Origin of the sequence: Amphritea opalescens (assembly GCF_003957515.1) — a bacterium.
Lineage (GTDB): Bacteria > Pseudomonadota > Gammaproteobacteria > Pseudomonadales > Balneatricaceae > Amphritea > Amphritea opalescens.
In genome coordinates this window covers 230687-346029 of record NZ_RQXW01000002.1, presented here as the reverse complement: position 1 = coordinate 346029, position 115343 = coordinate 230687, and the positions used below count along the sequence as shown (strand labels likewise).

Below are 115343 nucleotides of genomic sequence, written 5' to 3'. Positions count from 1 at the left end.
AAGGTAGGCCTCTGTTTTCCCACCACCGGTGGGGAACCATAGTAAATCTACCAAATCTCGCGAATCTGAATAATCACCAGTATCTGTATAAACCAACGATTCGATCACTAGCAACTGAAAAGCTAACTGGAAGGGATACCACCTTAAACTTTCATACTTACTTGAAAAATAATCAGGTGTGGCATAAACCTGCTCATTTCTTGCTGTGACCTTTCCGCTGTAGTCATCACCGCTATGAACCATTTGCATTAGCATGGCACGACTTGCAAGATGAAAAGACTTCAGTGCGTTGCTATCCGACTCGAGAGCTATTATGCCTTTTAGCATTCGAGCCTCAGCCTCATCTAGTCGACTGATGACCCTTTCTTTGGTTTCTCCGAACTGCTCAGGCACCACCTCATCGCGCTGACCATCGATCCACTGATGGTAAGCACTTACGAATTTTTTAAGGCCACTAATCAACTCATTCTTGGGGGTTTTTTCATCAGCCAACCACTGGAGACGAAGGACCTCATCCGGGACTCCCCCATACTGATTGAAGTCGATAGTAGTACTAAAACCATACACTTCGGTTTCCGGCATTGAAGCACTACTTAACCATGTTGGCGTAGTACTAGCCTTGTCCCATATACAAGCGCAACCATGCCCGCCCCCCCAATTAACACGCTTGCGATAGAGAAGCGCCAGTTCCTGCTGCTCTTCATCAAAACGAAAGCGATCAGCCGTGGGATACTCAGTAAAATTTCCAGCCGTGGTACTACATTCTATCTTTGTCTGGAAGAGGCATTTTGATGTATCCAGTACTTTGCCGCACGTCATGTCATTAGACAGGGCAACGGTAAGAATCCAACCATCCTGCCACGGACGTTTGACTATATTCAAACGCGCCTTACCGCCTAGTATTTTTTGTACTTTGGTATCGTCATTAGCGACATTAAACGTAACTATTTCACTATGCGCGCTGCGCGGCCATACCTCGCCTTTCTTCTCATAAGTACCAGCAGATAAAGCAATACTAATTTCAGAGGTGCCAGAAACAGCAAACGATAAAGCCATTGCCGAAGGCTTAAATTCCGACGACAGTGAAACGCTATTATCGACCTCATCTGGCGTATCATCATCGACATCATCCTCAACAGCACCCAACGGAAACAATATTCCCATCAGATAACGTTTATGAGGCTTTTCGCTGAGCACTTCATCATCCCCCGCAAAGGGCCCAATCAATTGATTGCTGATGTAGTCCGTTATTGATTTTCTTTCATCGACGCTAGACATTTGCCTATACCTTCCTTGACTTGTTGGGCGCTCCACCGCGGTACCTGCATGAACCTAAGCTATCATAATTTGTTTCGCCACTACAATGCGACTAAGCGCCGGATTTATAGAATCAATAGTTCCTCATCGATACGCCTTAATTCTTCTCGATCAATTTACTCACGGACCACTGCCGCTCGGGATTTTTTGGGAGCATCTAACCAGCGGTAACCGTTTAACGCTCAGCTTCAATTTCAGCAATACACATCGAGCCCCCTATAGGCCTCTTACTGCAATCCGATCGTCAACAGACCTTTGTACTTTTGGCTGTGTCATTATCTCAGTACAGGACGAACCTACTCATCGAGCTAAAGGTTAGCCAATTAATACCTTTTCTAATTGATACCAAAAAGCGAAAAGATAATAAGGTAAATTCTAGTGAATAAAAATTAGCGAAGCCAGGCTACCGCCCATCAGCCGAGAAGCTCACCACATTGCTATTGCCGTCAACAACGACAAAATTTTTGCCACCAACAGGCATACTTGCACCCAACCGCTCTAACCATACTTGCCATGGCAAGTATGGGGGTGTTCGGCGGGTACCGACGACGGAATCCCCCGGAGCGACGAAGGAGCGGAGAGGGGTGAGAACCCCCTGCCCTGAATGGAAATAGCGCTGAAGAGGGTCAAGCTGGAACACAAAAAATCACGCTGTTTGTGATTTTTGAGTAGAGCTTGACGCTCGGAATCGCTATTGGAAGAAAGGGCGCAGCTCATAGAGCTGCTGGTTGGGTGCAACAAACGATTGAAGACAACAAGCTGACCAATACTAACCATCGCCTAACAATCGATATGACAACAGCTATTCAGGCTAGCACGATGGGTAAGCTTAGCAGAGAGCGGGTAGAGCTACCTATTTGATGTTATTGATTACAACGAGATGCTACACGCGCTTATCATGCATCAAGCAGCCTAAGAGCAGCACGCACTATGGCTATTAAAATCTCCTGCATCTCGCGCCTTCAATACCGCTGAAGCAACCCGATCAATAATGATCATTCAATTAAAATTAAAACTAGGGCTAAAAACCTATCAGGCCTAACTTTTTTGTAAGTACTTTTTGATACCTTCGCTCGGGTCTATCTTTAGTACGTCGCAATACTGAACATACTCATAGACATCTAGCTTTCGTTCAAGCGTCTCTACCTTCTGTATAAAGCTATGCGGCTCGCCTAACAGCTGTGCCATGGCTCTCATGCTCAGTCCTTGGTCCTGACGAGCACTTTTCAGCCAAGTGACTAATTCGAAATAACGCTTACTTGAAATTGTTTTGTTCATTGTATCGATTATGGGTACAATCCTCTTTGTACCCAATTCAGGTACAGCCTGAGCCTGAAATATTTCGGAGATAAGATGAAGACAACCAAAGAAGCGCTTGAAGATATGAAACACATCATAGATATACTGGAAGACAAAGGAGAACCCTTTGATTCTGGTTGCCCTGAAGACGAGTCCTTCACTATGATTGAAAGGGCGCGACGTAAGAGCCCGGAAAAGCCTATACGTATCGTTAGTAACTGGATCTGGTGGCAGATTGAATATCCGTTAGCGGACTTGAGTCGTTTAGCTGAACAGCACCTACAACCGGTAAAAATCAGAGCAGATCAAGTACTGCTAGATGAAACCAATACATATGAAGGTGAACAGACCCTTATCTCAACCCATTTAGTCGACATTCGTTATGACTGCGTATTTGAGAGCGAAGACATTACTTACATTTTATGTGGCCCTGGGACGCGCAAAAGCGTCACCCCAGAACAACTAGCATTCTTTATTGGTCTCCCCTAGGCAACGAATGCCCCCTGATTAAACCAAAAAATCCATCTAATTAATTTTAAAAAACATAAGACATTGAAAATTAAGCACTACGTTGTAAACCTAGATACAAAAGCAAAACAGGCCTAATTGAAGTAGTGCTCATTTCGGTCTTCTCTAGTCATTTCCTGCGTTTTCAAAATTTCTTCTTCACATTTTTCCTGATCAACCAGTAGTAGGTCTGGATGCTTTGTCATTATTGAACTAGCAGTAACTTTTAATTTAATACAAGTAATTTCATTAGCTTTGAATGTAAAGTCTTCAGTGGAAAAGAACCAGTTAGTCGTTAGTGGATAGATACCGGGAGGAAGGATTTCTTTATAATAACTATTATTATAAAGTCTCGATTTATTTATTATTTCATTACTAACTGCACCAGTTTTTTCATCTACTACCTCATCAACCTGCATAACATTAAAAGTCTTTCCACCAAGCATGAACTTATCTGGCCTCACACCTTTTGGTTCAAGCCTGTCGCATCTTAGGCTTGTCAGGAATGACGACACTTATAAGAGATTAACATCTGTTTGTTTTGGTTCTCAATGTCGCCAAAACTGAGTTGGTGTTCTATGGATAGTCCTGTCAGAGCGTTATACCGAGGTGACAGGACTTGTTCGCAACTACCCTAAATAAAGGCCGGGCGATGAATCATAGACATTCAACAGAATACAGAATCACTCCTCATCCCATTCATCTGAATCATCATCGTATTCACGATCTCTTCGAGACATATTGTCGAGCTCCCAAGCAATTTCTCTTATTGAGCTTGAAACCATAATCCCATTATAATTTTCGAGATCAATGTAAATGTAAGGGACCTTTAAGCAGACTTCAGATTCAGGAAGCTCATGATATATTATTCCGGTACCATCCCAGCTAGAAATATACTCTATGGATTTACCCATAACGCTTATTTCATTCTTTCTCGTATCAAAAGTAAAGTTAATTATACCATCTGACACCGTTTCGATGAACACTCCATACAGATGCTCTCGGTGAATTAAACCCCAATCTTTTATATAAAATTTATACTGAAACTTCATTTTCATTATTACATTCCTTTGCAACATAGTTTAATATTATTCTTACCTGATGATTAAAATAAATTCAACCAACAAGCCAGATAACTCTCCAATTAATTTTGGAGATATTATAATATTATAAAGAAACATTTAAAAAAATAAAGCCCCTTATATTTAAAAACATTTTTTAACCAAACAATCTTTACATTAAAACCACTAAAATGACTACCTGCTCTTTTCTTTTATCTTAAAAACAAAGAAAAAAACATAAAAACTAACGTTTACATACCTACCCCTAGAATTATCAAGAAGATTATCAACCTATAAGTTATCCTGATTTATTTAATAGTTTTCAACTTTTACTATTCAAAAACACTTCATTATTTCTACAACATTGAAATTAATGCTCACCATTTCCCTTTATGGGAATGAGTGTAAAATAATCATGCTTGACGACAAAATTACGGAGTGATTTTTGAGTAGAGTTTGGAGCAGCCATTGGAATGATGGGGGCAGCTCAAAGAGCTGCTGGTTGAGTTCAACAAGCGATTGAAAGCAACGAGATCATTGAAAACAACAAGCGTTATATGTGATCGACTAGCAAAAATTTTCGCTGCGAATAGCGCTCGCCCAGTAACAAGATTTGGCATTGATAATACGAAAATTCACTCATTGATCACGCTAATAACCACACCGTCATGATCAAGTGGTCTCAAATAAGAAAGCGTTAACCTAAGCTTCTTACAACACTTTTCCCAACTATGTGTTCATGACACTCTATCCCTATTGAACGGCATTATGCAGCCACATTTACCTAATGATTAGTGCTAGCAACTATCAGTCATCATCCTCCACAACTATACGACTCTGCAACCAATGATCGACACCCAGATAATCAATAAAGAAGCACTCAGTCAGCCGGTCAACATGTCTAATTTTACAAGTTTTATTTTTATACTGGAGCCCATACTGTTGAAAAAAGTCAGACTGCTCAACCGCAAAATCAAGCAAATCAGTAAACGTTATATAACCAACCCCATATCCTTTCATTGCTTTTAAAGCTTGCTTGATTTCAAAAATAACCTGACCTATAGACTTTGCTTGCTTAAGCAGCGACAAGGTAGTGATGGAAGGGTAATCCTCCATTAAAGCAATCCCTTTACTGCCAGCTAAAAAGCGCGTTTCATTCCAGATTGTTGCCAGAACGAGCTCTTTATACAAACCGCGTGAAAATGGCCCTTCCCCTTTGCTTAAATGCCGGTACCCTATCAATTCATTCTTTGCTTTTTTAAGGCCCCCCTGATTGGCATCAAGAGTACCCAGCAAGTTAATTTCACCTTTATACTCACCTCGCTCGCTGGGTAAGTCAGGCAAGCTAACGGCGCCAATAATATCCAAACGAGCGGCAACTATAAGCATGACACGCATCAAGTATGGTGTCGGTGTGCTACTAGCATCAAAAAAATGAAACGATGGGACGCGTAACGCCTCTCTTTTATCAAAGACATCTCTAATGGTCACTTCTGCTATCAACAAACCTACTGGATCGACATCCATAGAAACACCTCTTAATTGCTCCGATATCGGAGCAATTAAATCAGCATTTCTTGCGACAATCAAGCTCCGATAACGGAGCAATTACATTGAATATTATTGGCCCTAACGTTCGAAAGTTAAGAGAACTTCAACACCTGACCCAAGACGAGCTAGCAGCGAAATGCAATATTTGCGGCTGGGATATCAGCAGAGGGACGCTAGCAAAAATAGAGTCTAAAGTTCGCAAGGTTAGTGACTATGAAGCTCTGGCATTAGCACGAGCATTGAACGTCAACATTGACCAGCTATTTCATGACCTGTCACGTATTGCTGATCAGCAACGATGACCGCCTCAGTAAAACTGCGAGCCCCCTACTTTATTCGATGCACTAGCAATACTCTTCAAAGAACAGATGCTATAACGAATTAATTTCCATCAAAAAATACAAGGCATTGAAAATTAAGCACTATACTATTTTGTAGCGACAAGGATTGTCGTCAAAAAACTACTGACAAGGAGTGTCAATATGAATAAAAAAACAGAAATCGAATATCGAAACCTTGCTGCTTATTTTTATAAACAACACGAAATAACGCAACCTACCGCCAAGTCCATTTGTGATGCACTAAAACAATGTGCAGCTGACTACCGACCAGACTATTGGCGTCGACTACGCACGGCTCTGGCACTCGTTGCAAAAGAAAACGGTTTTTACAAAGCAGCCGATAAGATTCGAGCAACCATTAACCCCATCACTGCCGACCGCAACAAACGCAGCCAAATAAAGCCTAAGCAAAAAAGACAGAAAACCGTTAATGCCGCCGATGAAAAGCAACTTCTGGATTACTTAGTTAAGCAAAAAGAGAAGACGGTTTTTGCCGGAGTGTCACTTGTTAGTCACTTGGGTTGTCGACCCGCTGAACTCAGAAATCTTAAGTTCATGGGAAGCTGCTACATAGTTATCTCTTCCGCTAAAAAAACCGAGGATGGTACAAGAGGGCTTGATCGTATCCTTGAAATAGAAGACAGCTCTATTTTTAACAGTCTCAAAGAATGTCATGAGATGCTAATAACCGCGCCCTATGTGGATCCTGTCCGCTATGTGCAAAGACGGCTAGAGACGTTAACACAGCGACTATGGCCAAAACGGAAAGTGCATCCTTCACTATATTCATGGCGCCATCAAATGGGCGCCGATTTGAAAGCCAGTGATATGCCTCCCGAAGCAATTGCAGCAATCATGGGTCATCAATCAGTCAGTAGCGTTGAAGTGTATGGGAACTCTCGTAGCGCTCAGCATGCACGTCACTATCTGAAACCAGACCGTAAAACGGTTCAACAAGTAGAAAAACGTAACCAACATCGCCTGACGAAACATAAAAATGAGCCAATCACGCTCAATAATATAAGCCGATGGGTCAAGCAAAACTATCATGCTGCAAGGGGATAGCCACGTCTGACATAGAGCCGCATAGATAGAGATTCGCTGTTTCGAAGTTAAGTCGTGATAGACAGGCCCTCAGGGGTGCCTCTTCGATAAATAAAGTGATTCCTTCGTGCAGAACAATCTTGCGTATAGATGACGAAAAAGTTCTGCTCCTGAGCACTGTTATTTTTCGGGGGGATTACCGATGAGCCCCCCCTCTTTTTGTGCATCTTAAATTACTGAAAACTAAGATCAGGCAAAAAATTCCATTTGCCATGGAATATTGTTGACATGCGATAAGCGTCTTTATAGTATTCCACCATCAGTGGAACATAGCGAGGCTATCATGGCTACTTCAAATACAGATCTAAGAGAACAACTGGCAACGGAAATCAAAAGTGGTCTGAGAGTAATGACCTCAGCGCTCAATACATTTCTAGACACTTCGAATCGGCGCTTATTTCCAAGCGAAGAGGATATACAGGTCGATGATGAAACAAGCATTGCTTCAATCTTTGACTCGCTTTTTGATTACGCTGTTGAAGGTTACTCACGAAAAGACCACCTTCGTGAAGATGATATGCATGACGTTGCAGCCTTCATTCTAATGGCCGGACCGGCAATGAATTTCTACGACATTTCTTATCCAACTCAATGTGAGAAGGTTTACCTAACCGCCGTCGCGAGATGGAAACTAGATGCCTTTTCCAAAATTGAACAGCTCGACATGCTTGGGCATGGTGCAGACCAAATTCCGGGCTTTAATCAAGAAAATCTGACGCTTAAAGAAGTCTCATTACTGGCTAATATGAACGAAAAAAGCGTGCGAAACGCAACCCACGCCACCAAGGTAAATCGTCTACAAACCATCAAAATCGGCAACGGTACATACGTTAAGCCAGAAGACGCCCTTCTCTGGCTAGGCAAAAGAAGAGGATTTGTTCCCACAACAGTCCATAAACCATTCGAGGATTAAGCCATGCTAACCAAACATGCAGAAAAACGCTTACAGCAAAGAGCAATCCCTGAAGAAATGCTGCTCTTCATTTCACTCTACGGTGAAGAAGTCGCTCAAAAAGGCGGCAGTCACGAACACCGACTGACAAAGCGAGCTGTAAAGGCTCTTCGCAAGGACCTTAAAAAAGTACTTCAGCACTTAGATTCACTATCCAACACATATGTTATCGAAGGCACAGAAGGTAAAATCATTACTGCCGGCCACAAACACTAAGGAACTACTATGCTCCCTACGCACGGACGAATAAGTTGCCGCAAATGCTATGAATCCAATGGTTCAGACCGTTGTTCACCCCACCCCAAATGGCAAATGGTGAATGACCCCGGCCATTGGGGTAGCTCAACACCCGAATACCTTGTTCTCGGTTTTTCAAAAGGAGCGACACAGGCCGAAACATTCCGTACAGGTAGCCATGAAGAAGTCGCCTTTGCCAAGATGCGTCCTCGATTAGAGAAAGAACTTAAGCTTCTAGGGGCGCTTCAGCCTCATGAATCGGTGAACGATAAGATTGAACACCCCGACAGTAATATTGCATTTGGTTCGCTGATCCGTTGCTCTCTGACGCGAGAGGATGCAAAGGCAAGCGCGAAACAAGGCAAGCAGGTGTTCGCCTCTTCCGGAAGTTTGATTGTGAAAAGCTTCAGCGAAGTACCACATGTCATCCAGAATTGTGTCGATGAGTATCTAAGCCAACTGCCATCATCCCTGAAAGTTGTTTTCTTTCTGGGTACTTCAGATGCCTATGTCCGGGAAGTGAAGCAGGTCATTCAACAGCGCTACCCTGACAGCTATCGAGACCTAAACCCAATGGCATTTCAAACCGACGGAAAAAAATGGATCTTCATCGCCCATCCCTCTCCCGCTAACGGTACATTCGGAAATTGGCTAAATACAGACGACACCAGCGGTGTAAAACGGGACCTTGCTTGTGAGGCGCTTGGAATGAAGCCTATCGTCACGCGGATAGAGCCAACAAGCACTTCAACTCCGATCAAATCGAGCAAACCTGCATCGCCTAACCAATCAGAAAAAAAGCACACCATGAAAAAACCATCTCAAGCGACCGGCTTCACCCCGGAAAAAGCTAACACCCTACTTTCAGAACATTTATCACTAATTGGTGAGACAAAGAAAATTACGGGATATATGACATCGACCGGTAAGAACATTGCTCTCCAAAAAGAGAGAGTCGATACCGTTCAAGTCTGGATTGAATATGAAGACGGCAAAGACCCACGCAATCTGGGATTTAGCGTCAGTAATCGCAGCAACCCCAACATGCCCTACGCGAAGGACCAATCACGCAGCTCAAACCTTCGCACAACGACAGCACCGAGGCTTCAACAGGGTCACTCAGTGTGGAATGTCATCGTACCCAGTGCAGCAGACTTACAACAGTTATTGGATTGGTATCAATAGCCTTAAGACTATCTGCCCCCTGAGAACATATTGATTTGAGGGTAATTCTCCCTTTTCAGCAGGTGCTAAAAGTAGAAGTTGATTGACCATCAACGGTAGTTTAGCACCATTGGTTTTATGGGGTAACGCTTAGTAATCCCGCCCCCTCGCGAAGCGGTTTGCTTTACATCAACACCGTGTACACATGTACGATGTATATATACATCGACAGACGTGTTAAAGAACACCACATAAATGTTAAAAGACGGCGTTAGGTTCAGCAGCTTCGCTTTTTTCTTATAGCTTATAGTTCGGATTCGCTTGTAAGAAACCTAACTTCTCTAGCCCCTCGTAAGCCTGTACCACTTGCCCCCTACATACCGACTTATTCACGTGCACCTCAACCACCAACTCAAAAAATTCATCGCAGGATAAAAAAAATTCAATTGTAGTATTCCATAATTGATGACAAATTTATTATGAATCTACAGAACAGATAAATACTAAAATCTCAATGCCATATAATTATACGACAACATAAATAATGAGTATTTCGAGTTAAAAAAAAGAAAAGAAATTACCGGCAGAAATAGATTTTATTCAGCATCCACAGCGAGTAACTATCAATGAAAAAAGAAAGTGCCATTAAGCAGATCAAAGAAACATTAGGCCCTCAAGGATGGTCAAATGATCCTGATATAATGGCCCCTCTTTTAACAGATTCGGAAGGTGGTCCTCAAGGCAATGCACTAATACTTGCTTGTCCCGCAAATACGGAAGAAGTTTCGACCGTCTTACAACTGTGTCATCAAGCAAATATTCCGGTTGTACCACAGGGTGGCAATACTGGATGTTGCGGCGGGGCGATCCCGAACCAAACCGGCACTGAAGTATTACTTAGTCTACGTCGGATGAACCGTATCCGAGACTTAGATAGCACCGACTATACATTGACTGCCGAGGCTGGCTGTATTTTACATGATCTGAAGCATGCAGCTGAAGAGGCTAATCGCTTTTTCCCCCTTAGCTTAGGCGCAGAAGGAAGTTGTCAGATTGGAGGGAACCTAGCAACAAATGCCGGTGGTATTAATGTACTCAACTATGGCAACACCCGCGACTTAGTTTTGGGGCTAGAGGTAGTATTACCAGATGGTACTCTGTGGAATGGTTTACGCCGATTAAGAAAAGATAATAGTGGCTATGATCTCAAGCATCTGTTTATTGGATCAGAGGGAACACTAGGTATCATAACCGCCGTAACGTTAAAGCTTTTTCCTCTCCCTCATACTAGTGTCACCTCCTGTTGCGCACTATCTAACCTCGAAAGTGGTCTATCCCTACTTGCTATCGCGCGCGAATACAGTGGTGACCAAGTAAACAGCTTTGAACTGTTACCCCGTATTGCAATGGAAATGATCGCCAAACACCGTAACGATCTCCGTTTACCATTCCCGTCGGATGAAGCGCAATGGTATGTTCTGATGGAGCTAAATAGTAGCCGTAAAAATGATGATTTGGCAGCACTAACCGAAACCATTTTAGAAGAAGCTTTCACCAAGAACATGATCACCAACGCCATCATTGCGCAATCGGAACAACAACGAAATCAATTATGGAGCATCCGTGAAGCCGCTGTAGAGGTTCAGAAAAGCGAGGGCTATTCCGTCAGCCATGATGTAGCAGTTCCTGTTAGCAAAGTTGCCGAATTGATCAAACTTACCTGCGAAAGAGCCTCCGAGTTACTCCCTGGAATACGCCCTTACCCTTTTGGCCACGTAGGCGATGGCAATATACATTTCAACTTTTTTAAACCGGATGATATGACTGATATAGATTTTAAGGGTCTAACATCAAAGATACATACACTTGTTTATGAAACTGTTAATGAGCTTAATGGTTCGATCAGCGCCGAACATGGCATCGGACGAGCTAAGACCGATGAACTTGAAATATATCGTTCAGCCATAGAAATCTCCCTTATGAAGGCTGTAAAAGAAACAATTGACCCTAGCTATTTAATGAATCCTGGAAAAGTTATTAATCAAAAAACATAAAGCCCAACATAATATTCTAGACAACAATCATAAATCATTAACAAACCAAACCCAATTACCTCCAATATTCACCAACATCAAAACAATATTTTTTGACTAAAAATACAGTCAACGCAAAAAAAATAATGTTATATTAATTTATGCTTTTATATTCATATGAAGATTTATGAACCTATTACGACAATAATTCTTTCACTAACAAGATAAAAATTAAAGGAATGTAAGAATGATTATTAAAAAAACGCTAAAAACCATTGCTATTGCATGTTTATCATTAACCACTCTAGCACAAGCCAGTGAACTTACACTGGGAAGTAAAGCCTACACAGAACAGCTTTTAGTTGCAGAAATGACATCACAACTACTTGAGCATTCCGGTTATACTATTGATAAAAAAAGTGGCATGGGAGGCAGCCTTCTAAGAAAAGCAATGGAAAATGGGCAGATTGATATATGTTGGGAATACACTGGTACATCCTTAGTGACTTACAATAAAGTTAAAGAGCGTTTAAGCCCTGAAGATACTTATCAGCGAGTAAAAATGCTAGATGCTAAAAAAGGAATCGTTTGGCTCAATCCGTCTAAAGCTAATAATACCTATGCCTTAGCTATACGTGATAATACATATGAAAATATTAATAGCATTTCTGATCTAGCCGGTGCTTATAATTCTGGTGAAGCACTGAAATTAGGTAGCGGCCCAGAGTTTCCTAAACGATTAGATGGGTTACGAGGTTTAACCAAAACTTATGGTTTCAAAGTAAAAAGAGATGATATTGTTACAATGCAAACAGGCCTAGTCTATGACGCTTTGCGAGAAGGAGAGGTGGATATAGCCGTCGTTTTTGCCACCGATGGCCGTAATTCTGCGTTTAACTTCAAAGTTCTCAAGGATGACCTACAGTACTTTCCTAATTACGCCCTTACCCCAACACTACGTAAAGAAGTGATGGATGCTAATCCAGGCTTAGCTGACTTGCTCAATGACCTCTCTTCAAGACTTAATGATAAAACAGTGCAACGCCTTAATGGTGAAATTGCTGTACATCATAAAAGCGTTGAGGCGATAGCTGAAGCGTTCCTAAAAGAACAGAACCTAATTTAATATTTCATCCCGCCCCTCCATCATTCAAATATACATTTCAATGATGGAGGGGATTATTTATAGACGATGCAGACCATTGTCAAAAAAACTTACATCAGAAGATGATCTTTCCTATAAAAATCATTACCTACAAATGATATTAAATAACGACAAGTCATTTATCACTCTTAAAAAACATTATTCTACAAGTATAAAATCTAAAAATAAGGACACTCAAGGTGTTCTATTTTAATAAGTTATGACATTCATCTAGTAACCAATCACGTAAACTCACGACGGTATCAAAATTAGCATGGTGCTCTGGATAGACCAGATAATAGCCTTTACCTGTTTTTATTCGAACAGAATACGGCTCAACTAAACGCCCATTACTAAGGTAATCAACAACATAAGGCATACGCCCAATGGCAATACCTAATCCTGCTGATGCGGCCTCAAGAACTAAACCCCGACTATCAAGATCAAGCCAGTGTGCACTAGGTAACTCCTTGTTACCCGCAGCAGCTAGCCAATGCTTCCACTCATCAGGATCTAAACTACAATGAATCAACGTGTGCTCTGATAGCTGGTCTAAATTCTCAATGGGGGGCAATCTTTCAGCAAGATCTGGACTGCAAACTAAAAAAAGCTCATCCTCCATCAGAAAATCGCTACGCAGGCCGAGCCAATTGCCATCTCCATACCGAATAGCGGCGTCGATATCTCCGGTGCTAAATTCCACGGAGTCTGTCGCACTAAGTAGTTTTATATCGAGGTCTGGATGGCGTAATTTTAACTTTGGCATTAAACCCAGCAGCCAACAAGATGCTAGTGAATGTAATAGGTGTAAGACAAGCGAAGAGCGCTTGCCTCGGTCGGTCACAATATTTGTCGCATTCTCTAACCGGTCAAATATATCTTGTATACTTTCTAAATAGGTAGCTCCAATCCTCGTTAGCGTTGGTTTACCTTTTTCGCGATGGAATAACTGTACGCCAAGATACTCTTCAAGAGAACGAACTTGATGACTAACAGCAGAAGCAGATAAACATAAGTCCTCCGCTGCCATTTTAAAATTATTATAGCGCGCAGCTGCTTCGAAAGAACGAAGCGCAGCAAAAGGAGGTAAACGACGCATTAATTCAAACTCCAAGTTAAACAATACCCACTCAATCTGAGTAGCTTAAACTTTTGAAAAAAAATATAGCAATTGTTTATAATAAGCAAGGAAGTACTGCCTAAATAATCTTCAATTACCCCCTAATTTGTGCGCTTACTGACTTTCCACTTTATTAACCCTTGTGCTAGTTTAGCATTGCGGCCTTTCAATAAGCGCTATAACAATTTAAACGCGTTCAATAATTAACGCAATACCCTGCCCCACACCAATGCACATAGTACATAGGGCATATCGGCCACCGTTACGATGTAATTGATACATTGCCGTTGTCACAAGGCGAGCCCCGCTTGCTCCCAATGGGTGACCTAGAGAAATGGCACCACCATTAGGATTAACCTCTTCAGCATCATCTGCTAAGCCTAGATCACGCATTACCGCCAAACCCTGTGAAGCAAATGCTTCATTCAGCTCAATCACATCCATCTGATTCAAAGATAGACCTGTTTTTTTCAGCAGTTTTTTAGTTGCCAGCGCAGGCCCAAAGCCCATTATTCGCGGCTCAACTCCGGCAGTCGCCATACCAACAATACGGGCTTTAGGCGACAACCCATATTGCTCAGCCGCTTCTTTAGTGGCTATGAGTAATGCACAAGCACCATCGTTAACGCCTGATGCATTCCCTGCCGTAACTGAACCTCCATCTCGAAAAGGCGCCCGTAACTGACTCAGCGCCTCCAGTGTCGTCGACGCACGAGGATGCTCATCGGTATCAATAATAACCGGCTTCCCCTTACGCTGTGAGATAACAACAGGCACTATCTCTTCATTAAATAAGCCTTGCTCCATCGCTCTTGCCGTTTTTTGCTGACTACGAAAGGCGAATAGGTCCTGGTCTTCACGAGAGATGTTGAATTCTTCCGCTACATTTTCAGCGGTTTCAGGCATGCTTTCGACGCCATATTGCGCTTTCATCTGCTTATTAATAAAGCGCCAACCAATCGTAGTATCATACAAACCATTAGGATTGCGGCTAAAGGCGGATTCAGCTTTACCCATCACAAAGGGTGCGCGAGACATCGACTCACAACCACCAGCCACCATCAGATCCGTTTCTCCCGACTTTATCGCACGGGCGGCAGTACCGATGGCATCCATACCAGAACCACAAAGACGGTTAATCGTTGTACCCGATACATCGATAGGCATCCCAGCGAGCAGTGCAGACATACGAGCTACATTACGGTTATCCTCTCCCGCCTGATTAGCGTTACCATAGATAACGTCGTCTACTTGATCCCAGGGCACCTGAGGATTACGCTCCATTAATGCTTTGATCGGAACGGCCCCTAGATCATCGGCACGTACCGAAGAGAGGCTACCGCCATAACGTCCAAATGGTGTACGAACAGCATCACAAATATATGCGTCTTTCATTAACAAACTCCTTTCTGTTCAGAATAGCCTTTAGCCATTAATACCTTTTCTGCAACCTTTCGTCGCAGTAAAGGAGAGGCCCGATAACGGTCTTCGCCGTAAACGGCCATTAGATTGTCTATCACTGCCAACGTATAGTTCAGACCTAAGGCATTCGCCCATTCAATAGGGCCAAATGGATAATTAACACCGCCTTTCATAGCAATATCGACTGCGGCTTCATTGCACACATTCTGATTGACGGCATCGAAACCTTCATTTGCTAAGGCACAGACCGTACGCATGACCACCATCCCAGGGATATCATCAATAATACTCACCGCTTTGCCTATTAACTGAAATAAACCACTAGCAGCCTTTACAGCCTCTTTAGAGGCTCCGTCCGATGGCGCTAAAGCGATTCGAGAAGCCTTCTGATAATCCAGTGCTAGATCAAAGCTTATTAAATTTGGTTGATAACTTTCCGCTGCACGTTGAGTGGTGAATTGGCCATTAGTTAACATTAAAATAGCCTCGCCAACCTTAATCATTCCTTCATCATCATCTTCACACTCACGCTTCACGATGATGCCCTTTTCCTCGATCAGCGAAATAAGCGGTTCTGCAATACCTAATCGCCCTTTCACTGTAATGGCCGCAGGACAAGAACTTAGGTCCACCGTTGAAGGTATCTTTGTGATGTTTCCCTTTTCAGACGATTGACTGTAGTCATAGAAACCCTTACCACTCTTACGGCCTAGGTGTCCCGCATCGACCAGTTCTTTTTGAATCAATGATGGCAAGAAGCGCTGATCATGATAAAAAGCCTCGAAAACAGAACAACTGACCGCATAGTTCACATCTTGGCCGATCAGATCCATTAACTCGAACGGCCCCATCCGAAAACCTCCGCACTCTCGCAACAAAGTATCGATCGTCACAAAGTCCGTCGCACCCTCTTGATTTATACGTAGACCTTCCCCGTAAAATGAACGAGCAACACGGTTGACGATGAACCCCGGAGTGGATTTAGCGTGGACGGGCAACTTAGCCCAGCTAATTGAAAGATTATAGATATCTGTTGCAACCTGAGGGTCTGTTTCTAAACCACTAATGACCTCCACGAGCTTCATGATAGGTGCAGGGTTAAAAAAGTGCATACCAACAAGGTTTTGTGGGCGCTGTAAGCTTGAAGCAATAGCGGTGATTGATATAGACGATGTATTTGTGGCAATAATCGTCGACGCAGAACAAATTTCTTCCAATTGACGACATACCTGTTGCTTGATATCAAGACGCTCAACAATCGCTTCAATAACCAAGTTAGCAGGGGCTAGATCCTCAATGCTAGATACCGCCTGAATACGTGAAACTAATGCGTCAGCATCTTGCTTCGTCATACGCTCACGTTCAACCAATCGACTCAAGCCTTTGGCCGTATTCACAATGCCCTGCTCTGCAGCCCCTTCAACGGCATCAAAGAGTAAAACTTGATGCCCTGCGCTAGCGGCCACTTGGGCAATGCCTGCGCCCATAGCTCCCGCACCAATAACGGCAATAACAGACTCTTTAGAAAAACGACTCATCACTTTAACTCCGAACTTAACTGTTATTATTGGCCTTTGAATATTGGCCGGCGCTTTTCCATAAAAGCAGAAATACCTTCATTGCGATCCTCGGTTGCAGCCAACAAAGTAAATGCCTTACGTTCAAGCTTAAGGCCAGTATCCAATGTCGTCTCATAGCTATTCAGTAAGCATTCTTTGGCCAGACGCACGGCTACCGGTGGTTTTTCTGCAATCACCTTAGCTAAGGCTAATGCTCGGGAATAACTCATTTCAGGAAGTGTTACTTCACTAACAAGGCCAAATGTCCGTGCTTGTTCGGCATTGATGAACTCCCCAGACAAGACCATTTGCATCGCCATAGATTTACCGACGGTCCTCAATAACCGCTGTGTTCCACCAGCACCGGGGATAATGCCAAGATTGATTTCCGGTTGACCAAACTGAGCATTATCTCCAGCAATAACAATATCGGCATGCATGACTAATTCGCAGCCCCCGCCTAGGGCAAAACCATTAACTGCAGCAATGAGAGGTTTAGGAAATTGGGCAATACGGCGCCAGTAACCCGGTCGAGGGTCACTCATTACCCCAATAAAATCGAGGGCTGCCATCTCCTTTATATCTGCGCCCGCCGCAAACACTTGTTCACCTCCGGTGATAACCACAGCGTTGACAGAGTCGTCTCTCGCTATCTGTTCCAGAACACCTGAAATCTCCTGTAACAGTCTATTTCGTAATGCATTTCGAGCGTCAGGACGATTTAGGCGAATGGTAACCACTCCAGCATCAATCTCTGAAACAAGAATATCTTTATATGGCAACATCTCTTATCTCCACCTACATATTTGGATAGTTAGGGCCGCCGCCACCTTCAGGGGCAACCCAAGTAATATTTTGGGCGGGATCCTTGATATCGCAGGTTTTGCAATGAACGCAATTTTGAGAATTAATCTGAAACAATTTCTCGCCGCTCCCATCCTCAATAATTTCATAAACCCCAGCAGGGCAATACCGTTGAGCAGGTTCGTCAAATTTCGCTAAGTTATCCCCTAACGGGATCAGACTATCTCTAAGCCTTAAATGACACGGCTGATTTTCCTCGTGATTAGTGCTAGACAAAAATACAGATGAAGGCTTATCAAAACTCAACTGACCATCGGGCTTTGGATAAGCAATCGCCGCAGACTGGCTCGCTAGTTTCAGTCGACTGTGGTCTGGATTATTGTCACGAACAGTGAACGGAAGACTACAAATATTTTGATCGATTAGGTTCAATGCACCGCCTAAAACCGTGCCATATTTATGCAGTAATGGCCCAAAGTTACGACTTTTATATAACTCGTCATAAACCCAAGAAGCTTGAAAATTTTCACCATAGGACTCTAAGTCATAACCACCTTCGGCCCCCTCTGCTTCTGCATCCATCAACGCTGCAAACAAGGTTTCAGCAGCGACCATGCCTGACTTCATCGCTGTGTGAGTCCCCTTAATTTTAGAAAAATTCAAGGTACCTGCATCGCAACCTAACAATAAAGCACCGGGCATACTCATCTTCGGCAAAGCATTAAAGCCACCTTTAGTGATAGCCCTTGCACCATATGCAACCCGCTTACCTCCGCTTAAATATTGAGCTATTAGCGGGTGATGTTTCATCCGCTGAAACTCATCGAACGGACTCAGATGCGGGTTATCGTAATTCAAGTCCGTAATAAGACCGACAACAACCTGCGCATCCTCTGCGTGATAGAGAAAAAAACCACCGCTAGCACCGGCCTCCTTTAAGGGCCAACCCGCACCATGTAACACCAGTCCAGGCTGATGTTTAGACGCATCAATATCCCAGAGTTCTTTAATTCCTATGCCGTAATGCTGCGCATCTTTACCTTCATCCAGTTGATACTTAGCAATTAGCTCTTTACCTAAGTGCCCCCGGCACCCCTCACTGAATATGGTATATTTTGCCAGCAGATCCATTCCAGGCATGTATGTCTCTTTCGGATTACCCTGCGCATCGCACCCCATATCCCCAGTACCAATACCCGATACTTGTCCTTCAGCTCCGTAAATAATATTCGCCGCAGCAAATCCTGGAAAAATCTCGACCCCTAACTGTTCGGCCTGCTCCGCCAACCAACGACATAAATTGCCAACACTGCCGACATAGTTACCATGGTTATGCATTGTCTTCGGCACTAAACAGTTCGGAATTTTACTGCCTGATTGCCCATTATTAAGTAGAAAAACTTGGTCGCACGTAACCTCTGTACTCAGTGGAGCACCTAACGCTTTCCAGTTTGGAAATAATTCATTCAGAGCTCGGGGCTCAATGATGGCACCCGATAGAATGTGTGCACCGACCTCGGAGCCCTTTTCAACGACGCAGACGGTTAATTCTTCGCCTTTATCCTGCGCCTGTTGCATCAGTCTGCAAGCAGCAGATAAGCCCGCAGGTCCAGCCCCAACAATAACAACATCAAATGTCATCGACTCACGCATATTCACTCCCTCTAGAAACCCTACATAGGCTTCAGAACCTGATCACCGTACTAATTAGGTCATATCAGAGTTAAAGCTTATCCGCCAAATCAGGTAACGCGACAAACAGATCGGTAACCAATCCGTAATCTGCGACCTGAAAAATCGGCGCCTCCTCATCCTTATTGATGGCAACAATGACCTTGGAATCTTTCATACCAGCTAAATGCTGAATAGCACCGGATATCCCTACAGCGATATAAAGATCTGGCGCAACAATCTTACCCGTCTGCCCCACTTGCATATCATTCGGAACAAAACCGGCATCCACCGCCGCACGCGAAGCGCCTACAGCCGCACCCAATTTATCGGCAACCTCATCAAGCATAGAGAAGTTCTCTCCATTACCCATACCACGACCACCCGACACAATGACGTTAGCCGCCGTTAACTCAGGTCGTTCACTCTGCACAACTTGCTCTGCGATGAGATTTGAAATACCCGCGTCATATACGCTATCGACAACCTCAATAACAACACTGAGATCCTGCTCAGCCGCCCCATCGAATGAACTCCCCCGTACCGTCATTACCTTGATACGGTCTAGGGACTTCACCGTCGCAATAGCATTACCAGCATAGATAGGACGCGCAAAAGTATCGTCACTATCGACTCTAATAACATCTGAAATCTGGGCTACATCCAACAGCGCTGCAACACGTGGCATGATGTTTTTACCCATCGTTGTCGCCGGCGCAACTAGATGACTATAATCCTTAGCGAGATCAACAATTAATTGACTCATATTCTCAGCTAATTGATGTTCATACACGGCACTATCTGCTAACAACACTTTGCCAACACCGGTAATTTTTGAAGCGCTGTCTGCAACAACCTGACAGCCATAACCCGCGACTAATAGGTGGACCTCTCCTCCGATGCGAGACGCTGCATTTACCAAATTAAGATTAACCGCCTTCAGAGACTGATTATCATGCTCTGCAATAATCAACGTAGCCATCAGATCACCTTCGCTTCATGCTTTAATTTTTCGATTAGTTCCGCTACAGAAGCAACCTTAACGCCAGCCTGCCGCTCAGCAGGTGCTTCAACTTTTAGTAACTGTGTATGCTGCTTAATATCCACACCTAGCTCTGCCGGCGTTGTCATCACCAAAGGTTTACGTTTTGCTTTCATAATATTCGGCAGTGAAGCGTAGCGGGGTTCATTCAAGCGCAGGTCAGTCGTGATAACCGCAGGCATTGCCAACTCAACCGTCTGCAAACCACTATCGACTTCACGAGAAACCTGAACTTTATCACCATGAATTTGAATCTCTGAAGCAAAGGTGCCTTGTGGCATATTCGTCAGAGCAGCCAACATCTGTCCCGTCTGATTATTATCAGCATCGATTGACTGCTTACCTAAAATAACGAGACTGACTTGTTCTTCTGCGACAACCTTCGCCAGTATTTTCGCGACATTCAACGGTTCAATTGAAGCCTCGGTTTCAACATGAATGCCTCGATCAGCACCTAAAGCTAAAGCTGTCCGAATTTGCTCTTGGCAAGCTTTATCACCAATAGAGACGACCAACACTTCAGAAGCATCTCCCTTTTCCTTCATTCGCACAGCTTCTTCAACAGCTATTTCACAGAATGGATTTAGAGCCATTTTTACATTATTTAAGTCGACATTACTGTTATCCGACATCACTCTAATTTTGGTATTTGCGTCGATAGTACGCTTAACTGTTACCAGTATTTTCATAGGGTTATCATCTACACTTGTTATTTTTTAATTCAAATCACTACACGGATGAATCGTGAACTCATGCTGCTTTAATTCATAAAAAGCGGCAAACGAAACAATTTCAGCCTGAAGTGAATTAATTTAGAAGGCCTTTTACTCAGCAAAGGTAAAAAAGGTTTACGGAGAAGGTTCTCAGTGAGGAAGAAATTTATTCACGAGCTGACAAAATTAATTCGTTTGCTACGTTCTCAAATACTGAGCAACAATTGATCTAACATTTCAGGCCGTTATTTATACAGTTTTAATATGGCCTGTATTGCAATGAACATAGCTAGCGATTTTGTGACTATCATCCACTAATTGGTTGATACTCCTTACCGCTAATGGACAACAATAAATTGATGAACGAGTAATCTAGCAATGGTAAAACGTACTGGCGGCAATGTTTTAATTAATGCACTAAAAATCAACAGTGTAGAAAAAATCTTTGGTGTCCCAGGTGAAAGTTACCTAGCAGCACTAGATGCCCTTTATGATCAAAAACCGAGTATGGAATACATCACGTGTCGCCAAGAGGGTGGATCCGCCTTTATGGCCAGCGCTTATGCTCGTCTCACTGGGAAAGCAGGGGTTTGTTTTGTTACCCGCGGCCCTGGGGCAACTAATGCCTCTATTGGTGTTCATACCGCGTTTCAAGATTCAGCACCCATGATCCTACTGATTGGCCAAGCGCCTAGACGCAATCTCGAACGTGAAGCATTTCAAGAAATAGATTACCGTCGTATGTTTGGTCAAATGGCAAAATGGGTCGCTCAGATTGATGATCCAGCTCGTATTCCAGAATTCATAAACCGTGCATTTCAGGTCGCCCAATCCGGACGCCCAGGACCTGTTGTACTCGCATTACCAGAAGATATGTTGCGGGAAGAAACAGATGTGGCAGATCTGACACCCGCCATCCCTATCAAAACTTGCCCTGGCAGCGCTGAATTATTACAGATACAAGCGATGCTGGCTGAAGCAACCAAGCCATTAGTCATTATTGAAGCCGCCTGCTGGGAAGACGAACCCCGTCTAGCATTCGAAGCATTCTGTTTACGCAATAACATACCTGTCGCCGCTGCTTTTCGACGACAGAGTTTATTCGACAATCATCATGAATGTTATGTCGGTGATTTAGCTTGGGGGAACATCGACAGCCTGACAAAAGCGATTGATGAATGCGATCTACTAATCGGCTTTGGCGCTCGCCTTGATGAAGGGACTACCTGTAAATATACGACGTTAACACCTCCATTTCTAAAGCAAAAATTCATTCATATATATCCACAAGCTGAAGAACTTGGTCGAGTATTTAAAGCTGACCTAATGGTGAATGCCGGTATTAGTGAAATGGCACTCGCACTTAGCGAAATAGATATGAAGAGTCATAAGCGTTTTGCTAACTGGCGGGAAACCTTACGCCAAGGTTACATTCAGTCGCTCACCGCTGCGCCGCAACCTGGCGATTTAGATATGGGTAAAGTGATGGCTCACCTACGTGAAGTCCTCCCTCGAGATACAATCGTTACAACCGGCGCAGGCAACTGCTCTGACTGGCCCAATAAGATTTATCAATATAGTGGCAAAGGCACCAATTTATCATCCGTTAGTGGCGCAATGGGATATGGGGTTCCTGCAGCAGTGATGGCCAGTATTGTCTACAGAGACCGCACCGTTGTTTGTATCTCCGGTGATGGCGACTTTCTGATGAACGGTCAAGAGTTGGCAACCGCGGTTCAGTATGGCGGAACACCTATTATCCTCGTCGTTAACAATGGGATGTATGGCACGATACGAATGCATCAACAGATCCGTCATACCGGCAGGGTGAGTGGTACAGACCTCGTGAATCCTGACTTTTCCGCATATGCAAAATCGTTTGGAGCTTACGGCGAAACGGTAAAACGGACTGAAGACTTTGCCGGAGCCTTTGAGCGTGCTCGTAATTCTGGCCTCGCGGCAATATTAGAGTTACAGATTGATCCCGAATCAATTTGCTACAACACCCCAACTCTTAGCGACCTTGCTCCCATATGAAGAATAAGTCTTATATGGGCTAGAACAGAATACCGCAATGTAATAGATAACTTGAGTGGTTCCAATCATCGGTAATCCATTCGTATTTTCCTTGTCAATCTATTCAATGCTGTAAACAAGGATGCGGCGGTCTAAATACCGACAATTGAGTTACAACGCTTAGCGTTCGTTACCTAAGCATTAAGTTAAGGAAACATTATTGTGCAAGACTTACTAAACAAAGATCATGCTTTCTGGAAAGCTAAATCAAACAATGTCCGTATTGAAACGGGGTTGTATATCGATGGTGAGTTTCATGAAGGTAGCGAAGGTCATCGACTTGAGACCGTTAACCCCGTTAATGGGAAAATCATTGCAGAGCTTGCCATTGCGACGAAGACCGATGTAAACGTGGCTGTTGCATCCGCTAAACAAGCATTTCAATCAGGCGTCTGGTCACGGATCGCCCCACGTAAACGAATGGATATACTTTTCCGTTTTGCTGACTTAGTCGAAGAAAATGCAGCTGATCTCGTTGTACTTGAAAGCCTCGATATGGGTAAACCTGTCACGCGCATCATGACGGCAGACTTACCAGAAGTACTCAGTACCATTCGTTATTTCGCAGAATGCATCGATAAAATAGATGGTGCGGTTACCAATACTGACCCAAGCGCTTTCCATTACATTTTACGCGAACCACTCGGTGTTGTTGCTGCAATTACTCCTTGGAACTTTCCGATGATGCTCGCGATGTGGAAGGTTATTCCCGCATTAGCAGCAGGCAATACAGTAGTACTCAAGCCTGCCGAGCAATCACCACTTAGCTGTTTGCGTTTAGCTGAACTATTTACTGAAGCCGGAGGCCCGCCTGGCGTATTCAACGTCATCAATGGTCCAGGGGAAGTAAGTGGTAAGGCTCTGGCGCTTCATATGGACGTATCCAAGATATGCTTTACCGGATCGACTGAAGTCGGCCGACTCATGATGATTTACGGTGGTCAGTCAAACCTAAAAAAAGTATCCCTAGAATGTGGCGGCAAAAGCCCTCAAATCATTTTAGCCGATGTACCTGACTTAGATGCCGCTGTCGATGCAGCGATAGCGGGCATCTATGCCAACTCAGGACAAATTTGCAGCGCAGGTTCACGCCTGCTAATTGAACGCCCAATTCATGCTGAATTCGTTAAACGCTTTACTCTCAAGGCGAAAACCGCATTTGTTCCCGGCGACCCACTCGATCCCGCAACGACGATGGGCCCCCTTGTTAGCCATAGCCATTGTCAAAATGTTATGGGGTATATAGAAAAAGGGAAGAAAGAAGGCGCGACTCTGCTATTCGGAGGAGATCAGCCTGAAGAATTTAGTGATGGCGCTTACCTCAAACCAACGTTGTTTGACGAGGTAACGCAAGAGATGACTATCGCACGAGAAGAAATTTTCGGCCCCGTTGCTGTCATCATCCCCGTCAAAGATGCAGATGAAGCAATCAGCGTTGCCAACGATAGCATATATGGCCTGGGTTCATCGGTCTGGACTCGAGACCTAAGTAAAGCACACAAGATGGTTCGCGAAATTGAAGCCGGTGTCGTTTGGGTCAACTGCTATGGCGACGGCGACGCAACACAACCATTCGGTGGCTATAAGCAGTCAGGTCAGGGCCGTGATCGTGGATTAGATTGTTTGCTCTCCTATACCCAAACTAAATCCGCTTGGATCAAATTATAGATTTTATTGCTCAGCAGAACAGCAAGGTCGTATAAACCTTGCTGCCAATCCTACAACAAATATTAATAGAGGCATCCCATGGGACGTAATGTTACTGAGTTTATCCAAAATTTACGCTACGAAGAGATTCCAGATGATGTACTGGCCGTTATGCGCCGAAGTTTATTGGATACCGTTGGTGTCGCGGCCATCGGCAGTACCACACGAATCGGTGGTATCGTAAAAGAGTTTGTACGCATGCAGATGCCTGCAGGTGAAGGAACGCCAGCCTCACGTTTACTCTTTTCCGGATTAACTGTCAGCCCGATGGGCGCAGCGATGGCTGGTGCATTCACCATTGACTCAGTCGATGCTCATGACGGATATTCAAAAGTAAAAGGCCATGCTGGATCAGGAGTCTTTCCTGCAGTAATCGCCGTTGTTGATGACCTACGTCGTCAAGGTCAAGAAATTTCCGGACGCGATTTATTAGTGGCTCTCACAATCGCCTATGAAGTCGGTTATCGATCAGGGCTTTGCATGCACGGGACAGTGCCTGACTACCACACATCAGGGGCTTGGACTGCTGTTGGCGCCGCAGCCGCCGTAGCGCATTTACTCAAACTCAATACTGAGGAAATCCAACACGCTTTGGGTATTGCCGAATATCACGGTCCTCGCAGTCAAATGATGCGCTGTATTGATCATCCTACGATGTTACGTGACGGTGTTGGCTGGGGCTCACCAACCGGTGTATCTGCCGCTTATATGGCACAACAAGGCTTCACTGGTGCACCAGCGATAACCGCAGAAGGTGATGACGCTGAGCCATATTGGAATGACTTAGGAGAGCGCTGGGAAGTCAATAATACCCATTATAAAGCCTACCCTGTATGCCGCTGGGCTCATCCTGCTATTGATGCAGTACACGACCTTATGCGTGAGCATAACATTAGCAGCAGTGAGATAGAGCGAGCCAGAATCAAAACGTTCCACTATGCCACACGCTTAGCGGGTCATGCACCAAAGACCATGGACGAGCTAACCTATGCTTTAGCATATCCATTTGCCATCATGGCCGTTCACGGTGAAATTGGGCCACTACAGCTCCAAGAAAGCATTTTGAGTGATCCAGAAGTTCAACGAATCAGCCTTGCGACTGAACTCGTCGATGACGAACACTACACACGTATCAGTACTGATAAACGCTGGGCTGATGTAACACTGTATCTAAACGATGGAAGAGAAGTACAATCCGATGCACGTACTCCTAGAGGCGATCCGGATAATCCGTTGTCAGACAAGGAAATCAGTGAAAAATTTCACTTACTTGCCGATGATGTGATCGGTATCACCCGCGCAGAAGAAATTGAGCAATGTATCGCCAAAGTATCTTCTGATGACTTTGATATAGACCATTTGCTTACGTTAATCACAGCTTCAGCCGACTAACAGAATGTATAAAGCAGTTATAGGTAATCCTATGACTGCTTTTAAAAAACACACATTCATCAATGCCGCACTACCTAGAAAATTCCATCCACAACCTGATACCCCCGATCAATTAAAAAAGCCTAGCCTTACATGTTTTAAGTGTTAATCTTCCAAAAATATTATCGTTATCAAAACCTCAGCACACCCTAGGTTAATCATTAAAACTAACGTCATCAATACTGAGTTAACGATTACTTATTATGAAAAACCTCCTTAAAACAGTTTCATCTTTGCTCTTGAGTCATGGATGCTTACTGATTGGTAACGGATTATTTATGACGTTACTAAGTCTACGCGCAAACCTCGAAGGCTTTTCGACCGAATTAATAGGCCTTATTATGAGTGGGTATTTTGTAGGCTTATTTATAGGGGCACGTTACTCAAGCAAACTGGTTAGTAGAGTAGGCTATATTCGTGCATTTAGTGCGTTTGCATCACTTATATCAATTACCCCACTGTTACACCTTTTTTGGGTTTCTCCCGTTTTCTGGTTCACCTTAAGAGTGTTTGCCGGTTTTGCAATGGCAGGTATGTTGATGGTCACTGAAAGCTGGCTTAATGCCAGTGCCAATAATAAAAACCGTGGCAGTTTACTCGCTATCTACATGGTCATTAATTTCCTAGGCGCAGGTATGGCTCAATTATTACTATTTGCGCATGATCCCAGTGATTACCAACTGTTCACACTAACCTCAATCTTTTTTTCACTGTGCTTACTACCGGTCACACTAACTAAAACACCGGCCCCTCAACCAGACCCTTCTGGCCCTTTAAAAATATTGCCCACACTAAGAAATACGCCCGTCGGTTTCTACGGTGCCATCTGTGCCGGCTTAATGAATGCATCGTTCAATACCATGGGGCCACTATTTGCTCTGGAACTAGGTTTGAGTGCGAGGCAGATTTCAATGTTTATGGCACTTGGTATTTGTAGTGGATTAGTACTTCAATCCCCTATCGGGAAACTATCAGATCGAATAGAACGCCGAAAAGTGATCGTGATGGTTTCGACCTTAGTATCCCTTTGTTGCCTAATCATCACACTACAAGTCATTATGGGCTATCAATTAAGCTGGTTATTAGTAAGTATATTTTTATATGGCAGCCTAGCATTCACAACATACTCTCTGGCAGCAGCGCACTGTAACGATTGGGCTGACCCTGAAAGACGAATGCAAACAACAGGAGCCTTGTTAGTAGGGTTTAGCATTGGAGCTATTAGCGGGCCTCTAATTAGCGGTAGCTTGATGGGGCTTGTCGGTCCTGCTGGCTTATTTAGCTTTATAGGTATTGTTGCATTACTCCTTGCTCTCTACACTCTTAGTAAAATATCTGCCAAACATACTCGCAGTAGACTCAAAAGCCCTTACATTCCCCGCCCGGGATCCTATTATACTTCCGGTGAATTATATCGAGCCGTGCAGAAGTCATCAAAAATTTCACAGACCGAAGCCGAAGAAGATAAGCCTAAAGAAAAAAACCATTAGTCCTCATTTTTCATAAACATGCCTGTTAACCTTGAACATCACTCGCCATGCGCCCGAATTTCTCGAAGGATTACCATATGACGCTATTTTCGATGTTCAAGACGCAATCCATCTTCCCCCATCGATTTGAACCGTAGGAGCTCACTTTATAAACTCCGTAGGCAGTATTTGAACGGCCTAGGCCAAATTAACCCCTTTTGATTTAGACTACCCGCTCACAAAAAGTGGATTTTCCGAGTGTGAGCCTCACTATTGGCGCAATCTTAATTCGCTTTAACCGGAGCTTGCTCACACCCAACGAGGGAGCTTTAAATTTAATATTTCCCGCTGTTTTTTTTCAGACAATACAAACACTAACGTAGAGAGTACCAGTACCACTGATTGATCCAGACCAAGGCTTACAAGAAGAGAAGAGGTGAGCAAAGTACTTTCAGCAAACAAACCCAGATGCTGATTCTTGATATCCATATCCCCATACCGCCTCACTCAGAGTCATCTACATCATAGCCCTGGGCACGTTGCTGTTGCTGTTGCTGTTGCTACGACTACGTTGCGGGAAAAAGCACTAAACTAATGCTGTAGGATGTCTCCTTTCCGCAGGCTAGAAGAGTTAACCATTAATTGCGTCATAAGAGAGGTTTAATCGTATCGCCATTAGGGCGCGTTGGTACGGCCTAATGTAACCATGACTTGTCCGACTGAGCTGAGTTGCTCCGCCAAAAGAACACCACCGATACCATATTGAGCCATCAAACCTGCTGAGCATCGGCACTCAAAGCCATTCATATAATTAATCTATACAAATAAAAATTCCAGCTTAGCGCTGGAATTTAGTCAATTTCATCATTAATTAATTCTTCAGATTAATTTCACTTCCTTCAAAAAGCTCGAGGAAACCTCTCGAATACTTTTATTATTCACCGCAACTTCCCCGTTAAGACGTTGCATTGTTTTATCATCGAGTTTTCCTGAAAGCTCGTTGAGCAACCCAGAGAGTTCAGGATTAGCATCTAAAACCTCTTTTCGAATAGTAGGCGTTAAAGCATAACTAGGGAAAAACTGTAGATCATCCTCTAGCACCTCAAAGCCAAATGCAGAAATTCGCCCATCAGTTGCAAAAATCATCGCGATATCAACTTCACCATTATGCAACGCATCGTAAACAAGCCCCGTTTGCATAGGTACTACGTTCTTACGCTTCATTCTGAAACCATAGGTCTTTTGTAACCCGATAAGACCGTCTGCTCGCTTTGTAAACTCAGCACTCACCCCCATCTTCAGTTCCGTACCTGACTTATAGGTGGCAGCCAATTCTGAAATACTATTCAGATCTGTATGATCGCCCTTTCGACGAGCCAGCGCGTATGTATTATTTGCTTTTGATGGGGTCAGCCAAACAATACCCTTTTTAGCATCCAGCGTTTTAACTCGTTCATAGGTATCTTCTGGGCTTAAACGTTCTTTAACTTTATTATACGTAATCAATGACGTCCCTGTATATTCCCAATACACATCAATCTGACCATTGACCATCGCTTTTCTCAACAGGCTCCCTCCCATCCCGGTTGTTTGCTTTATTGAGTACCCTGCCTTCTCTAAAAGTTGCGTAGTCATTTCAGCGATCAGCAATTGTTCGGTATAACCCTTTCCTCCCACAACGAGTTCATTAGCTTGAGAAATCGAACTCAAAAACATGCAGAAAATTGCTATCAACTTTAGTGATTTCTTGATCAACATTTTAAATTCCTTTGATGTTTATTCTTCATAGTTATGCAATTAGCGTAAAGGATTCACACCTCTTGGAATTAGCCAATATTGAAGCTGGCTAAAAATAAAATCGACAATTATTGCTAATAAAGCAACGGGGATAGCACCAGCAAGCATCATGACCATTTCATCCATATCAATGCCCGTGAATATCAGCTCTCCTAGACCACCAGCACCAATCAAAAAAGCCAACGGAACAGTACCTATATTGATGGCGATAGCTGTACGAATACCCGCAAAAATAACGAACAGTGCATTGGGCAGTTCAACTGACAGTAGTATTTTCCACGTAGGCATCCCCATTCCATTTGCACTTTCAATGAGAAATTCTGGTACTTCTTTCAAGCCCGCATAGGTATTCCGAACGATTGGAAGCAGTGTCGCCAACCACAACGCAAACAATGCAGGCAGAGTACCAATACCAAGAAAACTCATACTTAACGCTAAAATTGCTAGAGTAGGCACAGTCGTCATAATATTAAGCGGCTGCATAAGCGTTTCTGACCATTTACTCATATAAGATCTGCTTAACCAAACACCTAGAGGAATCGCTATAATGATAGCGAATCCACCCGATAACAGCGTCATTGTTATATGCTGCATAGTCAGATAAACGATATCTTCTTGATAAAAGAGGAATTCTTCAATAATCCCACTTCTCTCACTCAAAACGCCTAACAAGAAAACACAAACGAGTGCGGCAACTCCGACAATAAATGATTTGGATTGAGTCATACCCCCTCCTGATATAGCTCGGCCAGTGCTCCATCGTTATCGTTATAGGTTGCCGCTAAATGATGGGTTACGCCTCTCTGAGTAATTTCGCCACAGAAAACTCCTTGATCATCAACACAAGGCATCCAAGTAGTATCATGACTGAACATTTTTGAAGCTACTGTTCGTAAATCATCATTAATATTGACGATCGTTCTCAAGCCATAATGATGGTCACCACACAACCCTTGTTTCGTTTGTGCTATAGAGCGATATACCGAACCAATTGGATGATTCTTTTTGTTTACCAAAGTAATCGCCGAATGATCCCTTTCAACCATCAATTTTAAGGCCACTTTAAGGTCATCATCCATTCTAACTCGCGGTGGAGACTTCACCATAACATCGCGAACTTTTACCAACCTAAGCCTTTTAAGCGTTCTATCGGTCCCGACAAAATCCTCTACAAACTTATTTTTAGGGTGCGCTAAAATATTATCAGGCGTGTCGAATTGAATGAGTTTGCCGCTATTAAATATAGCAATCTTATCCGCCATTTTTACCGCTTCATCGATATCATGACTAACAAAAAGAATCGTTTTTTTGAGCGTTTGTTGCATCCTCAAAAATTCATCTTGAATAATCTCTCTATTAATAGGATCAATAGCACCGAAAGGCTCATCCATTAACATCAAGGGTGGATCTGCGGCTAATGCTCTAATGACCCCTACTCGCTGTTGTTGCCCACCAGAAAGTTCTTTAGGGTAGCGTTTCATATACGCTTTTGGCTCCAGCGCCACCATATCGAGCAATTCTTCTGCACGAGCTAGATAACGCTTTTTATTCCAGCCAAGAAGCTTAGGAACGATGCTAATATTTTCCTCAATGGTCATGTTTGGGAATAAACCGATTTGTTGAATCACGTAACCAATATTACGTCGTAGTGTAATCGTATCTAAACCGGTTGTATCTTCGCCATTAATCAGAACACGACCCGATGTCACTGGAATAATTCGATTAATCATTTTAAGCGTGGTGGTTTTACCGCAACCGGAAGGGCCAAGTAAAACACAAATCTCACCTTCGGGAACTTCCATAGAAATATTATCTGCGGCAGTTGTAGCCTGACCTTGAGATTCGAAAACTTTAGTAAGATTTTCCAATTTAATCATGAAACGGCTCCTATAGCTTGATTCCAGCAGGGGTTAATTTATTCTGAATAAACAGTAAGCAATAATCAGCTATAACAGCCAGTATGCTAACCGCTAGCGCCCCAGTCATTAGTTGAAGTTGATCTGATTGAGTAATGCCACTCGAGATAAAGTCACCCAGTCCACCGGCACCAATAAAGGTGGCAATGGTCATAACGCCTATATTCATGACGACAGCAGTACGTACACCCGCCATAATAACTGGCATGGCTAGTGGTATTTCGAGTAACCGCAAACGTTCCAATGGACGCATACCCATACCTCTCGCGGCTTCACGCAATGCCGGATCAATATTATTAATGGCAATATATGTATTTCGAATAATAGGTAATAGCGAATATAAAAGAACCGCTATCATAGCAGGAACGGGGCCTATTCCATGACCAAAAGGAGATAATAATGGAATCATGATCCCAAATAAAGCGACCGAAGGAATAGTAATAATAATTGATGCAGTATATAGAACAATCGAAGCACTTTTCTGGTTCTGTGTAATAGCAATACCAATCGGTACTCCTGCAAGCAGAGCCAACCCAACTGCGATTCCAACCAGAGAAATATGTTCAATAGTTTTATCAAGGATAAGATCTAAATTATCCCATATAAAATTAAGCAGATCCATGGCGTTCACCTTATTATATTTATTTTCAACTTAGACAATTAAGAATTTACATAAAATGCTTTTCCTAAGCTGTCTTTAAGCTATTAATTCGCGATAAAGAAACACTCGCTTCATGCATAATCCGATCAAGTAATTCTTTACAGGTTGGTATATCTTCAACCAAACCAACGGCCTGTCCACATGACCAAATGGCATCATCCAAATTGCCTTCCGAGTATACTGAAGGGTTCCTAGTCCCGGTAATTAAGGGCATCAAATCATCTAATCCTGCCCCAGACTGCTCCATTTCTAGTACTCTTAAAGCCATACCATTTTTGGCAACTCGAGTTGGCGATTTAATCGTTTTCTGAACAATGACAGTGTCATCTTCTGTCGCGTTCTGCATCCAATCCTTAACGGCAGAATGTGCTGGGCACTCCTGAGTGGCAACAAAACGAGTTCCCATAATGACCCCCTCTGCGCCCATACTTAAAGCGGCCAGTAAACCTTGCCCATCAACGATACCACCGCCCGCAATTACGGGGATAGTAACATTCTCCACGGCCCGACGAATCATCACCATCGTCCCCACTTCAGACATCCCTGGGTGACCTCCGGTTTCGTTTCCAACGACACTTACGGCATCACAACCTATCCGCTCACAGGTCTTAGCATACTGAGCACCTGGTACTTTGTGGATAACTTTTATACCCGCGCCTTTAAGTTGATCCATATACTGCTCGGGACTTTGACCAGACGTTTCAATAATCTGAACACCTTCATCAATAGAGATGGCAATATAATCATTTGCATTAAATTTGCGCGCGGTTGGAAATAAATTAATATTCACGCCAAATGGTTTATTTGTCAGCGACTTGAGTAAACGTAACTCTTTACGAAAACTCTCTTCATCTGGAAATGTCGCCGCAGTGATAATACCTAAACCACCGGCATTAGATACAGCAGCCGCTAATTCCGCACGACCTAATCGGAACATGCCACCACAAATAATAGGGTGTTCGATACCCAGTAACTCAGTTAAACGCGTCTTAAACATGGGATAGTCTCCAAAATATTGAGTCATAGGGACGCATTGATGCGCCCCTATCGAATTAAGAGTGAGGAACAACCTCGTCCCAAATACGCTCTCGTAGCTCCCATGGAGCACCCAACAATAACTGATAAGCACGAGCTCGACGAAAGAATAGTTGAACATCAACTTCTAACGTATACCCCATGCCAGCCCAAATCTGCTGTGCTGTAAAGGTTGCTTTTTTACCTGCTTCACATACCTGTATACACGCCATAGGAATCTGTAACCGTTCAGCTGTCACAGAGGCTTCCCGTACTAAGAAATGCGCCGCAGCCAACTCTAATGCAGATTCGGCTAACCGCTGCTGTACAGCCTGAAATGAACCTATTGGCTTACCGAAAGCAATACGTTCCTTAGCGTACTCAACCGCAAGGTCTGTCGCTTGCGAAGCTAAGCCAACGATATAAGCAGCTGTTACGAGCCGGAAATAATCATATGCCTTTGCTAACGACTCCCATTCAAGGGGGATGAGTTCTACATTTTTTAACTCATTAACAACAATGCGACTATAAGAATTATTGGCTAGATCTGGCATCGCTTTTGTTTGCCAGCCATTTTCAGGACGATGAACTAACGCTAAGCAAGGTTGCTCTTTATCCAAAACAGGCACTACCAGCAAACTCGCATCTTCAAGCAGATTCACCATGAGGCTCACATCTGAAGAGAGCTGAGGCAAACGATCAATACTCGTCGGCAGCCCACTCAACGGCATAGCGATAGCCGCTCTTTGCTCGCCAGAATTAAACGCATCTAGACTAACATTATCTGCTGCATGCTTAGCAAGGAGAGGTAATACCAAAACAGCCGCCTCAGAGAAAGGCATTGGATAAGCAGCACGACCTAACTCTTCCGCAATAACACAAGCCGCGACAAGTCCATCAGCCTCATCTTCTTCATGTTGAAGTAGTTCAAACCAGCCCAAATTTGCCATTTTTGACCAGCTAGCTTTAGCAGCAATCCAATCACCAGCTTCCGCAGCACGAACGACAGACAAAGGGCTCTCGCTATTCGCAAAATTTCGCGCTGCATCACGGATCATTTCTGATTCAAGTTCAGTCATTGTGGCGTTATTTACTGCCCCTTGAACGTTGCTAGACATATTCATTGGCTCTCTCCTCTTTGCTCTTGATGCCCAGCCGACTTATTCAAAGGTGCGGATGCTGCTGGGTTAATTAATCCAAGTTCTTCTAAAATCTCATCTGTATGTTCGCCTAAACGTGGAGGCGGTCTGCGCACCGATGCCCCCTTACCTACCCTAACGCCCGTACCAACACTCTGTACTTTGCCGTAGCCTGGATAGTCATACTCATAAAGAAACCCGCCCTCTGCTACCTCAGGGTCATTCATGACCTGTCCTAGCATTTTTAATGGCGCATTAGGGACACCCTCGCCCTCAAAGCGACGTACCCACTCTTCGGTGCTATGCTCCTTAAAACGCTCCTCTGCTGTGACCGTTAGCTCTCGACGCACCTTATCAATAGCTGCATCGGCAGGTATATCATCTGGATTGGTATGCCAAGGATCTTCCATCTGTAATAACTTCAAAAAAACTTGTCGCTGAGGAACATTCAAACAGCCAACCGTAATAAAGCCATCTGACGTTTGGTATGTCCGGTAATATAATTCTCGAGCACCCATGGCGTTAGATGCAGTCGATGTGGAGGCCATTTGCTCTATGACATTCCCTGGTTGCTCTGGTATGTCTAACGCACCCTCCAGCGTCAACATTTTTTGCCGCTGCAAACCCAGCGCAGCCTCCAATAATGACGCCTCTACTTTCTGGCCCTTACCTGTTTGATAACGCTGAAATAAGGCACACATAATGCCGTAGAGCATATAATGTCCTGCGGTAAAATCGACCAAAGCAACACCCGCATAGCGCTTGGGAACACCGCCATCAGGGGATGGGTTAGAGCTAAGCAGACCACTGAATGCTTGGACAACAAGGTCATAACCTGGCTGGTGCCAACGTGATCCAATAGGGCCATACGCTGTATTACTGGTGAAAATAAGGCGCGGAAAAAGTTCTTTCAACGTTTCATAGTCAAGACCATAGCGCTCAGCAACACCGGGTCTAAAGTTAGACACCATAACATCGGCAGTTTCAAGCAACTTGATAGCCTTCTCGCGCTCAACTGGATCCTTCAAGTTGATAACAACCGAACGCTTATTCCTATTCAGCGCCATAAAGCTCTTGCTCATCCCCGGAGTAAATGGATCCTGGTGACGCCATTGTTCACCAGTAGGAGATTCCACCTTGATGACATCAGCTCCCATATCACCAAGCAACATGCAACAAAACGGCCCTGCGACATACCCTGAAAAATCAACAACTCGGACGCCACTCAATGGCAAAGTCTTATCTTGCTCACTCATTTTGGCAACTCCAAACCACGGACGGCAATAATGCTTTTCTGAATTTCACTACTACCACCCGCTAACGTCAGTGCAGGACTTGCACGGTATAACGCCGTTAATAGTCCATCGTTGACGGCCAATTCAGAACCATATTCAAACAATGCACTTGGGCCGATAATGTCGACAGCAGCATCAGCTATCGCTTGTGAAAGCAATCCGATATACAACTTGCCATATGAAAACTCATTACTAGCACCGGAACCTGCATCCAAATGACGTGCAATAAGGTAGCCAAAAGTTCGCGAAACTTGGGCCCGACCATACAATTCAGCAATCTTTTCCCTAACGGCGGGCTGATCTGCTAAACGACCTCCATCAGGAGCCGTTCCATCTTGATGGACATACGCAGACAGGTCGTCTAATGCTCGCTTCGCTGCACCAATACGATCCATTGCAGACCGTTCCAAGTCCAAGCTACGCATAGATTGATGAAAGCCGCGGTTTAACTCACCCACAAGGCTATCTGCTGGAATGCGAGCATTATCAAAGAAGACTTCGTTGATCACACCGCCACCTAAGGTCGCGAATGTATTTACCGTCACCCCAGGTGTTTTCATATCCAGAATAAAGGTACTAATGCCTCTATGTTTAGGCGCATCAGGATCTGTACGCGCAGCTAAATACATATGAGTAGCTACTTCAGCACTGGAAGTCCAAATTTTGTGGCCATTAATAACGAAATCATCACCATCACGCCGAGCACTAGTGCGTAAAGAACCAAAATCTGAACCCGCATTAGGTTCGGAATACCCCTGACAAAGAATAGCTTCACCGCTGGTAATCATTGGTAAGTACTTTTCTTTCTGCGCATCCGTACCAAACAACATTAATGTGTTGCCAAAAACTTTTACGGATAGCAAATAACCACTGAGAGGAGCCCGAGCATAACCAAGAGCCTCGTCTATAATAAAGGTCTCGAGGTGACTACAGTTTTTACCGCCGTATTGTTCTGGCCAATGACGACCAATCCAACCCGCCTGACCTAATTGACGATAAAATTCGACGGAATCTCCATCACTCATGGTTCCCTGTCGCTCTAACCCTTCAGTCGTTTCTGGAATAGTTTTAGCGCAGAAATCCAGAACCTCCTGACGTAATGATTGTGATTCGTCATGTGTAGGAATTAGCCGCATATTGACCTCCTCGGCTGCGTAATAAGCAGCTTAAGCTTCAGTTATATTTATTGATAAATAATGCTAGCTATGCTGAATTTCTTTCCCTCATGGCACAAGAGAATTAGTTTCAGCCCTGTGTGAATTGATTTTGATGCTCATAATCAGAGCGTATTTACGCAGTAATTCAACAATAAAAAAACCATAGAAATATATAATTTTCTTCTTTTAAATCAAAAAGATAAGATTCCTACAAAAAACCATTAACACTTAAGATACAACAAACAAATCCTACATGTGGATCAATTTCAACCCTCTCGGGATGCCGATAATAAGTGCGATACTTTCATCAAAAGGAAGGGCTAGCGAAGGTGTAATCAAGTCCGCTACATGAGATAAATTTTGTGATCAAAGATTCAGGATCTAGAAATTAAGCAGCAGTCCAGATTCGCTGACAACGAGTTTAGTCATTGGTATCGAACCTTATTATCCTAAGCAAGGATAATGACCGCTCCCCTATTTTTCACTGGTCATGCTATGAGTCTGCTGTCTGCACAGCGGTACAACTGGAGTGATAATCCCTCTCTTTTTAGCAGGTGCTAAAAGCAGAAGTTAAGTGACCATCAACAAGGGGGCGTTATCACCATTAGCTTTATGGGGTAGCGCTTAATCATCTCGATCCTCGCGAAGCGGTTTGTTTTACATCAACACCATGTACACATGTACACATGTACGATGTATATATACATCTATAGACGTGTTAAATCACATTACATAAATGTTAAAAGTATGAAATGTGCCGACCTATAAATCTCATACTCATTTACTAGAGGGGTTCTGATTAGCTTGCATGAAGCCAAGTTGCTCAAACCCCTCGCGTAAGCTTATAGGCGTTTTATAGCCAACAATATTACAAGCGATATGTTTAGGCGGCTTTGCTCAACACCTTCGCTTTTGATATCGAGTTACAGCAATACTCAGCAATGCCACTTTATGTGATATTGGTTACCAATGGGTTATTGATATATATAGACACATACTCCCCAAAGAACCTCTTACTTCGAAGCCTCTATACGCAACTACATCCCGCTTAAAACAAACTCTCTATGAAATATATCTATGACTAAGCTCCCCAATACTCAACCGCTACAAATCTGACACCAAACCCAGACTAAAAAGTGGCACTTTGTGTTGATTTGTGCCACTTTGGTGTGCCATTATTGAATTATGACTTCTGGTCAACTCAATGAAAACAAGTAGTTAGCTACACGGGTTCGGCACCCGCCACCCCCACCAAATTGATAAACGAAGACGTCCTAGGGCGTCTTTTTTTATGCCTGAAACCCTTGAATTCCCTCACTTTCGTGCCAATCCTAATTCGTACGAATTCCAAACACATCCTCAAAAATCCCCACCCTTTGGGGCTTGACTGGAGGCCTTTCGACCCTCTCAAACCGCAGGCCTTAACGATATTGAGCAACCTACACCCAATAATTGAGAATACATTTCCCTTCAGCCCGTGGGCGTAGCCGTTGTATGTCGGAGAACGCAGTTAGAGTGGTGCTTAGATCAATGGGTTATGACAACGGGACAATGAGAACCCACTGTTTTAGAGCAATGGCGAGGGCATTACTCGATGAGGCCTAGGGCTTCGGATGGAATGGATAGCTCAGCAACTAGCCCACACCGTTAAAGACGCCAAAAACAGCCGAATACGGATTCTGCTATACGGTAGGTAGCTATATAAGTGATAGGCGCAATGCCAGTCGTTGTGAGTACAAGGACAGGAAGCATCTTGCACACCCTAAATGTTATGATATAACATGCTTTTTATATCAATAAGATACCGCTTCAAAGTAACAATTTTCAAACCATCGATATCTGAAAGACTGAACCAACAAGCTCATGAACTGAATAACATCACAGCAATAAGTCTTAGACGCAGGCATCTCAATTGCGTAGCAGACAACGATAAGTCGCTATAGCGTAATATATTAAAGGAAATACGAATGGCCGATGCACAGAAAAAACTTCCCGTCACAGTATTATCCGGCTTTCTAGGTGCCGGAAAAACAACCGTACTCAGCCATATTTTAAACAACCGAGACGGACGAAAAGTCGCCGTCATTGTTAATGACATGAGCGAAATTAATATCGATGCCGCTACCTTAAAAAATGAAGTGTCACTGAATCGAAGCGAAGAAAAACTCGTCGAAATGAGCAATGGTTGTATCTGCTGTACGCTGCGCGAAGATCTACTTTTAGAAGTTAACAAGTTGGCCAACGAAGGCCGCTTCGATTATCTGGTAATAGAATCCACCGGTATTTCTGAACCTTTACCCGTCGCAGAAACATTTACCTTCACCGATGATGACGGCATCTGCCTCTCTGATATCGCCACTTTAGATACCATGGTGACTGTGGTTGATGGGCTTAACTTTCTTATCGACTATGACGCCGCACAATCACTCCAGTCAGTAGGCGAATCACTCGGAGACGAGGACGAACGCAGCGTTGCGGACTTACTCATAGAGCAAGTGGAATTTGCCGATATCATTCTTATCAGTAAGTGTGACTTAATCGACGATGATGCTTTAGGCCGCTTAATGAGTATCTTAAAAACATTGAACACCACGGCAGAACTCATCCCCATTGAAGCAGGCAATGTACCGATTGATAAAATACTCAATACAGGCCTGTTTAGTTTTGAGAATGCTCAACAAGCCCCTGGCTGGCTGAAAGAGCTGCGTGGTGAGCACGTTCCTGAAACGGAAGAATACGGTATTGCAAGTTTCACCTATACCGCACGCAGACCTTTTCATCCGCAACGCTTTTATGATTTTATCCACAGCCCAACATTACAGGGCAAACTGATTCGTTCCAAAGGATACTTTTGGCTAGCGAGTCGACCACAGTTCGCAGGGCAGTGGAGTCAAGCAGGCGGTATGGCCCGCTATGGTTTTGCTGGCATGTTTTGGAAAGCTATTCCCGAAAGTAAATGGCCTGAAGAGGATAAAGAATCGATTCTCTCAGATTGGGAAGAACCCTTTGGCGATATGCGCCAAGAGCTCGTTTTTATCGGACAAAACCTTGATCAAGACACGACTATTAAAGCGTTAGATGATTGCTTATTGACCGACGAACAACTACTTGCTGGCCGAGAGCTTTGGGAACAACTCCCAGACCCATTTCCTCTCTGGGAAATGCCTCAATAGACCACAACATTTTAATCTTCCGCCCAGCTAAGACTGTTGAGTGTTAGCCAACACCAACTATTGATGAGTTTCGGTAAAATCCCCCTCTTTTTTACAAGTGTTAAAAAGAGGGGAGTTTACCCTTAAACTTTTAGAGCAGAAGCACTTTCCAGTTATATGGGGCATTCCCACGCCTAAACACCCATAAATCATCATCAGGCTACATCCTTTCGCCTAATGAAAACCATGAGTAGTGGAATAGTCATACTCATAACCAGCATTCGGAACAACTGATGGGTGGCCACAAACAATGCATCGACATCCTGATTCATCGCAATGGCGATCATCACTTCCATTCCACCAGGCGCATAGGCCAACATTGCCTGTGTCCAAGGAATGGCTGCAACATAATGAAGAGCAGCCGCGAACCCTGCAGAGACCATTAGGGTAATAAGCAAGCCAACTGAAGCCGCCTTAATTTCAGCGATTGATTCATGAATATCGATATTATTAAAGCGTGAGCCGATTGCACAACCAAGAAATACCATTAAGGAAAGCAGAATCATATCAGGGAAACGCCAGTCCCACCCCATACCCTGTTTCAACAACAAGGTTGCCAAAACCCCACCCACCAGCATTGGCGCGGGGAGTTTGACATGCTTCAGAAACCAGCCAATCAAGGCAGCAAGAGCGATGGTGATGAGCATTCTTTCGGGATGCTCAATATGAAACCCTTGCAGGGAAACACGGCGTTCTGCGACGGGTAAAAACAGCGGTATACAGAACACCAAAAACAATAAACGTATACTATGTATCAGTGAAATACGGCGTACATTGGCATTCATTTCAGCGGCCATGCTAAGCATAATGGCCAGATTCCCAGGGACTGAACAGAATAGCGCCTCATCACGACGCCAGCCATGCTGAGCAACATAGAATCGATATAATATCCATAGCAGCGAAGCCAGCATCAAACACATCAGTACAATCGAACCGGCCCAGTGTAGTAGCTGATCGACCAAACCGCTTTCGATATTGAGTGCTACAGAGATCCCTAGAAACAAAGTAATCACAGAAGATGTTGAGGCGGGCATCACCACCTGAATTTTACTAGCCCCAGTAAAAACGACCGCCAGTAGCGCGCCAATAAGCCAAGCCGACGGCAGTCCGAGCCAATAGGCGACACACCCACCCAGAGCACCAATAATTATCGTTCGAACAACGAGAAACATGTTGATAATGTCCAAAAAAAGGGGGGCCGAAGCACCCCCAATATCGCATATTTAATTAACAATCTTGCGCTACTCAGCAAGTAGGCTTAATCCTCAACCTCATTAGCTTTTGCCAGCAGTTTACGCATTTTGATTGAACGCATCAGACTCGGGGCAACAATCGCAACGACCGTGGCAATAGCCATTACATAGGTTATCGGCCCATCAAGTAATACTGACCAATCTCCTCCTGAAATAGACAGCGCACGACGCAGATTTACCTCCAGCACCTCTCCGAGAACCAAGCCTAGAATGACAGGGGCAAGAGAAAAGTGAAGTTTACGCAAAAGAAAACCAACGACGCCCAGCAGCACCATAAAGAACAGGTCAAAACTATCGCCATGAATGGAGTAGATACCGACAAAAGTCAGCATCGCTATCACGGGCACCAGATATGCCTGCCGAATTGACAGTAAGCGGACAAACAGCCCTATCATAGGAAGGTTCATCACCAGTAGCGCGATATTACCGACAAACATCGAAGCGATCAGCCCCCAAGCGATATCAGGGCGTTGTTCGAATAACAATGGTCCTGGTGTGATGTTAAACATCATCAGCGCGCCCAGCAAAATGGCCGTCGTACCACTTCCCGGAATCCCCAGTGTCAGCATAGGCACCATCGCACCCACAGCTGAAGCATTATTAGAAGCCTCCGGTGCTGCAAGACCTCGAATATCGCCTTCACCAAAGTGTTCGTTTTTACCTTCGGCAAAACGTTTTTCGGTACCATAAGCAACCGCACTGGCAATCGAAGCTCCCGTGCCCGGCAGTACGCCAATCAAGAAGCCCATAACCGTAGAACGGAACACCACCCACTTAACAGCCAGCAGATCAGCGACCGTCACAAAACTTTTGCCTAGCGGACGAACACCTAAGTCATTACGAGCCCAAGATTCAAGCAGAACAAAAATCTCACTGATCGCAAACATCCCGATAACCACGACTAAAAAGTCGACACCATCAAAGAAGTTCGGTATCCCCATGGTGAAACGTAACACGCCACTACCGGAGTCAATGCCAATCGTTGCCAACACCAAACCGATGAGCACACCAATAATTGTTTTAGCCGGCCGAGAGCCGACCATAGTGGCAAGACAGGTAAAAGCAAAAACCATCAACCAGACATATTCCGATGGCCCGAATTGAACCGCAAACTGACTCAGAATCGGCGCGCAAATCACCATCATCAGTAGAGCTCCCATACTACCTGCAAAGGAGCTAATCGCTGACAGCGCCAATGCGCGACCGCCTTCTCCTTTACGTGATAACGGATAACCATCAAGGGTTGTCATGATGGCCCCAGCGTCACCGGGAACATTGAGCAGAATACTTGAAATACGGCCACCATACTCAGCGCCATAATAGACGCCCGCCAACAGAATCAATGCGGATTCCGGTGGTAGTCCAAGGGCATAGGCCAGCGGCAGCAGAATCGCTACACCATTAATTGGACCGATTCCCGGCAAGGAACCAATCAACGTACCAATAAAACATCCCAACAAAACCAGCAATAGGTTTAGCGGGAGGAAGGCAACACTAAACCCGGTTGCCAGATGACTGAAAACATCCATAGATCTACTCCCTAAAAAACGCTGGCCAACCAAGTGCCAGAAGGAACATTAAGCTGTAACAGCAAGGTCAGCAGAAAATAGCTGATGACGCTCATAATCAGCGCAAACACCGCAGCACGCTTCGGCGTTTCACCAAACAACCAGCTAAAGACACTTCCCACAAGAAAGGTGGCCAGAATAAACCCAGCTTTTTCAAATAGCGCAGCATAGGCAATCATTAAAACCAGCCCAGCCAGCAGTTTCTTCATAATATCGGCGGTCGGATACCAGCTGTTTTTATCAGGCTTAATGATTAACCAGACGGAGAAAATCGTTAGTAAAATCCCCAGAATAACAGGGAAGGCTTTTGGCCCCAGAGGCTCATACTGGAAGGGTACATCAAACTGAAGGGCTGCCCAGACGATAAGTCCTGACAGCACCAGCAATATACCCGCAAGAATACGGTCATACATTGCAAATCTCACTTAATAAGGCCTGATTCTTTTGCCAGATCACGCATGTAACCGACACGGTCTTTAACATAGCGGTCGAACTTCTCGCCAGACATTTTAAAAGGTATCAATCCTTTTTCATGCACCGTTTGAAGGAACGCTTCGTTTTCATACGCCTTATCAAACTGCCCGGCCCAATAATTGTAAGCGTCATCAGAGACATCAGGCCCCAGATAAAAACCACGCAAGATGGTCCACTCAGCATCAAAGCCCTGCTCTTTTGCAGTCGGAATGTCGGCAAACTCACCTTCTAGGCGTTCAGGTGCCATAACCGCCAGCATTTTCAACTTACCGGCATCCATCTGTCCAACCATCTCACCGACATCACCGGGGTAAATCTGAATATGATTACCCATCAACGCAGCAGTCGCCTCACCGCCACCTTCATAAGGAACATAACGCATCATTTTTGGATCAACGCCGGATGATTTCATGAGAATAGCGGCTTTCATCCAATCCTGACTGCCGACCCCACCACCGGCGCCGAGAACATACTTGGTCGGGTCAGCTTTAACTGCAGCCACCAACTCAGCCAGAGTATTCCAAGGAGCATCTGCTCTCACAATAACAGCACCGTAATCTACACCGGCAGCACCGACCCAGCGGGCAGCGTTTTCATCAAGCTTTTTACCAAACTTACCCTGGGCTATGTTCAACAAAGAACCGGAGCTAAACGCCACCAGCGCATCGCCATCATCACGCCGGTTAGAGTTGATATAGTTGTACGCTACTGCACCAACGCCGCCGGGCATAAAAGTAACAGCCATCGGAGTATTCAGTAGATCCGCACTTTTAAAACCGTTTGATACGATACGACAGGTTAAATCGAAACCACCGCCTGGCTTTGCAGGGGCAACACATTCGGGTTTAGATGGTTCAAATGCAGCAGCGTGCATTGCAGTTGCCAAACCAGCAGCCAGTGCTAGTATACGAAGCTTGAACTTCATGGGGCTCTCCAAATCAGATTTTTTGTTATATATTTTTTAACAGCACTCCTAAGAGCTAGTGAAATATAGTCCTGTTAACTGACAACGGTCTGACACGAGCAAAAAAAAGCACGAGAAGCGGTTACTTGTTGTTAACCTCCTTACAGAGATTATTAGTGTTATGCGCATACTCCTTATAGAAGATAATGAAGCGCTCGCCGATGCTACTCAGGAATACTTTCGACAGATAGGGCACCCCCTTGACTGGACAGTGTCAGTCGAGCTGGCAGAACGCACCCTGTCATGGGATGATTTTGATATGCTGATTCTGGATATCAATCTGCCCGGCCGCAGTGGTTATCAGCTATTACAATCGTTGCGCCAGAAAGGCCGGACGATTCCCGTTCTCATTCTGACTGCCCGTGCTGAAATTGATGATCGAGTCAGCGCCCTTGACCTAGGCGCCGATGACTACCTCGTTAAGCCGGTAGATTTCAGAGAACTGGCCGCCCGCTGCCGAGCTTTATTACGAAGAGAACGCGGCGCCGCCAGTAATACAATGGTCTGCGGCAATCTGATTTTTAATCTGGCAACCCATCAGATAACGGTCAACAATCAAGCTGTCGAGCTTCGACTGCGGGAACGACAACTACTCGAACTGTTTTTGAAAAATCTAGATCGCGTATTAACCAAGGAAGATATTGCTAATAAGCTATATACCTTTGATGAAGCCAATACCCCCAATGCAATCGAGCAAACATTGACTCGACTGAGAAAAAAACTCGCGGAGTCATCTTTGCATATAAAAACGATTCGTGGCCTTGGATACCTAGGTCATATCGATGACTAAAGCCGGTTACTCTCTGCAGCAACACCTAATTACCCGCACCGTGCTGTTAATGATCATTGTATTTACCGTTCTGAGTGCAGGGGTATGGAATTACGCCAGACGTGCTGCTGATCTTTCCTATAACAGGCTCCTTAACAGTGCCAGCTTATCGATTATTGAAAGAATCTCTGTTCAAGAATCTCAGATCGACCTTGATTTGCCCTATGCTGCTTTATCGATGCTGGAATTAGCGCCTGATGACAAAGTTTACTACGAAGTCATTGATCATACCGGCCAACACCTGACCGGCTATCGTAAAACCCCTTCTCCGGCAAATTATCAGCCTCACAGTGATCCCCAGTTTTTTACCGCAAAATACAAAGGCGAAGCTGTTAGCTGGGTCGTCCAGAGCAAGCAGTTAATTGCACCTGCCGCCAATGGTTGGGTGGTGATTAAACTGGGACAAACCAGAAATGCCCGCAACGAGCTATTTGGTGAGATTTTTTACAGCTCGCTGGCCACACTGTCTGGCATTCTGTTGTTAACAACATTACTGGTATGGCTGGGCGTCAGGCGTGCTTTACAACCATTGAGTATCATATCTGAAAACCTGAAAAACCGTTCGCCGAATGATCTTCGTCCGTTAAAAACCCCTGCAATTAGGGAGGTGGTCCCGTTAGTCAACGCGATCAATAATTATCAGCAACAACTACTGCACAACCTGGACACAATGAAAGTATTTATTGCCGATGCCTCCCACCAAATACGTAGCAGTTTAGGCGGTATACAGGGGCAGTTAGATGTGACTTTGCATGCTTCGGATACTGAAGAGATCAGAAGCCGGTTGATCAACATTCGTCAGCAGCACAAAAAGCTGACACGTCTGACTAATCAATTACTGACGCATGCATTAGTAACCCACAGAAGCGACAGTATTGCGCCACGCTCAATCTCACTAAACGCACTTGTCGAAGAGTTATTAACGGAGACTGTCAGAGATCAGGCTCATACTCAGATCGACTTTTCATACTCTGCCAAAATAGACAACATCCGTATTCCGGGCGATAAAGTTAGCTTAAAGGAAGCGTTCAAAAATCTGCTAGAAAATGCGGTGCGCTATGGCCCTGACACTAACCAGATTGATATCACACTCCATCCCTGTGATGAGCACCTAGTCGAAATTATGATTGATGACAGCGGTCCCGGCATTCCAAGCCATCAACGCCGTCAAGCGATGCAACGCTTTTCTCGTCTAAGCTCCGACGTATCCGGATCAGGTCTAGGACTGGCCATTGTCGAAACCGTTATTCAAGCGCATCAGGGCACCCTTAAACTTGATCGTAGTCCATCCGGTGGTCTGCGTGTTCTAATTCGCTTACCCGGTACCTCTCTATGAATTTCCTGTTGCAACGTTTTGCCCTACTTATTGCTTTGACTACCTTTGCAATGATGGTTCATTCAACGGAAACAACTGATCAGTCACCTTCACTGGTTATCTTCAGCGCCACTGATACCGCCGCAATGCAACCGATCATTGATGCGTTCAAACAAATTTCGCCGGCGATACATATCCGCTACCAAGAGTTTCAAACCAACGAACTGTTCCATGCCATTCAGCAATTACCAGAAGATCAGTTACCAGATCTGGTGATCAGCTCAGCGATGGACCTGCAGATCAAACTGGTTAATGATGGCTATGCTCAGCCATTTATTGACCCAATAACAGAAACCCTTCCCCGCTGGGCCAACTGGCGCAATGAAGCCTTTGGTTTCACTTATGAACCAGTGGCGATGGTCTATAACAAACCCGCTTTTCAAGACATGGCTCTCCCAAACACCCATGAAAAGCTAGCACTGGCGATTCGCAGCAATAACGATTTTTTCATGAACCGTATCGCTACCTACGACATTCGGTTATCGGGTGTGGGTTACTTATTTGCCACACAGGATGAGATTAACTCCAGTATCAGCAGCCGATTGAAAGAAAACTTAGGTCGCATAGTCACTAAATTAGACTGTTGCAGCAGCAACATTATCGAAGATACCGCATCGGGCAAGCTCGTACTTGGCTATAACGTGATCGGATCGTATGCCATGAAATACGCCCAAACAAACCCGACAATCGGTATTATTTTTCCAGAAGACTACACCCTCGTGATGAGTCGAGTCGCCTTCATAACCCGACAGGCGCGTCATGTAGAAAACGCTCGGTCCTTTCTTCGTTACCTGCTATCCATGGAAGGGCAGCAAATCATCGCAGATAAGAGCGGCCTGATTGCTCTCCACCCCAGCGCAAAGGGGGCATTTACATACAGCCATCTGCAACGGGACTATCCCTTGCGCTTTAAACCCATCCCTTTGGGGCCTGCGCTAATGGTTTATCTGGATCACCTGAAACAGCGTCGATTTATCAATGAGTGGAACAATGCGATCTTATATGATGTATTTGTTCCCTAAAAAGCCACTGTATATAGTGATGTAATGATTCCGGCACAGAAGGTCTTTTCTGATCAGTCCGGACTTCTTAGCCTGACCCTGCATTTCATTGACGGGAACAAGCAATAGCTCGCCTAAACCAAGGAATTCCATTGAAGCACCACAACAGACGCTGTTACTTTTCGAGGAAGGATGACCTCAAACACTATAAAATCGACGAAAAGATTGACTCAAGCGCTAGCCAAAACACACAACTATGATCAAAATGCTATGTATAAGGATTATGCCTCGCTGGATTGAGCGATCCACGCTAACTGCTGGAGCTAACTGCCGTGTTATTTGGACTATTTAAACTATTTGGTAGAAACAAAAAAAAAGCTGTCGATAAAAGGCCGAAGCCTAGAAGGCAGACCAGCGAATTGTCGAGCAAACCCTCCAAGCCTCTCGGAAAGCTTTTAAGCGAATCACAGGTTGAAGTTGTACCCGAACCGCCAAAAGAGCGGCCTGCCTCGCTTGCCGAATTCGATCTATTGGTCTCGTCACAGATCGATGAGCAACAGCTGGCGCAAGCACAGCAGTTATGCGAAAAATTGCCCGCCCCGCACCCAGTACAAGCGAAGTTAGCCGGCGGTCTCGACACACCTAAAGAATTGATTGAAACACTCGCGGCCGACCCAGGCCTCACCGCGGATGTATTACGCACAGTCAATTCTGCCGCCTTTGCCTTAACCTCACCTATTTCCAGCGCACAACACGCTGTTAATTATCTAGGTGTCAGTTTTGTTAAGAGTTTAATCTCCCAAGCGGCTAACACTCATCAAACCAAAGACTGCTCTGCGGCACAAAAAACGGCATTGCAACGTGTATGGTTATCCACTGCGGTGGCAAGTGCGTTTGCAACCTTATTGGGTCAACACTTGGGTCATTCTCGCCCTTCAGTGCTAGCCACCAAAGCTCTATTTTTTAATCTCGGCGACTTAGCGTTTATCCTAGGGAATGAGGACGCACACTCATGGTATGCAGAAGATATGACGTTGCTAGACAGGGTTAAAGCGCAGCAACAAAACTGTCGTTTAAACTCGTCTATCGTTGGTTCAACGTTAGCTAGAAATTGGGGTTTACCAGAGGAGATTGAACGTGCCATTGCCAACTCTACTCTTCCACTAGCTAACGCACCCACGCAGTTGGATTTAAAAGAAGATGAATTGAAAGATACCATACTGCTTTATTTAGCTGCTCGTATCGGTGACCGTGTCGCCTATCGAGGCCTTCGAGACTTGGCCAACTTCAATATCGACGCTGAAGGAGAGCCGAGTACCTTTTTCATTAAGAGCCACTTAGAGGCTTCTGGGCAACAAATGGTTATTAATTTGCTTGCAGATACGGGGTTCCGTAAGAAATTCAATCACCTGTTATCCACATTAGCGGCTTGAACAGGGGCTGAGTTATTTCTACCTACTTCTTCTGTCTTTTGCGATAAAGATATGGCCCTCAATAGGCGTGAGGGTCTTATTTTCAAGCCTAACCATTAAAGACAAACGGATCTAGGCATTTCAAAATCAAGCGACATACCGCTCAACCATCGATCAGCGAAAAATCCACGCTGACTTCAAAGCCATCGCTTCGTCCCGTCGCGGGGGAGTTAAATCTCATCGTAGCTCCCACACCCGTGACGATGGCATCGGCAATCGCTAAGCCAAGCCCTAGGCCTTGAGCCTTGGTGTTTGATCTAACAAACCGGTGCTGTAGTTGCGCCAACGTTTCAGCAGGGATCACCTCCGCCGCGTTAACGATAGTTAATACTCCATTGATGGAAAAACTAATCTCAACCGGCTGGTTTGGGTTTCCATGTTTGATGGCATTGTCGATTAAGTTGCGCACCAAAATAGCAAATGCATCGGGATCTATAGCAGAGTTAAAGACGCCATCATGAGGCAGTGTTAACCGAAGCCTATCGGCTGAATACGACCGCTGGCTATCGTCAACTATCAGTTTTAATAGCCGTACCAGATCATGCTGTTCCGTCGCTAATAGCCCGCCCCCTTCCGCCTTGGCCAGCTGCATCAGTTTTTCTGACAAGCCCGATAAGCCTTTTATGGTTGCTTCCACTTTCTGCACTTTATCTTTGAGGGGGCCTGCCGTGACGTCCTGCTGCAGATATTGAATCTGGGCCAGTGCCGTTGCAATGGGCGTGCGTAACTCATGGGCACTATTAGCAGTAAACGAACGCTCTGATTCTAATGCTCGGCTTAATCGCGCCAACAGATCATTAACCGAGATAGCGATTGTGTGAAGTTCGGTTGGTAGATTTTTAGTTTCTATCGGCGAGAGATCGCCGCTTCCACGGGATTCAATGGCTTTTCTATAAACCCGCACGTGACGCAAACTGTAACGCACAAAAGCCCAAGTCCCGATAAAACAGAGCGGGATCAGAAAGATCAGTGGCCATACTAAGCTGGCGGCCATTTGAACTATGGCTTCTCGCCGTTGAACCAGAGGTTCGGCAACCTCGATGTGTAAGGTATTTTGCACCGCCCACGCCCCATAGAATCGGTAATTTTCTGATGAGCTAAAGCCTTTTAATAGCGTTTTATTAAATATCAGCGGATCAGCATTATGGGACTGTAGTAAAACCCTGCCTGACGCATCACGTACTAGATAGATAAGAGGTTCATCGTGGGCTTCGAATGACATGATTTGTTGTAATTGCCCCGGCTCCTCTCTGTTGAGAATCTCAACAACAGCAAGGGGCATGATGCGTTGGGCTGTTTCGGCCAGTGCACTATCGAAGAGGGTATTAAGTTTATTTTGTGATACGTAGACAGTACTTAATAATGCCAACAACCACAGCAAAACCACTCCCAAGGTTAAGCCAATGCCTAGGGTTTTCTGAAGACTTTTTGGTGATTTCACCTGCGCGGAACTCATAAGGACCTCATACGATAACCCAGCCCGCGCACTGTTTCTAACTGTCCTTTATCCAGCTTTTTCCGCAGCCGACTGACATAAACTTCAATGGTATTACTTTCGATCTCGGCACCAAAAGCATAAAGGTGATCTTCCAACTGTGATTTTGAGAGAACGTTGCCAGGATGTTGAATGAAGGCCTCAAACAGCGCCCACTCACGGGCGGTTAAATTGATGGCCACACCCTCACGAGAAATAAAGTGCTTGTTAAGGTCGACATCTAATGTGCCCACCTTAATGATAGGGTTCGGGTTGCCACTGTAACGTCTAGACACCGCCGCGATGCGCGCGGAGAGCTCTGATAGATCAAAGGGTTTTACCAGATAATCATCCGCACCAGCATTTAGCCCTGCGATACGATCAGACAGTTGATCTCTGGCGGTTAAAATAATCACGGGCGTTGTTTCGCCAGATCTACGTATCTTTTTCAATAGATCGATGCCGTTGCCGTCCGGCAGCATGAGGTCAAGTAGAATCAAATCATATTGGGTGTTCTGTAGGCTAGCGCCCGCATGGGAAAGGTTGTTAACCCAATCGACCGCGTGACCTTCATCGCTGATCTGATCCCGTATCACTTCGCCTAAACCCTCGGCATCCTCTACCAGTAATAATCGCATCTATAATCCTTAGATCTTCGCAGTCAGGCTGATCATAACCAAAATACCTGACAGTAAGCTGAAAGCCCCGTGGATAATAATATCAACACATAGGCTCCCGTACAGTGTACGCCTTCCTGATTTATCACGCCTATTGATTAACCAGGTTTGTGCCTTCAGCTGATTGTCAGGAATAGGCGATAACATACGCGCTAAATGCAACACTGGATCGCTAAGATGAAACTCAAAAAAATCAGCATTACCTTGGCACTGATCACCGCCGTCATTCTTATTATCTGGGGCTGGAGCTACCAGATAAGCACGACGATAAAGGCTTCACTCGCTTGGGAGATTTATGACAACAGCCTCTATCTGAGCGGCTTGTTATCCATCGCATTAATGTCCGTGACTATGATGCTAGCTACTCGCCCGGTTTGGTTAGAAAAACCCTTTAATGGTCTCGATCAAATTTATCGTCTACACAAGTGGGCCGGTATTCTAGCGGTTATGTTTGCCCTATCTCACTGGTTAATTGAGATGGGTGATGATCTCGTTAAAGCGCTCTTTGGGCGAGCGGGACGTCTACCTGAGCAGGACTTTTCAGGTTTTACACACATGATGAGGGACGCGGCAGAAGGGGTTGGCGAATGGGGCGTTTATCTGTTGTTTGCCATGCTAATACTGACGCTCTGGAAACGCTTTCCTTACAACCTCTGGCACTACGTACACCGCGCTATGCCGCTGATTTACCTGTCACTCGCTTTCCACGCGGTCTGGCTAGCCCCTTTGGTTTGGTGGCAACAACCTGTTGGCTGGCTGATGGGGATATTGCTCGTAGGTGGGAGCTTCGCTAGCCTGTTATCGATCAAAGGGTTGATAGGAAAATCGCGACGGGTGCAGGGCAGCATCACCTCGATCTCAACATCAGCCATGGGTATCACTGAAGTGAAATGTCAGTTGGAGCGCACATGGACAGGCCATCGCGCCGGCCAGTTTGCGTTTGTGACCTTTGAACCTAGCGAGGGCGCTCACCCTTTTACCATTGCCAGTGCAGATCATGGGAATGGTCAGATCAGCTTTCAAATTAAAGGGCTAGGCGATTATACGCGGCAGTTGGGTTATCGATTAACAATCGGCCACCCCGTCACCGTTGAAGGGCCTTATGGGCAGTTTAACTTTAAACAGCGTCGGCACAATGCAGCACAAGTTTGGATCGCCGGTGGGGTTGGCGTCACACCATTTTTGGCATGGCTTGAAGCATTGCAAAACCAGCCTGAAAACTCGCTTGAAGCTGAGATGCATTATTCCACCCATGACAGGGCGACAGATCCTTTTATTGAGCGCTTGCAGGAAGCCTGTAACCACTTAAACGGCATTAAGCTGCAGATACATGACAGTAGTCAGGGTCGTAAACTCACAGCGGAGCAGCTCCTCACGCTGCATCCGAAGGAAAAGGCGATGGAGGTCTGGTTTTGTGGTCCCTCAAGCTGGGGTAATGCCTTAGAAAAAGAATTACGTGAAAAATCACAAGGCGTCTTATGGTTCCAACAGGAAGCGTTTGAACTGCGCTAAGCCCGCCCAAAAAAACAAATCTTACCAGCTTTCAGCTGAATGTCAGCAAAGCGGTTTAGGCTAAACATAAAGTCATTAGGAGGCACAACATGAAAAATAAACTGATTACGGCTTTTTTAAGCACCTGTTTGATCAGCGGTATGGCGCTGGCGGATGACGATTGCCATGACCCCGCCGTCGATTGGCAACCTAAAGAACGTCTCCGTCAGATGATGGTAGACCATGGCTGGGAGGTAAAACGGATCAAAGTGGACGATGGCTGTTATGAACTCAAAGGATGGGATCGTAAAGGCCACCGTGTGGAGGCTAAGTTTTCTCCTGCTTCACTAAAAATCATGGAGCTTGAAGTTAAATTCACAGGTTCTGATGATGGATCTGACTATCTGAACCTAGGCAATCAAGCCCGAGAAACGCCCACTGGCAACTTAAACAGCGGCAGTAACATGCCAAAAAGCAAACCAAGAGCCACAATCGAATAAGGAAGTTAACACCATGAAACGTTTAGCAACAACCCTGTGTTTGATTGCGGCAACTTTACTATCCTCGCCATCTTATGCACGTGACGTCACCTTGACCACTCAGCTAAAAAACTATGGCGGTGATGGTGCTTATCTAGCCATTTATTTAACCAATGCCGACGGTCAGTATCAAAAGACCCTATGGGTGGCAGGCAAAAAATCAAAATATTACAAACACTTGAGCGGCTGGGCGCGAGGAAGTGGTCAACGTAAAAGTGAATACGATGGCCTATCCGGTGCCAGTGTTACAGAGGGCAAGACATTAACAGTCACCCTTGATCTGCCCGACACCTATATTGATGCAGGATTTCAGCTCCGCGTTGATACCGCAGTCGAAGATATGCGAGACAACCGCAATGATGTTGTCGTGCCATTAACTAGCGAAGGTGTCGGCAAATCCAACGCTGGTCGTGGCTATGTCAAAGCGTTTACCTACTCGTTTTAAATGATTGCTTAGGAACCCCCTCATGTTACGTCAGCTACACTCACTGTCTGGTTTGGTGGCAACCCTGTTCGTTGTGTTGCTCACTATTTCAGGCGCTGTTCTATCGCTCAATCCCTTGATAGAACGCTCACAGGCTAACATTGCAGGTACCGCTTCGATCAGCGTAGCGGAATTAGCAGGCAAGCTGGCAACCCGCTATCCCGGTGCTGAACAAATACAGCGGCGTCCGTCAGGAAGCATCATCGTCTACTTTACTGACGGCGACCAGACAGGAGCGGACCTAATTAATCCGGTCACGGGTGAAACCATTGGAGCCTATTCCAACTCACCCATCATGGTGTGGATAAAAAACCTGCACCGCTCTTACCTGTTGGGGACACCTGGACGAGTGGTTGCTGGGGTAGCTGCTTTTTTTATGCTGCTGTTAACTTTTTCCGGGGCGGTCATGTTGGTCAATCGCCTCGGTGGCTGGCGTCATATTTGTCGACCGATCCAAGGGCCTTTTAAGCAACGCCTACACACAGAAGCGGGCCGAGCCGCTGTACTGGGGTTGATATTATCGGCGTCTACTGGCTTGTATATGTCAACCATGACTTTTGAGTTGATACCCGACTACTCATCAACTGAGCCCGATTTTCCAACCCATGTGAGTGGTGGAGCGCCTGCATCTATTGATACGCTGTCCACCTTAAAATCGATCCCTCTCACCGAGTTCAGGGAGCTGGTTTATCCCTATCCAGACGACCCCATGGGGGTTTACTCAATCACCACCGATCAAGGGAGTGGTTTTGTTGATCAATCCACCGGAGAATTGCTTTCTTATCAAGCTTACGGCAACCCACAAAAACTTTATGAATTTATCTACATGCTACACACCGGCGAAGGACTATGGTGGCTTGGACTACTGCTTGGTCTAAGTGCACTCGCCGTACCACTGATGGCATGGACAGGGATCCAGATCTGGTGGAAACGTAAACAGTCTGCCACAACCATTAACTATAATAGCGCTGCTCGCCTTGCTGATACGGTTATTCTGGTTGGTAGTGAAAGTAACAGTACTTGGGGCTTTGCCAAAACCCTGCATGACGCTCTTCACAGCTTAGGATTTCAAGTCCACACCGCATCCATGAATCAGATCGGTAAACCTTATCCACAGGCAAAGCGGATGTTTATACTGACCGCGACCTATGGGGATGGCGACGCGCCGGCCTCAGCCAATCATTTTCTGGCACGATTATCGAAAATAACGAAGACACCTGATGTTCCTGTTGCCGTATTAGGCTTTGGCGATCGACAGTTCCCAGCGTTTTGCCAGTTTGCTAAAGAGGTTGAGGCCGCACTTATCACTAAAGGCTGGCCGCAACTACTGCCACTCGAAACCATCCATCGACAATCGCCACAAGAGTTCGCCCGCTGGGGCTCTGTGGTGGGTAGCGTCCTAGATAAGGAATTAACACTGCTCCATACTCCGGTGCATCCTCCTTGCACAACATTAACCCTTGTCGAACGGGTCGATTATGGTGCTGAGGTGCAGGCGCCGACCGCCGTGTTACGCTTCGAAGCAGCGCCTAGTCATCGAGGCTGGCTGAGCCGTTGTTTGAAACGCGCTCGCCTGCCGCATTTTGATGCGGGTGACCTTGTGGGTATCTTACCGCCAGATAGCAGTGTGCCGCGATTCTATTCGTTAGCATCCGCATCGAAGAGTGGCATGCTTGAGATCTGCGTTCGCCATCATCCTGACGGGCTATGCTCAGGTTTTCTTCATGGATTATCCGTCGGCGATACCATTGAGGCTTTCATCAAGCTGAATCCTAGCTTTCGCCCCGCGTCAGGCAAAGGCCCGGTCATACTAATCGGTGCGGGCACGGGTATTGGGCCGTTAGTGGGTTTTATCCGCAACAATAAAGCGCATCGCCCAATGCATCTCTATTGGGGCGGCCGCTCTCCGCAGTCTGATTTTCTCTATGAGACAGAGCTTAAGCGCTACCTTGAAGACAAACGGTTAACTAAATTGAATCCAGTTTTCTCCCGCATCAGCCAAGGCGCATATGTGCAGAATAAGATCATTGAAGATGATAAAATCCTAGGTCAATTGATCGAGGAGGGCGCACAGTTCTTGATTTGTGGTGGGCGCAATATGGCGAGTAGTGTTGCGGTTGCATTGGACAAGGTAATTGCCCCTCTGGGCATCGATGTGGCAACACTGAAAGCTCAGGGACGCTACCGTGAAGATGTTTACTAACGTTCTTCGGCTGGGATCCACTTTAACGCCCAGCCGATCAACGGCTAATATTGAACATATCGGCACGAACATCATCAGGAAAATAGCCCTAACGACATACAGCGACCAACACATTACCTTAACCAATATCGCTACGGCTTTGACGGTTTAAGGCAGCGCCTAAACGATGAAAGTAACGCTGAAACGCTAGATTGATACGTTCACGTTGCTCGCCTTTTGGATACAAGCCGCGCTCGGCTTCAACTGTCGCTTTAGTACCTGAGACTAAAAAATTATTTGTGATCGCAGCATCTTGAACGAAGGCTTCAAAGGCTCTCGCACATAGCTCCTCAGCCTGACTGAAATAGACTTGGTTCATCGCCCTATCGACCTTCACCGATGCGTCAAAAAGGGGACTCGGAGATTCACCATCCTCGGCGAGCATGATCTGCCTAAAACAGGCGTACAGATCATCATTCAAGGGGTGAACCACCGGCGTCGCGTCTGATAACCATGCGGTTGAAGCGAACATCCCAGCCGGAGCATCGTCAAAGGCGGTACCGCCGAGGTAATGATCGAGGGCATGAAACCATTCATGGGCAATACTGCCAGGGCCGGCATTTTTAGCCAACGAAAAGCACCGCATCGACGGTTGATAGTGGGCTGCAACACCGGGGCGTCCACCGATACCGTATTGTAACGACAAAGTTCCGCGCAATGAGATCAGCGGTTCTGGGCATTTCAAGATGGTCATCAGATCAACCAAGGCATCATAAAACAAACCCGCCGCTCGATTTTGTTCCGCCTGCGTCACCCACCGACCAATGCCGATAAACCTGAAATCAAATCGTCTTCTCACGTCGACAAAGCTAACGGCATCCCCCTGTCGCACATCGGGCCCATGGCGATAAAACTCACGAGACAAAGTCATAACTGCTCAAACACCTCAAAGGCTGTCGCTCAACGCCGCATACAACGCTTGCTTAGCGGTTTAATCATATAGAGCTCGATTGTACTTCACTAAGGAGAGGCTGAGCAGCTCTCTGCTGTAAATATTGGTTTAAAGAAGGTTCGAGTAAGTTCGATAGACAGGAACGGTTCAAGTATTACCCCTCCCCAAAATCTTAAATACACACTTGATATATACGAATTATCATATATAGTTAAAATCATATATATGGAAATACGTATTAATATGCAGCGTATGAATAGAGGTTGTCGCTCCTTTGGAATAATCCTTGTTCGTACTCTCTTTGACTACAGTGCTACTAGATGACCACCGCTATGCAGCCTACACTATTTTATAGATGCCTCGCTGATGAAACACGCCTTCGCTGTCTGTTACTCAGTATGTCAGAGCAGGAGTTCTGTGTTTGTGAGCTGATGCAGGCCTTAGGCGAGTGCCAACCTAAACTATCGCGCCACCTAGCAACGTTAAAAGGAAGTTATTATGGGTATATTTGAACGCTATTTAAGTGTTTGGGTAGGTATCGCCATTATCGCTGGTGTCACCTTTGCCAATCTATTCCCTGCGCTCTTTCAACTCATTGCAGACTTAGAGTTCGCCCATGTTAACTTCATCGTCGCCCTGCTTATTTGGCTGATGATCTACCCAATGATGGTGCAGATCGACTTTTCGTCCCTTAAAGATATCGGCAAAAAGCCCAAGGGATTGATTCTTACCTTAGTGATCAACTGGATGGTCAAGCCCTTCACGATGGCGCTGTTAGGCTGGTTGTTTTTTAAAGGTATTTTTGCAGACTGGGTCGATCCTCAAACCGCCAGTGAATATATCGCCGGTATGATTTTATTAGGCGTAGCGCCCTGTACCGCTATGGTGTTCGTCTGGAGTCAGCTAACCAAAGGGGATGCCAACTATACCCTCGTGCAAGTCTCGGTAAACGATATCATTATGATCTTTGCCTTTGCGCCGTTAGCCGCGTTTTTATTAGGGGTGACCGATATTGCAGTTCCTTGGGATACCTTACTTCTCTCCGTCATACTCTATGTCGTCATCCCATTAGCGGCAGGGGCGATCACGCGAAAAAGAGTTGACCGTCAACAGGATCATGCCGCGCTAAACCATTTATTGAGTGTCTTAAAACCTTGGTCGGTGATCGGTCTGTTAGCGACCGTGGTATTACTGTTTGGTTTTCAGGCAGAAACGATTTTAGCGCAACCCGAAGCCATCCTGCTGATTGCGATTCCTCTTTTGATACAAACCTACGGAATTTTTGCTATAACCTATTTCATCGCGTTCAAAATGAGACTACCCCACAATATTGCAGCTCCTGCATGCATGATTGGTACGTCGAACTTTTTTGAGCTGGCGGTCGCGGTGGCTATTTCTCTGTTTGGGCTTCACTCTGGCGCAGCCTTAGCAACGGTCGTCGGTGTTCTCGTTGAAGTACCTGTTATGTTGAGTCTTGTTTGGTTTGCTAACCGAACTCGGCACTGGTTTGGAGAAGCATAATGTTTGAAGTATTTACCCAATTAGCCGACTGGCTAACCTACACCGTGCTTAATCTATCACCTGACTCAAAACTGGGTGATGCGGCGCACTTTTTTATCGAAGATGTGAGTAAGATCTTTGTACTACTGTTAGTCATGATCTATTTCATCGCCCTATTAAGAGCCTCACTCAATGTCGAAAAGGTTAGAGATTACCTCGCCGGAAAACATCGCGGTATCGGTTACCTGCTGGGTTCTGGGTTTGGTGCCATTACTCCCTTTTGCTCCTGTTCCAGCATCCCGGTCTTCTTAGGCTTCACCTCTGCGGGGATCCCTGTGGGTATCACCATGTCCTTTCTTTTAACCTCGCCTTTGATCAATGAAGTCGCCATTTTATTGCTCATGAGCCTGCTCGGTTGGAAGTTCACCGTGTTATATGTCGTGATTGGCATGTCTGTGGGGATTATTGGTGGCTTCTTTCTCGATAGCATCAGAGCCGAACGTTGGTTGCAATCCTTCGCCGCCAAAGCGCTCGCCGCGGGACAAAATAAAGCAACGCCTGATCAGCCGAAACAAGAACACCAGGTCTTACCGTTTTCACAACGTCATCAGTTTGCGAAAGATGAAACCTTGGAGATTTTTGGCCGCGTGTGGAAGTGGGTCATTGTCGGTGTTGGCTTAGGTGCCGCCTTACACGGTTTTGTGCCCGACGGTTGGATCGAAACCTACCTAGGTGATGGTCAGTGGTGGTCCGTACCGGCCGCCGTTTTCTTAGGCATTCCTCTGTACTCTAATGCCACGGGGGTCATTCCTGTAATGGAAAGCTTAATCATAAACGGCTTGCCTATTGGTACAACACTGGCGTTTTGCATGAGTACCGTTGCGGCCAGTTTTCCTGAATTTATTTTACTTAAACAAGTGATGCAATGGCGTTTGCTAGCCATCGTTTTTATGATGCTCTTAGTGTCATTCTCGGTGGTTGGTTGGTTGTTCAATGCCTTTTCGTCTTTCCTATGAGGTGATCTATGAAACAGATAAAAGTCTTAGGTAGCGGTTGCTCTAAATGTAAAAAAACCGCCGAACTGATCGAACAATTAGCACATGAAATGGGTATTCCCGCGAATGTCACAAAAGAGACAGATCCGCAGGTTATGATGGCATTTGGGGTAATGAGTACCCCAGCCGTGGCGATTGATGATCAGCTAGTTCACTCCGGTTCGGTACCCAACGCGGCACAAGTAAAAGAATGGCTGACTAAAGGGTAATCGCGACCCACTCAAGGTGCCAACCATCTCTCAGAGAGCCCACCTTCCAAGGCATGAGTACAGACAAGCCATATCGATTTTATTCATACACATTATTCGGTTTGAGGTTTTTATGACAATTAAAGTGGGTATCAACGGTTTCGGTCGTATGGGCCGTTTATCACTGAGGGCAGCCTTCGACTGGCCGGAAATAGAGTTCATCCAAATTAATGATCCCGCCGGTGATCCAACGACCTTAGCTCATTTAATGACCTTCGATTCGGTGCATGGTCGCTGGCATCATGAAGCCTCTGCTGAGGGTTCCGACATCCTCATTCAAGGTCAACGCATCGCCTGCACACACAATAAAGCGATCACCGATACCGACTGGTCCGGATGTGATGTCGTCATTGAAGCCAGCGGCAAAATGAAATCCAAGGCCCTATTGCACGCTTATCTAGACCAAGGCGTGAAGCGGGTCGTTGTGACGGCCCCAGTCAAAGAAGAGGAGGTGCTCAATATTGTCATGGGCGTCAACCAACACTTATATGATCCATCGAAGCACCCGATTGTCACCGCCGCCTCTTGCACAACCAACTGCCTAGCACCGGTGGTCAAAGTAATTCATGAAAAGCTGGGGATCGTACATGGCTCCATGACTACCATTCATGACATCACCAATACCCAAACCATTCTCGACGCCCCCCATAAGGACCTGCGTCGCGCCCGTGCTTGCGGTATGAGCTTGATTCCAACCACAACGGGCTCCGCTACCGCAATCACACAGATTTTCCCCGAGCTGAAAGGCAAGCTCAACGGTCATGCTATTCGCATTCCGCTGGCTAACGCCTCTATCACCGATTGCGTCTTCGAGGTCAGCCGAGCCACCAGCGAAGCGGAAGTTAATCAGTTCTTAAAAGATGCGGCAGAACATGAGTTAAAAGATATTCTCGGTTATGAGGAACGCCCTCTAGTCTCGATTGATTACAAAACCGATCCCCGCTCTAGCACCATTGACGCCCTCTCGACCATGGTGGTGAACGGAACACAGGTAAAACTTTACGCTTGGTACGATAACGAATGGGGATACGCTAACCGTACCGCCGAACTCGTCCGCCTAGTGGGCCTGCTCGACAAGGAATAATAGACGATGCAATGGCTAGCACAGCTCTCTCCTCAGATCCGTCAATACATGGTTGTTACGGGTAATTACTGGGCATTTACCTTAACGGATGGTGCCCTGCGGATGTTGGTTGTGCTCTATTTCCATGGGCTAGGCTACAGCCCACTGGAAATAGCCATGTTATTTGTTTTTTACGAAGTTTTTGGCGTGATCACCAACTTAATCGGTGGATGGCTTGGGGCGCGTATCGGTCTCAATAAAACCATGAATATCGGTCTATTCATGCAGATTGTTGCGCTGAGTATGTTGCTGGTGCCAAGTACTCTACTCACGATTCCTTGGGTCATGGCCGCGCAGGCTCTCTCGGGTATCGCCAAAGACCTGAATAAGATGAGCGCTAAAAGCTCGATCAAACTACTGGTGCCCGATGATGCCGCCGGTCAGTTATATCAATGGATAGCGATCTTAACCGGTTCTAAAAACGCGTTAAAAGGTGTCGGCTTTTTCTTAGGCGGCGCGCTGCTTAGCCTATTCGGGTTTACCGATGCGATACTCGCCATGACGATCGCATTAACCGTGGTCTGGATACTCAGCTTAATCAGTTTAAAAAAAGGCTTCGGCCAAGCGAAAAACAAACCCAAGTTCACGGATATTTTCTCTAAAAGCAGAGCGGTTAACTACCTATCCGCAGCGCGCATGTTCTTATTTGGCGCACGGGATGTCTGGTTTGTGGTCGCTTTACCGGTATTTCTAGCCAACAGTTTTGGCTGGGATCACTGGTCTGTCGGCGGTTTCTTAGCCACCTGGGTTATCGGCTATGGCATCGTCCAAAGCTTGGCTCCCCATGTGACAGGCAAACGTAGCGGAACCCTGCCTGATGGTCGTCACGCGATCATCTGGGCTATCGCGCTGGGGATAACCTCGGCCCTGATCGCGCTCTCACTCAGCTATCACTGGCATGTGCACTTAGTCCTCATTGGAGGATTATTAATCTTTGGTGCACTGTTCGCGGTTAACTCATCACTGCACAGCTACTTAATTGTGAGTTATGCCGGTGAAGATGGCGTATCTCTGGATGTTGGTTTTTACTACATGGCGAACGCCATGGGCAGGCTCATCGGCACCCTATTGTCAGGTTGGCTCTATCAAGACTTTGGACTTGCTGCCTGCTTGTGGGTTGCGACCCTATTCATCCTCATAACCGCGCTCATCTCACTCGGCTTACCCAAACATCAAACTCCCGTCGCGGCTACAACCTAGCACCCTACTCACTAATGAACACAGGCCAGCAGTAACACTCAAACGTCACGAGGACACTGCTTGAACACCTTATGCTGGCATTGCCGACAAATATCGAGATTTAAACGTTGCACTAGGGTGCTCAAGGCGTCATCCACCGTGGCATAGAAATTCTCTTCACCCAGTTTGGCCAAAAAGTTTAAGGCGGCCAACTCATCTTTTACAGTGTTTTTCAACGCGCAAAAACTCAGGGTAAAGCCTTTAGCTTGTAGGTGGCGCGCCTCTTTCATCAGCATCTCAGCCCCCGCGTAATCGATGAAATTGATACCTGTGCAATTAATCAAAATATGGTTACGGCCATGATTCTCTTCACTAAAGCGTATCAAGTTTTTCTGAATATGATCCACAGCCCCAAAGAAGAGAGAGCCGTCGATACGGATGATTTTAAGTTGCGGACACTCAGGCAACTGGAAGCGCTGGACGCTGCGTAGATCCGTCCCCTGATCGATCGACTTTGGAGCAACCTCCATCATCGTTGGCGTCGAGGTTCGCTTTAGATAAAAAATCAGTGACATCAACACCCCCAGATAGATCGAAAATTCGAGGGCGACGATCAATGTCGACATAAAGGTCACTAACAGGATTGAGGCTTCCTGTTTGCTACTGTGAAGAATCTCTCGAATATGGCGAACATCGATAAGGTTCCAAGCGATCAACATGATCGCGCCAGCCATCGCGGGCAAGGGTAAAAAAGCGGTAACCTGTGGTGCAAACAACAGAATCAACACCAGTATCAGCGCGGCAAACATCACCGCTAACGGCGTTTTAGCACCGGCATCATAGTTCACCCCACTTCGGGTAAATGAACCCGAACTCATATAGCACGAGAAGAAACTCCCTACTGTATTGGCAAGCCCCTGACCGATAAATTCTTGATTACCATCGATCCGTTGCCCCGAATGAATCGCAATCGCCCGCGCAATCGCCACAGCTTCTACCAGCCCAAGAATCGCGATCGCTAATGCACCGGGTAGCATCGCACTCAGGGTACCGACAGAGAGGTCCGGTAGAATGAAAGCGGGCAGCTGCCCAGAGAGTTCACCCACCATCGGTACGCCGTGGTTAACACCACTTAATAACCAACAGAGTAGGCTCCCCATGATCATACCAAAGAGCATCGCCGGTATTTTCCGGCTCACTTTCTTAATCAGTAGTGTGCTAGCAATGGTCACCAGCGCAACACTGAGCGAATAACCATTAAAACCCTCTAGATGACCGAACATAAACGCCCAATCCGTATAAAAAGGCTGCCCGGCGGGGATCGATAGGCCGAGAATATGCTTAAACTGGCTTGAAGCGATTAGGATAGCAGCACCCGCAGTAAAACCGATGACCACCGTATGGGAGATAAAGTTAACCAACATCCCCATACGCGCCAAACCAAAGCCGAATTGGAACAACCCCGCTAATAGCGTGAGCGTTAGCACCGCCGGAATATAAGCGTCGGTTCCCTGAGGCACAATATTGCTAACCACACTCAGCACCACAATCGAAATAGCCGCCGCAGGGCCTGAGACCATGTGCCGAGATGAGCCAAATAAACCGGTAACAATCGGCACAATAATCGCTGTATATAAACCAAACTCAGGAGGCAACCCAGCAATCATGGCGTATGCGACCCCTTGGGGTAAGACGACAATAGCGCCGGTGAGACCCGCCAGTAAGTCGTCCACCAAAGAGTGGCGATTAACCTCCCGCCCCCAAACTAAAAATGGCATCCAGCAACACAATGTTTTCATTAGCTTTTGTTTAGAATAATTGGACACTACAACTCTCTTACTCAGTATCGGGTGTAATTTGTTTAGCCTGCGGAATCGCTCATCGAGGCGGTAGGACTTAAAGCAGACATCCTACGAGAGTCTTGCTATCATGAGAAACGATATTAAATGGCTATTACGGCCAAAAAAACAGGACGTTGACGTGGACTTAGTGCTTCTGCAAACCTTTATTGAAGTCGCCCAAACCCGCAACTTCGGCCGAGCATCTGAAAGTCTATGCGTTTCATCTTCAACCGTCAGTGCCCGCATCAAACAGTTAGAAGCATTATTAGGCCTCGCCCTATTTACCCGCAAGCACCATGAAGTCACGCTAACCCCTGCTGGAGAAGGATTTGAACGACATGCTCGCTTCATTCTCAACGCTTGGGAAAGAGCCTATGAAGACACCGCCCTAAGTGACCGACACCAAAAACGCTTAGTAGTAGCCGGCGTATCGAGCCTTTGGGATATCTTTCTACAAGATTGGTTGAGTGATATTTACAACGCCATCCCGAATATTAGTCTGAGAGCAGAGGAAAGCACGCCTCTGCGCGTGGTCGAAAAGCTAGAACAAGGGCTAATCGATGTCGGCTTTATGTATGAGCAACCGAGCCTCAAAGGTTATGTGATTCAAGAAGTGGCAACCATTCCCATGATACTCGTATCAGATAAGGCCAATACGCCTGTGGATAAAGCGATCGCAGAAGGCTATATCCGAGTTGAATGGGGCGCGACCTTCGGCGGGCTTCACGAATCGGCATTCCCTCAACGACCCCTAGCTCGTGTTCGAGCTAACAGTGGCCGCGTGGCTCTGAACTTAATCCTTAGCTGTGGCGGAGCCGCTTACCTCCCACAAGTAACCGCTAACCCTCTACTCGAACACGGACAGCTATACTTAGTAAATGATGCCCCCGTTATCGAAATGACCGCCTATGCTGCCTACAATCTGCACGGCGAACATCGCGCCTTAATCCAATCATTGTTAAAACGCTTAGCCGTTTAAGTCATACTCTTTAAACAATGAGTTTTAAACACCTTGGTTGCATCGGTTGTATCTGTCGAAGAATGAAGAAACTACATGCCAACAACCTTCTGTTGAAAGCAGTTATCCACATAAACGCTACCAACGCCGATAAACAATTGCACTGCGAAGAAAGCCACAATTCGCACCATAAAAGCGCATAATAAAATACCGAAAAATCTCACGCACCATAATAAACCCACACCGTTAAAAAGGATTAGGGTTGTTCTCGGCTCTTACCACTTTTTAGTTTCATGGCATAACAATTGCTGTAAAGACTACTATCTCTTTTTATACGCTGTTCTGAGGATACACTGCCTGCCATGACTAAACTTAAAAGTAGTTCAATGACCCTCAGCCAAAAGGAAAAAAAGTGGCTTAATTGGTTCGGCAAAACCAGTAAGTTCTCGATGTATAAATCATGCTTCCTTAATCGTCATCAATACCCATCGGTAGAACAAACATTTGAAGGCATCGCCGCAACACGGGTGAAAATTCTCAATCAGTGGGTGGAACACCAATGGGATCAGTTAGCCTTTATCGCTGAGAACCTTGCTCCCACGTTTACCCATATCGATCTGGGATGGCTCAATGAACAACTAGTCTCCGCCCCCGACTTTTCCGAGTTATTTGTCATTGATATGCAGGGTTCGGTGGTCACCTCAACCTATGCCGATCATATCGGTGATACCGATCTGCCAACCGTCGCGTGGACAGCCGGAGTCAAACAGCCCTTCCTACACGGCCCCTATATTGACCCCCTTACCTTGAAGGTCGGCCCTTCCAGTTCTAAATTTCATGATGAAGTCACACTCATGTTCTATCAGCCGATTGAGAAAGAGGGTGTCTGTCTGGGTGCTATCTGTGGTCGCATACCGAACGATGTACTCGGTGACCTCATCCAACGAGAAGCGGGACATATCTATCCTGAATCCGGAGATAACTATATTTTCATGGTCTATTCTCATGTGGATAGAAGCATTCAACAAGGTACCGCCCTATCCCGTTCCCGTTTTGAAGATAATACCTTTTCCCACGGTGAGAATTTAAAAAGCGGGATACATACTCGATGGGGTACCGTGAAAGTCAAACGGCATACAGAGTTAGAGCTACGCTTCACCGACCCCGCCACAGGGCAGCTCCACCCGGGTGTACGCGAAACCATCAGCAAAGGTGAAAATCTCTTTATTACCTATCCCGGCTACTCCGATTACCGCCATATTCCCGTTATCGGCAAAGGGGTCACGTTTCAGTTGAAAGGATCTCCCGATCGCTGGGGAATGATGTGCGAGGGAGACTTAGAGGAGGTCTATCGACGTCGTTCAATCAACCTCAGTTTAATGAAAGGTTATGCTCTTACCGCCGCGGCCATTCTTGGCGTTAACAGTGCGCTGCACTATCTCACAGCGATGCCACAATACGCCATTGATGCCATCTCACTATTATTGCTGCTCATAACCACCTTAATGTTCCCTAAGTTAAGCACCAACCGATTAGCCTCAAGACTCGATGATATGACAGAGGTGATCCGCACTATCGCAGAGGGCGAAGGCAACCTGCGTCAACGTATCTCACCCCGCCAACTTGTCGCCGATGAAACCGGCGATATGGCGCGTTGGATCAATAGTTTTATTGATAGTTTAGATGGCATTGTGGGTCAGGTTATTACCTCTAGTAGCCATGTAAAACTCACCAATGAAGCGATGCTTGATACCAATAAAGAAGCCTGCCAAGTGTCCTCTGAGGTGAGTGATGCAATTCAAGAAATACTGGCGCTATTAGAACAACAACTGATTGAAATAGGGCAAGCATCAACCACCGCGGAATCATTAAAAGAGGCGATGGATACCGTCGTCTCGGATGCACGGGAACAGTTTGAATCGGTCCGCTCCGGCACGGAAGATATTCGCAATATCGTTGAAACATCAGCCAAAAAAGTCCACTCGCTTAACAGCCTAACCGTGGAGGTTGGCAAAATCATCGGTGTTATCAGCGACATCACTAATCAAACCAATTTACTGGCACTCAATGCCGCCATTGAGGCCGCACGAGCCGGAGAACACGGCCGAGGCTTCTCCGTGGTTGCCGAGGAAGTCCGTGGCTTGGCACACCGAACCGCAGCCTCGGCTAACGAGATTCAGCAGATGATTGAGGGTATCCAACAGGAAACCCAAAGCGCCGTCGATTTTATGGAATCCGGGGTGCAGGATGTTGATCGTAGTTTGAAGAAAACCGAACAGGCTTCCAGCGAAAATGCCAACCTACACAAGCTGGTTGAACATATGTTCTTAGCCATCAAACAGTTGGATGAAAACAGTCAGCGCCATGGCGATACAGCCCGCCGAGTAGGCGTGTCGGCAGAGCAGATGAACGGCTCTATCAGCACACTGCAAGAGCGTTCTATCTCGGTTAAGAACACCGCCCATAAACTCAATCAATTAGTCAGTGTGTTTCAGGTAAGCGCACATTAATGCTTTTCATTAGCAATGATCAGCAGTGATGCCCTTAGGTTTCCAGCCGCGATAAACACGGCTGGAAACAACAAACAGCATCGCAGATCGATAGCGACCCATTCAGATTAAAATCTCTCGATCACTCTTTCGGGGCTGCCGTCAGTGCGGTTAACACATCGGTCAAAATGGCGATGCCGTCATCAACCTCTTTTTCCGTCAGTGTCAAAGCAGGCATAAATCTGAGGGAGTCTTCTCGAGGTGCATTAAGCAATAATCCAGCGTCCCGAGCCAGTGCCACAATCTGTGGGGCAGAGATCTCGCCGGTATTCATGGCCAACAATAAACCTTTACCTCGGTTCGCCCCTAAGGCAAAACGGTCAGCCAACACTTCGAGCTGTTGACAGAAATATTCGCTCACCCGATCAACCTGAGCCAAAAACCCTTCCGCTAGCACTTCATGTAATACGGCACCCGAAACGGCACACATCAACGGGTTACCATTAAAGGTTCCTCCCTGATCGCCATACTCAAAACAGCTAACCGCTTTATCGATCATCATCGCAGCAATAGGCACGCCACCGCCCAAACCTTTACCCAGGGTCATGATATGTGGCTCAGCCTGATACTGTTGATACGCAAATAAACTACCGGTACGACCAATCCCCGTTTGAACTTCATCCACAATCAACAAGAGATTATGCTGTTTACAGAGTGCATCCAACCCGGCAACAAACTCGGCATCTGCCGGAATAACGCCCGCTTCCCCCTGAATCAACTCCAGCATAATCGCCACCGTTTGATCATCAATCGCGGCCTCGGTGGCGCTTAAATCATTGTAAGCCACCTTAGTAAAACCACTGACTTTCGGCTCAAACAGAGGAGCGAATGCATCTTTTCCGGTAGCCGACATAGTGGCTAGGGTACGACCATGAAAACTATGGTCAAAAGTAATGATCTTAAAAGCACCATTTTTGTGCTTCTGCCCCCATTTACGGGCGAGTTTAATGGCCCCTTCATTGGCTTCTGCACCACTATTGGTAAAGAAAACCTCATCCAAGACTGAATGTTCACACAGTAGTTCAGCTAAGGTGAGCATCGGCTGGTTATAAAACGCGGGGCTCGGGTTGATCAGTTGCCCAGACTGCTTGATCAACGCTTGCTGTATCACCTCAGGGCTATGGCCTAGGGTGTTAACCGCCCATCCCTGAATCCAATCGAGATAGCGCTTATCATGCTGATCAAATAGATAGTGCCCCTCGCCGCGCATAAAGCAAAGCTCCGGCCGTGGGGTGATGGGAATCAGGTAGTGTTGCTTCGCCAATAAATCGTTTGCAGATGAATTATCCATCCTAACATTCCTTATTAATCATTTATTTAAGACAAAAAAAACCGCAGGGGTTACCTGCGGCTTATTTAGAATTTTGTGTACATAAAGCGATTACTCTCGCCAACCGTCACCCTCTAAACAGACACAGGTAATCGATACACGGCGTCGCAATGTAGTCGGATGGTTGGCTGTCAAAATAAAGGGATTCGTTTGCTGTTTCATAGTGATCTGAGTATCAGCCTAATTTGATCATCGGTCAATACACCTCACGACATTTTTTAAGCGACCCACCTATTTTAGAGAACACTACAAGGCCACCTCTTATTCACCTGCACTCTATAACTGTTTAGCCAATACGGTACGCATCAGCGCTGCAAACTCAGCTTGGGGATAATAACCCAAAGCTTCGGCCGCCACGGCCAAGGAGCAATCATCATGGTGTGCCTGATGCACAATCGCCGACGCCACATCGTAACCTAGCTGTGGCGCTAACAGCGTAATCACCGATAAGTTATCCGCCATATGCTGCTCAATCTGTTGGCTATTCAAGGCTAATCCAGCAACACAGTTATTGGCAAAGGAGGCCATCGCATCGGTAAGCAGCTGCAGACTTTCCATCAGGTTATGAATAATCACTGGCCGATAGGTATTCAGCTGCAGTTGTCCCTGAGAGGCGGCCATAGACACCGTTAGATCGTTTCCAAAGACCTGTAAACAGACCATACTCAGCGCTTCGCATTGGGTCGGATTGACTTTGCCCGGCATAATCGAACTGCCCGGCTCATTGGCCGGTAACTGCCACTCATTCAAGCCACAGCGGGGACCGCTACCCAACAGGCGAAAATCATTGGCAAGTTTAAGCAACGCCCCCGCTAATTGTTTCAGTGCGCCACTAAAACGAAGTGAGGCATCCTCCCCCGATACCGCTGCATATAGGTTTTCATGGGCACTCAACGGCAAGCCATACCGCTGCGCTAGCACCTCAGCCACTTTCATACCAAAACCTTCGGGGGCATTACTGCCTGACCCTACGGCAGTCCCCCCAATCGCTAATTTATAAATAGCCGTTAAGCTATCTTTCACCGCATCCCGCGCCTCCGACAATTGGACAATATAAGCGGATAACTTCGCGCCAACCGTTAACGGCAGTGCATCCATCATATGGGTACGACCAACGGTATGAACAGCTGCAAACTCGGTTTGTTTTTCACTTAAACAAGAGACTAAATGATCAATGGCAGGTAACAGTTGCGTATGACTCTGCTGTGCCACGACTAAATGCATCGCGCTGGGAAACACATCATTCGATGATTGCGACATATTGACGTGATCATTCGGGTGAATGGTCTCCGATTCTTGGCCTACAGAGCTTGCGTCAGCCTCAGCAAAACCGTTTGCCAGCGTGCAGATCACCTCATTGACATTCATATTGGTCTGCGTACCCGAACCCGTTTGCCACACCCGTAGGGGAAACTGATCTTGGTGTTCGCCTTTTAGCAGCGCATCGCAGGCGTGAACAATCGCGTCATACCGTTTTTTAGACAGCAGCCCTTCACGATGGTTAACCTCGGCACAGGACCGCTTGATATTCACCAATGCCATGATAAATTCGGGGGCAAAAATCTGTTTGCCTATATTAAAATTCAGCAGTGAACGTTGGGTTTGTACACCCCACAGTGCATCTTTCTCGACAGTGACCGGGGCAAAATAATCGGCTGTACGCCCCGTTAGATTTTCGGTATTACTTGCGGTTTTCATTGTCTCGCCTCCTTGATTTGCAGAGACTAACAGGGGCAACCGTTAATGCTTGGCGCTAGATCCATGCTGTTATCATCTGCCTCTTTAAATATAGGCTAAATAATCCATCTGTTCTATTTAACCCCATGGATTACCAACCCTTAATGCACATCACTGATGACCGCCTCAGGCTACACAACGGATCAATCTAACCACAGTGAAATAGCTCTCATTCGACGGAGAACAGATCGTGGCATTAACGTTGCGCGGCTTCGTTAAACAAGAGTTGCTTAGAGGCTAAAAACTGCTCACCTAACTGCCGAATAGCGGTCGCATTATCCTGTTGTAACACCTGTGCCAACAGCGCTTCCGTCTCTGCCTGAGTGACCGTCCTAATAATCCATTTAATCAATGGAATTTTCGCTGCACTCATACTCAACTGCTGGATACCCATGCCTAATAACAAGAGCACCGCCACGGGGTCCGAAGCCATCTCGCCACAGACACTCACCGGCAGGTTCATTTGTTTAGATGTTGTAGCGATACGCATCAGTTCATGCAGCACCGACGGATGCAAGGGATCATACCATTTACCTACCAGTGGGCTGTTCCGATCCAACGCCAGCAGATACTGACTCAAATCGTTAGTACCGATCGATATAAAATCGAGCTTCTTGCGCCAGAAAGGCAGTAGAGCGATGCAACTGGGCACCTCGACCATGATGCCGATTTTCGGCAAGCACACCGGCACGCCCTCATCCACCAGTTGCTGATGCACCTCATGCAGTACTGCAAGACACTGATCCAACTGCTCCGTTGAAGCGATCATCGGCAGCATCAGGTGCACCTGTTCATTGCCGGCTGCCGCCGTCAAAATTGCCCGTAGTTGGGTAATCAGTAGTGGCAAGTTATCGAGGGTATAACGAATCCCCCGCCAGCCCAATGCGGGGTTATCCTCTTTCACCACCGGCATATAAGATAGTGGTTTATCCGCACCAATATCGAGGGTACGAAAATACACCGGCTTATCTTTATAGTGACTAATCAGATTACGATAGATAATCTCTTGATCGTCTTCCGAGGGTAAACTGGAGCGAATCATAAACGGCACTTCGGTCCGAAACAGGCCGATCCCCTCTGCACCATATTTCAAGCCTGGTAAAACATCCGCCTGCAATCCAGAGTTCGCTAACAACGTAATGCGAACACCATCTTTGGTGACCGCCGGTAACTGACTGTCAGCCTGCAAACGGGTTTCGAGTACCTGCCTTTCGGATAGCGTGCGGCGATATTCTTTCAGTGTGCCCAAACCAGGTGCACAGATTACCTGACCCGCATCACCGTCAACCACGAGTTGATCGCCATTCAGCATTGGCACTTCGCCGATACCCATCACCGCAGGGATACCGAGCGCATTCGCAAACACCGCAATGTGGGATAACGAACCACCAGCAAAACACACAATACCCGCGAGTTGTTCTGTGGTCAGATTAACGATATCCGACACACTGATATGATCGCCCACCAAGATTAATGGCTCATTGCCAGACGGCATCTCCGGTTCTGACGCTTTCTGCCAAATCCGATACAGCTTCGTACCTAATTGCTGAATATCCTCGTGACGTTCACGCAGATAGGGGTCTTCCATCGCTTTAAACTTATCGGAAAAGAACCCGACCGACTGTTTTATCGCCCATGGCAACTGAAAACCTGCCGCAATTTCATCGGTGATCCGCTGCTCGAACGTGACATCTTGCAATAACATCTGATACGCATCGAGCACCGAAGCAAGGCCTTCGCCTAACGTTTCCCTCACCGTGTTCCGTTCATCCCTCAACTGATTAACAGCTTCGGCTTTAACGCTCTTCCAGCGGCTATATTCCGCTTCCATATCGGTGGATTTAAGCTTTTGAATTTCCGCTAACTGGGGCAGTTTCCGCATAAACACACGGCCAATCGCCACACCTTGAGCGCCGGTAATACCCTGATAGAGTTTCGTTTTTGAGCGACCGGGAAAGACTTCTTTCGGATAGGTAGCCAACAACATCGCCAGATGCGTTGCTAAGGTAGAAAGTAACGCGACATAATCAGAGGGTAACACCTCAGCACGGCGGCTTTGCACCACCAACACACCATAAACCTGCGCTCGGTAAACCAAAGGCACACCACAGTAGCTGTGGTAGCGTTCCTCGTTAGACTTTGCGACGAAGTAATATTCGGGATGCTGATCAGGTTCGATAATATTGATCGCGCTCTGCATCTGCATCACATGACCCACTAAACCTTTTTTAGCCGGTATCACAACTCTGTTCTTTCGAACTAAGCCATGACTCGCCACCAGCCGCATACTCTCATCTCGCTGTTTGAGATAGAGGCTACACACCTCAACCAGCAGTGTTTCGCTAATCGCATCAACAATATGCTGAATCTGCGCTTCAATCGTATTCGCTTTCGCTGCCGATTGAATAATTTGAGTGAGTTTAGCGAACGCGCTCTCACTGGAATCCTGATTCATAACCCCCGCCTTGATGTTATAACCGAATCCAATGCTGAGCCCGAGTTAAATCACACGGGATATCATCAGACCCAATATCATGAGCACAACCAACGCTGCGCCGTAAGCTTAACTATCCCAAATAACGGCGCTAAACAGCCTTAATCCATTGTCACACTTTGACAGAGCGCTTCCAAACTCAGCAGCATATAACCCATTCGATATTCGCCCCTGTCGGTATATTGATAGGGCGCACTTATATAATGCGGTTTTACCACCGAGACAACAATCCCTTGATGACGTAAATATGCTGATAGCCCGTTTGGCAGAGGATCTCGACGATTAGCATCCCAAGCAATTAGGCACTGTCCTTGCGTTGTAGGTGGATGGCTATCGACGGTAAAGAGTTTAGCTTTTGGGCTTAGCATACGCGCATCATCGAAATAGAGGCCAATATTCGCGGCGGTGAGATTATTATCACCAATAATCGTTCCACCACTAAATCCTTGCTGCTTCAGTTGTTCCGCTAACTCCCCTGAAGGGTACTGCATCCGGTTAGGATTCCGTTGCATATAAGGTGCCAGCCAAAACTGACTAAAACGCAATACCATCACTACCACCGCAAAAAAGATGATGACCGACCGCAGTAACATTTCCCGCCGCCTGGAGATTCCTACGGCATCCGCTCGGCTGATCAAATAGAGCGGAAAGATAAACAGCAGCGGCTGAAACCAACGCCCCTGAAACTGCGTAGCCCCTAGTACAACCAAGATGACACACAACAACACTCCAGCCATTAAAAAACGAGCGGCCAGTTGCCGATGTATATTCGTTTTATCTACAGACAATGACCGATAGGCCGATGGAAATAGTAAGGTCAACACCAACCAGACCAAAATCAAGAACTCTGCACCACTCTTCGCGAGGCTAGCAAGGCCACTGAGCACCCCATCCACGTAATTTGCTTGCTGACCTTCCCCCACCTCATTGGCGATAAAACCATTGATCTCATCAAGGTGCTCAACAGCCCACAACAGATGAGGTATTACCAATAACAATGCGATCGCAGCGGTCACCACAATCCGCCGATTCAATAGCAATCGCCGATATTCAGGCAAAGACCCTGCAGCCAGTAGTAAGCTCAACGCAAACAGACCAAAACTATATTTCGCTAACATCCCACAGGCCAGCAAGACACCGAGGATGATATAGCCCGCGAGGGTACGTTTCTGATAGATGGCTATTGCAGTATAAAACGTCGCTGCCGCAATCGCAGTCGCCAACACGGAGTGCGTCAGATCGCGCACCGACTCCCACGCAATACTCGGTATCAGAAAAAGGGAAAATGTCGCCAATAAGGCAATGCGCTGCGTGCTGATAAGGTTTCGCGCAATCAGCCAAGTAAAGAGATAGATGAAAAACAGAAGTATTGATTTCAACAGTACTAGGGCAAAGACACCATCTCCTAACACCTGAAAAAACAACCATTGAAGCCAGCTATAGAGAGGGGGCTGCGTATTATAGCCCCATGCCAATTGTTGCCCGAGAACCAGTTGTTCCGCTTCATCCATCTCGAGCGTCCCACCCATCGCTAGGCGGATCAACAGGTGTATTAGTACGTAACCAATGAGTAAGAATAAAAAGAGACGAGTAGATGGTTTAACAGCGAGGGACACGGGCAGTCCTTAATCTAAAGCCTATCGGAGCCCGTATGTTATCATTGCGACAGACAAAATCGAGCGCTGATCACCCGATAAGCAACAACCTCGCTACGTTTACGCCCATTTAACAGAACATCATGCTGTCGCTTCGCCAAATAATCAGCTAGCAGGGTCAACCCGTCGGCTATTACCGCTGTTGATTCGATACCAACCGGCAATACTGTATCGATCCTCTTGTGCCGGCAGCACCTCATGGGGAAACTCCTCACTGAGAAACACCACTAAGGTACCGAATTCTGGCACCACCCTGAGCAACGGGGTATCTCCCTCCGAAGGATAGATTAACAGCTCGCCACCATCCGCTGCTTGCCAGTTAGGGTTGAGGTAGGCCACCATTGACAGCACTCGATTTTGCTGCCCACGAAAGGCATCTCGGTGCACTTTATAAAAATCACCCGCCTGATAATGGGCGTAATGGCTTTCAAATGAGAACAATCCTAAAAACAGCCGACGATTAATGACTTGCTGAAGTTGGTCGGCCCATTCAAGCCACGCACGCCCTGCATCGGTCTGATTGTCGATCCAACAGATCTCATCACGACGGATGGTATCGGCTTTGATATAAGCCTCCTGACGACCGATACCCGCCTGACGAAACCGTTCAGCAGGTAAATCCCTAACCTCCTGCGCTAAGGCGCCACAAATCGCGTCAGGCAGCGCGTGATCAAGTACGGCATACCCTTGTTGGTAGAGCGCTTCGGCAATCTGTTCAAATACCCCGTCTGACATCACAAATTCCTTAGTTATTGGCCATTTTAACCATCAAGCTATTTGACCGAAAAACCAGATCTCCGGCAACCAATATCCACCTAACGACAGATCTCGATCAGTTAATCGCAGACAATAAAAAAGGCCGCCATAGCGACCCTATATCAAAATACCTATCCATCAGCTACGACGATCAGCAGGACTGCCTCGACGCTCATTACGAGAAAACGACGGTGTTACATCCGTACTACGTACATAACCTACAACGCAACGCTCAGGATCGACAACATCACTCAACACTTCTTGCCACTTATCAGAGTTCAGCACCACGTGGGAGGAGTCACTGAATTCAAGCCAACCATTTTCCACCATCGCTTTAACTTTACGGCGTACGGTTTCATAGGGGATACCGGTAGCAATGCTGATCGAATGATTATTACAAGAAAAGCCTGCCACTTTCTGACTATCTTCTGCTTCTTCGCGCTGGCGTAACGCCCAGAGAGAGATCACGTTAAAAATAATGGCCGATTTGATATCACCATCAAACACCCGATAACAACGGATCAGAAAGTCCGTTGAAAAAGAAACAAAACCCAATTTCTGAGCCAGCTCATCGGCATCATAACTGGCACGCAGACTCGTCGGCATAGCCCCTCCCGAAAATGTACTTTTTATTTGTTCCGAACCGCTCGGGCTCAACGTCGCTTTACCCATTTTTGCCTCCTTATTTACATCTGCATGTAAAAATTTTTGTACTCGTGATTTACCTATAATAGAGGCAAAAGCAAACATATATCTCATTTTGAGTATTAAAGAGAACATATACTATTCTGTCCCCAAACGACAACAAAAACCCCTTAATTAATAGGATTAATCTCTTTCGGAAACATTTTTGTCATACTTTTCAGCGATACTGCCCGATAAATAGAAAAGGAACCTAACAATGACAATGAATTCAACTGAACACCAAATAGGCCAACTACTGCGGGACGGCCATAGCCCCGATCAACTTAAATCGATGATTGACCTACCTGCCGAGCAGGTCATGTCTCACTATGACAACTACATTAAACAGCGTAAAAATCAGCAATTGAAAGCGTCTACGCAGCATAATCAAGCCTCCTATGCCATGAGCCTGCGTCCGTAATATCCGCGTTTCACCACCCTTCCCTCATGTATTCTGTTTTATTGATTCAGCTTTGATTAAGACCATTTGAGGTATTTACATTAATATAGTCATACGCATACACTGCGATGACTAAAATTCCGGGCCTGTTAAATGGCAGCAATTAACGGATACTAATTAAGGTGATGGTGAAATGAAAAAGACAATGATTCTGGCAGTAACTGCCATGTTAATGACCCCAGTTGCAGCAATGGCTGAACGTGACGGCGCGACGCTCTATAACACTAAATGCATTGCCTGCCACATGACTGGGGCTGCAGGTGCACCGCTGTTCGGCAGCGCAGAACAATGGGCTCCACGTGCCGCTAAAGGAATAGACGCTCTGCTGGTTAGCGCCACCAATGGCCTCAATGCAATGCCACCTAAAGGCACTTGCGGGGATTGTACTGATAGCGAGCTCAAAGGCGCGATCCAATACATGCTCGACAACGCTAAATAATCGATGCCAATATCGATTCAACAAAAAACCGATGCCATCACTGACATCGGTTTTTTGTTATCTACGCCTTCAAGCACTCGTTTCAGATAAGCTATAACGCCGCCTTACTTCACCGTCGTATCAAAACACATCCTGCGGTGCTAACGGCCCGAACTCTTGATCACTCGCTTCCTGCGTTTTTAATTTCTCCAACTCTTCGGGGTCTGAACTTTTCTGAATAATGATCTCTACCCGACGGTTCAAACTGCGGTTTTCAGCCGTATTATTGGGTGCCAATGGCTTGGTATCGGCTAAGCCGATAATCGAAAAACGCGATTGATCAATACGTGGATCGGCAAACAACTCATGGCCAACGGCGAGCGCCCGTGCCGTCGACAAGCCCCAGTTCGACTCATACATACCTCCCGAGACAGGGATATTATCGGTATGCCCTTCAATCGCCACCTTACCGCCCACATTCAGCAGAACATCTCGAATCTTTGCGATCACTGGAATATAGGAAAACTTCAACTCTGCGGAGCCCGAGGAGAAAGAACCCTTCTCTTTGACGCGAATAACAATTTTCTTACCCTCGGTATCGATCTCAATGCTGCCCTGACCGATTTCCTGACGTAGCGCAGCGGCAAACTCAACGGCTTCTTTTTGCGCCTGTGCCTCCGCCTGTGCTTCCATCTGCTCTAACAACTGTTCTAGCTGATCAGCGGTCTCGCCTTCGAGTTTATCTTGAACCTCCGATTCCCCCTCTTTGGTTCTAACATCGAGGGATTGTAGATCGTTGTTGAGGGTCATCTGTCGCACCTCATTGAGCGGTGTCGGTTCTGGTCGCCCTGGGCTAAACTCTTGGGCAATAATACTAGTACCCTTAGGAATATCCTCGACTTTAACCTGATTCTGCACCCCGAATGCTTCACGCATAGAGCCGGCTAACTGCTTGAATTTAAGCACGTCCATCTCAGAAAATGACAACAGCAAGACGAAAAAGCACATCAACAATGACATTAGATCGGCAAAGGTCGCCATCCAACCCGGTAAACCGGCGGGACAGGGGGGACATTCGAGTTCTTCATCACTCATCTGCGTATCCCCCTTTAAGCCTGCTCAGCAGCGACTGCCCGCTTAGATTCCGGCAAGTAGTTACGCAGCATCTGTTCAATAACCCGAGGGTTCTGACCCGCCTGAATCGCTAGCAAACCATCAATAATCAACGCCTGATTCAGCGCCTCTTCATCTTTGCGGATCGATAGTTTATCGGCGATCGGCAAGGCAACCATCGTGGCATACATCGCTCCGTAGAGTGTCGTCAGCAGCGCTACCGCCATCGCGGGACCGATGGATTTAGGGTCGGACATGTTAGACAGCATCTGCACTAGACCAACAAGCGTCCCGATCATGCCCATCGCGGGAGCGACATCGCCCATTGCGCTAAACACACTGATACCGGTCTGATGGCGGTCGTTGGTGAGTTTCATCTCTTTGTTCAATAAGGTTTTAACAATGTCTGGATCATGTCCATCCACCAACAGCTGGATGCCCCGCTGCATAAAGTCACTGCTCACCTCTTTATCTTCGAGGGAGAGCAATCCGCCTTTACGCGCCGCATCGGCCAACTCAACCGTTTCAGTGATAATGTCTTCTGGACTAACAGACTTAAACATAAAGGCCTTGGCGGCGATTTTGCCCACACCGAGAAACTGCCCCAGTGTAAATTTCATCAACACCACCAGCAGCATACCGCCGATCACGATCAGCAACGACGGGACGTTGAAAAACACGCCCGGATCACCGCCCAGCACCATCGCGGCGATAACAATACCTAACGAACCAATTAACCCAATTAGCGTTGCTAAATCCACACAAATCCCCTTCGTGTACAGACACATCAGAACCTAGAAGGTCTGATCAGCTTTACGTTATCGCCCACATAGCGGTAAAACTTTAATCGGATAATAGCAAAATTTTAACGGGGTTCCCCTATATCACTCTGTTTAGAGTACAATTTTATTCGCTTAATTGACCCTAACCGGCCTGTCCGGTAACTTGTCGCCTTTAAAACGGCTCAATCCCCGACGGTATGCTCTATGTGCGCAAAGAAAAAAACACCCGATTTTGAAACATCTCTGGCACAGCTAGAATCCATGGTTAACCAATTAGAACAGGGCGAACTGTCGTTGGAACAATCCTTAGAAACATTTGAGCAGGGTGTACGCCTCACCCGTGACTGCCAATCCATTCTCGCGGATGCGGAACAAAAAGTGCAGATGCTGATTCAGCAGAACGGGGAGTTAAAAGAAGCTCCCTTTAGTTTACCCGAGGAATAAATCGATGGATGCTAAGCCTTTGTTGCAGCAATACCAGCATCGGGTAGAGCAACACCTGAAAACGGTTTTGAATCAGTCCGGCGATGCTGAAAAAGTACGGCTGGCGATGCAATACTCGCTATTCAATGGCGGCAAGCGGGTGCGTCCTGTGCTGGTCTATATGGCCAACCAACTGCTAGATGGCAACTTAGCCGATGCCGATGCTGCCGCCTGTGCGATCGAATGCATCCATAGTTACTCCCTTGTACATGACGATCTTCCTGCGATGGATGACGATGCGTTACGTCGGGGAAAGCCCACCTGTCATATCGCCTTCGACGAGGCCACAGCAATTCTCGCCGGGGATGGCTTACAGTCGCTCGCCTTTCAGTTGTTAGCCGCCGACAGTGCGCTCTCATCGGACATTCGCCTAAAAATGGTACAGATATTGGCACGCGATAGCGGCTATCAAGGCATGGTCGGCGGCCAATCTATCGATCTATGCAACGAAGGCCAGCAGATTAGCATTGAGCAGCTCGAACTGATGCATCGCCATAAAACCGGCGCACTCATCAACGCCAGTATTGAGATGGGCGCACTATCCAGCACCCATGCTAGCGACACTGACCTGCAGGCACTGCTGACCTACGCCCGTGCCATCGGCCTTGCCTTTCAGGTGAAAGACGACATCCTCGATATTGAAAGCAACACCGAAACCCTTGGTAAACCCCAGGGGTCCGATCTGCTTCACGAAAAATCGACCTATCCGGCACTGTTAGGCATGAGCGGCGCTAAACAGAAACTCGCCAACCTGAATGCACAGGCCCACGCCAGTATCGACTGTTTTAACGATGCCGCTGCGCCACTTCACTGGCTAGCTGACTATATTGTTGAGCGCCAGTATTGATCACTATGTTTTACGCCATCCCTGAGGATCGCCCAGTAACCCCGCTATTGGATAGCATTAACTCGCCGGCGGACCTGCGTCCCCTCAGCGTTGAGCAACTGCCTCAACTGGCTCAACAACTACGCGCCTTTTTACTGTTTTCCGTCGGCCAGACCGGCGGTCACTTTGGCGCTGGACTGGGTGTCATCGAACTCACCATCGCCTTGCATTATCTGCTCAACACACCGGACGATCATCTGATCTGGGATGTCGGTCATCAGAGCTATCCCCATAAAATACTCACCGGCCGACGGGAAGCACTGCTAAGTATTCGCCAGAAAGGCGGACTCGCTCCTTTTCCTCGCATCAATGAAAGCCCCTACGATAGTTTTGGTACCGGACACTCCAGCACCTCGATCAGTGCGGCCTTAGGGATGGCGCTAGCCGATCGTCTACAGGGTTTATGTCACAAAACCGTAGCGGTTATCGGCGATGGTGCCATGACGGCGGGAATGGCCTTTGAAGCACTGAATCATGCCGCCCATACCCATGCGAATCTGCTGGTCATTCTGAATGATAACGATATGTCGATCTCGCGAAATGAAGGCGGACTGGCAACCTATCTCGCTAAAAACCTAAAAGATAAGATGGGTGCAACCTCGGCCTCCTTGTTTGAAGCGCTAAATTTTCACTATAACGGCCCTGTCGATGGCCATGATTTCAACCAGCTACTACCCGCGCTAAAAGCAGCCTTAAACAATTCAGGGCCGCAGTTTCTTCATATAACGACCCGTAAAGGCAAAGGTTTTGCTGCCGCAGAGAAAGACCCGGTCGGCTATCACGCCATCACTAAGATAGAACCGATCACCCAAACACCAGCCACACCGAAAACTAAGCAAGCGAATTACGCGAATATCTTCGGTCGCTGGATCTGCGACTTGGCCGAGCAGGACCAGCGCACTATCGCAATTACGCCGGCAATGAGCGAAGGCTCTGATCTGATTGAGTTTTCCCAGCGGTTCAGCGATCGTTTTTTTGATGTCGCCATTGCTGAGCAGCATGCCGTGACTCTCGCCGCTGGCATGGCGTATCGCAAGATGAAACCGATCGTGGCGATCTACTCCACCTTTTTACAACGGGGCTATGATCAGCTCATTCATGATGTTGCCATTCAGAACCTCGATGTCCTCTTTGCAATCGATCGCGCCGGACTCGTCGGTGAAGACGGTGCCACCCACGCAGGTTGTTTTGATATTGGCTACCTACGCTGCATCCCCAGCATGGTGATCATGACTCCTGCGGATGAGCAAGAACTGTGTAACCTGCTACAAACCGGCTACGAACACTTAGGACCGGCAGCGGTGCGTTATCCACGCGGTGCAGGACCCGGCATAAAAACAGGCACCCCTATCAGCCTACCACTAGGCAAGGGCCGTCAGTTACGTCAAGGCGAACAAGGTGTTATCTTAAACTTCGGCCCCCTGCTAGAGGCCGCCTCAGACGCAGCAGAGCAGTTAAACCTCTCGCTGGTCGATATGCGCTTTGTTAAACCTCTAGATAAAGCACTGATCGACCATCTAGTGCTCAGCCACCCGTTATTGATTACTCTAGAGGATCATGTCATTGAAGGCGGGGCTGGCGCGGCCGTGGGCCAATACCTACATGCTCAGCAATATAACAATCAGTTACTCACGCTGGGCTTGCCCGATCGTTGGATCGAACACGCCACTCGGGCGGAGCAACTCGCGGAGTGCGGCCTAGACAGCCAAGGGATTATTGCAGCGGTGAAGCAACGCTTAGCGACCTTAGCGCCGTAAACATGCTTATTAGTATGCTTTAAGGATAAAAAAACCGGCCATCGAGGCCGGTTTTTTTTAGGATTTTGATTCGCTGTCTGGAGCTTCATCCTGAAAATGATACTCGCTCATGAGATGACCCAGCTTACCCATTTTAGTCGCCAGATAATGTTCATTATGGCGATTTTTACCCACTTGAAGCGGCACACGAGCGGCCACTTTCAAGCCATACTGCTCTAACGCCTTCACTTTACGGGGATTATTCGTCATCAGTTTAACGCTATCGACACCGAGGTGAGCCAGCATCTTTTCACACATGGTGTAATCGCGCATATCCGCGGCAAAGCCAAGCTTTTCGTTCGCTTCAACGGTATCAGCCCCGCCATCTTGCAGATGATAGGCTTTAATTTTATTCAACAGCCCGATGCCGCGCCCTTCCTGACGTAGATAGAGCAATACACCACAGCCCTCTTCGGTAATCCGCTTCATCGCTTCCTGCAACTGGAAACCGCAGTCACAACGTAATGAAAACAACGCATCCCCTGTTAGGCATTCAGAATGGATACGGGCGAGAACGGGCTCTCCGGAGCTCAGGTCACCATAGGTCAGTGCCACATGCTCTTTTCCTGAAGTTAGGTCTTCAAACCCAACCATTGTAAAGACTCCCCAAGGGGTCGGCAGCTTAGACGATGCGACATACTTGACTGACACTAAGGTATTCCTTCGAAAAAATAAGGCGGCTATTTTAGCAGTGATAAGGCATTTGACATACCCCTGTAATGGGGGCAATAACAGTTTATTAAAGGTGCCTGCCGAATAATTTCACTCGGCTAGCTGAAGATTCACCTGTCGCGGCAACATCACCTGCACCTCAAGGCCGCCCAACTGAGCGGATGAACCTAGCACAAAACGGCCTTGGTACTGACGTACGATCTCACTGATAATGCTCATGCCTAAGCCATGCCCACTGGTAGATTCATCGAGACGTTCACCTCGATTCATCAGTTGTTCACGCTTATCAGCAGCAACGCCGGGACCATCATCTTCTACGATCAACTCGAGACAGTGATCATCCATATGCGCCTTAATGCGAATCTGACTGCTCGCCCATTTACTGGCGTTATCCAAGAGATTGCCCATCAACTCGACTAGATCATCCCGCTCGCCAGGAAAATAACTTTTCGCGCTAATATCCAACTCAAACACCAACGCTTTCTCTCGATAGATCGCCTTGAGCGTACGGATCAGCTTTTCTAACTCGTCACCGATATAGATTCGTTGCCCCGGTAAAGCGGCCCCCGCAATACGTGCACGGGTTAGTTCACGATCGATCATCTGGCGTAAACGTTGCGACTGTTCGTTAATCCCTTTGCCTTCATCCACCCCGCTTTCAAGCAAAGTATCAACATAGCGATCAATCACGGTCAGGGGAGTCTTGGCTGCATGGGCGAGGTTACCAACGGCGTTGCGGGAACGCTGTAAACGTAACTCCATATTCTGCACCAGATAATTAATCTCGGTCACCAGCGGTTCGATCTCACGCACATTGGTCGATGAAAGCTGACGAATATCTCCCGATTTGAGCCGAGTAATATCTTCTTTAACCTCGGTCAACGACGCCAATCCACGGCGGATAATAAAGATCTGTAGCGCCAGCAGAATCACTAAGCCAATAATGCCTAACCCTGCCAGCAGCCAGCCTAGCTGACTCAAAGATTCCTCAACACGGCTAATATCTTCCGCTAGAACAACCTTAATCTCTCGCCCCTGCTTCATAAAGGTCTTGGCGTACACCAGCGTAGGCTTATCATCCTGTTGAATCAGACGAATATTTTCTTTACCAACCGCCAACCCTTCTTCGGTCGGTATCTTCCCGTCCCAAAGCGATCGGGAATAAAACCACTGTCCATCCACCGATACCTGAAAATAGTGTCCGGACATCGGCTGCTGGTAGACCGAGGAGGTATTATCTTCATTAATACGCCAACCATCACCGATATCCATCTCCACCGCGCGCAGAAGCGTATAGGCATCACTATTCAGCCGCGTGGCCACAAAATCATAGGCCATCTGCCGCAGAAACCAGCTCTGCCCCACCCAAAACAGGGTAAAAAGCACCAGTGTAACGGCGATGAAATTAACATTGAGCCGAGACTGAATCGATCTCAACGGGGCGCTCCAAACACGTAGCCCTGACCCCGCTTAGTGGAGATCATCTCTCGGCCAATCTTCTTCCGCAGCATTTTGATATAGGCTTCCACGACATTACTATCGTTTTCCGCGCAATCATCATACATATGCTCAACCAGCTGCAGTTTTGACAAGACTCTTCCGGGGTTATGCATCATATATCGTAATAAACGGAATTCTGTACCGGTGAGCGCGACCTCGACTCCTTCTCGGATAACCGACTGGGTATTCTCATCCAATGTCAGGCCTGACGCTTCTAATTGGGCGCTAATCTGCTGATTGGCCCGACGCAATAGCGAGGTCATCCGCGCGAGTAACTCTTCCGTATGAAAAGGCTTAGGCAGATAATCGTCCGCCCCAGCATCAAAACCATCGACCCGCTCCTGCCAGGCACTGCGAGCAGTCAACACCAGCACGGGGATATTATTTTTCGCCGCGCGCCAGTTGCGTAATACATCTAACCCAGAACGGTCGGGCAAACCAAGATCGAGCACCACTAGGTCATAGATATCTTCCTTGCCCATGATTTCGCCATCAATCCCATTCACGGCCAGGTCAACGGCGTACCCATGTTTGGCCAGAGAAGTTTTTAGCTCAGGGCCCAGCGCAGCATCATCTTCAACTAATAAAATACGCATCGTTTTACCTTTTCCATTCGTTCGTCACCGTTTCCGGATCGACCACGGCCCCAGTTTTCGCATCAATATAGAGCATACTCACCATGCCATCCTGAGCGGCGACTTCCATCTCATAGAGGTAAGACTGATCTTTCTGCAACAATACCGTATCGATAATTTTGCTTTCCGATAACCGATGAACCAGCTTCATCAAATCACTCATCGAGATGATTTCGCCAGCGGCCATCAATGTCCGGCACGCCTCCACATCGAGCATTTTAATGCCGATACCTTCACTGTGCAGCGGTGTCGACGCTAACAGCAATAACAATACAACCTTTCTGATCATCGCGTTCATAATAACTCCACTACTGCTGTCGGCAGAACCTAAGCTCAATCGGCATGCAAACTAGGCATCGTTAGGTTTTATCCAAACATCACTTTATCTGCAACCGTTTTTCATCACTGATTATTCATCAATATCACTAGCAGATTCAGCAGCGCTCGTCTAAAGACACTCAAAGCGGAGTCACTTAACTAAACCCATCGTATTGATGGCATGGTGGAGATACTAACAGGGGCGTCTGAATTCAAGCTGAAAGGAAAACACAGCCCCGGCCGTCAATATGGCTAGAAAAATAGCGTGAGAAGCTGCAACAGCCCTAGGGCGACCAATCCGGCCAGCACATCATCTAACATAATTCCCAAACCACCGGCCACTTTTTTATCGGCCCAACTGATCGGCCAAGGTTTGAGAATATCGAATATGCGGAATAAGACAAAACCGACGAGCATCCACTGCCAGCCAGCCGGTGCGGCAAACATCGTAATCCAGTAGCCGACAAACTCATCCCAAACGATGCCACCATGATCATGTACGCCCATATCCTCTGAGGTTTTACCACACAGATAGATACCCACAACAAAGGTAACCAGTAATACAACCGCATACCAAAATAGCGACAGCGGTTGAATCAATAGGAACAGGGGGATTGCTGCTATCGTACCCGCGGTTCCTGGAGCCCAAGGAGATGCGCCACTGCCTAAGCCAAAGGCCAAAAAGTGGATCGGGTTTCGCCATACGGAAGGCGGTGCCTGATTCATCGGTTACACCCTATGTTTATTTGTAAAATGGTTATACCCCTGAGGTTCTACAGGCCACACTCGGCCGCCCTCAGAGAACAAAATACCAGGCTTGGCGGATATCTGCCCGATACAGGTAACACCTACAGAGTGGTTCCGCAGTGCCCAGCCTAGTTTAGGTTCCAGCTTTGCCGGTACGGTAAAGCAAAGTTCAAAATCTTCACCGCCGGTCAACGCCCATTCGCGAGACTGTGCTTCGCCCACCCACTGATGCAACTCAGCCGATATTGGCAGTTCACCGGGGCTAATCATGGCTCCCACGTTACTCGCTACCAGAATATGATTCAAATCGGCCAGCAGGCCATCGGAGATATCGATCGCAGCAGTGGCATAATCGGCAATTAATAGGGCTGTATCGATGCGGGGTTCAGGTGTATAAAAACGGTGCTGCAGATAGGGAACCTGCGGGCCATGGATATTTTTCAAAAGGGTTTCTAGTCCCCCTTTGGAATCGCCTAGGGTGCCCGTCACGAAGATTCTGTCACCCGAGCAAGCACCACTGCGTAACAGCGCTTTATCCGGATAGGTCCAGCCATGCACCTGAATACTCAGGGTTAGCGGCCCTCGGGTGGTATCACCACCGACCAACTGCACACCATACTGACGCGACAGCTCTGCAAGCCGAACACTAAATGCCTGCAGCCAGGCGGGATCGTTATCCGGTAAGGTCAAGGCGAGGGTAAAAAAGGCAGGGGTAGCGCCCATCGCCGCCAAATCACTAAACGCAGCGCCGAACAGACGTGAAGCGACTCTATCGCCACTGGTGTCCGCCGGAAAATGCACGCCCTCAACCATGGTATCAATGGACACCACGAGATCCCGATTATCGGGCGGAGAGATCACCGCACAATCATCGCCCACTGTCCGTCGAACCGACCCTGACTGATCAGACCCTACATCAGAGAAATAGCGTCGGATCAGTTCGAACTCATCGGTCGCCATCGGCAGATTAACGTCCGCGTTTCTTAGCGTTGATCTCAGTCATACGTACCCGGGCAGCTAGCTTATCTAGAATCCCGTTAACGTATTTATGGCTTTCGGTAGCACCGAAAATCTTAGCCAGATCAACACTTTCGTTAATCACAACTTTGTACGGCACAACAATACGATGAATCAGCTCAAAACTGCCGATTCGCAGTACCGCCCGTTCGATGGGGTCAAGATCATCCAACGCCCGATCCAAGAACGGCTCATAGGCGCGATCCAGTTCAGCGCTGTTGGCCGGAACGCCATGCAACAACTCACTGAATAGATCCAGATCGGTACCGGACATATCGTTATCCATACGGAACTGCAGCTCAATATCCGTCACTGAATTGCCGGACATCTCCCATTGATACAAGGCTTGCAGCGCAAAACTTCGTGCCGCACGGCGCATCTCTGTATGCGATAATTTTTTCTGCTTTTTAGGCGTACCAGTGTCGCTCATCTTAAACCTCAAGCTGACGTAGCAAACTAACCATTTCTAATGCAGACAGTGCAGCTTCTGCACCTTTATTACCTGCTTTAGTGCCAGAACGTTCAATCGCTTGCTCGATAGAGTTAACGGTTAAGATACCGTTTGCGACCGGAATGCTATATTCCAAACCAACCTGCGCCACGCCTTTAGAGCTCTCACCAGAGACATACTCAAAGTGCGGTGTGCCGCCACGAATAACGGCACCTAGCGCGATAATGGCATCATCTTTTTTCTGTGCAGCGACTTTCTGTACTGCCAGTGGGATTTCAAACGCACCCGGTACCCGCACAACTCGGATATTCTCGGCCGCAATACCGTGACGCTTCAAGGTATCAATGGCACCTTCCAACAAGCTCTCAACGACAAAGCTGTTAAAACGACCAACAACAATAGTGTATTGACCGTTTCCGGTCAGAAAATCACCTTCAATATACTGAACTGACATATTCTTTACTCTTCGCAAGCAATGTAATCGACAATCTCCAGATTAAAACCTGAGATCGCATTAAATTTCATAGGTGAACTAAGCACCCGCATTTTTCCTACGCCCAGATCCCGAAGAATCTGAGAACCGGTTCCAACCGTCAAGTAAGAGCCCGACGCACTAATATTGTGCTGACGAATCTTCTTGCCGGTGTTCAGCATCTGATTCAAGGCATCGCCTAGGTCAACTCTGACACCCGTATCCAACAACAGCACCACACCTTTACCTTCTTTGGCCACCTTTTTCAGTGCCCGGCGCATGGTCCATTTCAACTCTTCTTCTGGCGCAGCCCCAACCACATCCCGCAGTACTTCAGTCCGCAGATGCACCCGCACTGGCGTTGGCTCTTCTGGAGTAATCGTCCCCAGTGTGAGTGCCATATGAGTACAATCCTGAATTTCATCCCGGAAAGTCACATAATTAAAATCACCAAACTCGGTGGCTAAGACACCTTCACCGTCACGCATTACCGTATGTTCATTGATCGTACGGTAGTGGATCAGATCGGCAATGGTGCCGATTTTCAGATTATGCTTCTCAGCAAATTTTTCCAGATCGGGACGACGCGCCATCGAGCCATCATCATTCATCACTTCCACAATCGCTGCTGCTGGCGTCAAACCCGCCAACCGCGCTAGATCGCAACCCGCTTCGGTGTGACCCGCACGACTCAAAACACCGCCGGGATCAGCCATCAATGGGAAAATGTGCCCCGGTTGAACAATATCTTCCGCCTTAGCACTTTCGCGTACCGCAGTACGTACCGTATGCGCACGATCCGCCGCCGAGATACCGGTGGTAACACCTTCAGCCGCTTCAATCGACAGGGTAAAGTTAGTCGAAAAAGCTGCACCATTGGATTGCACCATCAGCGGCAATTTCAATTGTTTACAGCGCTCACGGGTCAAGGTTAGGCAGATCAAACCACGGGCATGGGTCGCCATAAAGTTGATATCTTCAGTGCGCACCATCTCGGCCGCAATCAGGATATCGCCTTCATTTTCCCGGTCTTCGTCATCCATGAGGATAACCATTTTGCCCTGACGGATATCATCGATCAGTTCCTGGGGGGTATTTAATTCCATTAAACTAAAGCCTCTGTTGCCGTATTAGCGGCGGTTCAGGAAACCAGCACTCGCGAGGGTAGCCATACTCACCCCACCCGCCGATTCCGTTATATTATCATCTGTGTAATTGATCAGACGCTCCATGTAACGGGCAATAATATCAACTTCCAGATGTACCTTTCGGCCAGATTGATAGCTGGCTATTATTGTTTCTTGCGCGGTATGGGGCACAATATTCAGATCAAACACCGCGCCCTCTACCGCATTCGCCGTTAAGCTCACACCATCCACGGTAATCGAACCTTTCGCGGCGATATAACGTGCGATCGCTTTAGGTGCACGAACTTTATAACGTATTGAACGAGCATCGGCCTCAATCGAGATGACTTCGCCTAAACCATCCACATGGCCAGTGACGATATGTCCACCAAACCGCGTGGTCGGCTGCATCGCTTTTTCTAAATTTACCCGTTCACCCGGCATCAAACTCGGAAACCGAGTATGCACCAGTGTTTCTCGCGACACATCGGCCCAGAAACCATCCCCCGGCAAAGCAACGGCGGTCAAACACACACCATTAACCGCAATACTATCACCGAGTTTAACATCGGACAGATCCAGATCCCCGGTACGGATATACAGCCGCAGATCGCCCTGCACCTCTTCAGCGGCAGCAACAACGCCAACCGCTTCAATAATTCCGGTAAACATTACTCGTTCTCCTGTCGGGGAATCAACGTCAGACGAAGATCATCACCCAATACCCGGCTATCGACCAACTGCAGTTGTTTTTGCTCACTCATTTTATCCAGCGGTAAGAGAAACATCGGCCGAGCATTACTGCCCAACAGTTTCATCGCCTGATAAAGCACCAATTCATCCACCAGCCCCGCCGCCATAAAGGCGCCTGCCAATGTCGCACCGGTTTCCACCAACACCTCGTTACACTCTCTGCTGGCTAGTGCTTGTAACAGCCGTTGCAGATCGATCCCACCGTTATAGGCGGGGAGTTTTAACCATTCGACACTATCGTTTGCCGCGACAAACTCTGGTGCATCGACACAGCTGACAATCAACGTACGGCCCGGCAAACTGAGCAACTTCGCTTGTTCAGGCATCCTCGCCGAACTATCCAAAATCACTCGCAACGGCTGACGCTGAGCGATTTCAGCCGCATTATCCAGCCCTAGCTCTGCTTCGCGAACAGTCAGTGACGCATCATCATGTATGATCGACGCGATACCACTGATGATCGCCGAACTGCGCGCGCGCAATCGTTGTACATCCTGCCGAGCTAATGGCCCAGTAATCCACTGACTCTCACCGGACGCCATGGCTGTACGCCCATCGAGGCTTGCCGCCATTTTCAGTCGCACGAATGGCATACCTTCTGCCATCCGTTTAATAAAGCCCGGATTCAGTTGCCGACACTGAGCTTCCATCAAGCCACAACGCACGCGAATACCCGCCTGTTGCAGTTTTTTCAGCCCATTACCCGATACCTGAGGATTAGGATCCACCATCCCCACAACCACTTCCACAACGCCCGCGTCGATCAAAGCATTCGCACAGGGAGGGGTTTTACCAAAGTGGCTACAGGGTTCGAGCGTCACATAAGCCGTACACCCCTTTGCCTGCGCCGCTGCACGACGTAATGCATTAACCTCCGCGTGGCCCTCACCGGCTTTACGATGATACCCTTCCGCGATCAGTTTGCCATCTTTGACCAACACACACCCCACTCGAGGGTTAGGCTCCGTCGTATACAGCCCCTGCCATGCAATCGTCACGGCACGGGACATAAATTGGTGATCTGCAGCGCTCCAATCGGTCATCCTGATTACTTTGCCTTAACGGCATCCTCTTTCTGTTCTGACAAGCGGTCGATCTCTTCTTTAAACTCATTAATATCTTGAAAACTACGATACACCGACGCAAACCGCACATAAGCCACTTGATCGAGTTTACGCAGTTCATGCATCACCTCTTCGCCGACGGTTCTAGACGGTAGCTCGCGCTCACCGGTTGCCCGTAAACGCTGCTTAATACGGCTGATACAGGCTTCGATCTCTTCGATACTAACAGGACGTTTTTCAACCGCACGCTGGATACCGGCGCGCAGTTTATCTTCATCATAGGGCTGGCGAGTACCATCGGCCTTAATGAGGCGAGGCATGAGAAGCTCGGCGGCTTCATAGGTGGTGAATCGTTCATGACAGGTGATACATTCACGCCGACGGCGAATCTGCTGTCCTTCTGCCACCAAGCGGGAATCAACCACCTTGGTTTCATGTGCATTGCAGAACGGACAGTACATATATCATCCTCAAAGAGCGTGGCTGAGCTAGCAGCCGTAAAAGAGCATTTATTAAGCTTATATAAGCACTTACATAAGTACTTAGCTGCTTTTATTTAAAAGCGCTTATATAAACAACCGGGGCGCACAAGGCGCCCCGTTAGAAAACTGATCGTCAACAGTTCCTATTGTAACGGTTTACTTATAAACCGGAAAGCGAGCACAGATATCCAACACTTTCTGCTTGACGCTGTTGATAACTTCTTCGTTACCAATATTATCCAGCACATCGCAGATCCACTGAGTCAGCTGTTCAGCTTCAGCTTCTTTAAAACCACGGCGCGTAATAGCCGGCGTACCGATTCGTAGACCAGAGGTCACAAACGGTGAACGTGGGTCATTAGGCACTGAGTTTTTGTTAACCGTGATGTTTGCTTGACCAAGCGCAGCATCGGCATCTTTACCGGTATACTCTTTACCGATCAGATCGACCAAGAACAGGTGGTCATCAGTACCGTCAGAAACAATCTTGATGCCCCGCTCTTTAAAGGCTTTCGCCATCGCTTGAGCGTTTTTAACCACTTGCACCTGATAGGCTTTCCAATCGTCCTGCATCGCTTCTTTAAAGCAGACCGCTTTCGCCGCAATCACATGCATCAACGGGCCACCCTGAGATTCAGGGAAAACCGCAAAGTTCAGCTTCTTCTGCAACTCTTCATCCGCATTGGCCGACAGAATCAAGCCGCCACGTGGACCACCGAGCGTTTTATGGGTCGTGGTTGTCACAACATCCGCAAACGGTAACGGACTTGGATAAACACCCGCAGCCACTAAACCAGCAACGTGAGCCATATCGACGAACAGGTATGCACCCACTTTATCGGCGATATCACGGAAACGCTGCCAATCAACGATACGAGAGTAAGCAGAGAAACCCGCCACGATCATTTTTGGTTTATGTTCCAGCGCCAAACGTTCAACTTCAGCGTAATCGATCTCGCCGGTTTCAGCGTTCAAACCATACTGGACAGCGTTGTAAATACGACCAGAGAAGCTCACCGCAGCACCGTGGGTCAAATGACCACCGTGGGCAAGGCTCATACCTAGCACAGTATCACCCGGCTGACACAATGCCATATAAACAGCGGCATTGGCTTGTGAACCAGAATGTGGCTGAACATTCGCATAGGTCGCATCAAACAGCTCTTTGGCGCGATCAATCGCCAGTTGTTCAACAACATCCACGTGCTCGCAACCGCCGTAATAACGTTTGCCTGGATAACCTTCCGCGTACTTGTTAGTCAACTCAGAGCCCTGAGCTTCCATTACCCGTGGGCTGGTATAGTTTTCAGAAGCAATCAGTTCGATATGCTCTTCCTGACGTTTGGCCTCAGCCTGCATCGCAGCATACAGATCTGGATCAAAACCAGCGATAGTCATCTCTTTGCTAAACATTAGCGGTCCCCAAAGTTGAGATTTACACCGGCCCGGCTATCGTATGCTGACAGCATCGATTTTCAGGGCCTTGGAAAAGCCGCGTATTATAGTCGAATTTATATACAAAACGCACTTGAAAGTAAGTCAGTTATCAGAGAATTTCGCTCATAAAGACAATATTCCCAGCAGTAACACAACTGCTGGGAATATAGAGCCTACTGAGTAGGCTGATAGCAGAACTATTCGATCGCAATAGTGGTGTTGGAAGGTTGCTGTTGCTCAACTTTAGGCAGCGTCAAATTCAGCACGCCATCTTCAAAGTTAGCTTTAATACCCGCAGGGTCAACATCGGCCCCAACACTGAGTGAGCGGACAAACTTGCCATAGTGACGTTCTTGTCGAATCAGTTTGCCATCTTGCTCTTCTTTATCTTCTTTGGTTGTTTCGGCGCTAACCGACAACACACCATTGTCTAGCGATACCTTGATGTCCTCTTTTTTAATCCCGGGCAGGTCAACCCGAACCAGGTATTGCCCTTCACCATCATGCACATCAATAGCCGGCACTTTGTCTCCTGTTTCCTGACGGGATACCGGGCGAAAGAAGTCATTAAAAAAAGTATCATCAAACAGGCTGTTAAAACGTGTCAGGTTGTTCATTTTTCTATCCTCCCAGTGATGGTTTAAGTCATTTACACGTTGCTAATGCAGTGGGCAGACGCTGTCGATTTCAGAATATTTAAACCTCTCAATTAGCCCTGACCAATGGTGTTATCAGCGGCTAAATAACCTCGACTACCCAATGCATCCTAAGTTTATAAACAGCATTACCGATTCTCCAGTATCGCTTTTGACCTATATCAAATAGCAATAAATTCTTTGTAGGGCTAAGATATGCGCAGTTTTGAGATAACAGTTAACAGGTTGTGTAATGGCTCAGTACGTTTACAGCATGAATCGGGTCGGCAAAGTAGTGCCACCCAAACGCGAAATACTAAAAGATATCTCCCTATCCTTCTTCCCTGGTGCCAAGATCGGCGTATTGGGATTGAACGGTTCGGGTAAATCCTCCCTGCTAAAAATCATGGCGGGACTGGATAAAGAATATCTCGGTGAAGCTCGGCCAATGCCGGGCATCAAAGTGGGCTACCTGCCCCAAGAACCGCAACTCGATGATAGTAAAACTGTCCGCGAAGTGGTGGAAGAAGCTGTCGCCGACGTGAAAGAGGCTTTGGATGGATTAGAAGGCGTCTATGCCGCCTACGCTGAACCCGATGCCGATTTTGACGAGCTCGCCAAACAGCAAGCTCGCTTTGAAGATCTTATCGCGGCAAAAGATGGCCATAATCTGGACATCATGCTGGAGCGCGCCGCCGATGCGATGCGCCTGCCGCCTTGGGATGCAGAGGTTAAACACCTTTCCGGTGGTGAACGTCGTCGTGTGGCGCTTTGTCGACTGCTGTTAGACAAGCCCGACATGCTACTACTCGACGAGCCGACCAACCATCTGGATGCTGAATCGATCGCTTGGATTGAACGCTTCCTGAAGGAATACCCCGGCACTGTAGTGGCTATCACCCACGACCGTTACTTCCTTGATAACGCGGCAGGCTGGATTTTGGAACTCGACCGAGGTCGCGGTATCCCTTATGAAGGCAATTACTCTAGCTGGCTAGAGCAAAAAGATAAGCGCCTAGAGATGGAATCCAAGCAGGAAGCCGCTCATCATAAAGCAGTCAATGCCGAATTGGAGTGGGTTCGTCAGGGCCAAAAAGGGCGCCAAGCTAAATCTAAAGCCCGTTTGCGTCAGTTTGAAGAGATGAACTCCCGCGAGTTCCAAACCCGCAACGAAACATCAGAGATCTACATTCCACCAGGGCCTCGTCTCGGTGAAAAAGTGATCGAGCTACACAACGTCACCAAATCATTTGGGGACAAGGTGTTGTTTGAAAACCTCTCTCTGAGCATTCCCCAAGGTGCTATTGTCGGTATTATTGGCGGTAACGGTGCTGGTAAGTCGACACTCTTCAAAATGATCACCGGCGCTGAGAAACCCGATGCCGGCACCATTGAAGTCGGCGACACCGTGAAGCTGGCCTATGTTGATCAAAGCCGCGATTTAGCGGGCGAAAAGACCGTCTGGGAAGAGATCTCTGAGGGGCAGGACAATATTATTGTCGGCAACTACACCACATCGTCCCGCGCTTACTGCGGTCGCTTCAACTTCAAAGGGTCCGATCAGCAGAAGTTTGTTAAAGACCTGTCTGGCGGTGAACGCAATCGACTGCACATGGCCAAACTGCTGAAAGAGGGCGGTAACGTACTGCTACTCGATGAGCCGACCAACGATCTGGATGTCGAAACCCTGCGAGCACTGGAGGAAGCCTTACTGGCATTCCCAGGTTGCGCCGTGGTGATCTCACACGACCGTTGGTTCCTCGACCGCGTCTGTACCCATATGCTGGCATACGAAGGTGATTCAACCGTCGAATTTTTCGAAGGTAACTACACCGAATACGCTGAAGATTACAAAAAACGTCATGGCAAAGATCATCAGCCAGAGCGGATTAAATATAAGCGTATCGCTAAATAAGCGCGCCAACGGGCTTATTTACATAGCAAAAAACCGGCCTCGTGCCGGTTTTTTACTATCTCATGCGGTGTAAACCAATTGATGTTCTCGGTAGAACAGATATTCTTAATGGATTGACAGTGTGAGGCTGTCGGCAGGAGAAGACCTATGACCGAAGATCGACGACGCTTTCAACGCATCACCTTTGACGCACATTGTGAGATCCAAACCGCAGATAACCATCGCTGGCCGGTCCAACTAATGGATATCTCATTCCAAGGCGCGTTAACATCCGTCGTTGACCATGAGCTATTGCAAATAGGGGATAGCGCCGAGCTGATCATTCAGCTATCGAACGATATTGTCATTCAAATGCCGGTTATTTTACGTCATCACTTAGGCACGCATCTGGGGTTTGAAGCCCAGAACATGGATATCGATAGCCTCACCCATCTACGCCGACTCGTCGAACTCAACCTTGGCATAGAGACCCTGCTGGAAAGAGAACTGGAACAGCTGATCGCTCACGGCTAAAAAAACAGACTCAGAGTGCATCCAATGCTTCCGAAAGTTGACTCACCCCTACCACGGTCATCCCTTCAGGGGCCCGCTTTGGCACATTCGCTTTTGGCACAATCGCACGACGAAAACCGTGTTTTGCCGCCTCTTTAATCCGCTCCTGCCCATTAGGCACAGGACGAATCTCACCAGACAAGCCCACCTCACCAAAGGCAATTAGATCCTGCGGCAGCGCCCGATCACGAAAGCTGGACACCACCGACAGTAATAACGCTAGGTCGGCACTGGTCTCTAAGACCTTCACACCGCCAACCACGTTAACGAAAACATCCTGATCACCGGTTTGCAATCCACCGTGCCGATTCAAGACCGCCAACAGCATCGCCAATCGGTTTTGTTCTAGCCCCACCGCTATCCGCCGAGGGTTGTTCACGTGACTCTGATCCACCAGCGCCTGCACCTCCACCAACAACGGTCGAGTACCTTCCCAAACCACCATCACCAAGCTACCCGGGCTAGGTTTATCCCCTCGGCTTAAGAAAATAGAACTGGGGTTTTTAACCTCTTTTAAACCCTGCTCCAGCATCGCAAAGACACCCAGTTCATTCACCGCACCAAAACGGTTTTTATGGCTACGCAGGGTACGAAAGCGGCCGTCGCTATCCCCTTCGAGCTGCAACGAGCAATCGATCATATGTTCCAGCACTTTAGGCCCCGCCAAAGAGCCATCTTTGGTCACATGACCCACTAGAAAGAGTACCGTGCCGGTCTGTTTGGCAAACCGAGTCAGATAGGCGGCGGCTTCTCGCACCTGTGAGACACTACCTGGGGCAGATTGCACATCATCCACATGCATCACCTGAATCGAATCTACCACCAGCACTTTCGGTTTCAGTTGCTCGGCGATAGTGCAAATTTGCTCGACGCTGGTTTCCGATAACATCTTCAGATTAGCAGTGGTCAAACCCAAGCGCTGCGCCCGTAATGCCACCTGCTGTAATGATTCTTCACCGGTCACATATAGCGCGGGCATCTGTTGTGCCAGATGACACATGGTCTGTAATAACAACGTACTCTTACCCGCCCCCGGATGACCGCCGATCAAAATCGCTGAGCCCGGCACTAGGCCGCCACCCAACACCCGGTCAAGTTCGCCCGAACCCGAAGCAAAGCGCGGCATATCGGCCAGATTAACTTCCGATAGATCCTGTACCTTGGCAAGGCTTCCCCCACCAGCGTAACCCTCAAATCGAGCGCCTCGTGCGGCACTGGGTTTAGCGCTGCTAAGACGCACTTCGGTCAGGGTATTCCACGCATGGCAGGCACTACATTGTCCCTGCCATTTAGAATAATCTGCACCGCAGTCATTACAGACATACGCACTCTTTGCCTTGGCCATCCGATTTTCCTCTAGATCAATCAGCGCATTCTAACGGAACACGCCGCCGGCTTGTATAAAAGAGAACTTTATTTCTTCTGCTGAAGGGCTACAATCTAGCGCACAAGAATCGATATAAAACGACAACAAACGTCTCACACTGTTCATGAGGAGCTTCAGATGAAACTGGAAACAATTGCCGTCCATGGTGGTTACAGCCCGGAAGAAACGACTAAAGCGGCCGCGGTGCCGATCTATCAAACCACTTCTTACGCTTTTGACAATGCCCAACACGGCGCTGATCTGTTTGATCTGAAGGTCCCTGGCAATATTTACACCCGTATTACCAACCCCACCAACGATGTGCTGGAACAACGCATAGCGGCGATGGAAGGCGGTGTTGCTGCACTGGCTGTGGCATCTGGCATGGCCGCCATCACCTATACCATTCAAACGATTGCAGAAGCCGGTGACAACATCATCGCCACTAGCGAGCTATACGGCGGCACTTACAACCTGTTTGCCCACACACTGCCTCGCCAGGGCATTGAAACCCGTTTTGCAAATAAAGACGATTTCAGTGCAATGGAAGCCCTCATCGATGACCGTACCCGCGCCATCTACTGCGAATCAATCGGCAACCCTTCCGGCGGCATTGCCGACATTGAAACCCTCGCCAAACTGGCCCATAAACACGGCCTACCACTGATTGTCGATAGCACCGTTGCCAGCCCTGCGCTGTGGCGTCCTATCGAACAGGGTGCAGATATCGTTGTACAGGCGGCAACCAAATATATCGGTGGCCACGGCAACTCTCTTGGCGGTGTGATTATCGATTCCGGTAACTTCCCTTGGGCTGAGCACGCCGACCGCTTCCCACTGCTGAACACCCCTGATGTCTCTTACCACGGTGTGGTCTACACCGAAGCCTTTGGCCCTGCGGCCTTTATCGGCCGTTGCCGCGTCGTACCTCTGCGCAATATGGGTGCAGCACTGTCTCCGATGAACGCCTTCCTGTTACTTCAAGGTGTTGAAACACTATCGCTGAGAATGGAGCGGGTTTGTGAAAACACCCTCAAGGTCGCTAAATACCTAGAAGGTCATGATCAGGTTAAATGGGTAAACTATGCTGGCCTAGAAAGCCATAAAGACCATGCATTGGCCAAGAAATATATGAATGGACAGGCATCCGGTATTCTTAGCTTCGGTATCGCCGGCGGCCGAGAAGCCACCCGTAAATTCTATGACGCCCTGAATATTTTTATTCGCCTCGTTAATATTGGCGACTGTAAATCTCTGGCGTCTATTCCGGCTGAAACCACTCACCGTCAGCTGAACGATGAAGAGTTAAAATCAGCCGGTGTTACCGATGATATGGTTCGCCTCTCGATCGGTATCGAGCATATCGATGACTTGATCTCCGATCTAGAGCAGGCCCTACAAGCGGCTAAGTAACAACCGCTCAACAGAACAAAAAAAGCCTCGCAACCGCGAGGCTTTTTATTATCGGTATTAACACAGAGCAGCACTGATTAATCAAACAGTGTACGTACTCTATCCCACAATGTTCTCGCGTTGTGGCCTTTTTCAGAAGCTAGCGCCAATTGCCGTAAGGCTTCAATCTTACTAATAGCCAGATTGTATTGTGCTTCAACCTCAGCATCCTCAGAAGCATTAAATTCTAGATCATTCACCAGCCCATCATTCAAACCGTAGATCCAACCATGCACGGTTAGATCCTGCCCTTCAGCCCAAGCGTCTTGCACAATCGTCGTTTCACAAACATTAAACGCCTGCTCGATCACATTCAGTTCACACAGTCGATCCAACCGCTGGTGAGAGTGATCCCAGGCAGACAGCAGATCACGGTGCTTTTGATTCACCTTGCGTATCTGCCGCAACCAGTTATCGATCAAGCCGTGGGGCGTACTCTCTAACGCCGCCTTAACGCCTCCACAGCCGTAGTGCCCTACCACCATGATATGTTTAACTTTGAGCACCTGCACCGCATACTGAATCACCGAGAGGCAGTTCATATCCGTGTGGATAACAAGGTTGGATACATTCCGATGCACAAACAGTTCACCCGGTAACATGCCAACGATCTCATTGGCGGGCACACGGCTATCGGAGCAACCGATCCAGAGATATTCCGGTGCCTGCTGCTGGGCCAGTGTTTCAAAGAAATGCGGATCATCCTGGTTAATCTGTTCGGCCCACTGCCGATTACTATCTAAAAGTTGAGTCAGTCGTTTCATGATTTTCCGCTGGATAACAAAAGAGGGCTCATAGCCCTCTTATTTCACATAGATTTAACATCGTCTCGTTAGACGTGATACTGCGCACTGAGTTCATGCACCGCATCAACAAAGATCTTCGGCTGATCAGGATCGACGAATTGATGGATACCGTGTCCTAAGTTGAACACATGGCCTGGACCACTGCCATAACGCGCTAAAATATCAGCAACTTCGCTGCGAATACAGGCCTCAGAACCATACAGCACGGAAGGATCCATATTACCTTGCAAGGCCACTTTATCACCCACACGAGCGCGGGCATCATCGATATTGATAGTCCAGTCTAGCCCTAAAGCATCGGCACCGGATGCGGTCATCGCTTCAAGCCACTGCCCACCGTTTTTGGTGAACATAATCACCGGCACTATACGGCCTTCATGCTCACGAATCAGTCCATTCGCAATTTTCTGCATATAGTTAAGCGAAAATTCCTGATACTTCGGCCCACTTAACACACCGCCCCAGGTATCAAAGATCTGTACCGCTTGGGCACCACTGAGGATCTGCTGGTTAAGATAGTCAGTCACGGACTGCGCTAGTTTGTCTAACAGTTGATGTAGCACCTCGGGGGTCGCATACATCATCTGTTTGATATGCCGGAAGTCTTTACTCGAACCACCTTCAACCATATAGGTTGCTAGCGTCCACGGGCTACCGGAGAAACCGATCAGTGGAACTCGGCCATTGAGCTCAGAACGGATAGTTTTCACCGCATCCATCACATAGCTCAAATCACTGGCCGAATCCGGCACGGGCAACGCATCGACATCAGCCTCGGTACGGATAATCTTTTTAAACTTAGGCCCTTCGCCGACTTCAAAATACAGCCCTAAACCCATCGCATCAGGAATAGTCAGAATATCAGAGAACAGAATCGCGGCATCGAGATCGTAACGTTCCAATGGCTGAATAGTGACTTCGCACGCCAGCTCTTTATTTTTACACAGGCTCATAAAATCACCGGCCTGAGCACGAGTAGCACGATATTCTGGCAGATAACGACCCGCCTGACGCATCATCCATACTGGTGTCACATCGACAGGCTCACGCATCAGCGCGCGCAGAAAACGATCATTCTTCAATTCAGCCATTGCTTTTTCTCGATTCAGATTCAAAACTGGGGGCATTTTACAGGTTTTTACACACAGGCGCGAACAACTCTCCTGTTTGCTGATCTGTAACACAAAGATAAAAAAAGGCCGCCGAAGCGACCTTTTTAAACAGGCAGGTAATTACACTTTAAGGTAATCCAACATACCTTCAGCCGCTTTACGGCCTTCATCGATCGCGGTAACGACTAAATCGGAGCCGCGCACCATATCACCACCCGCAAACACTTTCTCATTGCTGGTTTGGAAGGCAAAGGCTTCATCTACCGAGGTTTTAATACGACCGTCTTGCTGAAGATCGATACCAAAGTCGGCAAACCAAGGGGCAGGACTTGGACGGAAACCAAAGGCAACCAAGACCGCATCCGCTGGCAGCACTTCTTCACTACCTTCGACCACTTCAGGACGACGACGGCCATTTTCATCCGGCTCACCCATCTGGGTAGTCACCACTTTAATGCCAGTCACCTTGTTTCCGTCACCGACGACTTCCACCGGCTGACGGTTAAACATGAACTGCACACCCTCTTCACGTGCGTTTTCAACTTCACGCTTAGAGCCCGGCATGTTCGCTTCATCACGACGGTAGACACAGGTCACACTGTTGGCTTCTTGACGGATAGAGGTACGGTTGCAGTCCATCGCAGTGTCACCACCGCCCAGCACAACCACATTCTTACCCTTCACGCCGATGTAATCAGCAACGTCTTTTTCAAAACCAAGGCAACGGTTAACGTTAGAGATCAAGAACGGCAATGCATCATAGACGCCATTCAGATCTTCGCCGGGGAAACCACCTTTCATATAGGTGTAAGTTCCCATACCTAAGAAGACCGCGTCATACTCATCGATCAGCGTCTGCATCTGCACATCTTTACCGATCTCGGTGTTCAGACGGAACTCAATACCCATATCGGTAAAGACTTCACGACGACGCACCATGATATCTTTGTCCAGTTTAAACTCTGGGATACCAAAGGTGAGCAAACCACCGATCTCTGGATGACGATCAAATACCACCGGCTTAACACCGTTACGCACCAAGACGTCTGCCGCGGCCAGACCCGCAGGGCCCGCACCGATAACAGCCACTTTCTTATCGGTCACCGGCACTTTACTCATATCGGGACGCCAACCCATGGCAAACGCGGTATCGGTAATATGTTTTTCCACCGAACCAATTGTCACAGCGCCAAACTCATCATTCAGCGTACAGGCGCCTTCACACAGACGATCCTGCGGGCAAACACGACCACACACCTCTGGTAATGAGTTGGTCTGATGGCTCAGCTCAGCCGCTTCAATAATATTGCCTTCTGACACCAGCTTAAGCCAGTTAGGAATATAGTTGTGTACCGGACATTTCCATTCGCAATAAGGATTACCGCATTCCAGACAACGATGTGCCTGCTCAGACGCATCCTCTGACTTGAACGGTTCATAGATCTCAGCAAACTCCTTCTTACGGACATCCGCTGCGATCTTACCTGGTCCCTCACGCTCTACTTCCAGAAACTGAAAATCATTCTTCAGACGCTCAGACATTCTTCACCCCGCCTAATAATGTCTGCCCGTAGGCAGACACAGCTATAACTAAACACCTGCTCGATAAACTCATCACTCCGGACGAGAGCGCATATCAGTCAGCAGCTCTCCCAGACTGGCGGCTTTTGGCTTAACCAACCAGAAACGACCGATGTAGTCATCGAAGTTTTCAATCATCTGCAAGCCCCACTGGCTACCGGTTTCTTGAGCGAAACCAATAATGACCGAGCGCAGATGGTTTTTGTACTCTTCCATGTGCTGTGGCGCGACCCGATGGATATCCACCAGCTCATGGTTGTACTTATCAACAAAGGTGTTATCCATATCCAGTACATAAGCGAAGCCACCGGTCATACCTGCACCGAAGTTGTAACCCGTTTGACCCAGCACCGTAATCAGACCGCCAGTCATGTATTCACAACAGTGATCACCCGCACCTTCGATAACCGCATGACAGCCGGAGTTACGCACCGCAAAACGCTCGCCAGCACTACCCGCGGCATACAATTTACCGCCGGTTGCCCCATAGAGACAGGTATTACCAATAATCGCTGTTTCGTTGCTGGCAAAGGTCACTTCATCTGGCTGACTGATAACAATCTTACCGCCCGCCATGCCTTTACCGACATAGTCGTTGGCATCACCTTTCAGATACAACTCTTGCCCGCCGGCATTCCAGACACCAAAGCTCTGGCCCGCATGACCGGTAAAGTTGAAACGTATCGGGGCGTCAGACATGCCCAGATTACCGTGCACCCGAGCGATAGCGCCTGACGTACGGGCACCGACCGAACGGTCACAGTTAGTAATCAACAGATCATACTCACCGCCGGACTTGTCACTGATAGCCTGCTCAACCAGCGCGAGCATCTTGCTATTCAAAGCGCCGGTATCATAAGGATCGTTATGCTCAACCTGACAGGTTTGCGGATATTCAGCCGGAATGCCTGCATCCGAAATCAGCGGTGACAGATCTAGCTTGCCATGCTTCACGGTTGTTCCTTCCAGCAGCTCTAGCAGATCGACCCGACCGACTAACTCCTCCAAAGAACGAACACCCACTGACGCCATCCACTGACGGGTCTCTTCAGCCACAAAACGGAAATAGTTTTTCACCATCTCAACGGTACCACGGTAATGTTTATCCCGTAGCTCTTCGTTTTGCGTCGCAACACCGGTCGCACAGTTATTCAAATGACAGATACGTAGGTACTTACAACCCACTGCAACCATCGGCATGGTACCGAAACCAAAGCTCTCAGCACCAAGAATCGCGGCCTTAACAACATCCAAACCGGTTTTTAAACCACCGTCTGTTTGCAGGCGGATCTTGCCACGCAAATGGTTACCGCGCAGAGATTGATGCGCATCGGCCAGACCCAGCTCCCAAGGGGAACCGGCATAGTGAACCGAGGTCAGCGGACTCGCCGCCGTACCACCGTCGTAACCCGAAATGGTAATCAGATCGGCATACGCCTTGGCTACACCACAGGCAATGGTGCCAACACCTGGACGAGAAACCAGCTTCACCGAAACCAACCCTTCTGGGTTAACCTGCTTCAGATCGAAAATCAGCTGCGCCAAATCCTCAATGGAGTAGATATCATGATGCGGCGGTGGAGAAATCAGCGTCACGCCCGGCACTGAATAACGCAGCCGTGCAATCAACTCATTTACTTTACCACCCGGCAGCTGTCCACCTTCGCCCGGCTTAGCACCCTGAGCGACCTTAATCTGCATGACATCGGCATTGATCAGGTATTCTGGCGTAACACCGAAGCGGCCAGACGCCACTTGTTTAATCTTAGAACGTCGATTGGTGCCGTGGCGAGCAGGATCTTCACCCCCTTCACCGGAGTTAGAACGACCGCCTAACTCATTCATCGCCATCGCCAAACATTCATGGGCTTCAGGCGACAATGCACCGAGGGACATAGCTGCAGAGTCGAAACGTTTAAACAGGTTTTCAACCGGCTCCACTTCACTCAGTGGAATCGACTTAACATCTTTTCTCAAACCTAATAAATCACGAAGTGTCGCCACTCCACGCTTATTCACCAGATCGGCATAGGTCTGATAATCAGCACTATCACCGCTACGAACCGCCGTATGGATAGACCGCACCACATCGGGGTTATAGGCATGATATTCACCGCCATGCACGTATTTCAGCAAGCCGCCCTGCTGAATTTTCTTACGGGCAACCCAGGCTTCATTGGCAAGCGCCTGCTGATCTTTCTGGAAATCGCTAAAGTCGGCACCTTCAATGCGGCTAGCAACACCTGAGAAACATAGATCAACCACATCCGAACTAACACCCACCGCTTCAAACAGTTGGGCACCACGATAGGATGCAACCGTCGAGATCCCCATCTTCGATAGGATCTTCATCAGGCCTTTCTTGATACCTTTACGATAGTTTTCGTGACTATCGAGCCAGTTCATCTGCATCTCACCGGTGGCACATAGATCGGTCAAGACACGATACGCAAGATATGGGTAAACCGCCGTCGCACCAAAACCAAACAGCACAGCAAAGTGATGAGGGTCGCGAACCGTACCGGTTTCCACCAGGATATTCGCATCAGCCCGCAAGCCCGCATTGATCAGACGGTGATGCACGGCCCCTGTCGCCATCGCTGCATGGACCGGTAACCGACCCTCCGCAATCGCGAAATCAGACAGAATAATAATCACCTTACCTGAACGCACTAGGGCCTCAGCTTGATCCGCAACCGATTCAATCGCCGCTTTAAGATCCATCTCAGCTGGGTCGTAGTTCAGGTCGACCTGCGCAACACCAAATCCGTCAACGGTATTGTTTTTCAACCGCAGAAACTTACTCGCGGATAACACTGGCGTGGTCAAAATAACCCGACGCGCATGTTCTGGGGTTTCTTCAAAGACGTTACGTTCGGCACCGATACAGGTTTCCAGTGACATAACGATCGCTTCACGCAGCGGATCGATCGGTGGATTAGTTACCTGTGCAAACTGCTGACGGAAATAGTCATAAACCGAGCGAACTTTAGATGACAATACCGCCATTGGCTTATCGTCACCCATTGAACCAACCGCTTCCATGCCAGTTTCACCTAACGGCCGCAGGATCTGATCCCGCTCTTCGTAGGTCACCTGGAACATCTTCATGTGGGCTTTAACCGCTTCCGGGGTCATCTCACAAAAAGACTTCGACTCTTCAGTCAGGTTCATGGTTTGTTCGAGTGGCAGTGCATTCTCACGCATCCACTTCTTATAAGGCTGAGCCTTTTTCAGGCGCTCATCGACATCTGCGGTATGTAACACTTCACCTGTTTGAGTATCGATAGAGAGAATCTGCCCCGGACCAACACGGCCCTGAGAGACAACATCCTCAGGTTTGTAGTCAAAGACACCGATCTCAGAAGCGGTACAGATCAGACCATCATTGGTCATCACCCAACGGGATGGGCGCAGGCCGTTACGGTCCAACATACACACCGCGAAACGGCCATCGGTCATTACCATACCGGCGGGGCCATCCCAAGGTTCCATATGCATGGAGTTGTAATCATAGAATGCCCGTAGTTCGGCATCCATGGTATCCATATTCTGCCAAGCAGGTGGCACAATCATCCGCGCAGCACGATACAGGTTCATGCCACCGACCATCAGGAATTCCAGCATATTATCCATGCTGGAAGAGTCGGAACCGGTGGTATTAACAATCGGCTGCAACTCATCAACATGCGGCAGCATATCAGTCGCAAATTTGCTTGAACGCGCCCGGGACCAGTTACGGTTCCCTTCGATAGTATTGATCTCACCGTTGTGAGCCAACAATCGGAACGGCTGAGCCAACGGCCAACGGGGCGCCGTATTTGTCGAAAAGCGCTGATGATAAGTACAGATAGCGGTTTCTAGACGCTCGTCACTCAGATCTTGATAGAACACCGGCAGATCCACCGGCATGGTCAGTCCTTTATAGGAAATAACCTTATCCGAGAGACTACAGATATAGAAATCGCTATCGGCACTCAGGGCGATCTCGCTTTTGCGCCGCGCCGTATAAAGACTGACCGCGAATTCACGCTCTGCTTTATCGGTAGTGACAAAAACCTGTTCAATCTGAGGCAGCGTATCTTTTGCAATCGGGCCCAAACAGGTAGGATCCGTCGGCACTACACGCCAGCCAGCAACCGTCAGCCCCTGCGCCGCCAGTTGATTATTTAATACTTCCCGTGCAGCCGCCGCTAGGGCTGGCTCTTGTGACAAGAAAATCATACCAACGGCATAACTTTCCCCTAGTTCAACCCCAAGGTCACTCTTTGCAGCAGCACGCAGAAACGTATCCGGCTTCTGCATCAGTAATCCACAGCCATCTCCGGTTTTGCCGTCAGCCGCAATCCCACCACGGTGGGTCATACACGCAAGCGCTTCAATCGCCTTCAACAATACGTTGTGGCTTGGTTCACCTTGCATGTGGGCCATTAGGCCAAAACCACAGTTGTCTTTGAACTCACCAGGGCGATACAGACCAATGCTCATAAACGAATCCCACCAAAAAGTTCTTAATTATCAATATATTGCATCCGCTAAATTCCAGCTACAGATGTAAATGCAGGGAAAAAGGGACAGGTATTTTACACAGCGAGGGTAGGAAGGACAAATTATAAGCAAGACAGATGATATTTTTGTTTGTCACCGCTAGACAAAAAAAACCTATTTTCTGGTCGCGATATCCGCCTGAATCCCCTGAATAGTCCTCGCCCAAGGCTTCAGCTTAGTCAGCGCTGAAGGGAGTGCGGTCGCAGCCGCATGTGCGGCATTACGATCTTTATACTGCCCATAGACTACCACAAACCAAGGTTTGTTTTTGTAACGGGTCTGAAACATATAAAACTTTTGCGGCTCGGCTTGAGCCTGAATAAACTGTTCGGCACTGCTACGCTTGCCCGCACCTAGCATCTGCAAGGTGTATCCCGTAGCAGGCCATTTGAGTAATGTCTGCTCCGCCTCAGACAACGCAGGAGCAGCAACAACCGTAGGTTTAGCTACAGGGGCCACCTTAGCAGGCTTAGAGACGACAACTGCTGGCTTAGGAACTGGTGCCGGTTTTACTGGTTTTACTACCTTAGGCGCTACTGGGGCAGCCTGAGCTACCGGCTGAGACTCAACCTTTGCAGGCGGTGTCGGCGGGATAACGGGCTGCGGCGCAGCTGCTGGCGTTTGAGTTTGCTGCGCGACAGGGTTAGATGAGGTATCCGAGGAGGCATTCATACCTGGCTGACTATCAACCTTAACCGCGATGTCTATTGGCGCTGCAGTAACGGGCTTAGCATCCGGTTGTGACATCTCTGCTTGCATATCTAACGGCACACCCGGTTGAATATCGGTACTTGGCACAGCAGCAGGAATAGTCGACTGCGGTTCATTATAAACAAGAGGCGCTTCGAGCACCGGCACCGGCTCATCTGTTTGAGCGATCACCGCACCCGCTTCGATAGGCACCTGAATCTCAACCTGAGTACGCGTCGTACCCACATCACTCTCAGGCCAATACTGCCATAAACTACCTAACAACACGGCCAGCAGCACAACAGCAATACTGACAAAGTGAACTCGAGTAAGGGCTGTGGGTGCGGTGGCTTTCGGCACGCTACCGGAACGAAACAACTGCTCGACTTGCCGATTAAGTCCGCCAGGATAGCCTCCCGCAGCGGCATAAACTGCCTGCAATTGCTTCTCGCTGAGGGATGCCGCAGCACTGTATCGCTGTAATAAATAGCTACGCGCTTCGGTAAAGGTGAACGGTTCTAACTGCAGTTGATGCACCTGAGCATCTAACAGATCATACTCATCAAATGCCTGTAGCTTCGCAGGAAAGTTATCCCCCGCGGCTAACAAGAGATGCGGTTTGACCGGCAAACCCTGCGCCTCACTCAACATCTGCAGCAGTAACTTAATAGCGGCCTGTTCCAGCTCATCCGCATTATCAATGATGATAACCCATTGGATATGCTCTGCCGCCATCACTTGGGCGAAGCTGTAAATAGCGTTAAGCATTCCCTGATTATCAGCCTGAGTATCCAGCTCAGGGCTGAGCTGCTCACTCAAGGCCACCAATAACCCGTTCAGGCTCGGTGTTTGACGACCATCGACAGCACAAAGCCGCAACGTACGATCACTCGGCGCCGCCTGCAACTGTCGAATCAATACGGTTTTACCCGATCCAGCCGGACCGGTTAGCAATAATAGAAAATCACTAAAACGGCTTAGATGCTCAAGTTTTTCCAGCATCTGAAGTCGAGAAGATGGCTCATAAAAGAAATCTTTACGCTGCTCTGCTTGCGCAAATGCATCCGCGAGCGAATCAACGCCATTACCTTTCAGATCAGCCACCGAAACGTCCTCTTAAGCAGTGAAATGGGTTAACGTTTGCTGCAACAGCTGCGGATCAAACTGATCAGTGACCACCGCATGACCTAACTCTTGCAGCAAAACCAGGCGCAACTGCCCATCAATCACTTTTTTATCCACTGCCATCAGCGTCATAAACTCATCCGCCGTCATGCCTTGCGGCGCTTCAACGGGAAGATTAGCGGCCTGCATAATCCGCACAACACGCTGAACATCTGCTGTGCTTATCCAACCTAAGCGCGCGGAAAGATCGGCGGCCATTACAGTGCCTGCGGCAACCGCTTCACCATGCAACCAATTGCCATAGCCTTGGCAGGATTCAATCGCATGACCAAAGGTATGACCTAAATTCAGCAGCGCACGAACGCCAGACTCTTTTTCATCCTGCGCCACCACTTCCGCTTTCAACTCACAGGAACGATAGATGGCGTGACTTAATAATGCGGTATCTCGGCCGACCAAGCCGGACATATTCTCTTCGAGCCAATCCAGAAACGGTTTATCATAGACCAGACCATATTTGATCACTTCCGCGAGTCCAGCCGACAGCTCACGATCAGGCAGTGTAGCTAATACATCAACACTGGCGAGCACCACCTGCGGCTGATGAAAAGCACCGATCATATTCTTACCTAACGGGTGATTAACGCCGGTTTTACCACCGACAGAAGAATCTACCTGAGAGAGCAAGGTGGTCGGTATCTGGATGAAATTAACACCCCGCTGATAACAGGCCGCCGCGAAGCCCGTCATATCACCGACAACCCCACCGCCTAATGCAATTAAAGTGGTGGTACGATTATGCCGACACTCGAGCAACCGGTCATATACCGCACTCAATTGCCCCAATGTTTTGTACTGTTCACCGTCCGGCAGAATCACTTCATCCACCTGCACCGACGGCAAAGCAGACTTCAACGGATCAAGATAAAGCGGCGCGACGGTTTCATTACTGACAATCAGCACCTGATTACCCTTGATATAGGGCGTTAGGTGCTCAGCGCGAAACAGGTCGGTACCAATAAAAATAGGGTATGAGCGATCAGCAAGATCTACATTTAACGTTTGCATGGGGGAGCTTATCTCTATTTGATAATTTGCTGTGCACGAAGCTCCGCCATTATATCAGTAACCACTGCTTTCGGGTTACGACGTTCCGTATCCACCACCACATCCGCCACCTGAAGATAAAGAGGGTGCCGCTGCTCCATCAACGTATTGAGCACCGTTTCAGGGTCTGGAGTTTGCAATAATGGTCGGTTTTTATCCCGCGCAGTCCGCTCTAGCTGTTGCGCTACCGATGCCTGCAGGTAAACCACGGTTCCTCGCCCTTGCAAATTCGAGCGATTCTCGGCACGTAATACGGCCCCGCCACCGGTCGCCAGCACCATACCATCCTCAGCACTGAGCTGATCAATAATTTTTGCTTCCCGATCGCGGAAACCTTCCTCACCTTCAACGTCGAAGATCCAAGGAATATCAGCTCCCGCCAACTCTTCAATCACTTTATCGGAATCAACAAATCTCAGCTTTAACTCGTGAGAAAGAAGACGCCCTATAGTGCTTTTTCCAGCACCCATAGGGCCAATTAGAAATATATTCAATACTACAACCTTACTGAGATGACAGAGATTCTTTTATCAATTTAGGTGTGATGAAAATAAGTAACTCAGCCTTTTTATTCGACGTCGACTTATTTCGGAAAAGCGCCCCTAGTACTGGAATATCACCAAGTAGAGGCGTTTTATTAACGGTGTTCTGCGTTTCATTTTCAAACACCCCGCCTAATACAACGGTTTGCCCATCGGCCACCACAACCGATGTTTCCAATAGGTTTTTAACGATACTGATCTCACCGTTTGATAGGGTTTCACCGATCGAATCTTTCTTGATCACCAGATCCATCGCAATCCGATCACCAGGGTTAATTCGCGGCGTCACTTCCAAGGATAACACGACATCTTTAAATTCAGTGTCGGTATTACCATCATCATCGGTGGTGACATAAGGTATTTCACTACCCGACTCAATCAGCGCCACCTTACCGTTGGTTGTTACAACCTTCGGTTGAGAGATAACTTCAATGCGGCCATCAGATTCCAACGCAGACAGTTCAAGTTGCAAAAGCGCACTATTCGTTGCCAAACCTACGGCTACAGAGGCAGGCGATGTGGCATTAGCACCGAGGTCAACCATCAAACCACTAGGAACCCCCCCACCTATTGGGTTGGACACACCAGAGAGAGAACTACCAATGGAAAGCCCATTACCATTATCTATATTATCATCGTTATACCCTAGGCCCCACTTAACCCCAAGATCCTTCGATACCGTGGTATTCGCGGTCACCAAACGTGCTTCAATTAACACCTGAGCAACCTCGGTATCAAAACGTCGCAGCGTTGAACGAATCTCTTCCATACGGTTAGCGGTTTCGCGCACCATCAAGACATTGGTTTCATCATCCGCCAGTATAAGCCCGCGTTCAGAGACCAACTTCGCTTCATTCAAGCGAGAAACCATGTCGGACGCTTTACGAAAATCGACTTGGATAAACTCAGTACGCAGCGGTGATAGCTCCTCCACCTGCCTACTGCTTTCCATTTCAACCCGTTCGCGTTCAGAGATCTCTTCTGCGGTACCGATCAACAGCACATTACCCATTTCGCGCTTATCAAGCTTATTGGTATTCAAAATAAGATCTAATGCTTGATCCCAAGGAACATTTTTTAATCTCAGAGTGATATTACCGCCGACCTGCTCACTGACCACCAAGTTCATTTCGGCCACTTCCGCTAGGATTTGCAATACAGAGCGCACTTCAACATTCTGAAAATCTAAATCGATACGTTCGCCACTGTATGGAAAACGCTCCTCTTCGATGCGATCCTGTTCCTTCTGAGTAATGGGTTTAAGGTCGATAAACAACTGATTGTTAGTCTGGTACACCATATAGTCATAGGGCTCAGCCGATGGCTTAATCAGAATCGAGACATTCTCACCGGTCGCCATAGAATCAATAAACATGACAGGTGTAGCAAAATCCTGCACATCAATCCGATTTTGCATACTGGCAGAAAGATCAACGCCTAACAGATTGACGACAACATTATTACCTTCTTCAATCACATCGACACCGGCACGGTCATCGGTGAGGGATACGACCACTCGACCAGCACCGTCTGCAGTTCGTTCGAAATCAACCCCACTGACACGGGTTTTATCAGACAGAACAGGCTGAGCCTTAGAGTCGACCGACACCTCCTGGCTTACATTAGCCGTTTCTTGCTTGGCCATCCCACGATCGCCCACGGTTAGGAACAGGCTATTACCGTCGGTTCGTGTTTCAAACGCCGAGACTTCAAATAGATCAACAACGACCCTCAAGCGGCCAGCGACTTGTGCAAAATTAATTTTATTAACATTGCCATTTTCAACACTCAATACACGGCTATCTTGAGCATTTTCAACACCCCACATATCCAGAACAACCCGAGCTGGGCTGTTAGTCATATATGATTTGGGCAGCGTGGGAGGTACATCAAAATCAAAACGTATTTCCAGTTTATTATCCGGAAGCGCAACAAAGGACGATTCCATTAGTTTTGCATCCGCCGCCATCACATTGAAAGCTAGCATCCACAACCCGATGACCATTCCCGCCATCTTAGCGAGAGCGGAGCACGTCAGCTTACCCGCCTGAATATTCTTATTCACTGTATTCACCATCATCGTCATCAATCCATCACCACGCTACGAGGGCGTCGCATCCAACCACCCCGGCCGTTTGTAACAATCTCAACCAGTTCGACATTATCGCTGTTAACAGCAACAACTTTGCCGTAATCCAGCCCCATATAATCACCGACAGACACCCTGTGCACCTCTCCCTGTTTGTCCTTGATGAGCGCCCAGCGAGAGCCGGTCGCACTCATATTGATGCTGCCAACCATGGCAAGATTATCCAGCGAAAATGTTTCAAGATAAGATCTTTCACGGTCAAGATCCGGCTTAATGCCCGTATTCCCTTCATCGGCAACACCCTCTTCGGTATCGACGGTAATGATTGAAACGAGCGGTTTAAACGGGCTACGCATACTCGCCCCTTCATAGACAAAGCTATGATAGGCCGTAAACTCAGGTAGCGGCTCAACCTTTATCACTTTCTTCTGCTTTTCCTGCGCAATAAAGCTACGCAGATCACTGACATCCTCAATCCAGACGCAACCGCCAAGAAACAAGGGAGCTAGAATCAAAACACGCAAAAATTTACTTGGTATCATCATAACGATAAGTCTTTGCACTAATTGTCATATCCAGTCGGCCTCCAGCAGGACTTATACTGTAGTCATGTAGTGTCACAATCCTAGGAATTGCGGCAACGCCACTGACAAACTGCCCCATCTGGTGATAAGTACCACTCACTTTGATATTAATTGGCAGCTCAATAAAAATCTCATTTCGTTTCTCACCACCCAATGATATGGACTGAATATCCAAACCACTGGAGCGACCAATCTCAGTAATATCTTCTAATAGGCCAGGCACTTCTTTCTCGGTCGGAAGCTGTTTCAGCAACTCGGCGAAACGGCCCTGCACATCCTTCATCTGCTCACGAAGCTGATCTAAACTCGCCACCTGAGTCGTTTTGATGGATATCTGCTGTTTCAAACCTGATTCCTGACTCACCTCTCGCCCTAAGCTTTTCTCTTTATCGGTAATGTAGAAATAGAAACCAGCCCCTACCACCAGCGAGAACACGAGAAGGTAAGCAATCACTTTAACCCCAACCGGCCAACTTCCTGCCGTATTGAGATCAAGGTTATCTGCATCAAACCCCTTAAAACTGTTTTTCAGTGCATCCATTGACATAATCAGTTCACCTCTTCCAGCGAGGGCTTCAACACAGGAACACTCAGATTGAATTTTTTCATGCCATCAGCATTGGCAACCGTGGAAAGATTAGGCTCACCAAACCAGATGCTGGCATAGATATGCCGCATAAGGTTAGACACATCATCACTTTTCTCAGCAAGGCCAGACAAACTAATCGTATCACCGCTTCGTTTCAGCGACTGGTAGTACACCCCATCGGGCAATACCTTAACCATTTCATCAAAACTACGCACAATCAAAGGACGCGTTCCCTGCAGCTCTTGGATAGCGTTCAAACGATCGATCAAACGGGTTCGCTGTGTTTTTAACGCTTTAATATCGGCCAACTGTTTATCTAACTGACCGATCTCTTGACGTAAAAAATTATTCCGTGTTTTCTGTCGATCGGTTTGCATATCGATATAAAAACCGATTAGGAACACCACAACAGCGGCCAAGAATGCAGCAGCGACCAGATTGACAATGAACTGTTTCTGCCTTTCGGCAGCCAGCTCTTCGCGCCAGGCCCTTAAGTTAATCTTTGCCATAGTCGCTACCCTTCAAAACTTCGTAACGCAAGGCCGCATGCTTTTACCAGGGTAGGTGCATCCTGATTGAGCCGACCTGCATTTATTTTCGAATCCAAATCCATTCCTGCAAACGGATTAGCAACCTCAACCTCAACCCCAATTTCGTTCTGCATCTGCTCGGCCAAACCTTCAATAGCAGCCGTGCCTCCCAGTATATAGAGTTTGCTTAACTCGTTATGCGGGCCTGAAGAGTAGAAAAACTGCAATGAGCGAGATACCTGTTGCGATACAGTACTACGGAACGGCAACACAACATTTTGTTTCAATTCATCTGATAGTTCACCGGTACGCAGCAGATGTTCCACTTCGCCAGCTTCCAGCCCTGATTGCTGATGAATGAGATTACTGAGGTCGTTGCCACCAAACGCCTGCTCCCGGTCATAAACGATTTTACCGTTTTTAAATACATTGAGCGTCAACGTTGATGCACCGATATCAACAAAACCGACCAAACGATCCTCTTGATCCCCTTTTTCTAGCAGCGACACCACCCGCTCGGTGGCAAAGCGGTCGACATCAACCACTTCACACTTCAAACCACTGCTATTGATCGCATCTTCGCGTATTTCAACATCATCGCGACGACATGCGACAAGAAGAATATCATTGAGCTCTGGGCTGTCTTCCGCTGGCCCCAGCACTTCAAAGTCCAACGCAATTTCATTAAGAGGGTAGGGAATAAAACGATCCGCTTCGAGTTTGACCTGTTCTTCAAGCTCAAAATCAGTGAAAGCATTACTTAACTGAATCGTTTTAGTAATTACTGCCGAGGAAGGCACCGCAGCCACACAGGTCGAAAGACCTCCGCCGCAGATTTTGATACCCGCTTCGATCGCTTCTGCCACCTGAGCGGCATCCTGAATACTACTCTCAATAACGGCAGATGCCGGCAAGGGCACAATCGCATAGGAGTCGAGACGCAGTCCCTTACCTCGCCTTGAAAGTGCCACCATTTTTATTGAAGAGGAGCCGATATCTATGCCGACCCATCCTTTTTCCTGTTTGCTAAGAAAGCTAAGCACAGTAAATTATCCTTAAAAAATCCCGCATAAACCGACCTACACTGACTCTAGCGCGGTTTCATTGAAAATTAAACCACTGTTTTGCTAGTGGACAACACTTTCTTACAGATATAATAACTCGGCAACAAAAACATTAACTTTAAATAGCTTATACATGAAATTATTGACATTGTTACTTAAGCTCGGCCTAAAACTCACCATCTTGGTCGCTTTTATCGGCGGCCTAGCGCTGGCCATAGCGTATTTTCACTACGCGCCAAAGCTCCCCGATGTCGAAACACTTCGCGATGTTCAGCTGCAAACGCCCCTGAGAATATACTCTGAAGACAATAAACTCATTTCAGAGTTTGGCGAAAAGCGCCGCTGGCCTATCAGCTATCAGCAAATTCCTCAAAATTACATCAACGCTTTGCTTGCCGCGGAAGACCGTAACTTTTTCAACCACATGGGCGTCGACATCAAAGGTCTATTCCGTGCGGTCTATCAATTAGCCAGTAGCGGCCGCATTCAAAGTGGCGGCAGCACCATCACGATGCAGGTTGCAAAAAACTACTTTCTCACCAGAGAACGCTCATTTGTCCGAAAATTCAATGAGATACTACTCTCTTTACGCATTGAACAAGAGCTAACCAAAGAAGAAATTTTCGAACTCTACGTTAATAAGATCTACCTTGGTCACCGCTCATACGGTATTCAAGCAGCCGC

The 115343-nt window shown here is 47.3% G+C and carries 103 protein-coding genes (2 of these 103 running past the window's edge); 38 read left to right on the top strand and 65 right to left on the bottom strand.

Annotated features, from left to right (window positions below):
* The 3 genes from EH243_RS03795 to EH243_RS03785 form a co-directional block, all read right to left on the bottom strand.
* Nucleotides 1-1278: the 5' portion of a helicase-related protein gene (locus EH243_RS03795; RefSeq protein WP_126157302.1), read on the bottom strand. The gene continues 1869 nt to the left of window position 1, outside the view; only the first 1278 of its 3147 coding nucleotides appear in the window; its start codon is at nucleotides 1276-1278; the stop codon falls past the left edge of the window.
* Nucleotides 1279-1720: 442 nt separating this feature from the next.
* Nucleotides 1721-1957 carry a hypothetical protein gene (locus EH243_RS03790; RefSeq protein WP_126157301.1) on the bottom strand — a complete coding sequence of 79 codons (237 nt, stop codon included), beginning with the start codon at nucleotides 1955-1957 and terminating at the stop codon, nucleotides 1721-1723.
* A 398-nt stretch (nucleotides 1958-2355) separates the two neighbouring features.
* Entirely contained in the window at nucleotides 2356-2595 is a 240-nt protein-coding gene (locus EH243_RS03785) for a helix-turn-helix domain-containing protein (protein ID WP_126157300.1), read from the bottom strand.
* A 75-nt stretch (nucleotides 2596-2670) separates the two neighbouring features.
* On the opposite strand from EH243_RS03785, the gene EH243_RS03780 reads away from it, so the two are divergent.
* A complete protein-coding gene (locus EH243_RS03780; protein ID WP_126157299.1) occupies nucleotides 2671-3105 on the top strand; it encodes a DUF6957 family protein in 435 nt (144 codons plus the stop codon).
* Between the two features lie 113 nt (nucleotides 3106-3218).
* Here the strand turns inward: EH243_RS03780 and EH243_RS03775 are convergent, their stop codons facing one another.
* From EH243_RS03775 to EH243_RS03765, 3 genes are all read right to left on the bottom strand, one after another.
* Complete coding sequence (locus EH243_RS03775) at nucleotides 3219-3569, bottom strand: hypothetical protein (RefSeq protein WP_126157298.1); 351 nt, start codon at nucleotides 3567-3569, stop codon at nucleotides 3219-3221.
* Nucleotides 3570-3806: 237 nt separating this feature from the next.
* A complete protein-coding gene (locus EH243_RS03770; protein WP_126157297.1) occupies nucleotides 3807-4181 on the bottom strand; it encodes a hypothetical protein in 375 nt (124 codons plus the stop codon).
* An 810-nt stretch (nucleotides 4182-4991) separates the two neighbouring features.
* Entirely contained in the window at nucleotides 4992-5711 is a 720-nt protein-coding gene (locus tag EH243_RS03765) for a hypothetical protein (protein WP_126157296.1), read from the bottom strand.
* Nucleotides 5712-5797: 86 nt separating this feature from the next.
* On the opposite strand from EH243_RS03765, the gene EH243_RS03760 reads away from it, so the two are divergent.
* The 7 genes from EH243_RS03760 to EH243_RS03730 all read left to right on the top strand — a co-directional run bounded on the left by EH243_RS03760 (nucleotide 5798) and on the right by EH243_RS03730 (nucleotide 12692).
* Nucleotides 5798-6037 carry a helix-turn-helix domain-containing protein gene (locus EH243_RS03760; RefSeq protein WP_126157295.1) on the top strand — a complete coding sequence of 80 codons (240 nt, stop codon included), beginning with the start codon at nucleotides 5798-5800 and terminating at the stop codon, nucleotides 6035-6037.
* Nucleotides 6038-6217: 180 nt separating this feature from the next.
* Entirely contained in the window at nucleotides 6218-7141 is a 924-nt protein-coding gene (locus EH243_RS03755) for a site-specific integrase (protein ID WP_126157294.1), read from the top strand.
* 322 nt (nucleotides 7142-7463) lie between these two features.
* Nucleotides 7464-8093, top strand: a complete 630-nt coding sequence (locus EH243_RS03750; protein ID WP_126157293.1) for a hypothetical protein — start codon at nucleotides 7464-7466, stop codon at nucleotides 8091-8093.
* A 3-nt stretch (nucleotides 8094-8096) separates the two neighbouring features.
* Nucleotides 8097-8348, top strand: a complete 252-nt coding sequence (locus EH243_RS03745; RefSeq protein ID WP_126157292.1) for a hypothetical protein — start codon at nucleotides 8097-8099, stop codon at nucleotides 8346-8348.
* A 9-nt stretch (nucleotides 8349-8357) separates the two neighbouring features.
* On the top strand, nucleotides 8358-9554 hold the full coding sequence (locus EH243_RS03740) for a hypothetical protein (RefSeq protein WP_126157291.1): 1197 nt from the start codon (nucleotides 8358-8360) through the stop codon (nucleotides 9552-9554).
* 605 nt (nucleotides 9555-10159) lie between these two features.
* On the top strand, nucleotides 10160-11587 hold the full coding sequence (locus EH243_RS03735; RefSeq protein WP_126157290.1) for an FAD-binding oxidoreductase: 1428 nt from the start codon (nucleotides 10160-10162) through the stop codon (nucleotides 11585-11587).
* Nucleotides 11588-11813: 226 nt separating this feature from the next.
* Nucleotides 11814-12692 carry a glycine betaine ABC transporter substrate-binding protein gene (locus EH243_RS03730; protein ID WP_126157289.1) on the top strand — a complete coding sequence of 293 codons (879 nt, stop codon included), beginning with the start codon at nucleotides 11814-11816 and terminating at the stop codon, nucleotides 12690-12692.
* Nucleotides 12693-12915: 223 nt separating this feature from the next.
* Here the strand turns inward: EH243_RS03730 and EH243_RS03725 are convergent, their stop codons facing one another.
* The 7 genes from EH243_RS03725 to EH243_RS03695 all read right to left on the bottom strand — a co-directional run bounded on the left by EH243_RS03725 (nucleotide 12916) and on the right by EH243_RS03695 (nucleotide 21017).
* Nucleotides 12916-13809, bottom strand: a complete 894-nt coding sequence (locus EH243_RS03725) for a LysR substrate-binding domain-containing protein (RefSeq protein ID WP_126157288.1) — start codon at nucleotides 13807-13809, stop codon at nucleotides 12916-12918.
* A gap of 207 nt (nucleotides 13810-14016) precedes the next feature.
* A complete protein-coding gene (gene pcaF / locus EH243_RS03720) occupies nucleotides 14017-15225 on the bottom strand; it encodes a 3-oxoadipyl-CoA thiolase (RefSeq protein ID WP_126157287.1) in 1209 nt (402 codons plus the stop codon).
* Nucleotides 15225-16790: a 3-hydroxyacyl-CoA dehydrogenase gene (locus tag EH243_RS03715; protein ID WP_126157286.1), complete on the bottom strand. Its 1566-nt coding sequence runs from the start codon at nucleotides 16788-16790 to the stop codon at nucleotides 15225-15227. Before EH243_RS03715 ends, pcaF begins: the two co-directional genes overlap by 1 nt.
* A gap of 26 nt (nucleotides 16791-16816) precedes the next feature.
* Entirely contained in the window at nucleotides 16817-17596 is a 780-nt protein-coding gene (gene paaF / locus EH243_RS03710) for a 2,3-dehydroadipyl-CoA hydratase PaaF (protein ID WP_126157285.1), read from the bottom strand.
* Between the two features lie 13 nt (nucleotides 17597-17609).
* Complete coding sequence (locus tag EH243_RS03705) at nucleotides 17610-19268, bottom strand: electron transfer flavoprotein-ubiquinone oxidoreductase (RefSeq protein ID WP_241234987.1); 1659 nt, start codon at nucleotides 19266-19268, stop codon at nucleotides 17610-17612.
* 70 nt (nucleotides 19269-19338) lie between these two features.
* Nucleotides 19339-20268 (bottom strand): electron transfer flavoprotein subunit alpha/FixB family protein, encoded by a 930-nt coding sequence (locus EH243_RS03700; protein WP_126157284.1) that lies wholly within the window; start codon nucleotides 20266-20268, stop codon nucleotides 19339-19341.
* On the bottom strand, nucleotides 20268-21017 hold the full coding sequence (locus EH243_RS03695; RefSeq protein ID WP_126157283.1) for an electron transfer flavoprotein subunit beta/FixA family protein: 750 nt from the start codon (nucleotides 21015-21017) through the stop codon (nucleotides 20268-20270). The genes EH243_RS03700 and EH243_RS03695 overlap by 1 nt, the downstream gene beginning before the upstream one ends.
* 402 nt (nucleotides 21018-21419) lie before the next feature.
* On the opposite strand from EH243_RS03695, the gene EH243_RS03690 reads away from it, so the two are divergent.
* The 4 genes from EH243_RS03690 (at nucleotide 21420) to EH243_RS03675 (ending at nucleotide 27745) form a co-directional block, all read left to right on the top strand.
* On the top strand, nucleotides 21420-23078 hold the full coding sequence (locus tag EH243_RS03690) for a thiamine pyrophosphate-binding protein (protein WP_126157282.1): 1659 nt from the start codon (nucleotides 21420-21422) through the stop codon (nucleotides 23076-23078).
* 201 nt (nucleotides 23079-23279) lie between these two features.
* Complete coding sequence (locus tag EH243_RS03685; RefSeq protein ID WP_126157281.1) at nucleotides 23280-24785, top strand: aldehyde dehydrogenase; 1506 nt, start codon at nucleotides 23280-23282, stop codon at nucleotides 24783-24785.
* Nucleotides 24786-24863: 78 nt separating this feature from the next.
* Entirely contained in the window at nucleotides 24864-26216 is a 1353-nt protein-coding gene (locus EH243_RS03680) for an MmgE/PrpD family protein (protein WP_126157280.1), read from the top strand.
* A gap of 242 nt (nucleotides 26217-26458) precedes the next feature.
* Complete coding sequence (locus tag EH243_RS03675) at nucleotides 26459-27745, top strand: MFS transporter (protein ID WP_126157279.1); 1287 nt, start codon at nucleotides 26459-26461, stop codon at nucleotides 27743-27745.
* 288 nt (nucleotides 27746-28033) lie between these two features.
* On the opposite strand, the gene EH243_RS03670 is transcribed toward EH243_RS03675, so the two are convergent.
* The 9 genes from EH243_RS03670 to EH243_RS03630 form a co-directional block, all read right to left on the bottom strand.
* Entirely contained in the window at nucleotides 28034-28213 is a 180-nt protein-coding gene (locus EH243_RS03670; protein ID WP_126157278.1) for a hypothetical protein, read from the bottom strand.
* A 390-nt stretch (nucleotides 28214-28603) separates the two neighbouring features.
* Nucleotides 28604-29482: a glycine betaine ABC transporter substrate-binding protein gene (locus EH243_RS03665; protein WP_126157277.1), complete on the bottom strand. Its 879-nt coding sequence runs from the start codon at nucleotides 29480-29482 to the stop codon at nucleotides 28604-28606.
* Nucleotides 29483-29521: 39 nt separating this feature from the next.
* Nucleotides 29522-30247 carry an ABC transporter permease gene (locus tag EH243_RS03660; RefSeq protein ID WP_126157276.1) on the bottom strand — a complete coding sequence of 242 codons (726 nt, stop codon included), beginning with the start codon at nucleotides 30245-30247 and terminating at the stop codon, nucleotides 29522-29524.
* Nucleotides 30244-31398 (bottom strand): ABC transporter ATP-binding protein, encoded by a 1155-nt coding sequence (locus EH243_RS03655; protein WP_126157275.1) that lies wholly within the window; start codon nucleotides 31396-31398, stop codon nucleotides 30244-30246. Before EH243_RS03655 ends, EH243_RS03660 begins: the two co-directional genes overlap by 4 nt.
* A gap of 10 nt (nucleotides 31399-31408) precedes the next feature.
* On the bottom strand, nucleotides 31409-32059 hold the full coding sequence (locus EH243_RS03650) for an ABC transporter permease (RefSeq protein ID WP_126157274.1): 651 nt from the start codon (nucleotides 32057-32059) through the stop codon (nucleotides 31409-31411).
* A gap of 64 nt (nucleotides 32060-32123) precedes the next feature.
* Nucleotides 32124-33095: an NAD(P)H-dependent flavin oxidoreductase gene (locus EH243_RS03645; RefSeq protein ID WP_126157273.1), complete on the bottom strand. Its 972-nt coding sequence runs from the start codon at nucleotides 33093-33095 to the stop codon at nucleotides 32124-32126.
* Between the two features lie 55 nt (nucleotides 33096-33150).
* Entirely contained in the window at nucleotides 33151-34236 is a 1086-nt protein-coding gene (locus EH243_RS03640) for an acyl-CoA dehydrogenase family protein (RefSeq protein WP_126157272.1), read from the bottom strand.
* Nucleotides 34233-35507 carry a CaiB/BaiF CoA transferase family protein gene (locus tag EH243_RS03635; protein ID WP_126157271.1) on the bottom strand — a complete coding sequence of 425 codons (1275 nt, stop codon included), beginning with the start codon at nucleotides 35505-35507 and terminating at the stop codon, nucleotides 34233-34235. The genes EH243_RS03640 and EH243_RS03635 overlap by 4 nt, the downstream gene beginning before the upstream one ends.
* Nucleotides 35504-36682: an acyl-CoA dehydrogenase family protein gene (locus tag EH243_RS03630; protein ID WP_126157270.1), complete on the bottom strand. Its 1179-nt coding sequence runs from the start codon at nucleotides 36680-36682 to the stop codon at nucleotides 35504-35506. The genes EH243_RS03635 and EH243_RS03630 overlap by 4 nt, the downstream gene beginning before the upstream one ends.
* A gap of 1988 nt (nucleotides 36683-38670) precedes the next feature.
* Here EH243_RS03630 and zigA point away from each other — a divergent pair.
* Nucleotides 38671-39876, top strand: a complete 1206-nt coding sequence (zigA, locus tag EH243_RS03620) for a zinc metallochaperone GTPase ZigA (RefSeq protein ID WP_126157269.1) — start codon at nucleotides 38671-38673, stop codon at nucleotides 39874-39876.
* Nucleotides 39877-40070: 194 nt separating this feature from the next.
* On the opposite strand, the gene EH243_RS03615 is transcribed toward zigA, so the two are convergent.
* The 4 genes from EH243_RS03615 to EH243_RS03600 form a co-directional block, all read right to left on the bottom strand.
* Nucleotides 40071-41087, bottom strand: coding sequence for an AbrB family transcriptional regulator (locus EH243_RS03615; protein ID WP_126157268.1), 1017 nt, complete (start codon nucleotides 41085-41087; stop codon nucleotides 40071-40073).
* 86 nt (nucleotides 41088-41173) lie between these two features.
* On the bottom strand, nucleotides 41174-42697 hold the full coding sequence (locus EH243_RS03610) for a tripartite tricarboxylate transporter permease (protein WP_126157267.1): 1524 nt from the start codon (nucleotides 42695-42697) through the stop codon (nucleotides 41174-41176).
* A gap of 11 nt (nucleotides 42698-42708) precedes the next feature.
* Entirely contained in the window at nucleotides 42709-43161 is a 453-nt protein-coding gene (locus tag EH243_RS03605; RefSeq protein ID WP_241234985.1) for a tripartite tricarboxylate transporter TctB family protein, read from the bottom strand.
* Nucleotides 43158-44135, bottom strand: a complete 978-nt coding sequence (locus tag EH243_RS03600; RefSeq protein WP_126157266.1) for a Bug family tripartite tricarboxylate transporter substrate binding protein — start codon at nucleotides 44133-44135, stop codon at nucleotides 43158-43160. The genes EH243_RS03605 and EH243_RS03600 overlap by 4 nt, the downstream gene beginning before the upstream one ends.
* A gap of 160 nt (nucleotides 44136-44295) precedes the next feature.
* Here EH243_RS03600 and EH243_RS03595 point away from each other — a divergent pair, with 160 nt between their 5' ends.
* From EH243_RS03595 to EH243_RS03580, 4 genes are all read left to right on the top strand, one after another.
* Nucleotides 44296-44964 (top strand): response regulator transcription factor, encoded by a 669-nt coding sequence (locus EH243_RS03595; RefSeq protein WP_126157265.1) that lies wholly within the window; start codon nucleotides 44296-44298, stop codon nucleotides 44962-44964.
* On the top strand, nucleotides 44957-46339 hold the full coding sequence (locus tag EH243_RS03590; protein WP_241234984.1) for a sensor histidine kinase: 1383 nt from the start codon (nucleotides 44957-44959) through the stop codon (nucleotides 46337-46339). Before EH243_RS03595 ends, EH243_RS03590 begins: the two co-directional genes overlap by 8 nt.
* Nucleotides 46336-47400 (top strand): ABC transporter substrate-binding protein, encoded by a 1065-nt coding sequence (locus EH243_RS03585; RefSeq protein WP_126157263.1) that lies wholly within the window; start codon nucleotides 46336-46338, stop codon nucleotides 47398-47400. The genes EH243_RS03590 and EH243_RS03585 overlap by 4 nt, the downstream gene beginning before the upstream one ends.
* Nucleotides 47401-47798: 398 nt before the next feature.
* Nucleotides 47799-48812, top strand: a complete 1014-nt coding sequence (locus EH243_RS03580; protein WP_164549038.1) for an HDOD domain-containing protein — start codon at nucleotides 47799-47801, stop codon at nucleotides 48810-48812.
* A gap of 142 nt (nucleotides 48813-48954) precedes the next feature.
* Here the strand turns inward: EH243_RS03580 and EH243_RS03575 are convergent, their stop codons facing one another.
* Nucleotides 48955-50307: a sensor histidine kinase gene (locus tag EH243_RS03575; RefSeq protein ID WP_241234983.1), complete on the bottom strand. Its 1353-nt coding sequence runs from the start codon at nucleotides 50305-50307 to the stop codon at nucleotides 48955-48957.
* Nucleotides 50304-50963, bottom strand: coding sequence for a response regulator transcription factor (locus tag EH243_RS03570; RefSeq protein ID WP_126157261.1), 660 nt, complete (start codon nucleotides 50961-50963; stop codon nucleotides 50304-50306). The genes EH243_RS03575 and EH243_RS03570 overlap by 4 nt, the downstream gene beginning before the upstream one ends.
* Before the next feature lie 216 nt (nucleotides 50964-51179).
* Between EH243_RS03570 and EH243_RS03565 the strand changes: the two genes are divergently transcribed.
* The 4 genes from EH243_RS03565 (at nucleotide 51180) to EH243_RS03550 (ending at nucleotide 55719) form a co-directional block, all read left to right on the top strand.
* Complete coding sequence (locus EH243_RS03565; RefSeq protein WP_164549037.1) at nucleotides 51180-52514, top strand: ferredoxin reductase family protein; 1335 nt, start codon at nucleotides 51180-51182, stop codon at nucleotides 52512-52514.
* 89 nt (nucleotides 52515-52603) lie between these two features.
* Nucleotides 52604-52993, top strand: a complete 390-nt coding sequence (locus EH243_RS03560; protein ID WP_126157259.1) for a PepSY domain-containing protein — start codon at nucleotides 52604-52606, stop codon at nucleotides 52991-52993.
* 13 nt (nucleotides 52994-53006) lie between these two features.
* Nucleotides 53007-53477 carry a DUF2271 domain-containing protein gene (locus tag EH243_RS03555; RefSeq protein WP_126157258.1) on the top strand — a complete coding sequence of 157 codons (471 nt, stop codon included), beginning with the start codon at nucleotides 53007-53009 and terminating at the stop codon, nucleotides 53475-53477.
* A 22-nt stretch (nucleotides 53478-53499) separates the two neighbouring features.
* Nucleotides 53500-55719, top strand: a complete 2220-nt coding sequence (locus EH243_RS03550) for a PepSY domain-containing protein (protein ID WP_126157257.1) — start codon at nucleotides 53500-53502, stop codon at nucleotides 55717-55719.
* A 118-nt stretch (nucleotides 55720-55837) separates the two neighbouring features.
* On the opposite strand, the gene EH243_RS03545 is transcribed toward EH243_RS03550, so the two are convergent.
* Nucleotides 55838-56629 carry a CLCA_X family protein gene (locus tag EH243_RS03545; protein ID WP_126157256.1) on the bottom strand — a complete coding sequence of 264 codons (792 nt, stop codon included), beginning with the start codon at nucleotides 56627-56629 and terminating at the stop codon, nucleotides 55838-55840.
* A gap of 341 nt (nucleotides 56630-56970) precedes the next feature.
* Between EH243_RS03545 and EH243_RS18755 the strand changes: the two genes are divergently transcribed.
* The 6 genes from EH243_RS18755 (at nucleotide 56971) to arsJ (ending at nucleotide 61776) form a co-directional block, all read left to right on the top strand.
* Nucleotides 56971-57162 carry an ArsR family transcriptional regulator gene (locus EH243_RS18755; protein ID WP_338142340.1) on the top strand — a complete coding sequence of 64 codons (192 nt, stop codon included), beginning with the start codon at nucleotides 56971-56973 and terminating at the stop codon, nucleotides 57160-57162.
* Nucleotides 57149-58171, top strand: a complete 1023-nt coding sequence (arsB, locus tag EH243_RS03535) for an ACR3 family arsenite efflux transporter (protein ID WP_126157255.1) — start codon at nucleotides 57149-57151, stop codon at nucleotides 58169-58171. Before EH243_RS18755 ends, arsB begins: the two co-directional genes overlap by 14 nt.
* Nucleotides 58171-59166, top strand: coding sequence for a permease (locus tag EH243_RS03530; RefSeq protein WP_126157254.1), 996 nt, complete (start codon nucleotides 58171-58173; stop codon nucleotides 59164-59166). Before arsB ends, EH243_RS03530 begins: the two co-directional genes overlap by 1 nt.
* An 8-nt stretch (nucleotides 59167-59174) precedes the next feature.
* Complete coding sequence (locus tag EH243_RS03525) at nucleotides 59175-59414, top strand: thioredoxin family protein (protein WP_126157253.1); 240 nt, start codon at nucleotides 59175-59177, stop codon at nucleotides 59412-59414.
* A gap of 112 nt (nucleotides 59415-59526) precedes the next feature.
* Nucleotides 59527-60537 carry an ArsJ-associated glyceraldehyde-3-phosphate dehydrogenase gene (locus EH243_RS03520; RefSeq protein WP_126157252.1) on the top strand — a complete coding sequence of 337 codons (1011 nt, stop codon included), beginning with the start codon at nucleotides 59527-59529 and terminating at the stop codon, nucleotides 60535-60537.
* A gap of 6 nt (nucleotides 60538-60543) precedes the next feature.
* A complete protein-coding gene (arsJ, locus tag EH243_RS03515) occupies nucleotides 60544-61776 on the top strand; it encodes an organoarsenical effux MFS transporter ArsJ (RefSeq protein WP_126157251.1) in 1233 nt (410 codons plus the stop codon).
* A gap of 38 nt (nucleotides 61777-61814) precedes the next feature.
* Here arsJ and EH243_RS03510 read toward each other — a convergent pair whose 3' ends face one another.
* Nucleotides 61815-63533, bottom strand: coding sequence for a SulP family inorganic anion transporter (locus tag EH243_RS03510; protein WP_241234981.1), 1719 nt, complete (start codon nucleotides 63531-63533; stop codon nucleotides 61815-61817).
* Between the two features lie 151 nt (nucleotides 63534-63684).
* Here EH243_RS03510 and EH243_RS03505 point away from each other — a divergent pair, with 151 nt between their 5' ends.
* Complete coding sequence (locus EH243_RS03505; RefSeq protein WP_241234980.1) at nucleotides 63685-64575, top strand: LysR family transcriptional regulator; 891 nt, start codon at nucleotides 63685-63687, stop codon at nucleotides 64573-64575.
* Between the two features lie 341 nt (nucleotides 64576-64916).
* Nucleotides 64917-67064, top strand: a complete 2148-nt coding sequence (locus EH243_RS03500; RefSeq protein ID WP_126157250.1) for a methyl-accepting chemotaxis protein — start codon at nucleotides 64917-64919, stop codon at nucleotides 67062-67064.
* A gap of 121 nt (nucleotides 67065-67185) precedes the next feature.
* On the opposite strand, the gene EH243_RS03495 is transcribed toward EH243_RS03500, so the two are convergent.
* The 6 genes from EH243_RS03495 to EH243_RS03470 all read right to left on the bottom strand — a co-directional run bounded on the left by EH243_RS03495 (nucleotide 67186) and on the right by EH243_RS03470 (nucleotide 75681).
* Nucleotides 67186-68394, bottom strand: coding sequence for an acetylornithine transaminase (locus tag EH243_RS03495; RefSeq protein ID WP_126157249.1), 1209 nt, complete (start codon nucleotides 68392-68394; stop codon nucleotides 67186-67188).
* A gap of 315 nt (nucleotides 68395-68709) precedes the next feature.
* Nucleotides 68710-70131, bottom strand: a complete 1422-nt coding sequence (locus EH243_RS03490) for a class II fumarate hydratase (protein ID WP_126157248.1) — start codon at nucleotides 70129-70131, stop codon at nucleotides 68710-68712.
* A gap of 235 nt (nucleotides 70132-70366) precedes the next feature.
* Nucleotides 70367-72625 (bottom strand): phosphoenolpyruvate--protein phosphotransferase, encoded by a 2259-nt coding sequence (ptsP, locus tag EH243_RS03485; protein ID WP_126157247.1) that lies wholly within the window; start codon nucleotides 72623-72625, stop codon nucleotides 70367-70369.
* Nucleotides 72626-72765: 140 nt separating this feature from the next.
* A complete protein-coding gene (locus EH243_RS03480; protein WP_126157246.1) occupies nucleotides 72766-74280 on the bottom strand; it encodes a glycosyltransferase family 39 protein in 1515 nt (504 codons plus the stop codon).
* A gap of 144 nt (nucleotides 74281-74424) precedes the next feature.
* On the bottom strand, nucleotides 74425-75054 hold the full coding sequence (locus tag EH243_RS03475; protein WP_126157245.1) for a 2OG-Fe(II) oxygenase: 630 nt from the start codon (nucleotides 75052-75054) through the stop codon (nucleotides 74425-74427).
* A 159-nt stretch (nucleotides 75055-75213) separates the two neighbouring features.
* Nucleotides 75214-75681, bottom strand: coding sequence for a hypothetical protein (locus EH243_RS03470; RefSeq protein ID WP_126157244.1), 468 nt, complete (start codon nucleotides 75679-75681; stop codon nucleotides 75214-75216).
* 295 nt (nucleotides 75682-75976) lie between these two features.
* On the opposite strand from EH243_RS03470, the gene EH243_RS03465 reads away from it, so the two are divergent.
* Nucleotides 75977-76180, top strand: coding sequence for a hypothetical protein (locus tag EH243_RS03465; RefSeq protein WP_126157243.1), 204 nt, complete (start codon nucleotides 75977-75979; stop codon nucleotides 76178-76180).
* Between the two features lie 172 nt (nucleotides 76181-76352).
* The gene (locus EH243_RS03460; protein ID WP_126157242.1) at nucleotides 76353-76658 is read left to right on the top strand and encodes a c-type cytochrome; all 306 of its coding nucleotides are present in this window, start codon (nucleotides 76353-76355) and stop codon (nucleotides 76656-76658) included.
* Between the two features lie 120 nt (nucleotides 76659-76778).
* Here EH243_RS03460 and EH243_RS03455 read toward each other — a convergent pair whose 3' ends face one another.
* Both EH243_RS03455 and pomA read right to left on the bottom strand, forming a co-directional pair.
* Nucleotides 76779-77732 carry a flagellar motor protein MotB gene (locus tag EH243_RS03455; protein ID WP_126157241.1) on the bottom strand — a complete coding sequence of 318 codons (954 nt, stop codon included), beginning with the start codon at nucleotides 77730-77732 and terminating at the stop codon, nucleotides 76779-76781.
* A 14-nt stretch (nucleotides 77733-77746) separates the two neighbouring features.
* Entirely contained in the window at nucleotides 77747-78511 is a 765-nt protein-coding gene (pomA, locus tag EH243_RS03450) for a flagellar motor protein PomA (RefSeq protein WP_126157240.1), read from the bottom strand.
* 225 nt (nucleotides 78512-78736) lie between these two features.
* Between pomA and EH243_RS03445 the strand changes: the two genes are divergently transcribed.
* The 3 genes from EH243_RS03445 to dxs are packed head-to-tail and all read left to right on the top strand — an operon-like array spanning nucleotide 78737 to nucleotide 81658.
* The gene (locus EH243_RS03445; RefSeq protein ID WP_126157239.1) at nucleotides 78737-78976 is read left to right on the top strand and encodes an exodeoxyribonuclease VII small subunit; all 240 of its coding nucleotides are present in this window, start codon (nucleotides 78737-78739) and stop codon (nucleotides 78974-78976) included.
* Between the two features lie 4 nt (nucleotides 78977-78980).
* On the top strand, nucleotides 78981-79862 hold the full coding sequence (locus EH243_RS03440; RefSeq protein WP_126157238.1) for a polyprenyl synthetase family protein: 882 nt from the start codon (nucleotides 78981-78983) through the stop codon (nucleotides 79860-79862).
* A gap of 5 nt (nucleotides 79863-79867) precedes the next feature.
* The gene (gene dxs / locus EH243_RS03435; protein WP_126157330.1) at nucleotides 79868-81658 is read left to right on the top strand and encodes a 1-deoxy-D-xylulose-5-phosphate synthase; all 1791 of its coding nucleotides are present in this window, start codon (nucleotides 79868-79870) and stop codon (nucleotides 81656-81658) included.
* A gap of 57 nt (nucleotides 81659-81715) precedes the next feature.
* On the opposite strand, the gene ribA is transcribed toward dxs, so the two are convergent.
* The 14 genes from ribA to EH243_RS03365 all read right to left on the bottom strand — a co-directional run bounded on the left by ribA (nucleotide 81716) and on the right by EH243_RS03365 (nucleotide 92989).
* Entirely contained in the window at nucleotides 81716-82348 is a 633-nt protein-coding gene (gene ribA, locus EH243_RS03430) for a GTP cyclohydrolase II (RefSeq protein ID WP_126157237.1), read from the bottom strand.
* A 111-nt stretch (nucleotides 82349-82459) separates the two neighbouring features.
* A complete protein-coding gene (locus EH243_RS03425; protein WP_241234979.1) occupies nucleotides 82460-83806 on the bottom strand; it encodes an ATP-binding protein in 1347 nt (448 codons plus the stop codon).
* On the bottom strand, nucleotides 83803-84465 hold the full coding sequence (locus EH243_RS03420) for a response regulator transcription factor (RefSeq protein WP_126157236.1): 663 nt from the start codon (nucleotides 84463-84465) through the stop codon (nucleotides 83803-83805). The genes EH243_RS03425 and EH243_RS03420 overlap by 4 nt, the downstream gene beginning before the upstream one ends.
* Before the next feature lie 4 nt (nucleotides 84466-84469).
* Entirely contained in the window at nucleotides 84470-84802 is a 333-nt protein-coding gene (locus EH243_RS03415) for a PepSY domain-containing protein (protein WP_126157235.1), read from the bottom strand.
* Between the two features lie 272 nt (nucleotides 84803-85074).
* Nucleotides 85075-85548 carry a phosphatidylglycerophosphatase A family protein gene (locus EH243_RS03410; RefSeq protein WP_126157234.1) on the bottom strand — a complete coding sequence of 158 codons (474 nt, stop codon included), beginning with the start codon at nucleotides 85546-85548 and terminating at the stop codon, nucleotides 85075-85077.
* Between the two features lie 3 nt (nucleotides 85549-85551).
* On the bottom strand, nucleotides 85552-86529 hold the full coding sequence (gene thiL, locus EH243_RS03405) for a thiamine-phosphate kinase (protein ID WP_126157233.1): 978 nt from the start codon (nucleotides 86527-86529) through the stop codon (nucleotides 85552-85554).
* A gap of 7 nt (nucleotides 86530-86536) precedes the next feature.
* Nucleotides 86537-87016 (bottom strand): transcription antitermination factor NusB, encoded by a 480-nt coding sequence (gene nusB / locus EH243_RS03400; RefSeq protein WP_126157232.1) that lies wholly within the window; start codon nucleotides 87014-87016, stop codon nucleotides 86537-86539.
* A gap of 1 nt (nucleotide 87017) precedes the next feature.
* Nucleotides 87018-87491, bottom strand: a complete 474-nt coding sequence (gene ribH / locus EH243_RS03395; RefSeq protein ID WP_126157231.1) for a 6,7-dimethyl-8-ribityllumazine synthase — start codon at nucleotides 87489-87491, stop codon at nucleotides 87018-87020.
* Between the two features lie 5 nt (nucleotides 87492-87496).
* Nucleotides 87497-88615, bottom strand: coding sequence for a bifunctional 3,4-dihydroxy-2-butanone-4-phosphate synthase/GTP cyclohydrolase II (ribBA, locus tag EH243_RS03390; protein ID WP_126157230.1), 1119 nt, complete (start codon nucleotides 88613-88615; stop codon nucleotides 87497-87499).
* 24 nt (nucleotides 88616-88639) lie between these two features.
* Nucleotides 88640-89308 (bottom strand): riboflavin synthase, encoded by a 669-nt coding sequence (locus tag EH243_RS03385; RefSeq protein ID WP_126157229.1) that lies wholly within the window; start codon nucleotides 89306-89308, stop codon nucleotides 88640-88642.
* On the bottom strand, nucleotides 89308-90432 hold the full coding sequence (gene ribD / locus EH243_RS03380; RefSeq protein WP_126157228.1) for a bifunctional diaminohydroxyphosphoribosylaminopyrimidine deaminase/5-amino-6-(5-phosphoribosylamino)uracil reductase RibD: 1125 nt from the start codon (nucleotides 90430-90432) through the stop codon (nucleotides 89308-89310). Before ribD ends, EH243_RS03385 begins: the two co-directional genes overlap by 1 nt.
* 5 nt (nucleotides 90433-90437) lie before the next feature.
* Nucleotides 90438-90914 (bottom strand): transcriptional regulator NrdR, encoded by a 477-nt coding sequence (gene nrdR, locus EH243_RS03375; RefSeq protein WP_126157227.1) that lies wholly within the window; start codon nucleotides 90912-90914, stop codon nucleotides 90438-90440.
* Between the two features lie 177 nt (nucleotides 90915-91091).
* The gene (gene glyA, locus EH243_RS03370; protein ID WP_126157226.1) at nucleotides 91092-92348 is read right to left on the bottom strand and encodes a serine hydroxymethyltransferase; all 1257 of its coding nucleotides are present in this window, start codon (nucleotides 92346-92348) and stop codon (nucleotides 91092-91094) included.
* A 221-nt stretch (nucleotides 92349-92569) separates the two neighbouring features.
* A complete protein-coding gene (locus tag EH243_RS03365) occupies nucleotides 92570-92989 on the bottom strand; it encodes an Hsp20/alpha crystallin family protein (protein ID WP_126157225.1) in 420 nt (139 codons plus the stop codon).
* Between the two features lie 271 nt (nucleotides 92990-93260).
* Between EH243_RS03365 and ettA the strand changes: the two genes are divergently transcribed.
* Together ettA and EH243_RS03355 are read left to right on the top strand one after the other, a co-directional pair.
* Nucleotides 93261-94922, top strand: a complete 1662-nt coding sequence (ettA, locus tag EH243_RS03360; protein ID WP_126157224.1) for an energy-dependent translational throttle protein EttA — start codon at nucleotides 93261-93263, stop codon at nucleotides 94920-94922.
* A 147-nt stretch (nucleotides 94923-95069) separates the two neighbouring features.
* A complete protein-coding gene (locus EH243_RS03355) occupies nucleotides 95070-95435 on the top strand; it encodes a PilZ domain-containing protein (protein ID WP_126157223.1) in 366 nt (121 codons plus the stop codon).
* Between the two features lie 10 nt (nucleotides 95436-95445).
* On the opposite strand, the gene radA is transcribed toward EH243_RS03355, so the two are convergent.
* Nucleotides 95446-96819, bottom strand: a complete 1374-nt coding sequence (radA, locus tag EH243_RS03350) for a DNA repair protein RadA (protein ID WP_126157222.1) — start codon at nucleotides 96817-96819, stop codon at nucleotides 95446-95448.
* Between the two features lie 159 nt (nucleotides 96820-96978).
* Here radA and EH243_RS03345 point away from each other — a divergent pair, with 159 nt between their 5' ends.
* Nucleotides 96979-98253, top strand: a complete 1275-nt coding sequence (locus EH243_RS03345) for an O-acetylhomoserine aminocarboxypropyltransferase/cysteine synthase family protein (protein ID WP_126157221.1) — start codon at nucleotides 96979-96981, stop codon at nucleotides 98251-98253.
* A gap of 77 nt (nucleotides 98254-98330) precedes the next feature.
* Here the strand turns inward: EH243_RS03345 and can are convergent, their stop codons facing one another.
* From can to pilM, 12 genes are all read right to left on the bottom strand, one after another.
* The gene (gene can, locus EH243_RS03340) at nucleotides 98331-99056 is read right to left on the bottom strand and encodes a carbonate dehydratase (RefSeq protein WP_126157220.1); all 726 of its coding nucleotides are present in this window, start codon (nucleotides 99054-99056) and stop codon (nucleotides 98331-98333) included.
* Between the two features lie 68 nt (nucleotides 99057-99124).
* Nucleotides 99125-100189, bottom strand: coding sequence for a uroporphyrinogen decarboxylase (gene hemE, locus EH243_RS03335; RefSeq protein WP_126157219.1), 1065 nt, complete (start codon nucleotides 100187-100189; stop codon nucleotides 99125-99127).
* Between the two features lie 141 nt (nucleotides 100190-100330).
* Nucleotides 100331-101752, bottom strand: a complete 1422-nt coding sequence (locus tag EH243_RS03330; protein ID WP_126157218.1) for an FAD-dependent oxidoreductase — start codon at nucleotides 101750-101752, stop codon at nucleotides 100331-100333.
* Nucleotides 101753-101824: 72 nt separating this feature from the next.
* Nucleotides 101825-106279 carry a glutamate synthase large subunit gene (gltB, locus tag EH243_RS03325; protein ID WP_126157217.1) on the bottom strand — a complete coding sequence of 1485 codons (4455 nt, stop codon included), beginning with the start codon at nucleotides 106277-106279 and terminating at the stop codon, nucleotides 101825-101827.
* 174 nt (nucleotides 106280-106453) lie between these two features.
* The gene (locus tag EH243_RS03320; protein WP_126157216.1) at nucleotides 106454-108133 is read right to left on the bottom strand and encodes an AAA family ATPase; all 1680 of its coding nucleotides are present in this window, start codon (nucleotides 108131-108133) and stop codon (nucleotides 106454-106456) included.
* Nucleotides 108134-108145: 12 nt separating this feature from the next.
* On the bottom strand, nucleotides 108146-109222 hold the full coding sequence (gene aroB / locus EH243_RS03315) for a 3-dehydroquinate synthase (RefSeq protein ID WP_126157215.1): 1077 nt from the start codon (nucleotides 109220-109222) through the stop codon (nucleotides 108146-108148).
* A gap of 14 nt (nucleotides 109223-109236) precedes the next feature.
* Nucleotides 109237-109755, bottom strand: a complete 519-nt coding sequence (gene aroK / locus EH243_RS03310; RefSeq protein WP_277600696.1) for a shikimate kinase AroK — start codon at nucleotides 109753-109755, stop codon at nucleotides 109237-109239.
* 10 nt (nucleotides 109756-109765) lie between these two features.
* Nucleotides 109766-111868, bottom strand: a complete 2103-nt coding sequence (locus tag EH243_RS03305) for a type IV pilus secretin PilQ (RefSeq protein ID WP_241234978.1) — start codon at nucleotides 111866-111868, stop codon at nucleotides 109766-109768.
* A 20-nt stretch (nucleotides 111869-111888) separates the two neighbouring features.
* Complete coding sequence (locus EH243_RS03300; protein WP_126157213.1) at nucleotides 111889-112437, bottom strand: pilus assembly protein PilP; 549 nt, start codon at nucleotides 112435-112437, stop codon at nucleotides 111889-111891.
* Entirely contained in the window at nucleotides 112421-113023 is a 603-nt protein-coding gene (locus EH243_RS03295; RefSeq protein WP_126157212.1) for a type IV pilus inner membrane component PilO, read from the bottom strand. Before EH243_RS03295 ends, EH243_RS03300 begins: the two co-directional genes overlap by 17 nt.
* Before the next feature lie 2 nt (nucleotides 113024-113025).
* Nucleotides 113026-113574 (bottom strand): PilN domain-containing protein, encoded by a 549-nt coding sequence (locus EH243_RS03290; RefSeq protein WP_126157211.1) that lies wholly within the window; start codon nucleotides 113572-113574, stop codon nucleotides 113026-113028.
* 5 nt (nucleotides 113575-113579) lie between these two features.
* Nucleotides 113580-114638, bottom strand: coding sequence for a type IV pilus assembly protein PilM (gene pilM / locus EH243_RS03285; RefSeq protein WP_126157210.1), 1059 nt, complete (start codon nucleotides 114636-114638; stop codon nucleotides 113580-113582).
* 154 nt (nucleotides 114639-114792) lie between these two features.
* Here pilM and EH243_RS03280 point away from each other — a divergent pair, with 154 nt between their 5' ends.
* On the top strand, nucleotides 114793-115343 hold the start of the coding sequence (locus EH243_RS03280) for a penicillin-binding protein 1A (RefSeq protein WP_126157209.1). Its footprint extends 1984 nt past the window's final position; only the first 551 of its 2535 coding nucleotides appear in the window; its start codon is at nucleotides 114793-114795; its stop codon lies off the right edge, out of view.

Bases quoted from the DNA above. Each gene is read 5' to 3' on its own strand.
- EH243_RS03785 (WP_126157300.1), bottom strand. From the start codon at position 2,595: ATGAACAAAACAATTTCAAGTAAGCGTTATTTCGAATTAGTCACTTGG.
- EH243_RS03780 (WP_126157299.1), top strand. From the start codon at position 2,671: ATGAAGACAACCAAAGAAGCGCTTGAAGATATGAAACACATCATAGAT.
- EH243_RS03775 (WP_126157298.1), bottom strand. From the start codon at position 3,569: ATGCTTGGTGGAAAGACTTTTAATGTTATGCAGGTTGATGAGGTAGTA.
- EH243_RS03770 (WP_126157297.1), bottom strand. From the start codon at position 4,181: ATGAAAATGAAGTTTCAGTATAAATTTTATATAAAAGATTGGGGTTTA.
- EH243_RS03765 (WP_126157296.1), bottom strand. From the start codon at position 5,711: ATGGATGTCGATCCAGTAGGTTTGTTGATAGCAGAAGTGACCATTAGA.
- EH243_RS03755 (WP_126157294.1), top strand. From the start codon at position 6,218: ATGAATAAAAAAACAGAAATCGAATATCGAAACCTTGCTGCTTATTTT.
- EH243_RS03750 (WP_126157293.1), top strand. From the start codon at position 7,464: ATGGCTACTTCAAATACAGATCTAAGAGAACAACTGGCAACGGAAATC.
- EH243_RS03745 (WP_126157292.1), top strand. From the start codon at position 8,097: ATGCTAACCAAACATGCAGAAAAACGCTTACAGCAAAGAGCAATCCCT.
- EH243_RS03740 (WP_126157291.1), top strand. From the start codon at position 8,358: ATGCTCCCTACGCACGGACGAATAAGTTGCCGCAAATGCTATGAATCC.
- EH243_RS03735 (WP_126157290.1), top strand. From the start codon at position 10,160: ATGAAAAAAGAAAGTGCCATTAAGCAGATCAAAGAAACATTAGGCCCT.
- EH243_RS03730 (WP_126157289.1), top strand. From the start codon at position 11,814: ATGATTATTAAAAAAACGCTAAAAACCATTGCTATTGCATGTTTATCA.
- EH243_RS03725 (WP_126157288.1), bottom strand. From the start codon at position 13,809: ATGCGTCGTTTACCTCCTTTTGCTGCGCTTCGTTCTTTCGAAGCAGCT.
- pcaF (WP_126157287.1), bottom strand. From the start codon at position 15,225: ATGAAAGACGCATATATTTGTGATGCTGTTCGTACACCATTTGGACGT.
- EH243_RS03715 (WP_126157286.1), bottom strand. From the start codon at position 16,790: ATGAGTCGTTTTTCTAAAGAGTCTGTTATTGCCGTTATTGGTGCGGGA.
- paaF (WP_126157285.1), bottom strand. From the start codon at position 17,596: ATGTTGCCATATAAAGATATTCTTGTTTCAGAGATTGATGCTGGAGTG.
- EH243_RS03705 (WP_241234987.1), bottom strand. From the start codon at position 19,268: ATGCGTGAGTCGATGACATTTGATGTTGTTATTGTTGGGGCTGGACCT.
- EH243_RS03700 (WP_126157284.1), bottom strand. From the start codon at position 20,268: ATGGCTACGTTGATTATTGCAGAGCATGATAATCAGTCTCTGAAGGCG.
- EH243_RS03695 (WP_126157283.1), bottom strand. From the start codon at position 21,017: ATGAAAATACTGGTAACAGTTAAGCGTACTATCGACGCAAATACCAAA.
- EH243_RS03690 (WP_126157282.1), top strand. From the start codon at position 21,420: ATGGTAAAACGTACTGGCGGCAATGTTTTAATTAATGCACTAAAAATC.
- EH243_RS03680 (WP_126157280.1), top strand. From the start codon at position 24,864: ATGGGACGTAATGTTACTGAGTTTATCCAAAATTTACGCTACGAAGAG.
- EH243_RS03675 (WP_126157279.1), top strand. From the start codon at position 26,459: ATGAAAAACCTCCTTAAAACAGTTTCATCTTTGCTCTTGAGTCATGGA.
- EH243_RS03670 (WP_126157278.1), bottom strand. From the start codon at position 28,213: ATGGATATCAAGAATCAGCATCTGGGTTTGTTTGCTGAAAGTACTTTG.
- EH243_RS03665 (WP_126157277.1), bottom strand. From the start codon at position 29,482: ATGTTGATCAAGAAATCACTAAAGTTGATAGCAATTTTCTGCATGTTT.
- EH243_RS03660 (WP_126157276.1), bottom strand. From the start codon at position 30,247: ATGACTCAATCCAAATCATTTATTGTCGGAGTTGCCGCACTCGTTTGT.
- EH243_RS03655 (WP_126157275.1), bottom strand. From the start codon at position 31,398: ATGATTAAATTGGAAAATCTTACTAAAGTTTTCGAATCTCAAGGTCAG.
- EH243_RS03650 (WP_126157274.1), bottom strand. From the start codon at position 32,059: ATGGATCTGCTTAATTTTATATGGGATAATTTAGATCTTATCCTTGAT.
- EH243_RS03645 (WP_126157273.1), bottom strand. From the start codon at position 33,095: ATGTTTAAGACGCGTTTAACTGAGTTACTGGGTATCGAACACCCTATT.
- EH243_RS03640 (WP_126157272.1), bottom strand. From the start codon at position 34,236: ATGAATATGTCTAGCAACGTTCAAGGGGCAGTAAATAACGCCACAATG.
- EH243_RS03635 (WP_126157271.1), bottom strand. From the start codon at position 35,507: ATGAGTGAGCAAGATAAGACTTTGCCATTGAGTGGCGTCCGAGTTGTT.
- EH243_RS03630 (WP_126157270.1), bottom strand. From the start codon at position 36,682: ATGCGGCTAATTCCTACACATGACGAATCACAATCATTACGTCAGGAG.
- zigA (WP_126157269.1), top strand. From the start codon at position 38,671: ATGGCCGATGCACAGAAAAAACTTCCCGTCACAGTATTATCCGGCTTT.
- EH243_RS03615 (WP_126157268.1), bottom strand. From the start codon at position 41,087: ATGTTTCTCGTTGTTCGAACGATAATTATTGGTGCTCTGGGTGGGTGT.
- EH243_RS03610 (WP_126157267.1), bottom strand. From the start codon at position 42,697: ATGGATGTTTTCAGTCATCTGGCAACCGGGTTTAGTGTTGCCTTCCTC.
- EH243_RS03600 (WP_126157266.1), bottom strand. From the start codon at position 44,135: ATGAAGTTCAAGCTTCGTATACTAGCACTGGCTGCTGGTTTGGCAACT.
- EH243_RS03595 (WP_126157265.1), top strand. From the start codon at position 44,296: ATGCGCATACTCCTTATAGAAGATAATGAAGCGCTCGCCGATGCTACT.
- EH243_RS03590 (WP_241234984.1), top strand. From the start codon at position 44,957: ATGACTAAAGCCGGTTACTCTCTGCAGCAACACCTAATTACCCGCACC.
- EH243_RS03585 (WP_126157263.1), top strand. From the start codon at position 46,336: ATGAATTTCCTGTTGCAACGTTTTGCCCTACTTATTGCTTTGACTACC.
- EH243_RS03575 (WP_241234983.1), bottom strand. From the start codon at position 50,307: ATGAGTTCCGCGCAGGTGAAATCACCAAAAAGTCTTCAGAAAACCCTA.
- EH243_RS03570 (WP_126157261.1), bottom strand. From the start codon at position 50,963: ATGCGATTATTACTGGTAGAGGATGCCGAGGGTTTAGGCGAAGTGATA.
- EH243_RS03565 (WP_164549037.1), top strand. From the start codon at position 51,180: ATGAAACTCAAAAAAATCAGCATTACCTTGGCACTGATCACCGCCGTC.
- EH243_RS03560 (WP_126157259.1), top strand. From the start codon at position 52,604: ATGAAAAATAAACTGATTACGGCTTTTTTAAGCACCTGTTTGATCAGC.
- EH243_RS03555 (WP_126157258.1), top strand. From the start codon at position 53,007: ATGAAACGTTTAGCAACAACCCTGTGTTTGATTGCGGCAACTTTACTA.
- EH243_RS03550 (WP_126157257.1), top strand. From the start codon at position 53,500: ATGTTACGTCAGCTACACTCACTGTCTGGTTTGGTGGCAACCCTGTTC.
- EH243_RS03545 (WP_126157256.1), bottom strand. From the start codon at position 56,629: ATGACTTTGTCTCGTGAGTTTTATCGCCATGGGCCCGATGTGCGACAG.
- EH243_RS18755 (WP_338142340.1), top strand. From the start codon at position 56,971: ATGACCACCGCTATGCAGCCTACACTATTTTATAGATGCCTCGCTGAT.
- arsB (WP_126157255.1), top strand. From the start codon at position 57,149: ATGGGTATATTTGAACGCTATTTAAGTGTTTGGGTAGGTATCGCCATT.
- EH243_RS03530 (WP_126157254.1), top strand. From the start codon at position 58,171: ATGTTTGAAGTATTTACCCAATTAGCCGACTGGCTAACCTACACCGTG.
- EH243_RS03525 (WP_126157253.1), top strand. From the start codon at position 59,175: ATGAAACAGATAAAAGTCTTAGGTAGCGGTTGCTCTAAATGTAAAAAA.
- EH243_RS03520 (WP_126157252.1), top strand. From the start codon at position 59,527: ATGACAATTAAAGTGGGTATCAACGGTTTCGGTCGTATGGGCCGTTTA.
- arsJ (WP_126157251.1), top strand. From the start codon at position 60,544: ATGCAATGGCTAGCACAGCTCTCTCCTCAGATCCGTCAATACATGGTT.
- EH243_RS03510 (WP_241234981.1), bottom strand. From the start codon at position 63,533: ATGCCATTTTTAGTTTGGGGGCGGGAGGTTAATCGCCACTCTTTGGTG.
- EH243_RS03505 (WP_241234980.1), top strand. From the start codon at position 63,685: ATGAGAAACGATATTAAATGGCTATTACGGCCAAAAAAACAGGACGTT.
- EH243_RS03500 (WP_126157250.1), top strand. From the start codon at position 64,917: ATGACTAAACTTAAAAGTAGTTCAATGACCCTCAGCCAAAAGGAAAAA.
- EH243_RS03495 (WP_126157249.1), bottom strand. From the start codon at position 68,394: ATGGATAATTCATCTGCAAACGATTTATTGGCGAAGCAACACTACCTG.
- EH243_RS03490 (WP_126157248.1), bottom strand. From the start codon at position 70,131: ATGAAAACCGCAAGTAATACCGAAAATCTAACGGGGCGTACAGCCGAT.
- ptsP (WP_126157247.1), bottom strand. From the start codon at position 72,625: ATGAATCAGGATTCCAGTGAGAGCGCGTTCGCTAAACTCACTCAAATT.
- EH243_RS03475 (WP_126157245.1), bottom strand. From the start codon at position 75,054: ATGTCAGACGGGGTATTTGAACAGATTGCCGAAGCGCTCTACCAACAA.
- EH243_RS03470 (WP_126157244.1), bottom strand. From the start codon at position 75,681: ATGCCGACGAGTCTGCGTGCCAGTTATGATGCCGATGAGCTGGCTCAG.
- EH243_RS03465 (WP_126157243.1), top strand. From the start codon at position 75,977: ATGACAATGAATTCAACTGAACACCAAATAGGCCAACTACTGCGGGAC.
- EH243_RS03460 (WP_126157242.1), top strand. From the start codon at position 76,353: ATGAAAAAGACAATGATTCTGGCAGTAACTGCCATGTTAATGACCCCA.
- EH243_RS03455 (WP_126157241.1), bottom strand. From the start codon at position 77,732: ATGAGTGATGAAGAACTCGAATGTCCCCCCTGTCCCGCCGGTTTACCG.
- EH243_RS03445 (WP_126157239.1), top strand. From the start codon at position 78,737: ATGTGCGCAAAGAAAAAAACACCCGATTTTGAAACATCTCTGGCACAG.
- EH243_RS03440 (WP_126157238.1), top strand. From the start codon at position 78,981: ATGGATGCTAAGCCTTTGTTGCAGCAATACCAGCATCGGGTAGAGCAA.
- dxs (WP_126157330.1), top strand. From the start codon at position 79,868: ATGTTTTACGCCATCCCTGAGGATCGCCCAGTAACCCCGCTATTGGAT.
- EH243_RS03420 (WP_126157236.1), bottom strand. From the start codon at position 84,465: ATGCGTATTTTATTAGTTGAAGATGATGCTGCGCTGGGCCCTGAGCTA.
- EH243_RS03415 (WP_126157235.1), bottom strand. From the start codon at position 84,802: ATGAACGCGATGATCAGAAAGGTTGTATTGTTATTGCTGTTAGCGTCG.
- EH243_RS03410 (WP_126157234.1), bottom strand. From the start codon at position 85,548: ATGAATCAGGCACCGCCTTCCGTATGGCGAAACCCGATCCACTTTTTG.
- thiL (WP_126157233.1), bottom strand. From the start codon at position 86,529: ATGGCGACCGATGAGTTCGAACTGATCCGACGCTATTTCTCTGATGTA.
- nusB (WP_126157232.1), bottom strand. From the start codon at position 87,016: ATGAGCGACACTGGTACGCCTAAAAAGCAGAAAAAATTATCGCATACA.
- ribH (WP_126157231.1), bottom strand. From the start codon at position 87,491: ATGTCAGTTCAGTATATTGAAGGTGATTTTCTGACCGGAAACGGTCAA.
- ribBA (WP_126157230.1), bottom strand. From the start codon at position 88,615: ATGGAATTAAATACCCCCCAGGAACTGATCGATGATATCCGTCAGGGC.
- EH243_RS03385 (WP_126157229.1), bottom strand. From the start codon at position 89,308: ATGTTTACCGGAATTATTGAAGCGGTTGGCGTTGTTGCTGCCGCTGAA.
- ribD (WP_126157228.1), bottom strand. From the start codon at position 90,432: ATGACCGATTGGAGCGCTGCAGATCACCAATTTATGTCCCGTGCCGTG.
- nrdR (WP_126157227.1), bottom strand. From the start codon at position 90,914: ATGTACTGTCCGTTCTGCAATGCACATGAAACCAAGGTGGTTGATTCC.
- glyA (WP_126157226.1), bottom strand. From the start codon at position 92,348: ATGTTTAGCAAAGAGATGACTATCGCTGGTTTTGATCCAGATCTGTAT.
- EH243_RS03365 (WP_126157225.1), bottom strand. From the start codon at position 92,989: ATGAACAACCTGACACGTTTTAACAGCCTGTTTGATGATACTTTTTTT.
- ettA (WP_126157224.1), top strand. From the start codon at position 93,261: ATGGCTCAGTACGTTTACAGCATGAATCGGGTCGGCAAAGTAGTGCCA.
- EH243_RS03355 (WP_126157223.1), top strand. From the start codon at position 95,070: ATGACCGAAGATCGACGACGCTTTCAACGCATCACCTTTGACGCACAT.
- radA (WP_126157222.1), bottom strand. From the start codon at position 96,819: ATGGCCAAGGCAAAGAGTGCGTATGTCTGTAATGACTGCGGTGCAGAT.
- EH243_RS03345 (WP_126157221.1), top strand. From the start codon at position 96,979: ATGAAACTGGAAACAATTGCCGTCCATGGTGGTTACAGCCCGGAAGAA.
- can (WP_126157220.1), bottom strand. From the start codon at position 99,056: ATGAAACGACTGACTCAACTTTTAGATAGTAATCGGCAGTGGGCCGAA.
- hemE (WP_126157219.1), bottom strand. From the start codon at position 100,189: ATGGCTGAATTGAAGAATGATCGTTTTCTGCGCGCGCTGATGCGTGAG.
- EH243_RS03330 (WP_126157218.1), bottom strand. From the start codon at position 101,752: ATGTCTGAGCGTCTGAAGAATGATTTTCAGTTTCTGGAAGTAGAGCGT.
- gltB (WP_126157217.1), bottom strand. From the start codon at position 106,279: ATGAGCATTGGTCTGTATCGCCCTGGTGAGTTCAAAGACAACTGTGGT.
- aroB (WP_126157215.1), bottom strand. From the start codon at position 109,222: ATGCAAACGTTAAATGTAGATCTTGCTGATCGCTCATACCCTATTTTT.
- EH243_RS03300 (WP_126157213.1), bottom strand. From the start codon at position 112,437: ATGATGATACCAAGTAAATTTTTGCGTGTTTTGATTCTAGCTCCCTTG.
- EH243_RS03295 (WP_126157212.1), bottom strand. From the start codon at position 113,023: ATGTCAATGGATGCACTGAAAAACAGTTTTAAGGGGTTTGATGCAGAT.
- EH243_RS03290 (WP_126157211.1), bottom strand. From the start codon at position 113,574: ATGGCAAAGATTAACTTAAGGGCCTGGCGCGAAGAGCTGGCTGCCGAA.